At 45.2% G+C, this 115,343-nt stretch carries 81 protein-coding genes and 3 pseudogenes (2 of these 84 cut by a window edge); 67 read left to right on the plus strand and 17 right to left on the minus strand.

Annotated features, from left to right (window positions below):
• The 9 genes and pseudogenes from QP794_RS06535 to QP794_RS06575 form a co-directional block, all read left to right on the plus strand.
• Positions 1–727: the final stretch of a cache domain-containing sensor histidine kinase gene (locus tag QP794_RS06535; RefSeq protein WP_285075467.1), read on the plus strand. It extends 977 nt beyond the left edge of the window; only the last 727 of its 1,704 coding nucleotides appear in the window; its start codon lies off the left edge, out of view; it ends in the stop codon at positions 725–727.
• A complete protein-coding gene (locus QP794_RS06540; RefSeq protein WP_285075468.1) occupies positions 712–1,479 on the plus strand; it encodes a response regulator transcription factor in 768 nt (255 codons plus the stop codon). Before QP794_RS06535 ends, QP794_RS06540 begins: the two co-directional genes overlap by 16 nt.
• A 93-nt stretch (positions 1,480–1,572) precedes the next feature.
• Positions 1,573–2,886: an ABC transporter substrate-binding protein gene (locus QP794_RS06545; RefSeq protein ID WP_285075469.1), complete on the plus strand. Its 1,314-nt coding sequence runs from the start codon at positions 1,573–1,575 to the stop codon at positions 2,884–2,886.
• 106 nt (positions 2,887–2,992) lie between these two features.
• A complete protein-coding gene (locus QP794_RS06550; protein ID WP_285075470.1) occupies positions 2,993–3,877 on the plus strand; it encodes a carbohydrate ABC transporter permease in 885 nt (294 codons plus the stop codon).
• A gap of 15 nt (positions 3,878–3,892) precedes the next feature.
• Positions 3,893–4,720 (plus strand): carbohydrate ABC transporter permease, encoded by an 828-nt coding sequence (locus tag QP794_RS06555; RefSeq protein ID WP_285075471.1) that lies wholly within the window; start codon positions 3,893–3,895, stop codon positions 4,718–4,720.
• A 19-nt stretch (positions 4,721–4,739) separates the two neighbouring features.
• Positions 4,740–7,001, plus strand: coding sequence for an FAD-dependent oxidoreductase (locus tag QP794_RS06560; protein WP_285075774.1), 2,262 nt, complete (start codon positions 4,740–4,742; stop codon positions 6,999–7,001).
• Positions 7,002–7,389: 388 nt separating this feature from the next.
• Positions 7,390–8,670, plus strand: coding sequence for a cytosine permease (gene codB, locus QP794_RS06565; RefSeq protein ID WP_285075472.1), 1,281 nt, complete (start codon positions 7,390–7,392; stop codon positions 8,668–8,670).
• A pseudogene (locus QP794_RS06570) lies at positions 8,639–9,906 on the plus strand (cytosine deaminase). Before codB ends, QP794_RS06570 begins: the two are co-directional and overlap by 32 nt.
• Positions 9,907–10,279: 373 nt before the next feature.
• Positions 10,280–11,512, plus strand: coding sequence for a multidrug effflux MFS transporter (locus tag QP794_RS06575; RefSeq protein ID WP_285075473.1), 1,233 nt, complete (start codon positions 10,280–10,282; stop codon positions 11,510–11,512).
• Between the two features lie 107 nt (positions 11,513–11,619).
• On the opposite strand, the gene QP794_RS06580 is transcribed toward QP794_RS06575, so the two are convergent.
• Positions 11,620–12,516 carry an AraC family transcriptional regulator gene (locus QP794_RS06580; protein WP_285075474.1) on the minus strand — a complete coding sequence of 299 codons (897 nt, stop codon included), beginning with the start codon at positions 12,514–12,516 and terminating at the stop codon, positions 11,620–11,622.
• Between the two features lie 127 nt (positions 12,517–12,643).
• On the opposite strand from QP794_RS06580, the gene QP794_RS06585 reads away from it, so the two are divergent.
• The 12 genes from QP794_RS06585 to QP794_RS06640 all read left to right on the plus strand — a co-directional run bounded on the left by QP794_RS06585 (position 12,644) and on the right by QP794_RS06640 (position 30,800).
• On the plus strand, positions 12,644–16,033 hold the full coding sequence (locus QP794_RS06585; RefSeq protein WP_285075476.1) for a DUF5107 domain-containing protein: 3,390 nt from the start codon (positions 12,644–12,646) through the stop codon (positions 16,031–16,033).
• 96 nt (positions 16,034–16,129) lie between these two features.
• Positions 16,130–17,416 (plus strand): cellulase-like family protein, encoded by a 1,287-nt coding sequence (locus QP794_RS06590; protein WP_285075775.1) that lies wholly within the window; start codon positions 16,130–16,132, stop codon positions 17,414–17,416.
• A 265-nt stretch (positions 17,417–17,681) separates the two neighbouring features.
• Complete coding sequence (locus QP794_RS06595) at positions 17,682–18,035, plus strand: VOC family protein (protein ID WP_285075477.1); 354 nt, start codon at positions 17,682–17,684, stop codon at positions 18,033–18,035.
• A 282-nt stretch (positions 18,036–18,317) separates the two neighbouring features.
• On the plus strand, positions 18,318–19,844 hold the full coding sequence (locus QP794_RS06600) for a response regulator transcription factor (protein ID WP_285075478.1): 1,527 nt from the start codon (positions 18,318–18,320) through the stop codon (positions 19,842–19,844).
• Positions 19,845–19,886: 42 nt separating this feature from the next.
• Positions 19,887–21,710 carry a sensor histidine kinase gene (locus QP794_RS06605; RefSeq protein WP_285075479.1) on the plus strand — a complete coding sequence of 608 codons (1,824 nt, stop codon included), beginning with the start codon at positions 19,887–19,889 and terminating at the stop codon, positions 21,708–21,710.
• Positions 21,700–23,235, plus strand: coding sequence for a response regulator transcription factor (locus QP794_RS06610; RefSeq protein ID WP_285075480.1), 1,536 nt, complete (start codon positions 21,700–21,702; stop codon positions 23,233–23,235). Before QP794_RS06605 ends, QP794_RS06610 begins: the two co-directional genes overlap by 11 nt.
• 117 nt (positions 23,236–23,352) lie before the next feature.
• Positions 23,353–25,026 (plus strand): type 2 periplasmic-binding domain-containing protein, encoded by a 1,674-nt coding sequence (locus tag QP794_RS06615; protein ID WP_285075481.1) that lies wholly within the window; start codon positions 23,353–23,355, stop codon positions 25,024–25,026.
• A gap of 141 nt (positions 25,027–25,167) precedes the next feature.
• On the plus strand, positions 25,168–26,133 hold the full coding sequence (locus QP794_RS06620; RefSeq protein WP_024633391.1) for an ABC transporter permease: 966 nt from the start codon (positions 25,168–25,170) through the stop codon (positions 26,131–26,133).
• Complete coding sequence (locus tag QP794_RS06625) at positions 26,133–27,086, plus strand: carbohydrate ABC transporter permease (protein ID WP_285075483.1); 954 nt, start codon at positions 26,133–26,135, stop codon at positions 27,084–27,086. The genes QP794_RS06620 and QP794_RS06625 overlap by 1 nt, the downstream gene beginning before the upstream one ends.
• Positions 27,087–28,643 (plus strand): glycoside hydrolase family 43 protein, encoded by a 1,557-nt coding sequence (locus QP794_RS06630; RefSeq protein WP_285075485.1) that lies wholly within the window; start codon positions 27,087–27,089, stop codon positions 28,641–28,643.
• 58 nt (positions 28,644–28,701) lie between these two features.
• Positions 28,702–29,724 carry an endo-1,4-beta-xylanase gene (locus QP794_RS06635; protein ID WP_285075486.1) on the plus strand — a complete coding sequence of 341 codons (1,023 nt, stop codon included), beginning with the start codon at positions 28,702–28,704 and terminating at the stop codon, positions 29,722–29,724.
• Positions 29,725–29,813: 89 nt separating this feature from the next.
• Entirely contained in the window at positions 29,814–30,800 is a 987-nt protein-coding gene (locus QP794_RS06640; protein WP_285075488.1) for a glycoside hydrolase family 43 protein, read from the plus strand.
• 86 nt (positions 30,801–30,886) lie between these two features.
• Here the strand turns inward: QP794_RS06640 and QP794_RS06645 are convergent, their stop codons facing one another.
• Positions 30,887–32,197 carry an amidohydrolase family protein gene (locus tag QP794_RS06645; RefSeq protein ID WP_285075489.1) on the minus strand — a complete coding sequence of 437 codons (1,311 nt, stop codon included), beginning with the start codon at positions 32,195–32,197 and terminating at the stop codon, positions 30,887–30,889.
• Positions 32,198–32,354: 157 nt separating this feature from the next.
• Between QP794_RS06645 and QP794_RS06650 the strand changes: the two genes are divergently transcribed.
• A complete protein-coding gene (locus tag QP794_RS06650) occupies positions 32,355–32,783 on the plus strand; it encodes a MarR family winged helix-turn-helix transcriptional regulator (RefSeq protein ID WP_024633397.1) in 429 nt (142 codons plus the stop codon).
• A 425-nt stretch (positions 32,784–33,208) separates the two neighbouring features.
• Here QP794_RS06650 and QP794_RS06655 read toward each other — a convergent pair whose 3' ends face one another.
• Complete coding sequence (locus tag QP794_RS06655) at positions 33,209–34,111, minus strand: AraC family transcriptional regulator (protein WP_285075490.1); 903 nt, start codon at positions 34,109–34,111, stop codon at positions 33,209–33,211.
• Between the two features lie 119 nt (positions 34,112–34,230).
• Between QP794_RS06655 and QP794_RS06660 the strand changes: the two genes are divergently transcribed.
• The 5 genes from QP794_RS06660 (at position 34,231) to QP794_RS06680 (ending at position 39,711) form a co-directional block, all read left to right on the plus strand.
• Positions 34,231–35,616 (plus strand): MATE family efflux transporter, encoded by a 1,386-nt coding sequence (locus QP794_RS06660; RefSeq protein WP_285075491.1) that lies wholly within the window; start codon positions 34,231–34,233, stop codon positions 35,614–35,616.
• 67 nt (positions 35,617–35,683) lie between these two features.
• Positions 35,684–36,313, plus strand: a complete 630-nt coding sequence (locus QP794_RS06665; RefSeq protein WP_024633400.1) for a DapH/DapD/GlmU-related protein — start codon at positions 35,684–35,686, stop codon at positions 36,311–36,313.
• A 6-nt stretch (positions 36,314–36,319) separates the two neighbouring features.
• Positions 36,320–37,612: an AcpB/EbpR/MafR family transcriptional regulator gene (locus QP794_RS06670; protein WP_483311876.1), complete on the plus strand. Its 1,293-nt coding sequence runs from the start codon at positions 36,320–36,322 to the stop codon at positions 37,610–37,612.
• A gap of 156 nt (positions 37,613–37,768) precedes the next feature.
• Entirely contained in the window at positions 37,769–38,476 is a 708-nt protein-coding gene (gene deoD / locus QP794_RS06675) for a purine-nucleoside phosphorylase (protein ID WP_285075493.1), read from the plus strand.
• Between the two features lie 53 nt (positions 38,477–38,529).
• A complete protein-coding gene (locus tag QP794_RS06680) occupies positions 38,530–39,711 on the plus strand; it encodes a NupC/NupG family nucleoside CNT transporter (protein ID WP_285075495.1) in 1,182 nt (393 codons plus the stop codon).
• A 151-nt stretch (positions 39,712–39,862) separates the two neighbouring features.
• Here the strand turns inward: QP794_RS06680 and QP794_RS06685 are convergent, their stop codons facing one another.
• Positions 39,863–40,969, minus strand: coding sequence for an FAD-dependent monooxygenase (locus tag QP794_RS06685; protein WP_285075496.1), 1,107 nt, complete (start codon positions 40,967–40,969; stop codon positions 39,863–39,865).
• A gap of 297 nt (positions 40,970–41,266) precedes the next feature.
• Here QP794_RS06685 and bglS point away from each other — a divergent pair, with 297 nt between their 5' ends.
• A complete protein-coding gene (gene bglS, locus QP794_RS06690; RefSeq protein WP_285075498.1) occupies positions 41,267–41,980 on the plus strand; it encodes a beta-glucanase in 714 nt (237 codons plus the stop codon).
• Positions 41,981–42,638: 658 nt separating this feature from the next.
• Positions 42,639–42,980 (plus strand): hypothetical protein, encoded by a 342-nt coding sequence (locus tag QP794_RS06695; RefSeq protein ID WP_285075500.1) that lies wholly within the window; start codon positions 42,639–42,641, stop codon positions 42,978–42,980.
• A 161-nt stretch (positions 42,981–43,141) separates the two neighbouring features.
• Here the strand turns inward: QP794_RS06695 and QP794_RS06700 are convergent.
• Both QP794_RS06700 and QP794_RS06705 read right to left on the minus strand, forming a co-directional pair.
• Positions 43,142–43,568, minus strand: a pseudogene (locus QP794_RS06700) (class I SAM-dependent methyltransferase).
• A gap of 109 nt (positions 43,569–43,677) precedes the next feature.
• Positions 43,678–44,811: a LuxR C-terminal-related transcriptional regulator gene (locus tag QP794_RS06705; protein WP_285075501.1), complete on the minus strand. Its 1,134-nt coding sequence runs from the start codon at positions 44,809–44,811 to the stop codon at positions 43,678–43,680.
• Between the two features lie 220 nt (positions 44,812–45,031).
• On the opposite strand from QP794_RS06705, the gene QP794_RS06710 reads away from it, so the two are divergent.
• The 3 genes from QP794_RS06710 (at position 45,032) to QP794_RS06720 (ending at position 49,029) form a co-directional block, all read left to right on the plus strand.
• Positions 45,032–45,775 carry an SDR family NAD(P)-dependent oxidoreductase gene (locus QP794_RS06710; RefSeq protein WP_024633414.1) on the plus strand — a complete coding sequence of 248 codons (744 nt, stop codon included), beginning with the start codon at positions 45,032–45,034 and terminating at the stop codon, positions 45,773–45,775.
• A gap of 665 nt (positions 45,776–46,440) precedes the next feature.
• Entirely contained in the window at positions 46,441–47,739 is a 1,299-nt protein-coding gene (locus tag QP794_RS06715) for an NCS2 family permease (protein ID WP_024629906.1), read from the plus strand.
• Between the two features lie 504 nt (positions 47,740–48,243).
• Entirely contained in the window at positions 48,244–49,029 is a 786-nt protein-coding gene (locus QP794_RS06720; protein WP_285075504.1) for a glucose-1-dehydrogenase, read from the plus strand.
• Positions 49,030–49,187: 158 nt separating this feature from the next.
• On the opposite strand, the gene QP794_RS06725 is transcribed toward QP794_RS06720, so the two are convergent.
• Complete coding sequence (locus QP794_RS06725) at positions 49,188–49,778, minus strand: TetR/AcrR family transcriptional regulator (protein WP_024629908.1); 591 nt, start codon at positions 49,776–49,778, stop codon at positions 49,188–49,190.
• A gap of 189 nt (positions 49,779–49,967) precedes the next feature.
• Here QP794_RS06725 and QP794_RS06730 point away from each other — a divergent pair, with 189 nt between their 5' ends.
• Positions 49,968–50,630, plus strand: a complete 663-nt coding sequence (locus QP794_RS06730; protein ID WP_024629909.1) for a nitroreductase family protein — start codon at positions 49,968–49,970, stop codon at positions 50,628–50,630.
• A gap of 364 nt (positions 50,631–50,994) precedes the next feature.
• Here QP794_RS06730 and QP794_RS06735 read toward each other — a convergent pair whose 3' ends face one another.
• The 3 genes from QP794_RS06735 to QP794_RS06745 all read right to left on the minus strand — a co-directional run bounded on the left by QP794_RS06735 (position 50,995) and on the right by QP794_RS06745 (position 53,077).
• Positions 50,995–51,351, minus strand: a complete 357-nt coding sequence (locus QP794_RS06735) for a hypothetical protein (protein ID WP_143805485.1) — start codon at positions 51,349–51,351, stop codon at positions 50,995–50,997.
• 340 nt (positions 51,352–51,691) lie between these two features.
• Positions 51,692–52,444, minus strand: coding sequence for a MerR family transcriptional regulator (locus tag QP794_RS06740; protein WP_285075506.1), 753 nt, complete (start codon positions 52,442–52,444; stop codon positions 51,692–51,694).
• Positions 52,445–52,465: 21 nt separating this feature from the next.
• The gene (locus QP794_RS06745; protein ID WP_285075507.1) at positions 52,466–53,077 is read right to left on the minus strand and encodes a CPBP family intramembrane glutamic endopeptidase; all 612 of its coding nucleotides are present in this window, start codon (positions 53,075–53,077) and stop codon (positions 52,466–52,468) included.
• A 215-nt stretch (positions 53,078–53,292) separates the two neighbouring features.
• Here QP794_RS06745 and QP794_RS06750 point away from each other — a divergent pair, with 215 nt between their 5' ends.
• Both QP794_RS06750 and QP794_RS06755 read left to right on the plus strand, forming a co-directional pair.
• Positions 53,293–53,826, plus strand: coding sequence for a cysteine hydrolase family protein (locus QP794_RS06750; RefSeq protein WP_285075509.1), 534 nt, complete (start codon positions 53,293–53,295; stop codon positions 53,824–53,826).
• A 329-nt stretch (positions 53,827–54,155) separates the two neighbouring features.
• A complete protein-coding gene (locus QP794_RS06755; RefSeq protein WP_285075510.1) occupies positions 54,156–55,085 on the plus strand; it encodes an alpha/beta hydrolase family protein in 930 nt (309 codons plus the stop codon).
• Positions 55,086–55,196: 111 nt separating this feature from the next.
• Here QP794_RS06755 and QP794_RS06760 read toward each other — a convergent pair whose 3' ends face one another.
• Positions 55,197–55,811, minus strand: coding sequence for a TetR/AcrR family transcriptional regulator (locus QP794_RS06760; RefSeq protein ID WP_285075511.1), 615 nt, complete (start codon positions 55,809–55,811; stop codon positions 55,197–55,199).
• A 532-nt stretch (positions 55,812–56,343) separates the two neighbouring features.
• Between QP794_RS06760 and QP794_RS06765 the strand changes: the two genes are divergently transcribed.
• From QP794_RS06765 to QP794_RS06800, 8 genes are all read left to right on the plus strand, one after another.
• Positions 56,344–57,393 (plus strand): amidohydrolase/deacetylase family metallohydrolase, encoded by a 1,050-nt coding sequence (locus tag QP794_RS06765; RefSeq protein WP_285075776.1) that lies wholly within the window; start codon positions 56,344–56,346, stop codon positions 57,391–57,393.
• Positions 57,371–58,483: a DgaE family pyridoxal phosphate-dependent ammonia lyase gene (locus QP794_RS06770; RefSeq protein WP_285075513.1), complete on the plus strand. Its 1,113-nt coding sequence runs from the start codon at positions 57,371–57,373 to the stop codon at positions 58,481–58,483. Before QP794_RS06765 ends, QP794_RS06770 begins: the two co-directional genes overlap by 23 nt.
• Complete coding sequence (gene dagF, locus QP794_RS06775) at positions 58,476–59,231, plus strand: 2-dehydro-3-deoxy-phosphogluconate aldolase (RefSeq protein WP_285075515.1); 756 nt, start codon at positions 58,476–58,478, stop codon at positions 59,229–59,231. The genes QP794_RS06770 and dagF overlap by 8 nt, the downstream gene beginning before the upstream one ends.
• The gene (locus QP794_RS06780) at positions 59,224–60,237 is read left to right on the plus strand and encodes a sugar kinase (protein ID WP_285075516.1); all 1,014 of its coding nucleotides are present in this window, start codon (positions 59,224–59,226) and stop codon (positions 60,235–60,237) included. Before dagF ends, QP794_RS06780 begins: the two co-directional genes overlap by 8 nt.
• A 10-nt stretch (positions 60,238–60,247) precedes the next feature.
• Entirely contained in the window at positions 60,248–60,970 is a 723-nt protein-coding gene (locus QP794_RS06785) for a GntR family transcriptional regulator (protein WP_285075777.1), read from the plus strand.
• A 332-nt stretch (positions 60,971–61,302) separates the two neighbouring features.
• Positions 61,303–63,603: a stalk domain-containing protein gene (locus QP794_RS06790; protein WP_285075518.1), complete on the plus strand. Its 2,301-nt coding sequence runs from the start codon at positions 61,303–61,305 to the stop codon at positions 63,601–63,603.
• 245 nt (positions 63,604–63,848) lie between these two features.
• Positions 63,849–66,137 (plus strand): preprotein translocase subunit SecA, encoded by a 2,289-nt coding sequence (locus QP794_RS06795; protein WP_285075520.1) that lies wholly within the window; start codon positions 63,849–63,851, stop codon positions 66,135–66,137.
• Between the two features lie 17 nt (positions 66,138–66,154).
• Positions 66,155–66,910, plus strand: coding sequence for a class I SAM-dependent methyltransferase (locus QP794_RS06800; protein ID WP_285075521.1), 756 nt, complete (start codon positions 66,155–66,157; stop codon positions 66,908–66,910).
• 1,037 nt (positions 66,911–67,947) lie between these two features.
• Here QP794_RS06800 and QP794_RS06805 read toward each other — a convergent pair.
• The gene (locus QP794_RS06805; protein WP_285075523.1) at positions 67,948–68,361 is read right to left on the minus strand and encodes a MerR family transcriptional regulator; all 414 of its coding nucleotides are present in this window, start codon (positions 68,359–68,361) and stop codon (positions 67,948–67,950) included.
• A 97-nt stretch (positions 68,362–68,458) separates the two neighbouring features.
• Here QP794_RS06805 and QP794_RS06810 point away from each other — a divergent pair, with 97 nt between their 5' ends.
• The 9 genes from QP794_RS06810 to QP794_RS06850 all read left to right on the plus strand — a co-directional run bounded on the left by QP794_RS06810 (position 68,459) and on the right by QP794_RS06850 (position 85,409).
• Entirely contained in the window at positions 68,459–69,289 is an 831-nt protein-coding gene (locus QP794_RS06810) for an SDR family oxidoreductase (RefSeq protein ID WP_285075525.1), read from the plus strand.
• Between the two features lie 312 nt (positions 69,290–69,601).
• Positions 69,602–70,549 carry an ABC transporter permease gene (locus QP794_RS06815; protein ID WP_079345219.1) on the plus strand — a complete coding sequence of 316 codons (948 nt, stop codon included), beginning with the start codon at positions 69,602–69,604 and terminating at the stop codon, positions 70,547–70,549.
• Positions 70,550–70,562: 13 nt separating this feature from the next.
• Positions 70,563–71,432, plus strand: a complete 870-nt coding sequence (locus QP794_RS06820; RefSeq protein WP_285075529.1) for a carbohydrate ABC transporter permease — start codon at positions 70,563–70,565, stop codon at positions 71,430–71,432.
• A 65-nt stretch (positions 71,433–71,497) separates the two neighbouring features.
• Entirely contained in the window at positions 71,498–73,084 is a 1,587-nt protein-coding gene (locus QP794_RS06825; protein ID WP_285075530.1) for an extracellular solute-binding protein, read from the plus strand.
• Between the two features lie 316 nt (positions 73,085–73,400).
• The gene (locus QP794_RS06830; RefSeq protein ID WP_285075531.1) at positions 73,401–74,918 is read left to right on the plus strand and encodes a sensor histidine kinase; all 1,518 of its coding nucleotides are present in this window, start codon (positions 73,401–73,403) and stop codon (positions 74,916–74,918) included.
• On the plus strand, positions 74,918–76,540 hold the full coding sequence (locus QP794_RS06835; protein ID WP_285075532.1) for a response regulator transcription factor: 1,623 nt from the start codon (positions 74,918–74,920) through the stop codon (positions 76,538–76,540). Before QP794_RS06830 ends, QP794_RS06835 begins: the two co-directional genes overlap by 1 nt.
• 99 nt (positions 76,541–76,639) lie before the next feature.
• A complete protein-coding gene (locus tag QP794_RS06840; protein ID WP_285075533.1) occupies positions 76,640–78,856 on the plus strand; it encodes an FAD-dependent oxidoreductase in 2,217 nt (738 codons plus the stop codon).
• 17 nt (positions 78,857–78,873) lie between these two features.
• Positions 78,874–80,082 carry an SGNH/GDSL hydrolase family protein gene (locus QP794_RS06845; protein ID WP_285075534.1) on the plus strand — a complete coding sequence of 403 codons (1,209 nt, stop codon included), beginning with the start codon at positions 78,874–78,876 and terminating at the stop codon, positions 80,080–80,082.
• 299 nt (positions 80,083–80,381) lie between these two features.
• Positions 80,382–85,409 carry a golvesin C-terminal-like domain-containing protein gene (locus QP794_RS06850; RefSeq protein ID WP_285075535.1) on the plus strand — a complete coding sequence of 1,676 codons (5,028 nt, stop codon included), beginning with the start codon at positions 80,382–80,384 and terminating at the stop codon, positions 85,407–85,409.
• A 189-nt stretch (positions 85,410–85,598) separates the two neighbouring features.
• Here the strand turns inward: QP794_RS06850 and QP794_RS06855 are convergent, their stop codons facing one another.
• Together QP794_RS06855 and QP794_RS06860 are read right to left on the minus strand one after the other, a co-directional pair.
• Complete coding sequence (locus tag QP794_RS06855) at positions 85,599–87,095, minus strand: amidohydrolase family protein (protein ID WP_285075536.1); 1,497 nt, start codon at positions 87,093–87,095, stop codon at positions 85,599–85,601.
• Positions 87,096–87,353: 258 nt separating this feature from the next.
• Positions 87,354–87,797, minus strand: coding sequence for a MarR family winged helix-turn-helix transcriptional regulator (locus tag QP794_RS06860; RefSeq protein ID WP_024629941.1), 444 nt, complete (start codon positions 87,795–87,797; stop codon positions 87,354–87,356).
• A gap of 114 nt (positions 87,798–87,911) precedes the next feature.
• Between QP794_RS06860 and QP794_RS06865 the strand changes: the two genes are divergently transcribed.
• The 7 genes from QP794_RS06865 (at position 87,912) to QP794_RS06895 (ending at position 91,871) form a co-directional block, all read left to right on the plus strand.
• Positions 87,912–88,664: an SDR family NAD(P)-dependent oxidoreductase gene (locus QP794_RS06865; RefSeq protein WP_285075537.1), complete on the plus strand. Its 753-nt coding sequence runs from the start codon at positions 87,912–87,914 to the stop codon at positions 88,662–88,664.
• A gap of 89 nt (positions 88,665–88,753) precedes the next feature.
• Positions 88,754–89,269 (plus strand): Rossmann-fold NAD(P)-binding domain-containing protein, encoded by a 516-nt coding sequence (locus QP794_RS06870; protein ID WP_285075538.1) that lies wholly within the window; start codon positions 88,754–88,756, stop codon positions 89,267–89,269.
• Positions 89,270–89,538: 269 nt separating this feature from the next.
• Positions 89,539–89,784, plus strand: a complete 246-nt coding sequence (locus tag QP794_RS06875; protein WP_285075539.1) for a spore gernimation protein GerQ — start codon at positions 89,539–89,541, stop codon at positions 89,782–89,784.
• Positions 89,785–89,797: 13 nt separating this feature from the next.
• Complete coding sequence (locus QP794_RS06880; protein WP_006210206.1) at positions 89,798–90,184, plus strand: spore coat protein; 387 nt, start codon at positions 89,798–89,800, stop codon at positions 90,182–90,184.
• Positions 90,184–91,320: a zinc-dependent alcohol dehydrogenase gene (locus tag QP794_RS06885; protein WP_285075778.1), complete on the plus strand. Its 1,137-nt coding sequence runs from the start codon at positions 90,184–90,186 to the stop codon at positions 91,318–91,320. Before QP794_RS06880 ends, QP794_RS06885 begins: the two co-directional genes overlap by 1 nt.
• Before the next feature lie 33 nt (positions 91,321–91,353).
• Positions 91,354–91,563: a hypothetical protein gene (locus tag QP794_RS06890; RefSeq protein WP_079345243.1), complete on the plus strand. Its 210-nt coding sequence runs from the start codon at positions 91,354–91,356 to the stop codon at positions 91,561–91,563.
• Positions 91,560–91,871, plus strand: a complete 312-nt coding sequence (locus QP794_RS06895) for a spore coat protein (RefSeq protein ID WP_285075540.1) — start codon at positions 91,560–91,562, stop codon at positions 91,869–91,871. The genes QP794_RS06890 and QP794_RS06895 overlap by 4 nt, the downstream gene beginning before the upstream one ends.
• A gap of 229 nt (positions 91,872–92,100) precedes the next feature.
• Here QP794_RS06895 and QP794_RS06900 read toward each other — a convergent pair whose 3' ends face one another.
• Entirely contained in the window at positions 92,101–92,502 is a 402-nt protein-coding gene (locus QP794_RS06900) for a VOC family protein (RefSeq protein WP_285075541.1), read from the minus strand.
• 300 nt (positions 92,503–92,802) lie between these two features.
• On the opposite strand from QP794_RS06900, the gene QP794_RS06905 reads away from it, so the two are divergent.
• Together QP794_RS06905 and QP794_RS06910 are read left to right on the plus strand one after the other, a co-directional pair.
• Positions 92,803–93,414, plus strand: a complete 612-nt coding sequence (locus QP794_RS06905; RefSeq protein ID WP_285075542.1) for a GNAT family N-acetyltransferase — start codon at positions 92,803–92,805, stop codon at positions 93,412–93,414.
• Positions 93,415–93,829: 415 nt separating this feature from the next.
• Positions 93,830–94,996 carry a chromate transporter gene (locus tag QP794_RS06910; RefSeq protein ID WP_285075779.1) on the plus strand — a complete coding sequence of 389 codons (1,167 nt, stop codon included), beginning with the start codon at positions 93,830–93,832 and terminating at the stop codon, positions 94,994–94,996.
• A gap of 201 nt (positions 94,997–95,197) precedes the next feature.
• On the opposite strand, the gene QP794_RS06915 is transcribed toward QP794_RS06910, so the two are convergent.
• Entirely contained in the window at positions 95,198–95,956 is a 759-nt protein-coding gene (locus tag QP794_RS06915) for an SDR family oxidoreductase (protein ID WP_285075543.1), read from the minus strand.
• Between the two features lie 164 nt (positions 95,957–96,120).
• Between QP794_RS06915 and QP794_RS06920 the strand changes: the two genes are divergently transcribed.
• Positions 96,121–97,020 (plus strand): AraC family transcriptional regulator, encoded by a 900-nt coding sequence (locus QP794_RS06920; protein WP_285075544.1) that lies wholly within the window; start codon positions 96,121–96,123, stop codon positions 97,018–97,020.
• A gap of 139 nt (positions 97,021–97,159) precedes the next feature.
• Here the strand turns inward: QP794_RS06920 and QP794_RS06925 are convergent, their stop codons facing one another.
• Positions 97,160–97,330, minus strand: coding sequence for a hypothetical protein (locus tag QP794_RS06925; RefSeq protein WP_285075545.1), 171 nt, complete (start codon positions 97,328–97,330; stop codon positions 97,160–97,162).
• 491 nt (positions 97,331–97,821) lie between these two features.
• Here QP794_RS06925 and fabD point away from each other — a divergent pair, with 491 nt between their 5' ends.
• From fabD to QP794_RS06950, 5 genes and pseudogenes are all read left to right on the plus strand, one after another.
• Positions 97,822–101,115: an ACP S-malonyltransferase gene (fabD, locus tag QP794_RS06930; protein ID WP_285075546.1), complete on the plus strand. Its 3,294-nt coding sequence runs from the start codon at positions 97,822–97,824 to the stop codon at positions 101,113–101,115.
• A 60-nt stretch (positions 101,116–101,175) separates the two neighbouring features.
• A complete protein-coding gene (locus QP794_RS06935; protein ID WP_285075547.1) occupies positions 101,176–102,417 on the plus strand; it encodes an FAD-dependent oxidoreductase in 1,242 nt (413 codons plus the stop codon).
• A 42-nt stretch (positions 102,418–102,459) separates the two neighbouring features.
• Positions 102,460–107,715 (plus strand): SDR family NAD(P)-dependent oxidoreductase, encoded by a 5,256-nt coding sequence (locus QP794_RS06940; RefSeq protein WP_285075548.1) that lies wholly within the window; start codon positions 102,460–102,462, stop codon positions 107,713–107,715.
• A gap of 29 nt (positions 107,716–107,744) precedes the next feature.
• On the plus strand, positions 107,745–113,552 hold the full coding sequence (locus QP794_RS06945) for an SDR family NAD(P)-dependent oxidoreductase (RefSeq protein ID WP_285075549.1): 5,808 nt from the start codon (positions 107,745–107,747) through the stop codon (positions 113,550–113,552).
• Positions 113,553–114,126: 574 nt separating this feature from the next.
• A pseudogene (locus QP794_RS06950) lies at positions 114,127–115,343 on the plus strand (SDR family NAD(P)-dependent oxidoreductase) (its annotated part continues 15,505 nt past the right edge of the window); the annotation flags it as partial.

Below are 115,343 nucleotides of genomic sequence, written 5' to 3' on the forward strand. Positions count from 1 at the left end.
GGCGCTAACCCGAAGCTTCAATTTCATGATCGCAGACATCAATAATTTGTTGGAGCAGTTAAAGCTTGAGGAGCGGCAAAAGCAGTTTGTCCGATTTCAGGTGTTGCTGGGTCAGATGAATCCACATTTTTTGCTGAATACGCTGAATACAATTAAGAGCATTGCACTGGATAAAGACGAAGATGAGATTTACGAGATTTGTGTATCACTAGGAAAAATATTAGAAACAACGCTGAATTTGGAGGTTGACCTTATTCTGCTGAAGGAGGAAATTGTACTCATTGAATCCTATATGGATATCCAACGGAAACGATTTGGACATGGTATTGAGCTCCACTATGAAGTGTCCAGGGATCTGGAGTATGCACTGATTCCGAAATTTTGCCTGCAGCCGCTGGTAGAAAATTCGTTGATTCACGGGTTTGGTCAAACACAGCTTGAGGGGCGGATCGACATTCGTACATCATGCGACCATTCACTGCTTATCTTGGAAGTTGTGGATAATGGCATGGGGATTAAGAAATCGCAGGCGAATCAGTCCTACCGGAAACGAAAAAGCATTGGCGTACAAAACCTTCGAGAAAGCTTGGAGCTTATGTTTAAGAACCAGCCAACAGGACTTCGATTGGAGTCGACGGACGAAGGAACGAAGGTTATCATGCATTTCCCATTATTGTTATCCAAACCATATTTGAAGGAGGGGAACACCAATTGTGGCGCACATTGATCGTTGAAGATGAACAGTACGCGAGAGCAAGCTTACGCAAATTGTTTGCGAAGGCGAATGTCCCGTTTGAAATTATAGGCGAGGCGGTAAACGGCGAGGAGGGGTTGCAGTTGATCCGTGAACAGCAGCCTGATGTGGTCATTTCGGATATTTTCATGCCGTTAATGGATGGTGTCCGGTTACTCCAGCTGACGAGAAAGGAAGGCTACGATTGTCGGTTCGTTATGTTGACGGCAGTAAGTGAATTCGAATATGCCAGACAAGCGTTGGAATACGGTGCCTCGGGTTATCTGATGAAACTTTCACTGGATTTGAAGGAACTTACGCAAACCATGGACAAAGTAGCCGGAGAACTGACAAGAATGGATAAGCTTCGCCTTGCGGATAAGTGGTTCCCAGATAAGACTGCCCAAGAACCAACGGATCATCCGGAGCTGAATCGAATGATCACCTACATTGAGGAGCATTTCGCCGAGGATGTGACATTAAAGAGATTGGCTGAATATGTTCGCATGGATGCCAGTTATGTTAGTGACTTATTCAAGAAAAAGACGGGGATCACGATGACGCATTTTATTCAAAACCGCCGTGTTCAAGCAGCAAAAATGCTGCTGACAGAGACGGAGAAAACAGTTAGTGAAATTGGCCGGTTGGTAGGCTTCGAGAACGACAATTATTTTATTAAAATATTCAAACGGTGGTCCGGATCGACCCCGAACGAATACCGGAAAGAACAAAAAATCGTTCTATGATTATCCAAACACCGTTCATACCCCCAATGGCAGGCTGGTGATAAAGTTAAAGACGTAGCAAGCAGCTTATCAACTCGATAAGGGGGACAGTACATGAAACGTAGAAATTGGTTAAAAGCAGCTTTGATTACGACCTTGGCAGCTTCGATGCTCAGCGCGTGCGGAAACGCTAACAGCAGCAACGAGGGAGTAAATGCAGGATCGGCAAATGAAAATTCTGGTGAAACTATCAACCTCACGCTTTGGGGAGCTGTTCCTGCCGAGGCTGGACCTCAAGAAGTGATTGACAGCTGGAATAAGGAAAATCCAGATATTCAGGTCGAGTACTTCCGTTATGTAAATGATGACCCCGGCAACCTGAAGCTGGATACAGCGCTCATGACGGGTCAGGATGCGGATTTATTTATCAACTACACGATTAACCGCTTACAGAAGCGTGTTGATGCAGGAGTCGCTTTGGATCTGAGCAGCAGAACAGATTACAACATCGACGAGCAAATGGGAGTGGATGCCGCTCAATGGAAAATAGGAGATAAATACTATGGCATCCCGACAAAGAAAAATATGTTGTTCATCTGGCTAAACAAAAGCATGCTGGATGAAGCCGGTTTACCGATTCCTCCCGTCGATTGGACCTGGGACGACTTGAGAGAATATGCGAAAGCGCTAACAAAATCGAATGTGTACGGTCTAATGCAGCATGATGCTGCCTTTACCGCTGCAATTGATGGTACCATCGCGGGTCTTGGCGTAACCACACCGGAAGGAACATCTAACTTCAATAATGACCTTTGGAAAAAGCAGCTTCAAATCGTGCATGACATGATGTTTGTGGACAAATCGACACCGGAATATGGAGAACAAGTAACAAGCAAGATGCCGGTAGATACCATGTTCCTGAAAGGCGAAGCAGCCATGTTAGCCGCAGGAGAATTTATTTTCCGCAACGCCAATAACCTGAAGGAATTTCCGCATGACTTCAAAATCGCATTCGCAACGATTCCGAAAGTATCCGCCGATCAAAAGGATTATAAATATGCGGGCGGTTTAGGTGACATGCTCTCCGTTAATGCAAAATCCAAGCATCAGGATGCGGCATGGAAATTCGCAAAGTGGTATGCCGACGGCGGAATGCTGCCGATGGCAAGCGGGGGACGCCTTCCATCCTCAAAGAGTGTTGATAACAAGCAGGCAATGGACTTACTGCTCAAGGGTGTTGAAGACAAATACGATACAGAGTCCATGAATAGCGTAGTGTTCGGTGAGTTCCCATCGTTCCAGCTGAATGTACCGCAGCAAGCACTGGATGCCCGCAAGGAAGAATACGAGAAATACTTCCTGAATGAGCAGGATATCGATACAACGCTTAAGAATATGGCCAAACGCCATCAGGATTATATCAAATAATCGAATATCGATAATATCCTTAAGAGAGAAGAAGGATCTTCCGCTTCCTTCTTCTCTCTTTGTTGTATCTACAACGTTCCATACGAGAAGAAAGGCGGCGTTTTCTGTGAAAAGGAACAGCTGGATTCGGAAACAAGGCTGGGTTGGCTACGCATTTATTTTGCCTAATATGCTGGGTATTCTGGCATTTTTTATTCTGCCTGCCTTGTACTCCTTCTTTATGATGTTCACGGACTATCAATTCGCTAATCCGAATTGGACGTTCATCGGATTAGATAATATCAAACGCCTTTTTGGTGATGATCAGTTCTATGCTTCAATCAAATATACGCTCATATTCCTGCTGTCCGTTCCCGTCTCATTAGCCATTGCGTTTCTTGTTGCCCTTGTGCTCAACCGGAACGTGTATTTGAAGGGATTGCTTAGAGGAATGTTCTTCCTGCCATACATCTCAAGCGGGGTTGCTGTTGCTTTTGTATGGATGCTGCTGTTCCAGCCGTCCCAGGGGCCAATAAATCAAGCCCTTCGTTTTATCGGAATTGCATCACCTCCAGGATGGTTCGCCGATTCAAGCTCGGCGATGTATGCAATCGACGTTGTGCAAATCTGGTTTATGTTAGGTTACAACATGATTATCTATTTGGCGGCCCTGCAGGAGATTTCGACCGAGCAGCTTGAAGCGGCACGTATCGACGGTGCAGGGAGAGCGACTATTACATGGAGAATTGTATGGCCGCTTGTGAGTCCAACCACATTTATGCTTTTGATCACGGGGCTGATTATGACCATCAAATCCTTCTCTCTCATCCAGGCGATTACAGGCGGCGGGCCAAGCGGAAGCACCACGATTCTGTCGCTGTTCGTCTACAAAACGGCATTTAGTTATTATGAGATGGGTTATGCGTCAACCATTTCCTGGTTCCTGTTTGCGGTTATTCTCATCATTACCATTATTCAATGGGTCGGCCAAAAACGCTGGGTCCATTACTAGAGAGGAGATGGCTCTATGTTTAGAACAACTAAGATACGCTCGGTTAAGCTTTCCGTCACAATCCTTATGCTGATTGCAGGGTTGTTTATGATCGTCCCCTTTTTATGGATGCTCAGTACTTCCTTCCAGACCCCAAGTGAAGTATTCCGCCAATGGCTCCCTTCGAAGCTGGACTGGACCAGTCATAAGCGGATCTGGACAGGAAACTATAGTTTTTTTCCTTACTATTTGAACTCCCTTAAGATTGCCGTGATTGGTACAGCGGGTGCCGTTTTTATGTCTGCTTTTGCGGCTTATGGCTTTGCACGTACGGAATTTAAGGGACGCAATACACTCTTCTTGGTGTATCTATCCATGATGATGATTCCTCCTCAAGTCGTTTTTGTTCCGAAGTTTATCCTGTTTAACTGGCTTCATATTTATAACACGCATTGGGCATTAATACTGCCTGCCATGTTCTCGATCTTTGGCGTTTTTATGCTGCGCCAATTCTTTCTCAGTATCCCGAAGGAGATTACAGAATCTGCGTTTCTCGATGGTGCCGGTCATTTTCGAATTTTCTTCAAACTGGTGTTGCCGTTAGCCAAACCCGCGCTTGCAACGTTTGCCATTATCGATTTTTCCTGGCAATGGAATGATTATGAGAATGCGCTGGTATTCTTACAGAGTCCAAAGCTTTATACAATTCCTCTAGGTCTACAAAATTTCGTACTGGAAAACAACGTAGACTATAACGGCATGATGGCAGCTTCTTCGGCAGCAATCATCCCTATGATTTTGATCTTTCTGCTTGGTCAGAAATATATCATTCAAGGCGTATCCAGTTCGGCTGTAAAAGGCTAATCCAAAGGAGGCTTATATGATGAAACGCGAAACGATATCATTCGATGTTACGGTCATTGGCGGAGGACTTTCCGGGATTTGTGCTGCTATTGCAGCGGCAAGATTAGGACAAAAGGTTGCGCTCGTGCATAATCGTCCTGTACTTGGCGGCAACTCCAGCTCGGAGGTACGTGTATGGGTATGTGGTGCAACTGGGCATGGCGTGAACCGTTATGCCCGGGAGACCGGCATTATGGGTGAGTTGTTCATTCAGAATCAATACCGGAACCCGGAAGGAAATCCGTATTTGTGGGACATTACGCTGCTGGAGGCGGTAAGAGCCGAGCCTAACCTGACGCTGTTTATGAATACGGATGTTAGAGAAGTAGAAGCAGACGGTGAGAAGAATGCAAGGATCATTCGCAGGGTGAAGGGCTGGATGATGGGCTCCGAGCGTGAGATTACGTTTGAAAGCGAGATGTTCCTAGATTGTACAGGTGACGGACTCATCGGATTTCTCGCTGGAGCAGCATACCGGATTGGTCGTGAAGCTCGACATGAGTTCGGTGAAGAATGGGCACCGGATGTTGCTGATGATATTACGCTAGGCAGTACAATGTTGTTCTATACGAAAGATACCGGAAAACCGGTACGATTTGTTGCTCCATCGTTTGCTAAAGACATTACGACAACCTCTATTCCGATAAAGCGTGTGATCCGCAGCGGAGATTCCGGCTGCCATTACTGGTGGATTGAATGGGGCGGTGAGCTGGATACGGTACATGAGAACGAGCAGATCCGGGATGAGTTATGGTCTGTTATTTATGGCATTTGGGATTATATTAAGAACTCCGGCAAGTTTCAAGCCGAGAATATGACGCTGGAATGGGTAGGCTCGATTCCAGGCAAACGCGAATACCGCCGCTTCCTTGGTGATACGATCCTGACGCAAAATGATGTCATCTCTCAGCGCTCATTCGAAGACCGGGTCGCCTTTGGCGGTTGGTCCATCGACCTGCATCCCCCACAAGGGATGTATGCAACCGAGAGCGGCTCCAAGCATCTGCATGCCGATGGCATTTATCATATTCCGTTCGGATGTCTGTACTCCCGGAATGTCAGCAATCTGCTGTTTGCGGGACGTAATATCAGTGCATCGCATGTTGCATTCGGAACAACCCGTGTCATGGCAACTTGTGCGGTAATGGGGGAAGCGGCAGGTGTAGGCGCTGCCTTGTCGGTAATCAAGGGTATCACGCCTCGTGAACTGCGTGAGCAGCATATGACCGAATTGCAGCAAACGATGCTGCGGACCGACGCATCGATTATAGGTTTGCGCAATGTTGATTCTGCTGACCTTGCGAGAAAGGGAACCATCACGGCTTCAAGCACGATGACCCGAATTTGCATCAATGAACCTTCCGAGGAGTACCGTCTGGTCGCTGACGTTGGATGGCTGTTTCCGGCCGATGGTGGGTTTGAAGGATTGACTCTCTTGGTCTCCGCCCATGAGGCGACAAGTCTGACTATAGAACTGTGGGATACGGGTCGCCCTGAGAATTATGTACCGGCAAACTTCAAACAAGCTTTGCAGATCCAGGTCGATATAGGTGAACAACAATGGCTGGATGTGCCTGCAGATTGTGCAATGTTTGGAGGCGATCCTTGTAATGTATTTATCATTGTTCGTGCGAATGAGGCAGTCAGTCTATTTAAATCAGCTGTCCCGGTTAGCGGCGTCCTCGCATTCGAGCGGGGAGTCAAACCCATAGTCAGCTCGGATCTGGAGGATCATCAGCCGGATCAGCCCGTTATCGAATGGTCAATGAAGGGCCTTGTCCGAAAACCATTCTGTTTTGCAGTTGAGACCGGCGCTTATTCACCTGATAAAGTCATCAACGGCTACGTTCGTCCGTTTGGCGGTCCGCAGCTGTGGGTATCGGAGCCAATCGCAAACGACAGTGAAGAATGGATTGAAGTCAAGCTTCCAGAACCAGTGGATATCCGGGAAATCCACCTTACCTTTAATGACGATGTTAATGAGGATTTGATTAATTTGCATCATCACGAAACACCGTTTTTGATTATTCCGGAGATGGTTAAGACCTATGAGGTGCAGGCATATATAAATGGGGAGTGGGAAACGCTTGCTGGTGATAACCATAACCGTGCTCGCAAAAAGATCCATCGACTTGAGAATCCGATACAATCAGACCGGATTAGAGTTGTCATTAATGAAACGCACGGCGGAGATCGGGCAGAAGTGATTGAAATTCGATTATATGATGTTCATAGAAAATAAAAAAATACTTTTAGACGGATAACATGGAGGACTGATGCCGATCAGCATCAAACCAACATTTACGGCGTTTCATAGTAAAGTAGACGATGCTGGTTAATGAGGGTTTTTAATTATTTTGGATAATAATGACATTGACAACGATAGGTTTTTCGAAAATAATGGGATGTAATTGAATACTGGTACCTTTAATTCAGTCCAGAGAGGCTGGCAAGGGCAGCGGATTTTTGTAATCACGCGTGAATCAGGGCATATCCCGTCAGGGATGCTCTGTGTCTTCGCGCGGGTTATGATGTAAAAAAGAGGCTACTTGTCAGTTTGAGACTTGACAAGTAGCCTCTTTTTTTCTGCTTTTTTTGGTATCAGGACACTTTAAGTTGGGGGTATTCTGATGAGCAAACAAGATCAAGAGTTTTCGTGGCAAGAGGTGCCGAAAGCACAGAGAAACCATTTTTGGAAGACGTTAGCCGTAATGCTGGGATTCACTTTCTTCTCGGCAAGCATGCTGGCGGGGGGGACGCTTGGAGTCAGCTTGACGTTCATGGAGTTCATCGGCATCGTGCTTGCGGGAAATCTGGTGCTCGGTATCTATACGGGAGCGCTGGCACATATCGCCGCCAAAATGGGGCTGTCCACACACTTGCTGGCCAAATACGCGTTCGGTGAGAAAGGATCATACCTGCCTTCGTTCCTGCTCGGCTTCACACAGGTTGGATGGTTCGGGGTAGGTGTGGCCATGTTCGCGATTCCGGTCGCCAAAGCGATGGATTGGAACGTGTACCTGTTGATCTTACTGTTTGGTCTAGCCATGACGGCATCAGCCATCTTCGGCATGAAGTCACTCGTCATCCTGGGTTATATCGCAGTTCCGGCGATTGCCATTCTCGGCGGTTACTCCATGTTTGAAGGTGCAGGTACATTGGGCGGTCTGGAAGGCATGCTCGATTACACCCCGTCACAGTCGCTCACTGCGGCAGCAGCATTAACCATTTGTATCGGGTCATTCATTAGTGGCGGAACGCTGACGCCCGATTTTGCCCGATTCTCCCGGACGTCCCGGCAGGCGGTTACAGCAACTGTCATTGCATTCTTTCTGGGGAACTCCCTTATGTTCCTGTTCGGTGCAGTCGGTGCAATGGCTTATAACCTGGCAGATATCTCGGAGGTCATGTTCCTGCAAGGCTTGCTCATTCCCGCGATCATCGTACTTGGACTCAATATCTGGACGACCAACGATAATGCCTTATACGCTTCCGGGTTGGGCTTTGCCAATATCACTAAAATTTCGAAAAAATTCTTCGTTATCGTCAATGGCATCGTGGGTACCGTATTTGCCATGTGGATGTACAACAATTTCGTGAGTTTCCTGAATGTGCTGGGCGCGGCAATACCGTCGATCGGCGCCATTATCATCGCGGACTATTTCTTCGTGAAGGGCAGAAACTATAAACCGTTTGCCGACATGACTTTTAAAACGGTAAACTGGGTAGCGATGGCAGCTTGGGCCATCGGTGTTGCATTTGCCCAGCTGGCCCCAGGAGTAACACCTTTAAATGCACTGATCGGTACGGCGGTGGCCTACATCGTGCTGATGCTGATCGTTCCTTCGAAAGAATCCAACAAAGAAAAGGGGAAAATGAATGATTATACAGAACGCAAAATTGCGGGGTAAAGAAGGTCTATGGAATATAGTCGTGAAGGACGGGAAGTTCGTACAAATTACGCAGGAGCTGCAAGCAACGGCAAATGAGGAAGTACTTGACGTCAACGGTTCACTTGTACTGCCGCCGTTCATTGAACCTCATATTCATCTGGATACTACGTTAACGGCAGGTGAACCGGAATGGAATTTGAGTGGAACGCTGTTCGAAGGCATCCAGCGCTGGTCGGAACGCAAGGCTTCCCTGACGCATGAAGACGTCAAAATACGTTCCAAAACGGCACTGGATTGCAAATGGCCCAGGGCATCCAGCACGTACGGACGCATGTGGATGTCACCGATCCAAGCCTTACCGCTGTTAAAGCGATGCTAGAAGTAAAAGAAGAAATGGCACCCTACATGGATATCCAGCTTGTTGCTTTCCCTCAAGAGGGCATTCACTCTTATCCGAACGGTGTGGAGTTGCTGGAAGAGTCGCTGAAAATGGGCGTTGACGTGGTCGGCGGTATTCCACACTTCGAATTTACAAGGGAATACGGCGTCGATTCGATGAAGGTCGCGTTCGATCTCGCCGAAAAATACGACCGTCTTATCGACATCCATTGCGACGAAATTGATGACGAGCAATCCCGTTTCGTGGAAGTCGTTGCCAAAGAAGCCTATGAACGCGGACTGGGCTCCCGCACGACGGCAAGCCATACAACGGCGATGGGGTCATACAATGATGCCTATACGTACAAATTGTTCAGATTGCTGAAGATGGCTGACCTGAATTTCGTCTCCAATCCGCTCGTCAACATCCACCTGCAGGGACGGTTCGACACGTATCCGAAAAGAAGAGGGCTTACTCGGGTCAAAGAATTGCAGGAAGCCGGCCTTAACGTGTGCTTTGGTCACGATGACATCTTCGATCCATGGTATCCGCTAGGTACGGGCAACATGCTGCAGGTGCTGCACATGGGCATCCATGCTTCACAGCTGCTCGGTTACGACCAAATCGTGAACTCGATCGATCTTATTACGAAAAATAGCGCAAGAACGCTGCATATCGAAGATGTGTACGGCATTGAAGAAGGTAAGCCTGCCAACTTCATCGTTCTTGAAGCAGAGAACGAATATGAGGCTATTCGCAAACAGGCCGGCGTACTTTATTCGTACAGAGGTGGCCGTAAAATCGCGGAAACGAAGCCGCGGGACTCGTCTATTATTTTTGAGGGCGGTTCGGAGAATGTCACGTTCAATAAATAATTCAATGTTTTGATTGAGACAAATCAAAATCAAAGCACCTTCAAGAAAATGAAACCTTGTCGACAGATAGGGAGATCTTCTTGGAGGTGTTTTTGCTTAATCTGCTTTAAAATTATGATTTGACTTACAGTTAACTCTATGTCTTATACTCCGAATATGAAAGAAAAAATAAGTGGCTTTTCTGGGGTAGGGCAGTTACAATTTGTTAGGATCAAACTAAATCTATGAAAAACCGTAGATAGATCAAACTCATTTGAATTCTTCGCCTTTAAACTAATGGGGGTGTGAACAGGAAAAGGAATGAACGCAAAATGTATGGCAACGGGGATTCAAATAAAATAAATGAAGTAATGAATTGGAGATTTATAGAATAATGACAAAGAGTAATAATTGGAATGTATATGGTCTGGCATTGTTGCTGGGTTTATTTTCAACATTAGGTCCATTTACGATTGATATGTATTTACCGGCATTTCCTGAGATTGCAAAAAACTTCAATACAAACGCATCACTCGTACAGTTTAGTCTTACAGCTTGTTTATTAGGGCTAGGTATGGGACAACTCGTTATGGGTCCTTTGAGTGATGCTCACGGTAGACGTAAACCGCTGTTAATCTCCATGGCAGCCTATATTATTTGTTCCTTGGCGTGCGCTTTTGCTCCTAATATCGGACTATTGATTTTGTTCCGTTTCACTCAAGGATTTGCGGCTTCAGCAGGGATTGTTATCTCTCGTGCGATAGCTAGAGACCTTTACAGTGGCCATGAACTCACTAAATTCTTCTCTCTACTTTTGCTTGTGGGGAATTTGGGACCTTTGGCAGCACCGATCGCTGGAAGTGGTATTCTTTCATTCACGACATGGATTGGTGTGTTTATCTCACTCTCAGTTTTGGGCATTTTCTTATTAATCATGACAAAATGGGGTTTGAAGGAATCAAACCCACCTGAACGACGTATGGCCCCTGACTTCAAACAACAGTTGGGGAACTACAAAACGCTTCTACGTGACCGCAAGTTTGTTGGTTACATGCTGGCACAGGGAATCATGACGGCAGGGGTCTTTGCATATGTAGCAGGTACGCCGTTTATTTACCAAAATATTTATGGAGTCACACCTACTGTATTCGCTATATTGTTTGCTTCCAACGGAATCAGCTTGATCATCGGTTCACAAATCGTAGGTCGATTGGCACAACGTATACCTGAGCAGACCCTTCTATTATCTGGACTGTGGCTTGCTTTAGTGGCAAGCGTTGCTGCTTTGGCGGTAACTATAGCTCATGGCCCGCTTTTCGCTTTGGTCATTCCATTGTTCTTCTTTGTTTGTTCCATAGGTATTACGTCTACTGCGGCATTCCCGCTTGCCATGGAGAGCCAAGCCAAGATGGCCGGAAGTGCAGCAGCATTGCTCGGCGTTGTTCCCTTTCTTCTAGGCGCGTTGGTGGCTCCTCTGGTAGGTATTGCAGGAGAAGACACTGCGGTCCCGTTAGGATTCACTTTATTAATGACCAGTCTCGTTGCGATTCTCACGTACTTCCTATTAGTTAAAAAAGTCTCGCATCACACGCCTCAACATACGCAGTCTGATCCTGATTTTAATTGAGAATATGTTGATCCTAGTTGAATTTAAAACCGTTGAACTTTAATTCAAAGATTCAACGGTTTTTTTATTGTGTGTAATCAAGGAAAGAAGGGTGGGACTTCCGCGGACTAGCCTTTTGGAATCTTCCGATAGCTGGAAGGGGAGAATCCCGATATCTTCTTGAAAAGCCGGGAGAAATAATAGGGATCGCTGATGCCCACTGCGGAGCTGACTTCCTTGATGCTCATTTCGGTAAGATCGAGAAGATGACCAGCCCGCTGAATTTTGAGCCGCAGGAAATATTCGATCGGAGCGATGCCAGTTTCAGAATTAAATAGAAAGATCAGATGCTGTTTCGATACCCCGACATGATTAGCCAATTCCGTTAGAGAAATAGAACCACTCATATGTACATTCATGTATTGAATCGCCTGTTCCAAATAAGTTTCACGTTTCTTCTCTTGTGCCGATTTGATGGCATTCAAGCCAATCCCGGAGAGCAGCTGTCTTGTAGTTTGGGCCACATGTACATGGGTAGTCAGGGCGTATGTCCGCTCGGCAAGCATTTCATAGGTAGGTACGAACCATTCCATTAAACGGGCTTTGCCGCTTGGTGATAAAGAGAGTGAAGCGTTAGACAAACCAAACATCTTCACCAATCTATTCGCATGACTTCCTTTGAAATGAAACCAGTATATACTCCATGGATCTTCCTGCATTGCCCCGTAACGGTGTGCAGTTTCGGGTGGGATTATCACCATATCGCCTTGCTGCATGATTAATCGTTCTCCATGATTCAGCTCGACCCATCCTTCTCCCGCGTCGCAAAAGATGAAAATATGTGACGAGCTGCCTTCCAGACGCTCCCTGAAATGATATTGAGCATTAGCAAAATAACCGATATCCGTAATAAATAAAGTAGAAGTCAGTTCCTCCTGTTCCAGTTCTCTCATCCAATATTCCGGAAGTACATATAACTTTTCCTCTACAAATCCTTCAGGCTTGCGTATATGATCAGGACTCATTCCAGTTACCCCCGTAATTAATAATCAGAATAAGAATATAATCCATCACTTCCCGCATTTCGTCAATTGGAACCTTTCTTGCCAGAAGATACAGTATAACTATCAAGTTAAGGGAGGCCGTTCTAACATGAAGCATGAGGCTGTGGATCGTACGCTGGAGGAGAAACCAACCGGATCTAGTCAAGTTCAAGTGTGGGAAACAAACGTGTTGATACCTACATATGAGGCGGGGAAAGCTGACCCCAATCCTATGTTTCTGGAGAAAAGAGTCTATCAGGGAAGTTCCGGCCGTGTGTATCCGCATCCGGTGATTGAGAGTATATCGGATGTGAAGCATGATAAAAATTACAAATTGGTTATTCTGGAAAATCAATATATCCGTATTGAGGTCATGCCAGAAATCGGGGGCAGAATCTACCGCGCGCTTGATAAGACGAACAATTATGACTTCGTCTATTATAACCGCGTCATTAAGCCTGCGTTAGTGGGCCTTACCGGTCCTTGGATCTCCGGGGGAATTGAATTTAACTGGCCCCAGCATCACCGCCCTAATACGTTCGGTCCGGTTGAATACAAATACGAAGCAACGGAAGATGGCAGTGCTGCAGTATGGGTAAGTGAGATTGACCGGATGTACGGCACGAAAGTTACAGTGGCCTTCAAGCTCTATCCGGACAAGGCTTACTTGGAGATCAATGCTCAATTATACAACCGGACATCTGAGCCGCAGACCTTCCTGTGGTGGGCAAATCCGGCTGTAGCGGTTAATGAATATACGCAATCCGTGTTTCCTCCAGACGTAACGGCTGTATTTGATCATGGTAAAAGGGATGTCTCGCGTTTCCCCATCGCTACCGGAACCTATTACAAACAGGATTATTCGGAAGGCGTAGATATTTCCCGGTATAAGAACATCCCGGTTCCGACTTCGTATATGGCTTACAAATCCGATTATAATTTCGTCGGTGCATATGATCACAGTGTAGAGGCCGGATTGCTGCATGTGGCGAATCATCATATTTCTCCCGGCAAGAAACAGTGGACCTGGGGGAACGGAGAGTTCGGTCAGGCGTGGGACCGTCAATTGACGGATGAGGATGGCCCGTACATTGAACTCATGACTGGAGTGTACACAGACAATCAGCCAGACTTCACTTGGCTTCAACCTTACGAGGAGAAGACCTTCAGCCAGTATTTCATGCCTTACAAAAACATAGGTGTCGTAAAAAATGCCTCCATTGAAGCAGCCGTCAATCTGGAGGTTGACGTTGAAGCCGGAGAGGCAGTGATTAAGGTATATGCAACCTCTGAACTTGATCATGCCATTGTGGAGTTGAGTGGAGCAGCAACCCGGTATGTACAAGAAACCGTTAAATTGTCCCCGGTAGATGCATATCTGAAGGTCGTACCGCTGGAAAGCGGGGAACAGGAGCATGATTTGAAGCTTTCCGTCCGAAATAGGGAAGGCAGATTACTGATTTCCTATCAACCGAAACGTCCGGATATTGAGCGGGTCCCCGAAGCTGCAAGACCACTGACAGCACCACAACAACTGTGTTCGACCGAAGAGCTGTATTTGGCGGGCCAGCATCTGGAGCAATATCGGCATGCTACGTTTGAACCCGAAGCTTACTATCTGGAAGGCTTGAATCGGGATAGCGGTGATATCCGATTAAATGTAGCTTATGGAACCCTACTGCTTCGCCGTGGATTATATGTAGACAGCGAGCAATATTTCCGCAAAGCAATCGAGCGTTTGACCTGGCGCAATCCGAACCCATATGACAGCGAGGCCTACTATCAGCTGGGAGTAGCCCTTCGTGGCCAAGGCCGTTTGGATGAAGCTTTTACTGCTTTTCACAAATCGGTATGGTCGGCAGCGTGGCAGGATGCAGGGTACTTTTCTCTAGCTCAGATTTCCAGCATGAAAGGCCAGTACGCCGAGGCACTGGAGCAGATTGAGCGTGCACTCATCCGTAATTCACGAAACTACAAAGCACGTAATCTGAAAGCCGCTTTGCTGCGCAAGCTTGAGCTGATTGATAAAGCAAAAGGCTATGCGCTTGAGACCATCGAACTGGATGTCGCGGATTTTGGAGCTTATAATGAGTTGGCCTTGGCTCATACAGCGTTAGGGGATAACGCTGCTGCACAAGGTATTCTGTCTGAATTGCAGCGATTGATGAGAAATGATGATCATAACTATTTGCATGTCATCGCAGACTATATGAACAGCGGTTTCTATGAAGAAGCCATTGCCGTAGGTGAAAGAATAGTGAACCCGGAAAAATCCGTCTATCCCATGCTGCATTATGCACTCGCAGAATTATATAAACGTACCGGACAACATGAACATGCTCATGAAGCTCGCCGTAAGGGACAATTGGCTAATCCAACCTATTGTTTCCCGAACACGTTGTTTGAACTTGAGCTACTGGAAAGTGCTGTTCATGCTAATCCGAAGGACGACAGGGCTCATTACTATCTCGGAAACTTCTATTATGATAAGAAACGGCCAATCGAGGCGATTGCGAGCTGGGAGCAGTCACGTGCGCTGCGAGATGATTATCCAACTGTACACCGCAATTTGGGGTTGGCCTATTACAACAAACAGAACAATCCGCAAGCAGCTCTGACTTCGCTTGAACAGGCCTTTGCCTGTGCACCAAATGATGGTCGTATTTTCTTCGAACTGGATCAGCTTCGTAAAAAGCTCGCGTGGTCAGCAGACGAACGCCTCCATATCCTTGAAGAGAGGCGAGATCTGGTCGAGAAACGGGATGATCTGTATGTGGAATACGTAACCCTGCTAAACAATGCTGAATGTTATCAAGAAGCAATTGCTGCCCTGACTCAGCGCAATTTCCATCCGTGGGAAGGTGGAGAGGGGAAAGTGACAGGGCAATATAAGTTGGCTCATACCGAGCTTGGTAAACAAGCGCTGCAAAACGGTCATTATGAAGCAGCAGCTCAGCATTTACAACAAGCATTAGTCTATCCGTTGAATTTGGGTGAAGGGAAGCTGGAAGGAACTCAGGAGAATCATATTTATTATTATCTCGGCTTGGCCTACGAAGGTCTGCAGCGGGAAACAGAAGCCACCTCCAGTTACACCACAGCTTCACAGGGGCTTGCTGAGCCGACAAGTGCGATGTTCTACAACGATCAGCCGCCAGAGATGATCTTCTATCAGGGGTTGGCTTGGTTGAAGCTTCATAACGCGAAGGAAGCCAAGCGCTGTTTCAATAAACTGATTGATTATGCTGAAAAGCATATGTTTGATGACATCAAAATGGATTACTTTGCCGTATCCTTGCCAGACTTTCTGGTATTTGAAGATGACCTGAACCGTCGCAATGTAATCCATTGCCGGTACATGAGAGGCTTGGGACTTCTGGGGCTTGGCCGTGATCAAGAAGCCGAAACCGAACTTGAGTTGGTTCTCGAAATGGACCCTAATCATCAAGGGGCGATGGTTCATAGAAGGTATCCTCGGCAATTGCGCGAAGGAGTTTAACCTTGATAGTTCATTAACAATGAGATATTGTCCATTGGTTGGCTTATAGAGAAAGAAAACGGTATTGCTAAAAACAAAAAAGAAGGTGTGATGTTAATGGATGTCGTGCCTGGCAGGTTGCCGCGCAAATTGACCATCACCATGTGGGATTTCTCCTGGTACACCATGACCCTACCGGGAGAGCCGTACAGCGATCTTGAGGCGAGATTTAAGGAAGCGGTGGAGAGAGGCTACAATACGATCCGAATCTGTGCGATGCCTTTCTTACTGTTCACGGCGGAAGGCAAGCGGCCAGGCCCGCTACACTTTGGCAGCCTTGGAGAGATCGGGCAGCGGACACGCTGGTACAACTGCCGGGGCGGCGCTGTGCTGAATGGGCATGCGCATTTGCTTGAATTGTTCAGACAGGCCAAGGCCCATGGTTGTTATATCATGTTATCTTCGTGGGAATATCAACAGAGCCCCAGCTTCCTGGCCTTTCCCGCACTGCGCGACGAGCTGGCTGCTATCGCTCCAGAAAACCGGTTTATGGCTATTGCCCAATCCCTGGATCAGCTTATCCGATATTTAAAAGTGGAAGGATACGATGAACAGATTATTTATGCGGAGCTGCATAATGAGGTGGAATTCGGGCAATTGACCGCCATAGGAATCACTCAAGGCATTGTCCCATCCAATGTACCAGCTCTTGTGGAAGCCATGCAGCCGTATATTGAAGAGGCTGTTGGATATCTCAGAAGGGCCCATCCGGATATCCTGATGACAGCAAGCTATACATTAAACGAAGCATATCCCAAATGTTATGTAGCGGGAAATTTACAGGTTGCACATTTCCATCTGTATATCAAAGGGGTATTGAATGAATTAACCGAAGCAGCCGGACTGGATGATGAGCAGGCGCCTTTTCCGGGCTTGTTCGTCCAATCGATCCTGCGGGAGGATGCGCCTCCATTCGAAGAGTATACGCTGCCGCGCGGCCAGGAATGGAGGATGGAAGGAAATCCGGTAGGGCTAAAACTGCTCTATCTGCATGACTGGGTGGAGTCGGATAAATGGGATCTTTTTTTATACGACAATTATAGTAAACATAAGCTGGCTATGCTGCAAAAGGCAGATATGCGCTTGGAAGAAGCTCACGAATGGGCCGTTCATTCCGGATTACCGGTCGTTATTGGAGAAGGTTATGTCGGTTATACGCCGCTGTTAGCCGGATTTGAGGAAGGGCCTGTCGGGAAATTTATTGCAGAGTACGCAGTACGAAAAGGAATGACTCTTGGTTTTTGGGGAATGACTCTGTGCTCTAACTGTGCGCCGCATCATCCCTTCTGGGACGATATAGCCTGGCAGCAGAAATGGAATCGATACATTCTTGAATCGAAATAGATGAGAATAGATGTAGCATTTTTAATGAGATATTTAAGGAATAACAAAATCTAAAAGACCTTGGCGCCCGTATAAATTACAGCGAGCTAAGGTCTTTTGCGTTTCTACGTAGAATCCATCCACCAATCAAGATAGGGATCACAAAACCTATTCAAAACCGATTTCTTGGTTTCCAATTGAATAACGTGGTACTAGATGATAATGTAAAATAAGGATTTGGCTTTGGGCTTGCGAAGAATATACGATTTGAATCGAGGTTCTGAAAATGAGGGTAAAACGAATTGTCACTAATATTAATACGCAGAACATTTCAGCAGCAAAAAGCTTTTACCAAGACGTGCTTGAACTTGATTTATTGATGAATCATGGCTGGATTGAAACATACGGATTACTCGGAAAGGAGAACGTTCAAATAAGTATCGCCACTCAAGGTGGCTCCAATACACCTACACCTGATCTTTCGATTGAAGTCGATGATGTCGATGTAGTGTATGAACGCATGAAAAGTGCTGGTTACACAATAGAATATGATCTTACGGATGAGCCCTGGGGCGTTCGTCGATTCTATGTCCGTGATCCATTTGGTAAGCTGATCAACATCCTTGCTCATAGACATTAGATCAGTTGTCAGGGCGTGCATACAAGCCGGGTTACTCTTCAAATTAAAGCATTTTCTTTAAAAATTATTGTGAATTGGTTTGAAGTGTTGGTTTTCTTTTCACGGATGTTATGCTTATATAAAAAAGTCGCTACTTGAGGTGTACAGAGACAGAATTGAACCTGAATAATCGTCGAATGGGTACATAAAGCTACAGATAAACATTTTCCAGTGTGCAATGATCCATGTTTGTGTCCAAGGTGAAAGCAGATTATTCATCACTATTAACGGGGGGAAACAAGAATGATGAATGTTGTGTTGGTGGATGATGAGCCATGGGTACTGGAAGGTCTGCGAACAATGGTAGATTGGAACAAATACGGTTTTCAAATTTGTGGAGAGGCCGAGAACGGGAACGCCGCTTGGGCCATTATTGAGGATCTTCAGCCAGACCTGGTGTTTACAGATATTCATATGCCTTCGGTGAGCGGACTTGAACTGATTGATCGTTCTATACAAAAATTAGCCAAACCGCCGCGATTTGTCATATTAAGCGGATACGAACGCTTCGATTATGCGAAAACAGCGCTGGAACAGCGTGTAGAGGATTATTTGCTCAAACCCATTGATGAGGTTGAAATTGAAAACGTATTAGAACAGATGAGTCGTAAAATTCAGAACGAGCTTGTCTCAGAAAAATTGCATCAACACGAGCGTACTTTATATGTAAACTGTTTGTTCAACCGTCTGTTTCAGGGTGAGGAGAGCAGCGAACTGCAAGCTGAAGTGAAAAGTATAATGCAAATGGAGGGTCATGAGAACATGGCCTGCCTTTTAATTGAAACAGATGCTTGCCATGAGGACATCAAGTCACAGGTACAGCGTTTTGCTAGCGCTCAGCACTACGAACTTTATATGGATGCTGAAGGAAGAATGGGTGTCTTTGCAGCTGAAATGGATGATTCTCTGAGTTGGCTTGAGAGGTTAGGGAGCACCCTGTTTGAGATGTACTCCAGTCAAGCAACAATTATTGTGGCATTTGCATATCATTCAGGTGGAGTAGTTGCTATGCGGACGGCCTATGAAAAAGCATTTTCTGCGCTAAAATGGAAGCGTTATCAGATAGGAAGCGGCATTATTTACGATCAAGATCTGCCAAGGGATGGTAGCATGGCGACTGTGAACCAAAAAGCTTTGACTAACCTGTTTAAAATCATTTTAACGGGTCAAGAGGATGGGCTGGAGAAAGAGGTACATGAACTGCTGGTGAATCCAGACTCAGGGCTGCCTGCGTCGGATATAGAATATGTTCGGGTGCAATTGCTTGCCCTTGAAATGGGAGTTCTCAAGCAACTGAAGGAGCTGGATGGAGATGTGGAGAGGTTTGTGTTGCAGTTACAACATACGTTGGGCGTCTTAACCGACATTGACTCCTTTCCTGCATTCCGGGAATATGCACTTATATTAAGTCTCAACGCTTTGAGAGCTCTGCAGGAGCAGCGGAAAGAAAAGGAATGCTGCACCATTTTTCGTGTGGTGCAGTATGTTAACCAAGAGTTTCGGGAGAAGCTTCAGCTTCAAGAACTTGCACAGAAATTTCATATGAATGCCAATTATTTGGGGCAAGCCTTCAAGCAGCAGACTGGCAAGTCTTTTCGGGAATATCTGAATGATAAACGGATCGAGGAGGCCAAGAGACTGCTGCGTCAGAGTTGTTCCAGCATAGCCGAAGTTGCGGTCAACTCAGGGTACCCCAATGCTGACTATTTTGTAAGTCAGTTTAAGCGCATGACGGGCATGGCTCCTTCTGCATATCGGAAACAACCATAGATCCACTCGACAAGTAACGAATGAAGGATGGCGATTGAAGACATGTTTAAGAAATTCCGATTGCGCGGCATCGTGAACGATATTCCTTTGAACTACAAGTTTACGCTGATATATGTTATCGGTATTTTGCTTCCGATTATTGCAAGTAATTATTTGTTCATGGATCGTATGTCAGGGCTGATCAAGGAACGGGAAGAACAGAATTTGCAAATATCGCTGGAGCGGGCTAGAAAGGACATTCACACCATGATTGACGGGGGTATCGCTGTCAGTCACGCTTTAATCACGGACAAGCTGTTGTCCGAATCCATGGATCGTGTGTACAATGGTCAACTGGATTTCTATAATACGTTCGATGAACAGCTTCGCCATAGGGTTACATCTTATATCCCCGTGAACAACCAGATCCAGCGAATCGGCATCTACACGAATAACCCAACCATCGTGTCTGGAGGAGATTATTATTATTTGGACAGCTCAATGTATGCCAGTGCCTGGTTCAGACAATGGGAAAAGGCAGGGGAATCACTGAGTGTGCTCGCGTATCGCGATCAGGCGGCGAATGATCGCGCGGCGACCTCATCATATTTTAGTGTGATTGAAAAAATGGACTATTACAACGTAGACAATTCTTACGAGAAGCTGGTGCGGATTGATTTTTACCTTAATCGATTCTATGACGTTATTGCGAGAGAGAAAAGTTCGCTGGACCTGTATCTGGTCAACGCCAAGAATCAGATTATTGTGTCTGCAGATGACAAGTATCAGGGCGAGGTAGACAGTGATTATGCGTTGTTCGATATGAGCAAGACAGTGGAAAAGGATCTACATATCGTTCCGATTGGTAATGCCAGCTATGTGAAAGGTTGGAAGCTCATCGGCGTGCCTCAGGAAACACGTGTCAAACAAGCGATGTTCTCCATGAAGCTTTATTTCGGCATGTTGGCCGGTATTATTACTTTGGTTACCTCGATCTTCATCTATGTCATGCTGCGTTCATACAATTACCGAGTAAAGCGTCTGTCCAGACATATGCAAAAGGTGGGAAACGAGAAATTTGATCTGATCAACATTGATGGTGGACAGGATGAGATAGGTCATTTAATTCGTAATTTCAATATGATGACCGCTCAGATCCATTCCCTGATCAATAATGTGTACAAGCTTGAAATTCAGCAGCGGAGTCAGGAGGCCGAGCGCATTCGCGCTGAGCTAAATTTGTTGCAAAGCCAGATGAATCCTCATTTTTTATTCAATACGCTTAATGCGCTGCTGGTGGTCAGCACCAAAAACAATTATGCGGATGTCAAAGATATTATCAAGGACCTATCCAAGTTGCTTCGCCGCCTGTTGAATTGGAAGGATGATGTGGTCACTCTGGAAGAGGAAATGAGTTTTACGGTCATGTATATGGGAATTGAAAAATTCCGTTTTCGAGATAAGTTTGAATATTACATTGATATTAGCGATGAGGCGAGGCAGTATAGAATTCCAAAAATGAGTATCCAGCAGTTGGCCGAGAATGCTTGCAAACATGGAATTCAAGCCATTGAAGGACTTGGCTATGTGAAGATTAAAGCAGAAGTTGTAAGCGAGCGATTGCGTGTTGTTGTATCCGATAATGGTATAGGCATGGATAAGGAACGGCTACAAGAGGTTCTGTATCATATGCGGAGCAAAGAGGAGAGTGGAGGAAGTAATATTGGCATACGTAACGTATATCGTCGTCTTGAATTGTATTATGACGATAAAGTGAGTTTTAATCTGGTGAGCAGAATAGGGGAGGGAACAGAGGTATCCTTCGAAATTCCATTACAACTGCTAGAGTATCAGGGAGCAAAAGGAGGTAGGGACAATGGCATTTAAAGTGCTGCTGATTGATGACGAACCATGGGCGCTAGAGGGCTTGGAGCTGTGGATTCCATGGGAAAGTCTTGGCTTTGAGGTATGCGCTTTATGCGGCAACGGGATGGAAGGGCTGCAACGAATGGAAGAGCTTAAGCCGGATCTTGTTATGGTTGATATTCATATGCCAGTGATGAATGGACTAGAAATGATTGAAGAATGGCGACATCGAGGGAATTGGTCGACCAAGTTCATTATTCTTACGGGGTACAGCGATTTTGAGTTTGCGCGAAAAGCGCTTAAATTCAAAGTTTCCGGTTATCTGTTAAAACCATTGGATGAGGAACAGGCGAAGTCCGAGGTTCGCATGATGAGCATCGAACTAATGAAGGAGCAAGAGCAGCTTTATATTGGACAGATTGCATTGAGAGAGCAGGAAATGTTGACGATGAAGGATGCTTTGATGGGCAAAGTGCTGTCTACAGAAGGTACTCAACTCATGGAGTCCCTGTCCCGGTCAGCTGAATCCTGGAATGTGTGCCTGGTTCAGGTGTCCGAGAATGAGGTTGGCCGCTGTATTAGTATTGCTTCAGAGGTTCTGAGCGGACAGCATGTCATTTATATCATTCGTCTGCGAAATGATCTCTTGTCCATTGTGTTCGGCGATGTTTCCTCCGAACCTCAGAGAACGAGCGGGATTTTAAGAAAACAATTAGAAGCACTGGCTCGCCGTCTGGCGGGCTTTCGTACATATATGGCAATTGGCACAACCGAATCCTCTCTTCATCTTATCAGCAACTCCCGAATAACAGCAGAGAAGGCCTTGCTGCACGCCTTTTATGAAGTGCAAGGGAACAGCATAATGGATTATGCCGATCTCCAGCATCACGGTTTTCAAAGGCATAACAAACAGGTCGAACTGGTCGAGAGAGTACTGGGAGCACTTCAGCTCATTGATTACGCCAACTTCCAGTCCGCTGTGGAGTTTATTGAGCAATCCTTTCGACAGATGCGGGTTCACCCGGATGAAGCCCGAAAATTTGTGATTTACCTTCTTCATGAAATTCGGGCTTATATGAGGGCGCAAATGGCAGAAGATTCAGAGAATTACCGTTTGTTCGAAATACCGGATCTGGATGAAGCACTGTTAACCTTTGATGATTTAGTTGGCATGTTGCATGCGTGCGGAAGAGTCTGCTTTGAGTTTTTGCTTAAAGAGAGCGTCTTCGAAGCACAAGGTATTGTACAGGATATCAACGATTATATTCATATACATTTCCGGGAGGGATTGACCATTAAGATGCTGGCGGAACGTTTCTTCCTGCATCCGGCCTATTTGGGGCAACTGTTGATACGCAAAAATGGAATCGGATTCAATGAACTGCTTCATAACCTGAGGGTAGAGGAGGCGTGTCGCTTGCTGCAGAAGAATCAGTACAAAAATAGCGAGGTCTCGGAACAGGTTGGATACGCCAATTACCATCATTTTTTAAAACAATTTGAGAAACGCATGGGCATGTCTCCTAATGAATACAAGAAAACCTGAGCTTTTCTCGGAAAGAGCTATAATTCGAATATAGTTTCCATAGTGATGTAAATTTATAATTAAATTATTCAAATGAAAGGGCTTTCATGCAGTGAGATCAAACTTTGGAGGTGCTTTATGGGGGACAGTAAAAAATCATTTTTCCGTATGGGGGCAACACTGTTATTGTCGTTGAGCGTTGTGCTAGCAGGTTGCTCAAGTGGCAATTCAGGCAGCGGAGAGGAAAGCAGTAAAGGTAGTGAGGTTGGGGCTGATAATCCGTTAGAAATCTCGGTATTCCTGAACGAGGCCGGACAACAGCCAACTGCTGACAACAAAATCTACAAAAAAATCAAGGAAGAGCTTGGCGTTACATTCAAATTTGAATTTTTGGCGGGCGACAAAAACCAAAAGCTCGGCGTCATGATTGCCGGAGGAGATTATCCCGATTTGATCTCTGCGGATACCAAGCTGACAGCAGCAGGGTCGGTCATTCCTCTAGAGGACCTGATCGAGGAACATGCGCCTAATCTGAAGAAGCATTACGAGAAATACTGGAATCAGATGAAGGACCCTAACGATGGACATATCTATTATTTGCCTAACTACGGTGCTTACAACGGTGAGGTGTCAGATACCTATTACAGCGGACCTGCCTTCTGGATTCAAAAAGCCGTGTTGAAAGAGTTTGGCTATCCAACACCAAAAACACTGGACGAATACTTTGATCTGATCGCGAAATACAAGGAGAAGTATCCTACTATCGACGGCAAGCCGACCATTGGCTTTGAAGTGTTGAACTATGACTGGAAAAACTGGGGGTTGCTGAACCCGCCACAGCATTTGATCGGTCATCCGAATGATGGGGGTGTCGTTGTAAACGACGGCAAGGCAGAGATCTTTGCAGACAAGGATTATGCAAAAACATACTATGAAAAGCTTAATGAAATTAACGGACAAGGCTTGCTCGATAAGGAGGCTTTTGCCCAAAACTACGATCAGTACATGGCCAAATTGTCCAGCGGCGCGGTGCTCGGCATGTTCGACCAGCATTGGAACTTTGGCAGTGCGGAAGATTCTTTGATAACGCAGGACAAAATCGAACGCACATACGTCGGCTTCCCATTGGTATACGACAGCAGCACGAAGGACTACTATCGCGATCGCGCAGCACTTAACCTGAACAATGGTTACGGCATTACGGTAAGTGCCAAGGACCCTGTGAAAATCATTAAAGCGCTCGACAAGCTTATGGAAGAAGATTGGCAAAAGACGCTCACTTGGGGCATTCAGGATCAAGACTATTACGTCAATGACGAAGGTCGTTTCATGAAAACACAAGAACAGCGCGACAATGCTGCGGATGCGGCCTGGAAGCTGGCCAACAAAGCAGACGCTTTCTATGGAACCGCACCGAAGATGGAAGGTTATTTCAGCGATGGCAACGCCACTTCAGCAAGCAATCAGCCGGAAGAATATCAGGCCAGCTTGAAACCGTTTGATAAGGAAGTTCTGGATGCATATGGATTAAACAGCTTTATAGAGTTCTTCAGTGATCCACCGGAAAACCCTATCTATTACCCGGCTTGGTCCGTCGATCTGGTTGAGGGCTCTCCAGCTAAAATCGCCAATACGAAGCTGAACGAATTATCAACCAAATATTTGCCGAAAGCGATTTTGGCCAACACATCCGACTTCAGCAGTGTATGGAGCGAATACGTTTCCGAAATTCAAAAGCTGGATATCAAGGCATTCGAAGGCCGCGTCAATGAAGTATTGCAGTGGAGAATCGATAACTGGTCTGTGAAATAAGAAGTTGCTGTCAGGAAGGAAGGTTACCTTCCTTCCTGATTTTTCAAAGAAATATGTCACTGGGCGCGGATTGTCATAGTGGGAAATGTGTCGCTAGACGTTTTTCCTTACAATATAAAGATGGATAGGGAGCTTGATATTATGGAGGAAATTGTAGTGGGCAGCAAGCCGCTCAGCCCAAAGAAAAAACCGAAAATTCGACGGCTGACCTGGCAGAACATCAAAGCGCAGAGACAACTGATCTGGATGTCTGTTCCTTTGCTCGCGTATATTATCACCTTTTCTTATGTGCCTGTCTGGGGCTGGACAATGGCTTTTCAGGATTATAAGCCTGCGAGAAGCTTCTCCCAGCAAACCTGGGTAGGATTCAAGCATTTTCAATTTTTATTTACCGATGACAACTTCCTGCGCGTGCTGCGTAATACGCTGGCCATGAGTGTTATCAATCTAATTTTGGGATTTGTAACCGCTATTATTCTGGCCCTTCTGCTTAATGAGATCAAAAAGGTCATGTGGAAGCGGACAGTGCAAACGATCTCGTATCTGCCCCACTTTTTATCATGGATTATCGTTACTGGCATCGTAGCGACCTCTCTTGCTTCCGATGGTATTATTAATGATATTTTAATGAAGCTGCATCTCATCAATGAGCCTATTCTCTGGCTGACGGAAGGGAAATATTTCTGGGGAGTTGTTGCGGGGTCCCATGTCTGGAAGGAAGTTGGCTGGAACACGATTATTTATTTGGCAGCCATAGCCTCTATTGATCCGGCGTTGTACGAAGCTTCTGACATTGATGGAGCCAATCGCTATCAAAAAATGTGGAACATCACCTTGCCGGGAATCAAGCCTACCATTGTCATCCTGCTGATTATGTCTATCGGACATATTCTGGAAGCAGGTTTTGAGGTTCAATATTTGCTGGGCAACGGACTGGTTGTTGACTGGTCGGAGACCATTGATATCTTTGTACTCAAATACGGGATCGCCCAGGGCAACTATTCACTCGCTACTGCCGGCGGTATATTCAAAACGGTAGTCAGCATTACCATGTTGCTCATCGCGAATTGGACCGCCAAGCGGCTTGGGGAAGAGAGGCTCTTATAATGATGAAAAAAACACCATTGTCTGGTTCTGGAAATACAGCGGCACTTTCCGTTCGCCGCCCGGGTGGCAGAGGCATCGAACCACTTCTGTTCAACACCTTCAATTCGATTTTCATGATTTTGCTGGTCATTGTAACGTTGTACCCGTTTCTGAACACGATTGTCGTTTCGTTCAATGCAGGGAACGACACCATCCGAGGGGGGCTTTATTTATGGCCCCGCGATTTCACGATGCAAAATTACAAAGCCGTATTTGCGTCAGGCACGATCTATAACGCGTTTTTGGTGTCCGTGGCGCGTACGGTTCTGTCCACTGTACTGAATATATTCCTGACCACGATGCTTGCCTACACGCTGAGCCGGCGGGATTATATTTTCCGTAAACTGATTACGACCATTTTTGTACTTACGATGTATTTCAATGCAGGGCTTATTCCGGGGTACTTCCTGATGAAGGACCTTCACTTAATCAATACGTTCTGGGTGTATGTTTTACCATCGCTGATCAGTGCGTTCAACCTGATCGTCATTCGTACTTATATTTACACGATTCCTGAAAGCCTGATCGAATCAGCAAAAATCGACGGTGCGGGAGATTACAGAATTTTCTGGAAAATCATTTTTCCGCTGTGCAAGCCTGTGCTGGCAACCATCGCGCTTTTCGTTGCGGTCGGTGCGTGGAACTCCTGGTTCGATGCTTTCCTGTACACATCTTCGCGTCAAGAGCTGAGCACGCTGCAATATGAATTGATGAAGCTGTTGTCTTCCAGTATGAATGCCAATAGCAATCCATCGGTAGCCAATGGTGTGGGCATGGAACATTCCACCCAGGTTACACCGATTTCAATCCGAGCCGCGATTACAATTGTTGCTTCGGTACCGATCCTGCTGGTGTATCCGTTTATGCAAAAATACTTTGTTGTGGGACTAAATGTAGGGAGCGTGAAGGAATAGATGAAACAACTCGAAACAAATACCATCTGTTATGCCAACCCAATCCTTCCCGGATTCTATCCGGATCCCAGCATCGTAAAGGCGGAACAATATTTTTACCTCATCTGCAGCTCGTTTGAATATTTTCCCGGAGTGCCGATCTTTCGGAGCCGGGATCTCATTCATTGGGAGCAGATTGGCAATGTGTTGAATCGGGTCAGCCAGCTTGATTTGACCGGGCGGAAAAGCTCAGACGGCATTTATGCTCCTGTACTCCGTTACCATGAAGGAACATTTTATATGATTACGACAGATGTGAGAGGCATTGGCAATTTCTACGTTACGGCAACCGACCCTGCTGGCCCTTGGTCTGATCCGATTCGCATCCCATATGGGGGAATCGACCCATCGCTGTTTTTTGATGATGATGGCAAAGTGTACGTGACCGCTCAACAAGGCGCCGATTACGATTCTCATGCCATCCAGTACGAGATCGACATCGCCACGGGTGAGGCGCTCTCTGAGCCACAAGTTGTCTGGCATGGGGATGGCGGGCCGTGGACCGAAGGACCGCATCTGTATAAAATTAATGGCTTGTATTATATGATGTCCGCTTCTGGCGGAACGGCTAAGGAGCATCGTGAGATCATCGGCCGAAGCGATCGACCTTATGGTCCGTTTGAACGCTATCCTGATCCCATTCTGACCCATCGCCATCTGGATCATCCGATTCAGTATTTGGGTCATGCCGATCTGGTGGAGGATCACAATGGAGACTGGTGGGCCGTTTTCCTTGGCGTACGTTTGACAGCGGATGGATATAGCGTGCTTGGACGTGAAACCTTCCTCGCACCGGTTGTTTGGAACGAGGGGTGGCCGCACATTGACAACAATGAAGGACTAGTGAGTTTGGATATGAAGGTCCAACGTTTGCCAGTGGCATCGCCTTCCTTGCCCGAGAGCCATACAGCCATCATTGTCGGCCGGGAAGAATTCGACGGTGAGCTTGGGTTGCAATGGATGTATGTGCGCAACCCGACAGAAGGAGTATGCTTGCTTACGGAAAAACCAGGTTACCTGACGTTGTATTGCCAGGCGGGAAGTCTTGATGACATCGGTCAGATCACGTTTGTAGGCCGCAGGCAGCAGCATATTCACGCCAGTTTTACGACCTGCCTTTCATTCATACCAGCTGCTGAAGGAGAAGAAGCGGGATTGTGCGTTCGACGGGATGAGGACGCACATTATGAGATTGGAATTAAGCGGTTGAAAGGACGAAACGTTCTCTTTGCTCGCTTGACAGTGCGGGGAGAGTCGAACACGGTTCACGAGAGCGAGACTGTAACGGAGCGGCTATCGCTTCGAATTGAATCAACAGAGAAGGAATATAGGCTGGCTTGTTCCGAGGACGGACTGAACTGGACAGTATTGGGTTCAGGCTCGGCACAAGCCATTTCCCCGGAGGATTTTGTGCACAAAATGTGCTTTACCGGGGCGGTGGTCGGACTATATGCTACCGGCAATGGTCAGGCAAGCAGTGCACCTGCCCGATTCGACTGGTTCGAATACTCGATCTAATCCGCCAATAACAAGAGCTAAGCTGCTAGTCAATTAGAAATATTAGAGGAGGGAAATCATGGGTTCATTTCGAGAAGAGGTTCCACTGAAGGACCTGTACAAGGATAGCTTTCACATTGGAGCAGCAGTGAATCCAAAGACGATCGAAAGTCAGCGTTCATTGCTTGCATATCACTTCAATAGCCTAACGGCAGAAAATGAAATGAAATTCTCCAGTGTGCATCCACAGCAGGGACTGTATACGTTTGAGGATGCGGATGTGATCGCTTCCTTTGCCAAAGAGCAAGGCATGGCGCTGCGCGGTCACACACTGGTCTGGCATAACCAGACTCCGGATTGGCTGTTCGAGAATGAAACTGGCGGACTGGTGGAGCGCGATGTATTGCTGGAGCGATTGAAGGAGCACATTCAGACCGTTGTTGGAAGATACAAGGACGTTATCTATGCATGGGACGTCGTGAACGAGGTTATTACCGATGATGCAGATGACGAAAGCGCGCTCCTGCGTCCATCCAAATGGTTGGATATCGCCGGGGAGGATTTTATTGCCAAATCGTTCGAATTCGCCCATGAGGCAGATCCACAGGCGCTTTTGTTCTATAACGATTATAACGAATCCAATCCGCAGAAGCGGGAACGCATCTTTCGGCTTGTTCGTTCGTTACTCGATCAAGGCGTGCCAATTCATGGTGTTGGCCTGCAGGCACACTGGAATCTGTATGATCCTTCCCTGGATGATATGCGCGCCGCGATTGAGCGGTATGCGCAGCTTGGCCTGCAGCTTCAGCTCACCGAACTGGATGTATCGGTATTTCGCTTTGAAGACAGGCGGACGGATCTAGTTCAGCCTTCGCAAGAGATGCTAGAATTGCAGGCCGAGCGATATGAATCCATCTTCCGCCTGCTTCACGAATATAAGGAACATATTAGCGCTGTAACATTCTGGGGGGCTGCCGACGATTACACCTGGCTGGACCATTTCCCGGTCCGAGGACGGAAAAATTGGCCATTCTTGTTCGATGAATTGCATCGCCCCAAGGAAGCCTATCAGCGTGTCGCGCGAATCACTGTACCCAAGTAAGCTGGAGCGGATCAATACCGTTTCGTTTGATCCATAGCAGTCTCGAATAGAAACTCGGGAGTGCATATCTTTTGGAAGGAGACATTTGTATGTCCGAATTACCTAAACAACATCAACCTATAGTTACGCATATATTCACTGCTGATCCTTCAGCGCATGTGTTCGAGGGTCGCATTTATATTTACCCATCCCATGATCTGGATCACGACGGTCCGGTAAATGACAACGGAGATCAGTACAAGATGGAGGATTATCATGTGCTATCTATGGCGGACACGGATTCATCCGTGAAGGATCATGGCGAGGTGCTGCATGTGAGGGATGTCCCTTGGGCGTCCAGTCAGATGTGGGCACCGGATGCCGCATACAGAAAAGGCACCTACTATTTGTTTTTCCCGGCACGGGACCATGATGGCATTTTCCGCATCGGCGTGGCTACATCGTCGTCTCCAGCAGGACCGTTCAAGCCAGAGGAGCAATATATTCAGGGCAGCTTCAGTATTGATCCCGCTGTGTTCGTGGACGATGATGAGCAGGCTTATATGCTCTTTGGTGGGCTGTGGGGGGGACAGTTGGAAAAATGGCAGACTGGAAGCTACGTGGAACATGCGGAGGGCCCTGCTCCGGATGCACCGGCGATCGGCCCAAGAGTTGCAAAGCTGAGGGAAGATATGCTCTCAATGGCTTCGGAGGCTCTGGAGGTATCCATCGTGGATCAGGAAGGAAGTCCGCTGACCGCTGGGGACGAGAATCGCAGATATTTTGAAGGACCATGGATGCACAAATATAATGGAAAATACTATTTGTCCTATTCCACAGGAACGACGCACAAGTTGGTGTACGCCATCGGTGACAATCCCATGGGTCCGTTTACGTTCCAAGGTACCATTTTGCTGCCAGTCATGGGCTGGACAACACATCATTCGATTGTACAATTCAAGGGAAAGTGGTATTTGTTCTATCACGATTGTTCCCTTTCCGGTGGAGTCGATTACAAGCGCTGCGTAAAATTTGCCGAGTTGACGTACAACCCGGACGGCACGATTCGCATGATTGATCCATATCCAGAGAAATAAGATGCATCATTAAAACTTTAAAACTCCGTGCCAAAGCACGGAGTTTTAGTTTTTTAGTTTTTATTGTACAGGCAGATTGAGTCTGATTAACCTACTTGGTGCGATCCATTGAACCATACGGATTTGATCGACAAGGTATCCGAAATCGTTGTTGTTGGATCACCGTCAACGAGAATGAGATCTGCTCGTGCACCTTCGGTAATGCGGCCACGATCATGAAGACCAAAGCAACGGGCCGGTTTCGAAGTAGCCGACTGCAGAGCTTCGATCGGAGTGAACCCGGCCTTCACCAGCAGCTGCATTTCGTGGTGGACACTTGCTCCATGAGCAAGGCCGCCCAGATTTGGTACGGGAACCGGCGCGACATCCGTCCCTACCAAAATATCAACTCCGGCAAGGTGAAGATCCATCACATTTTTAAAGCTGTTCTCCATATTGCCTTGGGGGAACGTATTGAAGCTTGAGTTCAAAATATCGATCCAATCTGAACTTAATTTGGAATGAACACGCGGATCATTCGCCAATTCGGATGCCGGATTTCCGATAATCGATGAATTCAACACCAAGCAAGGTGTAACAAATGCGCCTGAACTCGCTATAGATTTCACTAACTCGGAGGTGTACTCGGGTCTGTCGATGAACAAGTGGCCCAAACCGTCGACTCCAAAATCGATGGCTTGTTGAGATGAAAGAGCCGTCAAGACGTGGGCGATGACCAGCTTATCGAACTTGTGGGCTTCTGTCACGGCTGTTTTTAGAATCTCGTCACTCAATACAGGCAGGCCAGGTGCACCCATGACCGTACCTTCTTCAATCATGATCTTAATATAGTCGGCCCCATTCTCGACTTGGGTATGCACATGTTTAATCGCTTCTTCCACCGTTGTCACTTGCGGTATTTCTTCATGATCGTGAGCGTAAGCGGCTAACATGGCTTCCCGGTCTGCCTCCGATAACTTCGCTAATTCCTTTAATACGAATTCCGGTATTTCATCTCCATCCGGTAGTAATTCATCCGGGTGACCACCCGGAGCCGTGATCGCTGTGCCAGCAGAACGTACATCTGCGATGTCATTCACATTTTTTAACTGAATTTCGCGCCCTCTTTGAGTAAAATCGCCGTTCATTTCGAGTTCAGTGGTAACGCCGAATTTTAGGGCATCTCGTAATCCGCCGATTGAGGTGTGAACGTGTGCATCAATCAGACCAGGCATTAAAGTCGCATTTTCTCCATCGATAATCCTTGCATTGGCTGGAAGGTCGCCACCGATTGAAATAATAGACTCCCCTTTAATAACAACATGTCTGGGCGCAATAATTTGCTCTCCATCAAAGATTCGTACATTTGTAATCGCAATAACTTGTTCTAACGCAGTAGTTTGAGTTAACTTCTCCATCTGAATCCCTCCTGAGTGTTTTTCTTTGAACAATTCGAATAATAACTGTTAGAGTTCTAACTGTCAATAGGCTAATGTTTTTTTGACAAGCGAATAGGATCGCTGTATAGTTTATTTACTTACAATTAGGTAACTAACAATCAAAGGGGGGACGATGATGAAATCCCGAAAGGAAACACCTTATCTGGATTTATTTCAGATTATCGGTCTTAAGTTAAAGAAAAGAGCAGACGAGAGTATAAAAGAGCTGGGGTTAAACGCTCAACAAGGAAAAGTAATTGACTATCTTTACGAGAACCAAAATAAAAATATTATCCAAATGGATCTTGCTGATCGGTTTCATTTAAGTCGGGCCAGCATTACAAGTATGCTTCAAGGTCTAGAGCAAAAAGGGTTCATCGAACGTAAAATCCCGGCCAATAATGAACGGCAAAAAAATATATACGTATTGCCAAAAGCGGTTGAACTGATTGAAGACTTTCAAGACTCTTTTCAAAAGGTGGAGGAGGAAATTGTTCAAGTCCTTACCGACGAAGAGAAGCAAGTACTAAAGAAATTGTTGATCAAAATCAATGAGACTGTATAAATCCTCTGGGGTGAAAAACAAATCATTTGACCCCGGCATAACGAGTGCAGGAGAGGAGATTTTACGTAATGCCTGCTCGAAGTTGTACCGATCGACGGGATTATAGCTAATGTCTCCACTTATTCCTGTACGTAATCTCCTTGTTACCTGAAATTTTTCTGAAGGAAGACTTGAGAGAGGGCAGGCTGGTTGCCTTACCATGGGATCTATCGGAGGTTCCTTTCCGCACAGATGCTCTGGCATTGGGAGAAATGGATTTCTCCATCAATGGCTGCCTTCATCCATACAGCAAAGAGTGAGTTGAAAACGAAGAAATAGCTGGCTCATAAGAGGGTGAATGCCAAAGGCGACGCGCATAAAGGAATGGTTGGCAGGACAAAACTGAACCTTAAGTCGTGCTGTTAAAAGGTCCGCTGTAAGTAGATTTAATTCTCCGTTTTACTTAAGCCATTTATGCCGCTTTTTCGATATGCTAACGGAACTAATCCTATTTGTTTGCGAAAAAGGGATGAGAAATAACTCACACTTTGAAAGCCGCAGGCAAGTGCGATTTCACTCACAGATCTTTTGGTCTCCCGCAACATCTCACAACTTTTATGAAGGCGGTATCGAATGAGATAGTTGTTGGGAGTTTGACCTACGAATTTATTAAATAAAGTACAGCAGCTGCTTCTACAAACGGCTCCTGCGGATGCAATGTCTTGAAGAGTTATTTTTTGCTCGTAGTTTTGATGAATGAATCGAGTCATTTTCTGAATATTCGTCCATAATTGAACATCTTGAATCCCCCCCACCTTCTGTTGCAAATGATCTCCCACACCAGCACATAGAGATAAAGCCTGTGAAGTTAAACGGAACGGATTTGGAGCAAAGCTATTGTGCATTTCCTCATAGATCGCTTGGATAGATGACAATATGTTTTGCTGCCAGGCGATCTCATCTGTTAGTACTAGAAAATCATCCATGTTTGGACCGAACTTCTCTTCCCAGTATGCTTGCATCAACGAAGCACCTTCCCCGATAAGAGAGGAATGAATGACTACAACTATAAATGAACAATTACTATGAGTGTGAGAAAAACCAAAATGCAAACGATGACTGTTCACAAAAATCCCAGTTCCTTGGTCTAAGCAAACGGTTTGTCCGTTAACAGAATACTCCATAGAACCTTCAAGAATGTAAATGAATTCCACATCCGAATGCCAATGAGCTGCAGCTTCAAAATTATCAAATTGATTCAAGCTCCCCTTCCGTACATACAAGGGCAACTCAGGTAGATTATAATTCAATCGTTCCGATAAATCAGAAAATACTTCTAAATTTTTCATAAAACAAAATGCCTCCGACGAATATACGATTTTGACAAAAGTATAGCCAATATTTATGGAAAGGACAATGATTTTATCCTATCTTGATAATATGGAAATCAACAGAGAGGGGTGGATAGGTGAAAAAACGTGTACCGTTAACTGCTCCTATGACTCGGAATTTTAATAAGGAATTAATCACTCTTGTCATTCCGATTGCATTACAGAATCTAATCTCAGCCACAGTCATATCAGCTGATGTAGTTATGCTGGGAATGATTAGCCAATCTACAATGTCGGCCGTATCGCTAGCCGGACAAATTACCTTTGCATTGACATTGTTTTACATGGGGATGTCTACGGGGGCAGGGATTCTAACCGCACAATATTGGGGGAAGAAAGATGTACAAACCATACAGCGTATTCTTAGCACTGCCTGCATGTTCTCCTTTAGCATCTCCATTTTGTTTTTCTTCGTATCTTTTGTATATCCTGAATCGTTAATGCGATTTTTCACAAATGATGTTGAGTTAATTCAGTATGGTTCAATATTTTTAAAGATGAATTCGTTTTCTTATCTTGCAATGGGCATTTCACAAATGTATCTCAGTGTGATTCGAAGTATGGAAAATGCAAGACTAAGTGCTTGGATTAGTTCATTATGTTTAATTTTAAACATTTTGTTTAATGCGTTGTGCATTTTTGTCCTTTTTCCAGACAGACCTATAATGGCGATTGCGGCGGTGGCTCTTTGTACAGTTTTAGCTCGATTTATTGAATTGGCCTGCTGTGTTATTTATTCCGTGACAAGAGGATCGATTCGGTTTCGATTCCCGATACGTGATGGCATTCAACGCAATCTCCTCAAGGATTTCCTGAAATACACCATGCCTGTACAGGGCAATTATATGGTTTGGGGAGGTGCACTAACGGCGACTGCTGCAATTATTGGACATGTAAGTGCTGATATGGTGGCAGCGAATTCAGTTGCATCCGTGGTTAAGAATTTAACCATTGTACTGTGTGGAGGTATTGCTAGTGGAGGTTCTATACTGGTTGGAAAATATCTAGGGAAAGGGGAGATCGAGAAAGCCAAACAGGTGGGAAACAGAATGAATCTATATGCTTTACTATTTGGAATAATAGCAGGGGTCACAATTATCCTGATAAAACCGCTTGTTTTTACCGTAGTAAATCTAAATGCCATTTCTCAAAGCTACCTGGATGGAATGTTATATATTAGTGCTTTTTATTGTATTGCCAAATCCGTTAATGCAACCAATATATCGGGAATATTCACTGCAGGAGGTGACTCTAAATTTGGCTTTTGGTGTGATTCAATTGTAATGTGGGGCATTATTTTGCCGCTTGGCTATTTATGTGCTTTTGTATGGAACGTATCCCCCCTTGTGTTATATATCGTTATCAGTTTGGATGAGTTCATTAAGTTACCCTTGGCATTCATTCGTTACCGACAATACAAATGGCTAAATAACATTACAAGGACTTTTTCAGCAGTAGCTTAAGAAATATAAGATCAAAGAATGTACGGTCAACTAAAAGAAATAGATTAAAGGCAGAGGGGACAAAGGCATGAATATTATAGAACGAATGGCAAATCGGCAACTGTTTACGGATCATGATGCGAATTATCCAAAGGAAGCATCGGATCTGGCTCGTGCGCGTCAACGAGGAAAGGCACTATGTTATGAGATCAATCGTTTACATCCCGATGATATTGAAATGCGAAAGACGCTGATGGCACAGCTTTTCGGTAGTATTGGTGAACATGTTTGGATGGAGCCTCCTATTCGGATGTCATACGGATCAAACACTACGGTAGGCAATAATGTTTATATCAACTTTAATTTAACTGTTGTCGATGACTATAAAGTGACGATTGGAAATGATGTTATGTTTGGTCCAAATGTTACGATTGCGGTAACCAATCATCCCGTACACCCAGAAAAACGTAAAGAAGGTGGGATGTTTGCTTTGCCCGTAGTTATCGAGGATGGCGTATGGATCGGTAGCTGTGTTGTGATTGTACCAGGAGTCACTATCGGTGCTGGAAGTGTGATCGGAGCAGGAAGCGTGGTAACCAAGGATATTCCTAGCAACGTAATTGCTGTTGGAAATCCTTGCAGGGTCCTTCGTGAAATCACGGATCATGACAGGGAGTATTACTATAAAAACATGCGTTTCGACCAAGTGGAATGGTAAGAGCAATTGCCCCCGACTGTAACTATAGAAGTTTCTAGAGGAAAGGGAATCGTTCTTCTGCGTGATGGGCGAAGTGAGACGATGAGTGAAATGATTTCTTCGATGTTCAGACAAACCATCTTTTATCGACTGATGAATGTTTTGTTCACGAATGTGGACCGACTGTCCGTGGAGGAGCTTGCCGGAGTCATGTTTATGAGCACCTCATCTTTGAAGAAACTGATTGTGCAATTAAATAATAATGATCTAAAAGCCTATAAGTTACGCATTACGTATTCAACCCCTATGATCAAAGGGAATGAAATGAATATTCGATATTTTTATTGGAAGTTGTATTGCGATGCGTATGAGTTTACAGGATGGCCTTTTGCGAATGTCGATTATGATTACATCAATCAGTTGATCACAAATATAGAGAATGAGAAAAACATCGTATATTTTATCAATTCCAAAAGGAGACTATCCTTTTTGCTGGCCATTGTAATAGAAAGGGTCTTTCAAGGGGAATTCGTAAACATCGACGAAAGTGCTTACCCCTGGGAAAAGGGGATATTTTATATGCCTGTGAAGACCCTTGCCAAAAGTCTTGAAGAGAAGCTTTCCATTGATTTTCCCAAAAGTGAAATTTACTTTATGCAATCCCTGGTTAGTCTCAGCCAATATCATTATTATGAAGGATCAGAAATAACGCCGAGGAAAGAAGTCGAATTACATAAAGATAAAGAGGAATATCAAATGGGTAATCTGCTCCTAAGTCTATTGGCAAAAGTATACCCCAATTTGGAGATGGAAGAACGATTTATATTGGAGATATACGCGTTCTTTGACAAGTTATTAATCGATAATGCAATTTCTGAATGGATGATGATTTCCAAAAGTAATTTAACGGCATATGTTCAAAAGGAATGCCAGCAGCTGTATCAGGAACTGCAAACCTGCATGCAAACATGGGGCAAAGCCTACCCTGCCGTCATGTACAATCATTTTCATTTAACCAAGCTAACCTTAATGGTTCGTTCAAGTTTACGTTATAAATGGAAAAGGGCCTTCTTAGTGATCGGAGAAGAATTTTCAATTCGTCATTACATAGCGGATTTGATCAAGAAGGAAATTGGGGATCAGCTGGTCATCAATACGTCCATAATGAAAGGGCTCTCTGACGAAATGATGCAGCAACACCAGATTGATTTTGTCATTAGTAATATTCCGGTTTCATTGCAGACCGTGCCGGTTGTTATTATCTCTACAATCCCGTCCAAAAGAGATCTGGACAATATTCGTAAAGAGTTGCTTTTATAATTTGACCAATTATTTCCCTTACCCTCCGTAAGATTTTGGTCTAGTTTGTTATGACAAAAAATCTTATGCTCAATGTACTTTCCGAACTGATTTTCTAGGCATGCGGAAGAGATGTAGGTAAGCCTGAGTTCAATATTGAGAGTAGGGGGCAGAAATATGAGTAGGCATTTAGGCGCGAAAAAAGGAGAAATAGCGGACATCGTTTTGCTTCCGGGAGATCCTTTGCGTGCAAAATTCGTAGCAGAACACTTTTTAGATAAGACGAATTGTTATAACGAAGTAAGAGGCATGTATGGGTACACCGGATTGTACAAGGGCATACCGGTGTCTGTTCAGGGGACAGGAATGGGAAACCCATCGATGAGTATCTATGCAACGGAATTGATCGTCGATTATGAAGTGAAGAAATTGATTCGTATCGGTACATGTGGCGCCATGCAGAAAGAAATTAATATCCGCGATATTGTAATCGCCCAAGCCGTGTCTTCAGATAGTAATATGACGGATAAGATCTTCCATGGCTGTAATTATGCACCTACGGCAGATTTCTCATTGTTAATGAAAGCGTATCAACAAGCACAAGCCAAACAAGTAAGTGTCTTTGTGGGTAACATCTATAATTCCGATGAATTCTATCGTGAGAACTTAGATCGTCTTCACAAGTTTATGGATTTTGGTGTATTAGCAGTCGAAATGGAAAGCACAGCCCTCTATACTACAGCCGCTAAATATGGTGTAAAAGCACTATCCATTTTGACAGTAGGCAGTCAACTGTTAACCCAGGAGCACTTAACTCATCAAGACAGTGAGCAATCCTTTTATGAAATGGTCGAAATAGCACTTAACACAGCCATTGAGAGCTAATATATCGATATGAAGATTCCAAAAAAATGTACCGATAATTTGGAGGGTTAAACATGCATTATCTAATTTCTGTTGTCGGTCTGATTATGGTTCTGTTGCTGGCATGGCTTGCGAGTAATAATAAGCGGAAAATTAAATATCGTCCAATCATTATTATGATTGTTATTCAAATAGGTTTGGGATTAATTATACTAAAAACGAGTATAGGTGAATTTTTAATTAAAGGTTTTGCTGATAGTTTTTCGAAATTACTTGGATATGCCAACGAAGGAACGAACTTTGTTTTTGGCGGGATGGCGAATGAAGGAGCCCATACATTTTTCCTGTATGTTTTGATGCCTATCGTTTTTATGTCAGCATTAATAGGGATTCTGCAACATTACAAAATACTGCCATTCATTATAAAGTATATTGGTCTGGTGCTAAGTAAAGTAAATGGCATGGGGAAATTGGAATCTTATAATGCGGTTGCAGCCGCAATTGTAGGCCAAAATGAAGTATTTATTTCGGTGAAAAATCAACTTGGTTTATTACCAAAGCATCGCTTGTATACATTATGTGCATCTGCAATGTCGACAGTATCGATGTCCATTGTTGGCTCATATATGACGATGCTCGAACCTAGATATGTAGTGGCTGCATTAATATTAAACCTATTTGGCGGCTTTATCATTGCATCCATCATTAATCCGTATGAAGTTACAGCTGAAGAAGATATTGTTGAGGTCCAGGAAGAGGAGAAACAAACGTTTTTTGAGATGCTGGGCGAATATATTATGGACGGCTTTAAAGTAGCCATCGTGGTTGGGGTCATGTTAGTTGGTTTTGTCGGGATTATTGCCTTGATTAACGGGGGCTTCAGTGGCATATTTGGCATCTCGTTCCAAGGAGTTCTAGGGTATGTCTTTGCACCCATTGCTTTTATGATCGGTGTGCCATGGCATGAAGCTGTTCATGCTGGTAGTATCATGGCAACGAAATTGGTTGCGAATGAATTTGTAGCTATGCTTGACTTTGTTAAGATCCAAGATGGTTTAAGTGGCCGCACTACAGCCATTGTCTCTGTTTTTCTAATCTCATTTGCTAACTTTGGGTCCATTGGTACAATCGTAGGTGCAGTGAAAGGACTGAATGAGAAACAAGGGAATATTGTTGCCCGGTTTGGATTGAAGCTGTTATATGGTGCTACTCTTGTAAGCGTTTTATCGGCCATAATTATCGGTATTATATTTTAGGTGAACAACTCGAAATGGAGCTGTTGTTCAAATAATCAAGTTCTTGCCCCAAACTGAGGACAAGAACTTGGTCCTAATCATTATACTCAACAAATACATACGGGAAAAATACCATCAAATGATAGCCTCTCCATATCCTACAGGTTGGTCCTCAGATGTCCTTGATGGATGCCGCTTGCGAAATTCTTTCGCGAATGGCTTCTTCAGTTCGTGGAACAAGAAAATCTACCATCATTTCCGCGTTTGCTTGTACTTCCTCAATGAAAGGACGGAAACTCTTATTATATTCTTGGAACGCAAGCTCAAAATTCCCATCGTTTTTTTGGAAAGCATCAGCCAAGGCTGCCGCCCCATCTATCGCCAGTGATCCACCCATGCCAGCAGCCGGAGAGGCACAGTATCCAGCATCACCGACTAGCGCTACCCTGCCTTTTGTCCACGACGGCATTTTCATTTGGCACAGTTTGTCAAAGTAAAAAGTTTTCGATTTCTTCACTTCTTCCAGCAATTCCGGCGTTCGCCAGCCTAGTCCGGAAAATTGATTCAAAATGATATCCCGTTGCTGTTCTTCGTTTCGGTAGTCGTAGGGGAGTTCCTTCTCCGAAGAAAAGCAGAGGACAATATCGGTTTTATTGTTATAGGTATTCAGCATAATCGCCTTGCCCGGCTCTTTGTACATCTGTGTCGTATTCTCCCGGATCAACAACTTATCCACGATCGTGATAGAGAAATAGGTTTTAAGAAAATGCGAAAATTCAGCCTCCTCGCCGAAGCATAATTTTCTGACGGCCGAATGAATACCATCACAGCCGAATACTAGGTCATACGAGCGCTTTTGTCCTCCTTTGAAAGCTACCTCAACGCCATTATTTTCTTCCTTCAATGATGTAATGCTATCTCCGAAAATAAACTCAACGTCATCTTTGACAGCCTCGAACATGATATCCAGCAATATATCTCGCTCGATTTCATATTCATCTTCTGCGAGCTGCTCACGGATTTCGAATCTTTCAGTGACATCATCGGCATTTTTGAATTCCATCAATTCCATGTCTATTTTGTTCGACTGGATTTGGCCTAGCAGCCCCATACGTTTCACGATGTCGACCGTATGTTCACGAATATTTACAGGTGTGCCTCCTTTTTTTAGACCTTCAGAAATCTCAACAACGGTCACGTTGTAGCCAAGCTGCTTCATCCAGTAGGCTATTGAGATGCCGGCAAAGCTCGCCCCGCTGATTAGAATGTTTTTTTTCATATTCGTTCCTCCCGTGATCCATAATATTTCTAATGATTTTGTATAGAATAAAATAGCTTTATGAACTGGATATGAACAGCTCGTGCAGAATCAGGCGTTGACCTTTTCCTCACGAAAAGCTTTAGAAATGAATATCTATCTTTAAAGATTGTTATAGTTATTCCATTTACATCCATATAGAATGAAAACACCAGACATGTAAGCGCTTTATATGCTGCTGCAAGAGGATCTTCACTTTTTTTGGGGATCGCTTGCCCAAACTTCGAACATGTTTGAAATCATTCATGGAGGTGTGTGATGAAGAGGAAGTCTTGGTACACGTTGGTAGTGGCAGGTGTGGTATCGTTGTTTCTCTCGGTAAGTGCTTTTGCAAGTTATGTTTTTTGGGAACCATTAACTTATTTTAACCCGGAAACATGGCAAAAGGCAGATGGCTACTCCAACGGAGATATGTTCAACTGCACGTGGCGCGCCAACAATGTCAATTTTACGAATGATGGAAAGCTCAAGCTGGGTTTGACAAGTTCTGCATACAACAAGTTTGATTGCGGGGAGTACCGTTCAACTAATAATTACGGATATGGGCTTTACGAAGTCAGCATGAAACCTGCCAAAAATACAGGCATAGTTTCCTCCTTTTTTACGTACACAGGACCTGCTCATGGCACGCAATGGGACGAGATTGATATTGAATTTTTAGGAAAAGACACGACCAAAGTGCAATTTAATTATTTTACAAATGGGGTGGGTGGTCATGAGAAGGTTATTAACCTTGGCTTTGATGCATCACAGGGGTTTCATACCTATGCTTTCGACTGGCAACCAGGGTATATCAAGTGGTATGTTGATGGCGTATTGAAGCATACCGCAACCAGCAATATCCCCGTAACACCCGGTAAAATTATGATGAACATGTGGAATGGAACCGGGGTTGATAGCTGGTTAGGTCCTTATAATGGTGCCAATCCATTGTACGCAGAGTACGACTGGGTTAAATATACCAGTAATTAGCTATATAGAAGCAGCCGCTCGCCGGCTGCTTTTGTTTTGATAAATCTCATTTTCTACATATCTACTAAAAAGAAATTCCGATTAGGAAGTGTTAACGAAATGTTCTGTAATTCCGATAAAAATACCTGTGGGAATTATAGAATCATGCTCTGGGCAGCCTACGTGAAAAGTGTTCGGTTTGCTTCATGACATCACAGCAAGCTGGAACCCTCCGCTATTGCTGCTGCTTGTCGTTAGCGCTCTGCTGCTCCTGTCCGGCCTGGGCGCCTCCAGATATCGTACGGTATAAGGTACAAGTAAAGCTGAATAAGCAAGCTGAGCTTGCGAAAAAGCATTGATTGGCTTGGCAGAGGCGGAATAAGATTTGTAGCATAAAAGTCTATCAGCTCAGCAGGAATACCTCACAAAAGGTTACCTGAGGGAGACAAAACATAGTCCGATTGAAAGTCGCTATTTAAGCGGCTTTTTATTTTATGATGTAGAAAGAATATAGTAGATAGGGTACATAGGTTGTGAGCGGATAGTGGAATGACCCTATATATGGAAGGTTTTTAATATATCAATTGCGAAATTGATTGGCTATAATGCAAAAGGATATAGAAGGAGATGTGAAATTTAACAAAAAGGCGGAATGTATGTGGTTTACTTTTTATGGACGATGTATCTTGGACTGCTGGGAACAGCATCTCTCGCGTTTTTATTTAAAGGGAAGTATAAATCAAAACTTAGCAAAATAGATTTCATCGTATCTGTCATTACATGGATTGGGTTGTTAGGGTTCGTTACAGAAACCACTATTCTAACTCCTGCTTTCTGGAAAATTGTTACCGTGATAGCTTTTCTGTGGGATATATCATTTACGATGCTTCTAAAGGATTATGAAGATAAAGAAATTCTAGAGGAATTACCGATTGCGGTGAGGAGAGTTTGGATGTTAATAACATTAGTTATCATGATCGGACCTCTTTACTATGGGCTTTTCAAATATTCTTTTTCATGAATATGCATTGAAAGATCCCGTTTTAACGAAATAAAGTGTAAAACCAGTGGGATTTAAATTCATTCACTGGTTTTTTGTTTATCATAGAATGCAGTTTGAGAAATTACAAAGGAATCATAGCGCTTCTTCAATTCAAACTACAACTAGAATAAAGATATTTGCTAGTTACTACTTTCTTTTTTACGACACACATAAACGTAAGCTGAAGGAATATTCAGAGGTACAAACACAATTTTTTCGATAATAAATTTTTCGGATAGTTGTTTTTTCATTTGTAGAGAATATTGAAAAGCAATAAACTGTCCTCCAGGTTTGAGAGCTTGGTGAATCTGTTCGATTAAAGTGTTCATTAAAGTAGCCGCGTTCGGGTGAGAAGTGAAATTTGGATATTCATTTCGTAAAATGGTCCGCATCGTCTGATCCATTTCAAATAATAAAACTTTGGTGCTTTTATGTGCACTTTTTTGAATGTATCGAGTAATGGCTCCAGTCCCTGCCCCAAGCTCTGCAACTGTCATATTTTCTTGCCAACTTGCTTGTTTAACCATCGCTGGCCAAAAAACGAGAACTTGGAATAATACTCCCCACTTTGTAATTTTACTTTTACCTAAAAAGCACTTAATGTAATAAAAGATCATCAACATGAACACAAGTTGGTGATCTTTTATTTTAAAGAATTATATTCAAACACAATGTACTAACTCAATAAACCCCAACGGAAAGCAGAGGCAACGACCTGTGTCCGGTTTTTGGCACGCAGCTTGATCATCAAGCTGCTTACGTAATCTCTCACTGTATACTCACTTAGGAACAACCAGGAAGCGATTTTCTTGTTATCGTATCCTTCTGCCAGAAGTTTGAGAACAGTAGACTCCCTTTCTGTTAACAGAATGGCCATCGTTTTCGCGGTGTTTTCCTTTTCTTTCCTGGATAAAAACAACCCAATTCTCTTTCCCACTTCTTCAAGCAACTCCAGTTCACCCTTCGTGCAGTCAAATGAATCTCCCATTTGGTCAAAAGTAACCCAGCCATACAATTGATGCTCAGAAGCAATCGGTACAAATATGATGGAAGACAAGTGAAATAACTCGATATGCTCATCCCTTAAGTAAGGTTTTGGATTTTTCAAATAAATTGGTCTTTTGGAGTTGAAGATTACATTTTGCTCGGTCAATTGTCCCTTCATACTCTGAACCTTGGGAAGCTCTTCCCCGATGACACCATAGAACTGGTTGGACCAAGGTACATAGGCATAGAAAACACAGCGTTTATAATTAAAATACTTCTCACATTTTTTAAGAATAAAGGCTAGATCCGAAACTCCGGAAGAACCGACTAGGATTTTGTTTAATTGGTCCAGTAGACGGAGCTTCTTCAATTCGTCATTTTCATCCGCATCATGATTAATGGACCCGGTATCTGCCCACTTACGAAAGCTATGTAATAGATAAGAAAAAACAGATAAAAGGAACATGAGCGGGTCCATCATCCGCTGATGTTTCAATTGGATCAATAGTGTCAGCAAAGCTTTTTCAAAGATAATTTGAAGCCAATTTAAGCTTGCCATATTTAACATGGATAGCTGAGATTGAACCCAGGTGTCCAAATAAGAAGAGTAGTGATGATCCATATTTTCAATATCTGAATAAGTAAATATGCGAAAAAAGGATTTCATCAACGCTTCCGTTTCGATCCGATGTGTTTCAGAGATGTTAGTTTCCGATATCAAATAAATGTTTGTATTTTCTTCGAGCTGTTTGCTATGCGTTCTGAAAAACAATACAAATTCCTGAAAAGTCATTTCAGCATATGGGTGAAAAGATTGTGTCATAATAAGCCGTTCCCTTCAAAATAAAATACCCTACAAACGGGGGGTATACAATCCATTATTACACAGAACTTTATAGGATAGTATTTCAAAATTAAAAGAGTAAGATTGAAGAGTACAAGGTCTTGAATCTTTTGAGTCCAATTAGGATTTATAAGATGGTAATGAATGGACAAAATATGTATATAAACTTAACAAATGATGAATGGAGCGGTTGAATCGTATGAAATTAAAAGATAAAGTTGCTATTGTCACAGGTGGGGCCAGTGGAATTGGTGAAGCCACCGTTCGTCTTTTCGCACAAGAAGGAGCAAGAGTCGTAATTGCTGACTTTTCTGATCATGGTAAGGAACTAGCTGCCGAACTCAATGGGGAAGGTCATGATACTGTATTCATCAAAACAGACGTTACTAAAGAAGAAGATATTAAGCACATGATTAATGAAACTGTTGAGAAATACGGTAAACTGGATATTATGTATGCAAATGCGGGGGTTGCAGATGACGATACCGCTGATGCATTATCATATGATAAATGGAAACGTACGATTGATATTAACTTGTCAGGCGTATTTCTTTCCGATAAGTATGCAATCGAACAGTTCCTTAAGCAAGGAAATGGCGGAGTTATTGTGAATGCTGGTTCAATTCACAGCTTTGTTGCGTTGCCTAAAACCACAGCGTATGCCTCGGCAAAAGGTGGCGTTAAGCTGTTAACTCAGAATTTATGTACTGCTTATGCAAAAGAGGGAATCCGTGTCAACGCGGTATGTCCTGGATACATTGAAACTCCTTTATTGAAAAACGTAGATGAAAAAAGTAAACAATATTTAACTTCACTTCATCCACAGGGCAGACTTGGACGCCCAGAAGAAGTAGCAAAAGCTGTGTTGTTCCTGGCCAGCGATGATGCTAGTTTCGTGAATGGTACGACCTTGCTTGTTGATGGAGGTTATACTGCACATTAATTTGGGTCAGGAAAAGATAATTTGATCTGAAAACAGATTTCCGAATCGAAATAAACCTCTGAATGTTGAAGACTTCTTCAATGACTTAGAGGTTTTTTCACATACAAAGCTCAGGCATTTATTTAAGATCAACTAGAAAAAAACGACTTTTTAGATACGCTAAACATCTATATAAATTGAACTAAACATTTACACGATAACGGAGAGGACAGAAATAACGTGAAGAAGCGAAGCGTTCTCCTTTATCCCCGGATTTCCCCTTTATATGGGATTTAAAAAATCTGGGGATAACAGCGATCGGAAGGTTGTTCTGTCATCGGAGTGGCATATGTAAATATTCTTTAGTTCAATTTATATAGAAGAACAATATAAAAAAATCGGAAAGGGGATAATGACGAATGAATACTCCATTTCATTTCTATATAGTTCGTAAATAACTGTGAACAATACGTTAATTCGTTGACAAGGAGTGTTGTTTTTATTAAAATTCGAAAGGGGCATCAGGTTAAAGCATATATGAGTATCTTTTTCATTGGTTTAGAATCTCAGTTTTTAATCCTAATGACGAATATAGGAGCGGTAATATTACAATCCTATTACGATGATTAGGATTTTTTTGTTTTTGGCTTTGGAGAATAATTTGAAAGTTGGAGGCTGGCTTTATCATGGACAACTGGTTCAAACTAAAAGAAAGAGGCACGACCGTTTCAACTGAGATCATCGCAGGAATCACGACATTCTTCACGATGGTATACATAGTTATCGTAAACCCAGGAATACTCAGCAGTACGGGGATGGACTTTAACGGAGTATTCATTGCTACGGTGTTGGCGAGTATTGTGGCGACGCTGATTATGGGAATAGGGTCCAATTATCCGATTGTTATAGCGCCTGGAATGGGCTTAAATGCATTCTTCGCCTATAGTGTAGTTGCCGGATATGGGGTGTCTTGGCAGGTTGCCCTAGGAGCGGTATTTATAGCAGGGCTTTTGTTTATTATTTTATCGCTTACCTCATTTCGTTACATGCTGCTTGATGCCATTCCTGCGAGCCTTAAACACGCGATAACAGCAGGGATCGGATTGTTTATTACAACGGTAGGCCTGCAAAATTCAGGGATTATTGCTGATTCAGAATCTAATTTGATTACGATTGGGAACTTGGCAGAGCCAATGACTTACCTGACCATTATCGGATTGATTATCACTGTTGTGCTTATGGCGTACAATGTAAAAGGTTATCTGTTCATCGGAATGGTGGTCACAGCGATACTTGCCTGGATTATGGGACTGTTTCAAATGCCGGAATCGATTGTATCCATGCCGCAAGGCCTCACGACAACGGCTTTCCAACTGGATTTAGCAGGTGTATTTTCTAATGGCTTGTATACCATCATATTTACCTTCCTGTTAATCACGCTGTTTGATACAACGGGGACGATGCTCGGAGTTGCTGAACAAGCAGGTCTGCTGAAGGAAGGCAAATTTCCGCGCTCACGCGGCGCCCTATTAGCTGATGCCGTAGGGACTACCACAGGCGCTTTGCTTGGAACGAGCCCAACATCGGCTTATATCGAGTCCAGCACAGGAGTGGCTGCAGGAGGAAGAACAGGACTGACGGCAGTAACGGTAAGTGTTCTGCTTGCTCTTACTTTGTTCTTTACACCTATCGTAAGTGTGATATCAGGTATCCCGGCGATTACTTCACCGGCTCTGATTATTGTTGGCTACTTTATGATTAGTGTAATCAGCAAAATCAATTGGAAGGACCTTGAAGAAACATTTCCTGCTTTCCTGATTATCATTCTTACTCCATTGACGCACAGCATTGCTACAGGCATTGGCGTAGGCTTCATTTTCTATCCGGTACTCAAGCTGCTTCGCGGAAAGGGCAAGGATGTTCATCCGATATTCTATATTTTTGCCGTACTGTTCTTCATTCAGCTTGTATTCCTGGATCACTAAGAAACAGTTAAGAAACTGTCTAATCAATGGGGCTTTTGAGAAGCCCCATTTCATATTAGCGTTTCGGCATTTTGCTCTCATCCGTGTACAGCGAGCTAACCCTAGAGTTCAATTAAAAGGGACCGTTTCTGTACAATTACCGCTGGCTCTTGTTGGGATCACAATTACGATTGTACGCGGTACGCTGGCAACAGATCCGGTGATTTGATGTCAAAGGAAGAGAATATAACCCATTGAAAGTCGTCTTCTTTAGCAGCTTTTTTCGTATTAACAGGTCAGCCAGTGTTTAGTGGTTGGCCTTTTTTGTGGTTGTTTTACGATGAGGCGCGAGAGTTTTGTAGGTTCGGGAAACAAAGCATTAATGGAGTGACTTAATATGAATATAAGTGATGATACTAGGATCATGGTCAACTCCTCTGGACTGGTCAGATCATGTTTATGGCGGAACGAATTGGTTAATGTAATTTTGAACATATCAGTCAATGCAGACAGGAGGTAATCAGGATGTATACGGATCTTCAAGGACAGACAGTTGTCATTACCGGAGCTGCTACCGGCCTGGGAGAAGCGATGGCACTGCGTTTTGGTAAGGAAAAAGCAAATGTTTTGATCAATTACTACAGTAGTAATCAGAACATACAGCCCCTCATTGACGAAATCAAATCGTACGGTGGGCAGGCCATTGGTGTAAAGGGAGATGTCTCCAAAGAAGAGGACGTAAAGGAGCTGGTGCAGGCGGCGCATGAACATTTTGGCTCCCTGGATATTATGATCAACAATGCCGGCATTGAGAACGAGGTTCCGTCAGAGGAGCTGAGTTTGAAAGACTGGAAACGGGTCATTGATGTGAATCTAACCGGAGCGTTCCTCGGTTCAAGGGAGGCCGTGAATTACATGCTGGAGCATGATATCAAAGGCCGAATCATCAATATTTCCAGTGTACATGAAGTTATCCCATGGCCGCATTTCCTTCATTATGCCGCGAGCAAGGGCGGGGTCAAGATGATGACTGAGACGCTAGCTCTGGAGTTTGCGCCAAAGGGCATTCGTGTGAACAGCATCGCACCGGGTGCAATTAACACGCCGATTAACGCAGTTAAATTCGCCAATCCCAAACTGCGAACATCGGTTGAGGATCTGGTGCCGCTCGGTTATATCGGAAAGCCGGAAGAAATTGCAGCGGCTGCCGTATGGCTCTCTTCTTCGGAATCCAGCTATGTGACAGGTATTACCCTGTTCGTTGATGGAGGTATGACAAAATATCCTTCCTTTCAGGGCGGACGTGGGTAATCGATAGACTCAAATGAAGCATAGCAGACCGAGCAACGTTTGGAATGTTACAAACCAGCCTACTATGTATTTTTAATAGGGGCTGGTTTTTTGTTAGTTGTAGGAAAGGGTAAGCATTTGAGGAGAAGCAAGTTGTCCCTTAAAATGTATCCCAGGTGCTATCCGAGGAGTTCTTTGGCTCCGTTCATCATTAAGGGCATTGTCTGTTTAACGAATGCTTCCGCACTTAATTGACACCCTTCATTGTTCCAAACGTAAGCGGCCCCATACATCCCCCAACTTAACATGATAGAAGATGTATTTATTAATAAGTACGCGTTTGGACTTGATAGCATCTTGTCTTTATCTATAAATGATAGGAGAATCGATTGGATTTTTTCCTTTATTTGAATTTCGAATACAGATCCAAGCGATGTATACCTTCTTTTGCACATCGTGCTTAAACCCTCGTGAAAATCGCACACACCCAGAAAAACACTCTGAATGGTTTCTTCATTTAATACTTCGTGACCGTTTATTCTGCGATTTATGATTGTCATGAATGATTCCATTAATTTTGCTTCCAGAATCTCAAATTTATCGACAAAGTGCGCATAAAAAGTCGCTCTGTTAACCGTTGCACGCTCTGCAATATCCCTAACGGTTATCGATTCAAAATCTTTTTCTTGAGTTAATGAAGCAAAAGCGTCCTGAAGGAGTCGCCGTGTACGTTTCACACGAGGATCAGCATCATTTTTTTTAATTGTCATCGTTAAGATCTCCCCTAATAAAACGACATTATAGAAGTAGTGTTGTCTATCCAACGGTTTATGTTTATTGATGATTGCGTCCCATTCGGTTGGTATTATACCATATAAATACAACAAGTGTTGTTCAAACTACTTATGTTGTATTGAAAGAAAATAAAGAATGCTGCTTTTCAAAGGGAGGAAAGAAACATGCCGGTTTCACAACCATTTGTAACAATGGGGCACCAACTTTTTTTTGATGTTATTGGAGAACGCCGTTCGGTTCGTAGTTATAATGCCGAAGCCAAGATTTCGCGGGAGGAATTGACCGACATATTGCGACAAGCCACGTTGGCTCCTTCAGCCGCTAATCTGCAGCCATGGCGTTTTCTCGTTATCGATTCGCCGGAGCTGAAGCAGAAGCTGCTTCCAATCGCATTCAATCAACAGCAAGTCGTCGAGGCTTCGGCAGTCATTGCGGTACTCGGTGATTTGGAGTGTTATACATTGGCCGAGAAAATCTATGGAATGGCTGTCGAAGCGGGTTACATGCCTGCAGAAACAGCTAAATCGTTCGTGGAACGCTATACTGGGATGTATTCGAGCATGCCACCCGAGGCTATCCACGAAAAAGTGTATACCGACGGGGGGCTAGTATCGATGCAGCTCATGCTTGTCGCCCGTGCTAAAGGCTACGACACGGTATCGATGGGCGGCTACGACAAACAAAAGCTCAAGGAAGCTTTCCGCATATCAGAACGCTACATTCCGATTATGTTAATCGCCATTGGCAAGGCGGCGAAGCCCGGTCATCCGACGGTGAGGTTGGCAGTTGATGATGTAGCTTTCTTTAACGAAATGCCTAACGAATAACAAAATGTAAAAGACCCTGGCGCCGCATAAACAACGGCAAACTATGGCCTTTTACAGTTCTAAGTCCTACTCATGGAATCATGAGCTTAGATGTTGCAATACAAAGATATGTTTGGCATGGGCAACATCATATTGCACAAATAAATCAACCGGAACGAGTTTATGACTTTATCGAAAACAAAAGAGTGATGCCACTCAAAATTGCCATATCGATTGCCGATTCCATCGGTATTTATATGGGAAATACCAAAAGATCTCTTCACTAGTGAAGAGATCTTTTGGTGTACAACAACTTTTTAAGAAAATCACATTACATAATAACGGATGAGAGCTTGAATCCACTTGCAAGGCCTGTTTATGGTGTCTAATGTCCACCTGTATTGGAAGCCCAGACAGGATACCAGCCCAAGGCCGGATTTTCATTGTTGTACAGTACCAGATTGCCGTCAGTTTGCATGATCAACACATTACCTCTAAGATTGGCTGGCACATTGTCTGCTCCATACCATGCCTTAGCCCACGCCAAGTTATCCGATGTCCAATAAGGTGTGTTTTGCGGATCTGATATGACCAACTTACCGCTGAAATAATTAATCTGGAGTTTATGTATTCTCGTGTCTTTAGTCTTGGAGTTCCATATCATCGTGCGTGTCTTGACGTCCCAGATTTGCGCATCGCCCCAGTTATCAAATTGAAACGAAAATCTGTTATTGTTTGACACTAACCCACCACCAGCGACATTATACATTGTGTCATAAATCAGCCGATCTCCACTCGCCGCGGAAGTCACAGGGGAAAATGGAATCAAAAACATGAGTATGGCAAGACAAGATAAAAAGACTTTTTTCATATAACATCCTCTTTTCCCGAATCTGTTTTAGTTGCTTGTCAAATATATCATATATTTTTCTTTTATGGATAAAAATTCAAGAAGCACAAGGACTCATACTGGATCAAGAAAAACAGGAAGCCATATGTTCATTAAAGTTGCATGGTAACACGCTTTGTTTGGTTGGGAAATCGGCTGAATCTGCTGGATCGGGAAGAAGCAGGGGATTGGTTCAATCCTTTAGAGAAGAATTCTTCTTCGTATTGAATACCTCAAATGCTTCTTTTAAAAAATCCATGGTATGCTTAGGCACTAACGACTCATAGGGTTTTACGTTTTTATAAAATTCTTCGTTATGTACCTCGTTATAGAAAATCAGATTATTTAATGGAGTATTTGCAACTATTTCTTGCAGCTGCTGCTGGATGCAGGGATGATCTGGTTTAAGATCGTTCACAATAGCTCGATGGACAAGCAATAACAAATTATATAGTTGTCCATCCAAGTACGTTTGCTTAGAGATATCCTCTGGAAACACCTGATCAATAATATCCATAGAGACATACTTTTGAAGCAGCTTTTTTTGAGCCTTCTCAACACGCATGGAATTCATAAGGAGCATGAGTATTTCTGAGTTTGATTCTAAGAGTTGATCTTGCTCGGTTAACAATTGTATTCGTTCAATTAATGCTAAAGAATAATCAATTGCTTCTCTTCTTTGTTGAAGTGATTGTTCTTGAACTCTAATTATTTCTTTGAAAGAATATTTCGGATTTTCCAAACAGACTTTAATTTCGTTCAAGGAAAGTCCTAAACTTTGTAATAATTGGATTTCGTGAAGCCTTTTAAAATCCTCGTTTACATAGATATAATGGTCATTTTCATTTTTTTGTGAGGGTACTAATATTCCAAGTTGTCGATAATGTCGTAATGTACGAACAGTAGTGTCAGCCAGCTTTGCAAATTTACTCACCGTTAATTTCATCTCATTCCTCTTTTCAAAAAATCATTTCTTGTATTTTTTCGCCAAAATAATTCCAATAGAAGTATTATAAATCCCATGGGCAAGCATGGGTGGAATTAACGACCCGGTAAAATAAAAAAGTAGTGCAAAAATCAAACCATTTACAAACACACCTGTGAGGATGCCGACGGCTCCTTTATATTGGGGAACATGTATTACCCAAAATAGAAAAGTGCTTATTAAAATAACGAGCCAATCCACTATTAAAGAGTATCCAATAAATAAACCAATGAGCACGCCTCTAAAAAAGAATTCTTCAAAAAAACCACCGCCTATTGCAGATACAGCTATACCACTTGGCCTAATCATTATTTTTTTAACCATATCTGATCCCTCGGTTTGGGGTAGTTCTGTTCTTGTTTTAATGAATGTAATTAGAACAATAGTCGTTATAAACAAACTGGTAATAAGACCAATGAATATTGCGGATAAAATACTAATCTCATTTGGTATAAATAAGGAAGCTATAAATGGTAACATTTCTCCCCGTTTAACTATCCAAATAAGAACCAATCCAATAAAAAGAAATGTTGTTAGCGTTAGTGATACTCTCAACAGTATTTTGTACGGTTCCTTTGCCTTGGTTTCAGTCATAATGAAAGCTCCTTTTATCACATTTTTTTCATTATAGATTGTGACGTAACGTCCCAAGCAACATTGGCTTTTTGTTCAGAAAAAAGCTCTCGTCCCAAACAAAGGGCAAGAACTTTGTCTAATATCTAAAAAGTTGTAAAAAATGATGAATATAATTATGGTTACAGGAAATTCTAACCTCTAGAAATTAATGAAGAAGATGAGGGGGGATAGTTATGATCCATAAGCCAGCTTTATTGATTATAGATGTGCAAACCGGATCTTTTAAGAATCCTCTCTTTATTCATAACAGTGAAAAATTATTAACCAATATCAAGCAGCTTATTACTTGGGCCCACATAAGTAAGATTCCAGTCATACTTACGCAGCATAATGGGAAATTAGGGACAATTACCTCAAAAACGTCTTCAGGCTGGAGTCTTCACCACGACTTACCCTTGTTAGCAGAAGATGTAAGAATCGAAAAGGACTTTCCGGATTCATTTCAAGGTACCAACCTTGAATCACATTTAAATCATTTAGGCGTTAATCGACTGATTGTCGCGGGAATTCAGACGGAGATATGTGTTGATGCGACATGTCGAAGAGCATTTAGCTTGGGATATGACGTTATTCTAGTAGAAGATGCCCACAGTACCGCGGAGTCTTCCTTATTAAGTGCAGAACAGATCATTTCACACCATAATGTTATTCTACAAAACTGGTTTGTTTCTTTAATGGACACTCAGAATATCATAATGTCGGTTTAAAGATATACAAATATCCATCTACGTTTTTGTTGGAGATTTAGCATCATGGTTAGGGAAAGGGCCCCCAATTTTGGGGGCCCTTTATGTTTCAAGGTCGGGGGACAAGAGCATGTTTGATTTTAATGGGGCAAGATGAAATTGAAGCTAAATTTACCAATAAGATTGAAGTGTTAGCGGGTCAAAATGGGCAATAATTTAAAATACATTGCAAACGGAACGACGTTCCGTATATAATAGGAACACCGTTCCGCTTAACTCATCTTTAGTACATGATAGGCGGCGGCAACCACAAATCTTATATCTCTTAAAGAAGGGCAGGAATATTTATTATGGAAATTATGAAGAATACATCCTCTCCAATCGTTTCAGTGAAACAGATCGTGCTATCAGCCCCTTGGCGTGGGGAAGATCTGAGAGTGAGAGTATCCGCACCGACGACTGGTGGAAACTTACCAATCATTGTTTTTTCACATGGCTCTGGCTCGTCATTGGATGGTTACGGCCCGCTGGTTGATTTCTGGGCTGCACATGGTTTTGTGGTCATACAACCCACCCATCTCGACTCAAGGACCGTGAATCTTCCCAAGGACGATCCCCGCACACCTCGGATCTGGCGTTCCAGAGTTGAAGACATGAAGCTCATCCTCGATCAGCTTGATTTTCTAGAAGCTGCTGTTCCTGGCCTGAGCGGGCGCCTTGACCGAAGCCGCATCGCCACAGCCGGACACTCCTTCGGCGGCCAAACGGCTGGCAATCTTCTGGGTTTGCGAGTTTTCAACCCGGAGACCAAGCAGGAAGAGGACCTATCCGACTCGCGCATCAAAGCAGGCGTGCTGCTTGCCACGGCTGGGCAAGGTGGAGACAGCCTGACACCGTTTGCAGCCGAGAATATGCCGCATCTGAACGTGAGCTTCGCACACATGACTACACCCAGCCTTGTAATCGTTGGGGACCAGGACTACGTCCCGCAAAAGTATCAGTTGACTGTCCGCGGCCCAGAATGGATGACCGATCCTTACTTCTTAAGCCCGGGAGCCGAGAGCCTGCTCACCCTCTTCGGTGCAGAACACTCACTTGGTGGAATCCCAGGTTATGAGGTCAAGGAAACAACAGATGAAAATCCAGAACAAGTCGCCTATATTCAGCGAGTCACGTGGGCTTACCTTCGCCATGCACTCGATATTGATCATGACAGCTGGTCAGCAATACACAAGACTTTGGAAAGTGCCAGTCCAATTGGTCGACTTGAATCCAAGTGAAGCTCTAAGAAATGCAAAATGCGCTCCCTTCTCGGCATCAGCCGGTGAGGGAGCGCATTTCGATATTCTGATGGTCTTGCTGCGTAGATGAACTTTGAGTACTTGGAGATGTTAGCGGTTCGCACGATAGCGCAACCCATCTACGAGCAGAGAAATGATATGTTGCACATGTACCGTATCTCCGTTGTCTACCGCCGTACAGAGGCTCGCGACGGCCCACAGCAATTCGTCTGGTTCGACATCGGCACGTATCTTACCGGCAGTAGTCGCCGTTTCAAGCAAGATTTTAAGAGCTGGACTTAGTTCTTCTACAAAACAGACAGGCAAAGTCTCGTATGCCGGATCCTTTGAATGTAGGGCCGCCGCGAGTCCGCGTTTGGTCGCTATGAAGTCCAAATAGCGCAGCATCCACTGCTCTAATGCTTCAACTGGTTCATATTTAGCAGCTAAATCTTCAGCAGCATCTGCGCAAGCATCAATCTCCTGTCGGAAGACAGCCTCTATGAGATCCGAACGTTGTGGAAAATGGCGATATACCGTTCCGACGCCAACGCCAGCCTTCTCCGCAATCTCCCGAATTGGAGCGTCTACTCCTGAAGTTGCGAATACAGTCATCGCGGCCTGGAGCAAAGCATGAATGTTGCGCTTTGCGTCGGCTCGTACGGATCGAACCGTGCAGTCGTAAGACTCTGATTGATCACTGCGGTCTTCCGTTTTGTCGTTCATTAAGTAGCATCCTCCATAAGTTAATCCCCAATTTATAATAATAGAAATCCTCTATTACTGTATATCCGGATAATTGTACTATTAACACTAAAATAAATAAACATCCATTAGATAATCACAATGGAAAATCGAAATAAAAATACTGAAACCTATTGTTTTTTGACTATTGTCTTACGTTTTTGGTCTAGGAATCATCTGGAGATTTACATAGAATTACAACTCATGCTGCCCTTGAAATCACTCAAAATCGAATCCATGACTCCGGTAAGATTGGATTTTTTCATTATTTTATCTTGGGATTATAAATCACTGTTCTCTTCTAGATTACACCGTGCTAATATAAACATTATAACATTATAATCTTTAAAGTGGAGCAGCTCACCAAGTTTATTATTCAATTTAGGGATGTTTTGTTTTCAAGACACTAATCATCTTTTTGAATTTTTTCTGTATACCGGGGTTGAAGAAGGAGATGGGATGAGTGGGCACAGAGAATGTGCTGCGCAATTTGCAGCTTGTGGATGGGCGAATAATGGATATAGCCATTCAGGATGGGATTATCACCGCCATTACACCGGCAGCTCAGCCGGAAGGAGAGAGCGGGCTAGACTGTACGGGGTTATATGTGTCCAGCGGATGGATTGATTTGCATGTGCACGCCGTACCGGAGCTCGATCCCTATGGCGATGATATCGACGAAATTGGAGTAAAGCAGGGAGTAACGACGCTGGTGGATGCCGGAAGCTGTGGTTCAGACCGAATAGAAGCTTTGTATACCGCGAGTCTGAAGGCTGATACCCGAGTGTTTGCTTTACTAAATATTTCAAGAATCGGGCTTGAACGGACAGATGAATTGTCTCAGCTGGAATGGATTGACCGGGACAAAGTTCTGGAAGCGGCAGCGACCTATCCTGAATTCATCGTCGGTCTGAAAGCCCGCATCAGCCAGAGTGTTGTCAAAGACAGCGGTATACAGCCGCTCAAGCTGGCACGAACACTGTCGGAAGAAACGAAGCTTCCGCTCATGGTGCATATTGGCTCCGCTCCGCCCGCGATATCCGAGGTGCTGGAGCTGCTGCAACCGGGTGATGTAATCACCCATTACCTTAACGGCAAGTCCAACAATCTGTTCCACGCGGACGGCACACCCCTGCAAGGATTGCTGGATGCAGCTGCCCGAGGAGTTCATCTGGATGTGGGGCATGGCACGGCGAGCTTCTCCTTCCAGATTGCAGAACAGGCCAAGGCGGCAGGCATTGCGCTGAATACCATCAGCACGGATATCTACCGGGGCAACCGTCTGAACGGACCGGTGTACAATATGTCAAATGTGCTGACGAAATTTTTGATTCTCGGCTATAGCCTGGAAGAGGTCATCCAAGCTGTCACAAGCAGCGCAGCGGAGTGGCTCGGCAAGCCGGAGCTTGGACAGATAAGGGTGGGACAGCAAGCCAACCTGACTTTGTTTGCACTGGAAGCAGGCGAGAAGCAGCTTAAGGACTCGGAAGGCGATGTTCGGGTCGCGCAGTACTATATTGAGGCTAAAGGAGTCTTTACGAATGGGTCATTCATTACAGGCTAGATATGGATTGAAACGAGTTATTAATGCCAGTGGAAGAATGAGCATCCTTGGCGTTTCCGCACCAACAGATTCGGTTATGGAGGCGATGAAGCAGGGCGGACAGCAGTACGTGGAAATTGCGGATCTTGTGGACAAATCCGGAGAATATATTGCACGACTGCTTGGCTCGGAAGGGGCGGTTGTCGTGAACTCAGCATCCAGCGGCATTGCGCTGTCGGTGGCAGCCTTTGTGACTTCCGGAGATCCGCGACTCAGCCTTCGCCTGCATCAGGAGCCGATATTGAAAAATGAGATTATTATGCTGAAGGGCCATAACGTGCAGTATGGAGCTCCGGTCGAAACCATGGTATTCCTTGGCGGAGGCAAAGTGGTGGAAGTTGGATATGCCAATGAAGGCCGCAAGGAGCATATTGAACAGGCGATTGGTGAACGCACCGCAGCCATTCTTTATGTCAAATCCCACCACGCCGTCCAGAAGAACATGATTTCTGTAGAGGAGGCGTGGGAGGTTGCAGTGCGCAGAGGGGTGCCACTGATCGTCGATGCGGCTGCGGAAGAGGATCTGCGCAAATATGTTAAGTATTCGGATCTGGCGATTTACAGTGGATCAAAAGCTATTGAAGGCCCTACCTCAGGCATTGTCGCCGGCAAAATGAAATATGTCGAGTGGTTAAAGGTACATCTGCACGGGATCGGTCGCAGCATGAAGGTGGGTAAAGAGACTACCTTCGGGCTGCTTCAGGCTTTGGATGAATACCAGGACAAAGCCGACAACAGTGAACGGGAGAGGCAGGCGTTGGAGGCTCTTCAGCCGCTTGAGGGGCTTCCTGGAGTTTCAATCCGCATCGTGCAGGATGAAGCGGGCAGAGCGATTTTCCGTGGGCGCATCCAGATTGATTCCTCTGCTGCAGGAGTGGATGCGAGGCATGTCAATGATCGGCTGCGTGAAGGCGTAATTGCCGTATACACCAGGGATTATGGGGTTAAGCAGGGGTATTTCGATATTGATCCAAGGTCGCTTCAAGGTGATGATCTTCAGGTCATCGTCAGCAGAATACATGAAATCGTAGGGGGAAACAAGAATGAGTAATATTCTGCAGCGTCTATATAAGAACAGAGCCGCACTTAATGTACTGGCGGGCAGTATCGAGAACGCGAAGGAAGTGTACGAGGCTGCGGAAGGATATGTTTTGGTAGGTGTGCTTTCCAAAAATTATGCTACGGCGGAGGAAGCGGCAGCCGCGATGACCCTATACGGTCAGACGATCGAGGACGCTGTATCCATCGGACTGGGTGCCGGAGATAACCGACAGGCGGCAGTTGTGGCGGAGATTGCCGCAAGTTACCCGGGAAGCCATATTAATCAGGTATTTCCAGCAGTGGGGGCGACCCGCGCCAATCTGGGAGCTAAGGACAGCTGGATTAACAGCTTGGTTTCTCCATGCGGGCAACCCGGCTATGTGAATATATCGACCGGCCCTGTCAGTGCAGGTACCACTCCGTATGCTATTGTTCCGGTTCAAGCCGCCATTGCGTTGGTTCGTGACATGGGCGGCAATGCGCTGAAATATTATCCCATGGAGGGGTTGAAACTGGAGGAGGAGTACCGTGCGGTTGCCAAGGCCTGCGGGGAAGCCGGGTTTGCTCTGGAGCCTACGGGCGGAATCGACCTGGATAACTTCGGACCCATTTTGGAGATTGCACTTCAGGCTGGGGTGCCCCAGGTTATCCCGCATGTGTATTCATCTATTATTGATCGGCAGACGGGAAGCACGAACGTCCAGGATGTCGTCAGACTGCTTGGAACGATGAAATCGCTGGTGGACCGGTATGCATAGGATTGCGGCTTTCGGTGAAGTAATGATGCGGCTGCAGGTCCCGGGACATGAAACGCTGGTCCAGAGCAACAGGCTGGAATATTCTTTTTCCGGCAGCGGGGTTAATGTAACGGCAGCACTGGCCGGGTACGGCCATAACGGTGCGCTTATTACCACCTTGCCGGAAACACCGGTAGGCGAAGCAGCAATTGCTTACTTGCGTAAACTTGGGGTGGATACCTCATTAATTAGCCGGGGAGGCAAGCAGCTGGGCATGTACTTTCTGGAGAATGGCTTTGGAGCACGACCCGGCAGAGTCACTTACACAGATCGACTGGGCAGCAGCTTCAATACCGCGGAGGCAGGCAATTACGATATGGTTGCTCTTGCCTCCCGGATCGACGTTCTTCATTTATGCGGGATTACGCTGGCTATGAATGATGGTGTGCGCAAACAAATGAAACGGCTTGCTGCGGAAGTGAAGAGTAACGGGGGCAAAGTTGTTTTTGACTGTAATTACCGTCCTGCGTTATGGGGAGTGGATGGCTATGCCAAGGCCCGCCCGCATTATGAGGAACTGCTGGAGCTGACGGACCTGGTGCTGATGAATGAGAAGGACGGACAGTTTATCCTTGGCTTTGGAACCGGAGAATATGATAGAATGACACAGTTGAAGCAGGCGATTCCCGAAGTGGTTGAGCGCTTCGGAATCGGAACGGCAGCGGGAACCCACCGTGAGATTAACGCTGACCATACGCATTCCCTGACAGGATATATCTATCATCAAGGTACGTTTCTGTTTTCTCGCAAGCTGACTTTCCCGGTGTATGACCGGATCGGTGCCGGTGATGCCTTTGCCAGCGCCATCATTCATGGGGAATTGCAGCAATATCCGCAGCAGCAGACGGTTAATATGGCAGCGGCAGCAGCGATGCTGGCTCATACCACTCAAGGTGATACAGCGCTTTTTACCGAGATCGAGGTGCTCCGAGCGCTGTCGGACCATACCTTAGATGTTGAAAGGTAGTGAACAACGAGTGTCTTTGAAACGCAAGCAAGGCCCTTTATATCAGCAAATTCAGAAAATTCTCAAAGACCGGATTTTGCATGGCATATATCCTTTAGGGAGCATCATCCCCTCCGAACCGCAGCTGGAGAAGGAATTTGGTGTCAGTAAAATGACGGTCCGCGGCGCGGTTCAGGAGCTTTCCCAGGAAGGTTATGTGCAGAAGAAAAGCGGTATCGGAACGATTGTCATGCGTAATACCTCCCATCAGAAGCTATCTAAGGGCAAACGGTTTACAGAGCTGCTCGTAGAAGAGGGACACAAGCTGGAAAAGAAACAGCTGAATTCCCGGTTAATTTCGAATGATGCCGGTACGGAGGAATATGACCGCTACGGGCCGTATTGTCAGCGGATTGAACGGCTCTACATTTTAAACGGACAGCCATATATTCATCTGATACATTTCTTGGCCGCAGCTGCATTACCCGGTGGAGGTACGGCAGAAATGGTCACAAACATCCAGTCGCTATATGACTCACTGGAGGAGAACGACATTGCGCTGGAAAACTTTAGAGACCGTTTCTTTGTAGAGAAGGCAACTCCTGAGGTGTGTCATTTGCTGGAGATCCCACCAGGGACACATGTGCTCAAACGCCTGCGTAACTCTTTCGACGGGGAAGGCAGACTCATTGAGCACAGTATCGGCTGCTATAACACAGAGCTTCATCACTATCTGGTCAATTACGACACTTGAAGTCGGTTAAGCAGTAGCTGGATGGTTCGATAAGCAGCCGTGTGTCTTAAGGACATCTTGTGAGCAGGGCTTTGCAAACGGCTTATTCAACGGATCGAGTACCAGACGAAAGGTGTTAATACAAAACCCACCGTGGGCATTTAGCTTTAAACGGTGGGTTTTGTTTTTTTATCATTGATTATGAAGTGATAAGCATCTCCATTGAAAAATAGATGCTCTAAATCCACAATTTACAAATTCACTAGAAACTTTTTCCTGAAACTAGCGTCTAATACTATGACTTTTTATGTGGGTAAACATTACTTGGGAGCAGAAGGAGCCAAAGACAAAGCATGAATCTGAAGAAGAAATTGTCCATTTTTACCGCTTTAGCCGTTTTTCAAGCATTTGCAGTCGGTTCTGTGAATGCGCAATCAACACCGCAAGATGACACAGCGTCAGTAAATACGCCCAAAGTAGAATCGGTTGAGGTGCTGAAGAAAGAGCAGCCGATTGCAGAGCAAGAAGTGAAAACGGGTAGCAGTAACGCATCCAGCACTACTCTGTCCACTAAAGCAAAAGAAACCACAACTTCAACAGGCACTGAGGCAACACCTAAAACAGATGTGGACAAATCCGCCATTGGCGGGGAGGAAACAACTACAAACGAAACCAAAACGGGAACTACGATCCAGGAAGGAACCACTGAGGGTGTTGATACGCAAATTCCGCCTGCTCAAATAGAGCAGCCATCCATCGGGGGGGATTCTACCGTAGCATCAGGCGGGAATCTGACGTTGTACATGAATAGCAACAAAATGGAGCAGGATGGGAAAACGTATCTTGCTGGCCAGCCGATGACTGTCAAAAACGGTGTATCCTATGTTGCGATCCGCGCACTCGTGGACCGTGTGGGATACGGGGTCAAATACGACAACACGACCAAGGAAACCATCATCATCAGTGGTGCTAATGAGCTCCGATTCAAAACTAACAGCACGGTCTATACCGTAAATGGAGAGTCCAGAACGATGAAGGGCCCTGCTTATCAGCAAAAAAATACGTTCATGGTGCCATTAACTTCCATTACTCAAGCTCTGAACATCACCTATAAAGTGAATCAGTCCGCTAAAACGGTTGTGCTGAATCTAAATACTAAACCCGCTGCAAGCTTTTTGGTTTCACAAAAGGAAATTTTTGCGGGCGATAAGGTGGACTATATAACTTCTTACGTTTCTCCAAATGGACTGAAGATCGTTGACGAACGCTGGACAGGTCGTCAGGAATCGTTTGATCAAGCGGGTACATATACGATTTCATATCAAGTTCAGGATTCAAGCGGCCAATGGAGCGATCCCTATTCGATTACGATTCAAGTTCTGAGTCCTAATCTTCCTCCTGTAGCCATGTTCACAACCGACAAGGAACAATATAAAATGGGAGAAAAAATAACGTATATTGACCAGAGTACAGATGATGAAAACAGCATTGAAAAAACGGTATGGGAGAACAATTCGCTGGCCTTCTTTGAACCTGGTCCCAAAACGGTGACACTCACCGTTACTGACAATCACGGCGCGACGAACACGTACTCCAAAGTTGTAACTATAACCAATGAGACATTATATTCTTTTTCCGATTTCAATTTACTCTTCACGCCGGTAGGACAGAAATTTACCTTTAACGGTGGCGAAGTGACTTCTATGGAAAAAGTACCTTATACGTACACGGATGAGGCAAGTCTGCTGATCCGCAGCAACAGTCCGGAAACGGTGAATACGGAAGGTATCGTATATAAAGAATCGTCTTTGGGTCAGACACGTTTCATGATTCATCATGTGAACAATACAGGTAAAAGGGTAAAAATGTATGTTATAGCAACAAACAACAACCCATATGCGGCAGTATTTGAACAACAAAATATGGGGTTTGCAGGACCTACTCCTTATGCTACTGTAGCTGGGAAATTGTCTATTGATAAATGGTTTAAGTCGATCCAGACCGGAGCCGATAAAAAGAAAGAGGTTATTCAACCTGGAGAAAGTAAACTGATTTTGACCGAACTAAATAAAACTCCAATAAAAGAAGGACAAGTGATTTCACTCTATTCGGATGCTTATAGTGATTATTCCCTCGACTATAACGTTATCCTGGTCGAAGAAAATAAAGATCCGTTTGAGGCTTTACCTATGCTACCTGTTCTTGATCGTGACGGTGTTCACAACCGTGGAACATACCCTAATGCCACTCGTATCATAACGTATGATCAGCAAGTGGGAGCCAAACCAGCTCGCCTGCCGCTTGGTGATAACGCAAGTGATCCCAATCTGGTTGGAACAGATCCAATGGCTTATACAGATGCGTCCAATGCGGGTAATTTCGGCGTATTATACAAAATCACGTTGAACAATGTCGCTCCGCGTACACTAATCTCATTTAACCCTCGTGGAGGGAAGTACTCAGGGGTAGCTCTAGTGAACAATCAGGTTGTATCCATTGCCGATGGTAACGTTGCTGTTAGCAATTCAAGTGAGCAAAGCGTTCTTTACCGCACAGGGGCATATGGAGAGAGCGTAACGATTCTTTTCTCTGCCGCGCCAGGAAGCAACCTGCCGGTCAATCTGCTCTTTACACCGCTCCCATCGGAGAAGTAATGCAGTTGTCTCTCATAAGCTAGAGCAGGAACGAATGAGTTGGCTGACGTGTTAACATCCAAAGAAGAGACTCCGTAAGGAGTCTTTTCTTATCACTGGGCAATATGAGGACATACGGAATAGATGCCGCTTAAAAAGCCATATGAGATGCTTCATACATTGTTTTAGATCAACTTGGCGAATACGAGCTTACGATTTTAAGTCATTTCTTACACTTATTTCTACTGAGGAGGAATCAAATTCCGATGAATGTAGTCGTCAAGTTGATACGTGAATTCAAAAACCGCGATACCCGGCGTTTGTTGAAAGACTATCGAGACAAAGTGGAACTTATCAGGAAATGGAATTTGGAAGATTGGGAAGATCAGCGGCTGCAGGCGGAATCCCTTCGTCTGCAAGAAGAAGCAAGATCAGGCACGCCTTTGGATGAGCTGCTTGTTGATGCTTATGCGTTAGTCTGCGAGGCGGCGAAGAGAAAACTCGGATTACAGCCTTACGATGTTCAAATCATGGCTGCTATCGCTTTGCACGAGAGATATTTGATCGAACAGCATACCGGTGAAGGAAAAACACTCTCTGCTGTTATGCCTGCTTATCTAAACGCGTTGACAGGCGAAGGCGTTCATGTGCTCACTTTTAACGATTATTTGGCAAATCGAGATGCGGCGTGGATGGGCCCGATCTACCGCTTCCTCGGGTTAACGGTAAGCTCGGTTCAAGCGGGCATGAGCCTGTTCGAGAAACGGGAAGCATACGCCAAGGACATAACCTATGTTACGGCTAAAGAAGCAGGGTTCGATTATTTGCGCGACACAATCGCATTAAATGAAGCTGATACCGTGCATCGTCCTTTCCACTATGTCGTCGTCGACGAAGCGGATTCACTTCTTCTTGATGAAGCGCGGGTGCCGCTGGTCATTAGTGGCGATTCGAGTTCTTCCGAGAGTGACGGCGTTCTTTTCGCAGAAGTGGCCCGGCAGTTGCAGCCAGGAGAGCATTACGATTTTGACGAGTTCCAGCGGAACGTATACTTGAATGATGCGGGTGCTGCGAAAGCGGAGTTGCTGCTGGGATGCGGCAATTTGTACGATAGCCATAATAGTCATTTGTTAACGTCATTAAATTGTGCGCTGCATGTGGAATCGTTATTAAAAAAAGACGTCGATTACATCGTCCGGGACGGTGAAATTGAGCTGATCGAAGAACATACCGGCCGTGTGGCCGAGAACAGGTATTTGCCGGACGGGCTGCAAGCTGCGCTTGTGGCGAAAGAAGGGTTGCAGTGGAAGGCAGGTGGTAGAATTCTCGGTACGATCACCATTCAACACTTCATTAGCCTGTATTCAGGAATTTGCGGAATGACGGCTACGGCGCAAGCTTCAGCAATGGAATTCGAAGATATCTATGCGCTGCAGGTCGTGCAAATTCCGCCGAATCAGCCAAACATACGGATCGACCACCAGCACCGAATTTACACCCATAAAGAAGCCAAATATAAGGCGCTTGTACAAGAAATCTCTTCCGTCCATAGGGTGGGACGCCCCATTCTTATTGGTACGTCAAGCGTCGAGGAGTCTGACATGCTGGCGGAGGCACTTGCGGTTGCCGACGTACCTTGCCAGGTTCTGAATGCAAAAAATGATGCGAAAGAAGCCGAAATCATCGCCAAAGCGGGAGAAATCGGGGCCGTAACGGTATCTACGAATATGGCAGGACGCGGCGTCGACATTCGTCTCGGCGGCGGCAACCCCGCACAGGCAGAAGTGGTTGCCAAACTGGGCGGATTATACGTGATAGGTACACATGTGAACGAAAGCATGCGGATAGATAACCAGCTGCGCGGGCGTTCTGGCCGCCAAGGTGACCCGGGAGCTTCCGTATTTTATTTAAGCCTGGAAGACGAGTTGATGCTTCGCTTCGGCATTCATAGACTGTTTCGCGCTTCCAGGCAGGACGAGGTTCTTGATGATCCGGCGCTCCGCAGCAAAATCGAGCATATTCAGCGCGTTATCATGGGTCAAAACTTCGATATTCAGCGGGAATTGAACGGTTATTCGGATATGGTGGAGGACCAGAGGCGAATCCTATACGAGGAGCGGCTCGGAATATTGAAAGGCGAGAGATCGATGAGCCCATCGGAGCAGCGGGTACGGCTTTTTTATATCGACGAGTTCTGGGCTGACCATCTGGCATACGTTTCTTACATTCGCGAAAGCATCCATCTCGAGAGCATTACCAGTCGCAACCCGATCGACGAGTTTCATACGCAAATCACCCAAGCATTCGAGCAAATTCCGGCTAAAATAGATCATGAGTCGGCGAATATGCTTAGAAAACTTGGTGGTTCGAATGATCCGGCCAAATGGGAAGAGTTCGGTCTGAAGAGTCCTATTTCGACTCGGACTTATATGATCAACGATCAATACAGCCAAGATAAGCGCAGTTCATGGACCGGAACGACGGTATTTGCTTTTTGGGGACGCGAGATTTTGAGGTTGGTTCTGTGGCCGGTACATCGGCTGTCAAAATATTGATGGGAGCGTGAAAATCAATGAACAGTAGAGAACGGTTTACCAGCCGGGTCGATTCGTATTTAAAATACCGCCCGAGCTATCCAAAAGAGGCTATTGACCATTTGTACGACATCGTCGGTTTACGTGCGAACAGTAACATAGCAGACATCGGTTCAGGTACTGGGATCATCTCAAAGCTACTTCTGGAACGCGGAAGCGATGTAATCGCGGTCGAGCCAAACCAGGGAATGCGGGAAGCCGCCGAGCAAATGTTAGAAAGTAATCCGAAATTTCAGAGTATAGCAGGTTCTGCAGAATCTACCGGATTACCTGATCAGTCGGTTGATTTTATTGTCTGCGCTCAGGCATTTCACTGGTTCGATCGCTCCGCAGCCCAAATCGAGTTTCGCAGAATTCTACGGCCGGGTGGGAGAGTAATACTCATCTGGAATTCACGTCTTACACACGGTACTCCATTTCGTGAAGAGTACAATCAACTGCTTCATACATACGGAACCGACTACGAAAAAGTTAATCATAAAAATATTTCTCAGACGGTGCTGCTCTCTTTTTTCAAGGAAGGTTCAATGCATGAAATGCGATTCAGAATGAGTCAGGAGTTCGATTTCGAGGGTTTAAAAGGCCGGTTGCTATCATCTTCCTACAGCCCTGCACCCGGGCATGCAAATTACGATCCAATGATGACAGAACTGCAAAATTTATTTAATAGGAATAATCAAGATGGTCTTGTTGAATTCGATTATGAAACTGAGATTTATTGGGGAGAAGTATAGATCCGTAGCGAGCCAAATTTTTGATCCATCCCAACCTATTGCAGTTCTTTGGGCCTACTTTTAACTCTTATTTTGATAATTCAAGTGTCATGGACTTGATTAATAATACTAAGGGCAGACAAGCTTTTGTACAGGGCTACAAATCATACTCAGAGCCTTTTAATTTAGGATTACAGAACGGTTCATTGGTTCAATTCCCAACTTGGATTGATAATGCTTGGAGAAACTCAGCCTGGAATGGTTTTAAATAATTCAAGAGAAGAAGCCAATGTTAACATTGGCTTCTTCATAATTAAAAGGAGAATTTCATGTTATTACTGCTATTAATTTTAATGGTTATTGTTGAGATACTGTTCACGTGGTTAGCCTCGCAATTTTCTTTATTAAACATCCAAGCTTCTCGATCAATTGCAAGTTCTAATGCTCCGGGAGAATTAACAGTAGGCGATAAATTTGAGATGATCGTATTTCACATGGTTGGATTTTTAATTGTTTTGACAATCTTCATCCTTATTTTTCATTTTATTTCGAAGGGTAAATTAAATGCAAGAAAATATAGAAGGTATGCTATGACAATCCAGCTGGTTTTCTTTATTTTATTCTTCATCATTAATTATACTTATCTGTTTAGTAACTATCCGACAAATATAGACTCAGGATTTCCATTTTTCAATTTCCTATTAGTCACTCTTAGTAAATAACATATAGTAGATGATGAACTCATACTTAAAGGTATGAAGCCAGTTTATAAAAACTGGTTTTTTTGTGAGTACTAAAGAAGAGAAACCCATGACACTTAAAGCATCCAGGAACCTCAGCGGTGGACATCGTGTCATGAGGTTTTCTTTTCAAAAGAAAGATTGTAGTTATTAGCTAGCCGGCATGTAATTGTAGATAAACATATAATTTAATGATTCACAGATTCAGAAGAGATGCGATATCAAACTAATCTCAAATTATACCCAGCTATATCCTCAAGCTATAGCTGGGTACGTCTGTGGAATTTACGTCCATAGAGCTTTTTCACGATTGTACGCCTAGATGTTGATTTTAAGACGTAATTCGGCCATCATAGCCTCAGCTTGTGGTGGATCTTCATTCAACAGCTTCCTGTATGTCAGCATCCAATTCAGCGTTACAAGCATATGATCGTATTCGTCCTTCTTGCGTTCAATCTCATTGATCTTCTGAAGAATCCATTCGATTACTTCTTGGTTGGTGCGTGCGTTCGTATCATGATCCTGCAAAATCGTCTTCAGCTCAGCTAACGAGCAGCCGATGCCTTGAAATTTCTTAATCAGCTTTAACCGATCAATGGCTTCGTCTGAGTAGTTGCGGTAATTATTCTTCTCTCGCTGCATATGCCTGCTGTCAAGCAAGCCTTCCTTCTCATAAAATCGAATGGTGTGGGGGGTTAAACCCATCAAATCTGCTAATTCTTGAATTTTCATATGAAATCATACCTCCAAACGCTTGCCTTAGAGTTCACTTCATAGTTTAGACTGAAGTCATATCTTCGTCAAATGCTTAAGGAGGCGTTCAAATAGTATGCGTATATTCGTTACGGGTGCAGCAGGTTATATTGGTACTGCCGTTGTCAGCGAACTCATTGGTGCGGGCCATCAGGTAGTTGGTCTGACCCGTTCGGAGAGTGGTGCTCACGTATTAGAAAGCTTGGGAGCTGAGGTGGTTCGCGGTGTTTTAGAGGATCTGGATTTACTGCGCAGCTGTGCAGCCACTTCAGACGGCGTTATTCATCTGGCATTTAACCACGATTTTTCTAATTTCGCCGCATCACTGGCAACTGATCTTCGCGCCATCGAAGCAATGGGTGGGGGGCTCGCGGGTTCCGGTAAACCACTTGTTATTACAGCACATGCAAATGGCAAAGCATCGGAGGATACGGCACTTGCGTTTATAGAACAAGGCGTGAGAGTATCGATCGTCTCGCTTGCACCTTCCGTTCATGGAGAAGGAGATAAAGGTTTCGTGCCGGAATTAATCCGGATTGCTCAGGAAAGAGGTTCTTCGGCGTACATTGGAGACGGCTCTAACCGTTGGCCAGCGATTCATCGCTTGGACGCGGCAGTTTTGTTCCGCCTCGCTGTGGAATCTGCGCCTGCAGGCGCAATACTGGATGGCGTGCACGATGAAGGCATTGCGTTCAGCGAGATTGCCGCAGCTATTGGTCGTCATGTGGATGTGCCGGTAGTCAGCATCCCGCCTGAAGAAGCGCAAGCCATCTTCGGTTTTCTAGGCATGGTCGCGTCGCTTGACTTAGCCAGATCAAGTGAAGGGACGAAGGAGCTGCTCGGCTGGAAGCCTGCCCAACATGGACTTCTCGCAGATCTGGAGCAAGGACATTATTTCACAAAATAGTCTAACTGGAATGAATCAAACGCCTTGCTGTCTATATTATATTTAACAAAAATCATCGTTGCCTAAGTACTAAACCAGGCAACGATGATTTTTTTGTTTTTTTAAATTTTTATCAATCTTAATCTAAACTATCCAGAAAGGCTAGTTTTCGCGGTACAAGTCCAAGATAAGCTATTTATCAACTTTTCGGCATTGATCACAATAAAGGACGGCTCACTTACTTAATATCTTGTAAGAAATTCTTGAAATTTCAGAAATTTATCCGATAGGGGGGTGCTAATATACAAATACAAACAAAGACGAGGTGATGATATGCAAGCAAAATTGGCAGCGGACGCCATTCCCCTCTCCAAAAAGCGGAAGTCATGGATAAGGACGATCCAAAAATATAAAGTGATGTATGCTCTCTTATTACCGGCCTTAATTTACTTTGCCGTATTCAAATACATTCCTATGGCGGGAATATTGATTGCTTTTAAAAACTACAATCTGGCTTTGGGAGTATGGGATAGCCCGTGGGTGGGATTCAAAAATTTTACGGACTTTATGAACGGCGTTTATTTCTGGGACATCATGAAAAATACGATTGTTATATCGCTCTATAAGCTGTTGTTCGGTTTCTCCGCTCCCATCTTACTTGCTTTACTGCTCAATGAAGTTCATACCCAATGGTTTAAGAAAATCGTACAAACCATTACTTATTTACCCCACTTTCTGTCTTGGGTCATTGTATATGGATTGATGGTAGCATTATTAGCTCCAGGCGATGGCCTTTTTAATATGATTTTGAAAGAAAGTGGTTTTCAGCCCATCTCATTTCTAACGGAGCCTGCTTGGGGAAGACTGCTGGTCATCGCATCTGAAATATGGAAGGACATAGGATGGGGAGCGATACTGTACCTCGCCGCATTAGCAGGTATTGATCCAAGCTTATATGAAGCGGCTCGAATGGATGGCGCTTCCAAATGGAGACAGCTCTGGCATATCACTTTACCAGGCATTCGAGGAGTCATTATTCTAATGCTGATCCTTAAATTAAGCCATATTCTGGATGCTGGCTTTGACCAAATATTCATGTTTGCCAACACCTTTAATCAGGAGAAGATCGACATTATCGACACATGGGTATACCGTGAAGGGTTGGAGCGTCTTAAGATTGGCTTGGCTACTGCTGTAGGGTTGTTCAAAGCTGTCATTGGATTTGGTTTAGTTTTGGCAGCAAATAAGCTCGCCAAAAAATTCGATGGGCAAATTTGGTGAGGTGGTTTTTAAAATGATCAATTTGACAATCGGGGAAAAAGTCTGGCAATCCGTCGTTTATGTTATTCTAATTTTTTTATCACTACTTTGTTTACTACCCTTTCTGTATGTGATTGCTGTCTCAGTGACGCCAGAATCGGAAGTGTTAAGAAGAGGGATCGTTATTATACCAGAATCTTTTACCTTTCTGGCCTATAAAGAAGTATTCATTTCTCATGGGATCTGGCAAGCGTATAAAATTACGTTGTTTCGAACGATTGTAGGCACAATGCTTAATGTGCTTTTTACAGTCTTAGCAGCTTACCCGTTATCCAAAAAATATTTGCCGGGACGCAGTCCGTTTTTACTATTCATTGTGTTTACCATGATGTTTAGTGGGGGGTTAATTCCGACTTATCTGCTAATTCGCTCTCTGGGGTTGCTAAACAGTCCGTGGGTATTGATTATTCCAAATCTCATTAGTGCATTTAATCTGGTGATCATTAAAGGCTTTTTCGAGCAATTGCCTGGTGAAATCGAGGAATCAGCGAGGGTTGACGGTGCAAGTGAACTTCAATCGTTATGGCGGATCATTTTACCACTGTCTTTGCCCGTCATTTCCACCATTTCTTTATTTTACGCAGTGGGACATTGGAACAGTTATTTTGATGCTATTGTTTATATCAATGATTCCAACTTCATGCCGCTTCAAGTCGTCTTACGCAACATCCTGCTTAACGTCGCAACACAAAGCGCTGAGTCGCTCGCCAATTCCGGAGCTGTAAGTACGTTCGCTGTGCAGATGGCTACAGTTGTTGTGACTACGATTCCGATTTTGATCGTTTACCCATTTTTACAAAAGCATTTTACCAAAGGTGTGCTCTTGGGATCCGTTAAGGGTTAAAAGGTGTTCCAACCTAACTTATTACGGTGAAACCGTGATAATATACAAGCAAAGGAGAGGTCAATATGCAGCGTAAAAAGATTTCATTTGCTATTCTGTCGGCAATCTTAGGACTGGGAACGCTATTGTCAGGATGTGGGGGAAATGAAGAAGTTACATCGACAGCTTCGAGTAATTCGCAAGGGCAGTCTGGCCAGTTTGCAACCAAAATGAAAATCTCAATGTTTAACCAAGGCACTTTCAACGCTGCCGCTCCGGTACCTCCACGTGATGAAGATGTTCAACGCCAAATGTTGGAAAAAGAGATGAACATCGACTTGGATATGATGATTCCTCAAGCTGGGCAAGCAACAACCAAACTGAATACGCTCATTGCAGGCGGAGATATTCCAGATTTGATCTTCTTGAAGAGTCGGGCTGATCTCGCGCAATATTACGACCAAGGCGTTCTTGCGGATTTGACACCGTATCTGGATCAATTCCCTGAATTACAGAAACGATTTGGCAACGACTCATGGGAGGCAATGTCCTATCAAGGAAAAACAATCGGAGTTCCAGGCTATGATAATGTTAACGGTATCAGCCGAAGCTTTTTCATCCGCAAGGATTGGCTGAAAAAGCTGAATATGGAAGTGCCAACGACACCGGATGAGCTGTTCGAAGTTATGAAAGCCTTTACAGAGAAAGACCCGGACGGTAATGGCAAAAACGATACGTACGGATTCATCGGCGGTATGAACAAAGAAGGTAATCTGCAAACCTACGGCTTCGATAGCTTGATGTGGATGTTTGGCGTCAATCCTCCTTCGGCCATTGAAATAAAAGATAATGAACCGATATTCCTGTTTATCGATCCCAAAATGAAAGAGGCGCTTGCTTACATTAACAAAATGATGGCAGCCAAAGTGGTAGACCCCGACTGGGTGACGATGAATTCGCCTGATCTGTTGGACCAAAAGATGTTTAAAGGTAAAGTTGGCTTCATGATCAGAGATGCCCGCAGGCTGGAGCCGGATTATCAGCAGAAAATGAAAGAAATTAGTGGCGAGGTGCCGGAATGGATCGTCATTCCTCCGATGAAAGGTCCTTATGGTGATCAAATTGTAGAGAGAAAATCATTCCAAGGCAATTCATGGGCCATTTCCGCGAAAGCGGATAAGGACAAAATTATTCGGATCTTGTCCATGCTGAATTATCTCTTTACAGACGAAGAAGCTTATCCGAACTTTGCATACGGAATTAAAGGTATTCATTGGGATGTAGTGGACGGCAAGATCAAAAATAAAACCTCCGAGTTATCGAAGGAAATGAAAGAGAAGTACCTGTGGGTCGATCATTACAGAATGCCACGCCGTGGTGATGATGCGGAGTACTTCAGCTTCCAGAATCCTAAGACAGCGGAAGCTTTCAAGGACAATCAGCAATATGTGGGGCCAACGTTGCCCGGAAATTTATTGACCCCAGACCCCAGCGATACCTTGGATGCTGACCGCACACGTTTCATTAATGAAAGTTTAGTTAAATTTATGACGGGCAAAGAGCCTCTTTCCAACTGGGACAATTTCCTCCAAACGTTGGATACCAAGTTTGACATGCAGAAATATAAGGAAACAGCAATCAAACAATTTAAAGAAGCCGGCCTTATCAAGTAAAATAAATAAACGAAGAGAGTGGCTATTCGTAGCCCCTCTCTTTATTAGCATATGCTATTCTTAGTTTAAAACGGAACTAAAAGGAAGATGATCAATGCGAAGAAGAATCAGCTTGCCTTTAAAATTATTTTTGATCGTGTTTGCATTTGTATTAGGGTGCATCATCTTGATAAGCCAATTGTCTTATCGCTATGTCCAAAAGGAAATAAGAACCAATGACATTTTTTACACCAACCAAATCCTTGACAAGGTAGACCAGTACTTCACTGTTAATTTTTCCTCCTTCCAGACGATTCTCTTCTCAGTTGAAACATCCGTGAAAGCCAATATTGACAACACGGAAGTGATTAAAAAACAATTAAGAGAACTGTATGAACTCAATAGTAATTACGTCAGTAATATTTATTTGATCAAAAGCGATTTATCCATTCTAGGCGGAAGTACAGCTACTCGAATATTCGATGAACCTTTATCTGAAAGAGAACCTTTGTTTGATGCTGCTGACAAGAACAGAAGGACTACCTTTGTTAGTGAACCTTACAAATCGAAGTATTCCGGCTGGACCGTTACGATGGTTCGATATCTGAACGGTGCTCCGTTTCCTATGGCCATTGCGGTTGACTTGGATCTAAATGCCATTGAAGAAACCTTGTTCAAGATTAATAAACAAGAACAAATGAATCTGGCTCTGATCACAGCGTCAGGTAAAATCATTGCCGGATTTTCTGGAAATAAAGGACTGCTGAATATTCAAGATCATACGTTTTCAATCGGGGAAACGTCAGCGGAACAAATCCTGGATACGACAGAAACAAGTCTTCAACTGCATACGATGGATGGCATTCCGGTCTCCCTTCTAAAAAAACCAACGGAGAAATTCAACTGGACCATCATCTCAATCAATGATGATTCACGCTTGAAAGCCGCTTTATCCAGATTGGAAATCTATTATATTGAGCTTCTAGTTGCAGGTCTTCTCTTAAGTTTGTTCATTTCTTTTTTGGTTGCCAAATATATCAGGAAACCACTCTATACACTCAAAACAAAAATGAAGCAAGTGGAGCAAGGCTTACTCACAACTACAATTACGATTAATCGAAACGATGAGTTTGGAGATCTTTCACGAGCATTCGATCGTATGCTGCAGCAAATTGTGGAACTGATTCGGCGAGCGGAACTTCATAATGAACTTGAACGGAAGTTGGAAATCCAGGTGCTGCAGTCTCAAATTAACCCTCATTTTCTGTATAACACACTTGGTTCGATCAGCAACGTTATACGTCTTGGACAAATAGAGAAAGTAGATGTGGTAATCGGATCGCTCATTTCATTATTGGAATACGGGATAGACGATGCTTCAGAGAAGGTTTCCTTACGTCAGGAACTACGCAATGTAGCGGATTATATCGAGATCCAGAACATTCGGTATAACCGAAACTTCCAGTTGATTGAACATATCGAAGCAGGGTTAATGGATTTCCCTGTTTTTCGAATGCTGCTGCAGCCGCTTGTGGAGAATAGCATCTTCCATGGTTATAACGGAGGAGGAATTGAGGGGCCTATTACGATTCATGCGTACAGGGAGGACGGTATCGTCATCATAGAAGTTGTTGATCAAGGCGAGGGAATTCCAGCTGATAAAATAAAGCATATTTTAATCTCAGAACCGAGTGAAATGGAAGTAAAAAGGAAAAGAATCGGGCTAAATAATATTCATGGCCGAATAAGACTTCACTACGGAGATCAATTCGGACTGCAAATCATTAGCATACCTAAGGAAATAACCCGTGTGCGCGCTGTATTCCCGGCAGAATTGCAAAAAGGAGATGCATAATGGTGAGAGACTATACCTGCTTCATTGTTGACGATGAAGACCTGATCATTCAAAGATTGGAATTGTTTTTTAATGAACTCTCTCATAGGGATAAGCGATTTGTTCTCGTGGGCAAAGCGAATAATGGGCTGAATGGGATCGAGGAGATCATAAAACTTAAACCGGACATCGTCATATCCGATATCGTTATGCCGCGAATGGACGGAATCTCCATGATTGAGCAGCTCAAGGCGGAGCTCCCCCATACCCAATACATACTTTTGACCGCCTATTCATCCTTTGAATACGCCCAGCGAGCTATTCAAGCCAACGTATTGGAGTACATTGTAAAGGTTCCGCTGAGGGAAGCGGATTTGAATCGAGCTTTGGATAAGGCAGCCGGAATTTTAAATGAGTTTAAGAAAAAAGAAGCGGAATTTCAATCGTTAAACGTATCCGTGCTTGAAAATAAATATAGAGTGCGTAAGCAATTTTTTAACGAACTGATCAGAGGCGAAATTCCTTCTCATCGGGCATCGGATTTTGCTAATCGCATGCAGTTTCATTTCTTTCAAGCCAACTATTGCTGCTTCATCGTCGAAATGAATACGTATGAAAGTTTCCGAAACGAATACGCTGCCGCAGATCAAAACATCTTGAAATATGCGATTACGAATATCATCGAAGAAACGGTGATGAATGGTGGTAGTGGGGTAGCTGCGGATTTGTCCGATAATTGTTTTATTGGCTTTCTATCCTGGGAAAATAACCGCAGTGATATGGAAACGGAATATGCTTGCCTATCATTGGGAGGGCAGATCGTATCTCATTTGCATCAATATTTGAATCAAAGGGTATCTGTCGCTTTTGGTGGTCCACACCGAGGCTGGGAATCGATCAAACAGGCGTACACGGAAGCTAAAAATGTGAGTGAGGACTTCTATTATCATACCGAGAAAGTAGTAAAAACACCGATGCATCGGTTCCAATACCATAATGACAAAAAAGCAGACTTTCAGCAGAAACTGGCTGATTTTCTTATGCGGCTGAAAAGGAAGATTTCCAAGGAAGAGCTGGAGAATGCACTTGCCGATCTGAACCAATTTGTTACGGACCATAAAATCCACAAGTCTATCATGGCTCCAATGATTAGAGACTTGTATAGAGACATTACCGTAAAGTTTAAATCAGGGAATAAGATGGCGACGGAAGTTGCAGACTTCCCCATGGAATTTATGGCTTTTCAGGAGCAGCTCTCCTATATTGGCGACTTCACCTTCGAATACGTACACGCAGGCCAACTATTACATCGTGCAGAGATTATGAGTGCTATGCATTTTATAGAGAAAAACCTGAAACAACGCTTAACGTTGGAGGTAATTGCGGAGGAAGTGAATCTAGCGCCATCGTATTTTAGCAGCTTATTCAAAAAAACAATGAACGAAGGCGTGATCAGCTATATCAACCGTAAAAAAATCCATCTCGCTCTCGAGTTGTTAAACGTCCGGGATTATTCTTTATTGGAATTGTGCGAGGAAGTAGGCATCGTCAATGAAGGTTACTTTTGTAAACTGTTTAAAGAATATACGGGTGATACGCCTAAGCAATATCGGATAAAAATGACACGGTACGAATCCAAATAAGGATGCAAAAAATGTATGATTTTTTCGCGAAATCCTGTAAAAAAAAAGGGGCCAAAACCATTACCATGATAGAAGCATCTAATCATGGAGGTTATCAAAATGGAGCTTATGAAAGCAGATGTAACCGTCGTAGGTGGAGGTATTGCAGGGATATGCGCTGCCATTGCAGCTGCACGCCAAGGTCTGCAGGTTTCACTTATTAATGATCGGTCGGTGCTTGGGGGAAATGCGAGCAGTGAGGTCAGAGTTCATATCAACGGGTCGGCATATCTCGGAAACAGTCCATCCTATTATGCCCGCGAGGGCGGGTTGGTAGAAGAACTCAAGCTGAAGATCTTTCATTATAATCCGTTATACAACAAGAAGCTTATGCTTTCGCTTTCGGATACGGTCTTGCTCGACATGGTTTATGATGAGCCTAACATTTCTCTATTTCTGAATACATGTGTACATGAAACGGGCATGGAAAACGGCAGAATTAAATGGGTGGAAGGCCTTCAATTAGCTTCCGAAAGAAAATTTCGTTTTGAAAGCCCAACCTATATCGATTGCTCCGGTGATGGAATTGTTGGATACCAAGCAGGTGCTCACTTCCGATGGGGAAGAGAGGCGAAGCATGAATACAAGGAGGAGCTCGCTCCAGAAGTGGCGGATCATTACACCATGGGCGATACGATTCTGTTTCAAGCCCGTGACGTAAACTATTCCGTTCCTTATAAAAGACCAGGCTTTGCGTATGACATTACGAAGCTGGAGTTTTTCGATAGTATCAGAAAAGGCTTAAACCATCGGTCTTTTCCAAGGAAAATCAACGGGCTGGGCGGATTGTGGTGGCTGGAATACGGCGGACATATGGATATTATCAAGAATAATGAAGACATCGCATTGGAACTGCGAAAATTGGTGTACGGGATATGGGATTATATCAAAAATAGCAGCGAGTTTGATGATGTGGATAATCTCATCTTGGATTATGTATGCCCAATTCCCGGTAAGCGGGAGTCGAGGCGGTTTATAGGGGAGCACATGCTGTCTCAGAACGATCTTACAGCAAAGCCGCATTTCGAAGATGCGGTATCCGTCGGGGGCTGGTATATGGATCTGCATGCGAACAAAGGCATCTACGATGAGGGGCCTGCTACAGCGTGGAATTTCGTGCCAGGATTGTATAATATCCCTTTCCGCAGCTTATTTTCACGCAACATTCCTAATCTGATGTTCGCTGGCCGTAATATAAGCGCTACCCATGTGGCTTTCGGTTCTACAAGGGTCATGGCAACCTGCGGTTGTATGGGGCAGGCGGTAGGAACGGCTGCGGCGTTATGCTTGAAATATGAGACAGACCCCGCGTCCATAGTCAAGAAGCATATGGGTGAGCTTCAAAAGCAGCTGCTTCGTGACGGTCAAACGATTGTAGGGCTTCAGGAGCAGTTTGAACCTTATTTCGCTGACGGATTAACGATTCGCGCCTCGTCTCAGCGCAGCTATGATAATCCTGAGCCAACTGAAGAGATCTCCTTGGAGAAGGCGTTATGTTTGGTCTTGCCAATTCAGACATCGGTGGCTGAAAGCGTGCGAATCAAAATTAAAAACAGGTCCGAGCATGCGGAAACGTTGCATGTAAAGCTGTTTGGCGGGGAGCGGAAGGAAAACTATATTCCCACCAGCGAGCTAAAAGACTATCAATTGCTTATTTCAGCGGGTCACGATGACTGGATTACGCTGGACCTGGGCTGCGAGAAGCCGGCTGACGACAAAATCTACATCGTTTTGGAAGGCCCGGCGAGTCTTGCCGTACAAGGCAATGAAGAGAAGTTGACAGGAGCGGTCAGCTTCCATTATAAACCAGAAGTGCCTTCCAGGTTGAAGAAGCTTAATAAGAGCATTTGTTTCAAAGACCTATTGCCATCTCAAAATATGTATCATCCTGAGAGTGTCGTCAACGGCTTCTCCAGACCTTATGGTTTGCCAAACTGCTGGATTTCTGAACGCACGGAAGGGCAGGAATGGTTGGAATTTGGTTTTGCAAGCCCCAAAAATGTAGACGAAATCCATCTTGTCCTTAATTCACAGTTGAACTTGGAGCATTTTGACGATCCGATCGAACCACTTATCCAAGATTATGATGTGACCTTAACCTTAGAAGATGGAAGCGAGAGTGAAATTAATATCCGTGGTAATTATCTTTCGTTGAATAAACATCAGGTGCATGCAAAAGGGGTAACCCGAATCCGGTTTGATTTCTCTGCAACGTATGGTTCGCCTTATTATGAAGTGTTTGCTGTAAAATTTTTTGCTCCTAAAAACGCTAAGTGAGGGCGGGTGAAGTCGCGATGAAGGATTTTTTCCCTCGAAGAGGGCTGCCTAATGTCATTCAGAAGTTGGAAAATGGGGAAACCGTAACAATCGTCTATTTTGGCGGCAGTAATACGCGTTCTGAAGGATACAGGGTCATGACGGCGGATTGGCTGCGAGGGCAATATCCCCATGCAGATATCCGCTCTGTGAATGCAGGCATTGATGGGACAGGATCGGACCTCGGCTGCGCCCGTTTGGAGACAGATGTACTGAGTCATCAGCCTGATCTCGTATTTGTTGAATTTGTTGGAAACGATGGGGGAGTTCCCGAATCCAAAGCGCGAATCGAAGGAATTGTCCGACAGATCCGCAAGCGGAGCCGTTTTACGGATATCCTGTTTGTATATACGGTTAAGGAGCGGGATTTGACCTCATTTCAATCCGGCGAATACCAGAAGGGAGCTCTTATGCAAGATGAAGTCGCCGACTATTATGGTATTCCTTCGATTCATCTGGGTGTAGCGGTCAGTCAATTGGTTTCAGATGGAAAGCTTATTTTTACTTCAAGGGAAGATGTGTCCATCCCCGGAGCCGTTATTTTTACGCATGATTCCATCCATCCAACTATTCCCGAAGGACATCAGATTTACACAGATATAATCACACAGTCGTTTGAGAAAATGAGAGAACTTCGAGATCACGTGGGAAAGGTCGAACATCACTTGCCGCAGGACCCTTTGGTCCCGGCCAATCCTTGGGAGTATGCAACCATGCTGCCTTTGGATATTTTTACTCATTTTTCCGCAGGGTGGTCTTACATGACCCCTGATGATTTTCCTTTAGTGCGTGAGTACGATTGGTTGTTCCCCGGTCTATGGCGAGCAGTCGATCCCGGAGAGACGATCACAGTGGAATTTGAGGGAACCCACATCGGATTATTCGATATCGGGGGGCCGGATTCCGGCAGATTGAAGGTGTCGGTGGATGGAAAGGAACCCTTTCTTATCGATCGATTCACTTCATATAACGATCATAATCGAAATCAGTATGTTTTTTTGCCTGAGCTACCTAATGGGAAACACACAATTCGTTTCGAAGTTGACCACGAGAAGACAGATAAAGGGGCCGTTTTTGAGGCAGCCGGAAATGAACGAAGTATGGAGCATGTTCGGCAGCATCCAGCATGGTATGATCAAACGGTCATTCAGCTTGGGAAGTTGCTATTGGTGCAGCCGCCATTATAATGGATTAGTCCACTTGGAAGACCTATATTCTATCTGAATGCTACTGAGCAATCAATTCGGATGTAGGTTTCTTTTTTTTACTTAAAATCTTATAAGAAATTGTTAAAATGAAAGAAATTTCACGGTGATGTGACATGCTAAGATAGAAACGATAGAGCGGGATTAGCCAGAAGGCTAGGTTAATTGCTTTTTTTACGATCATTTGAGCAAAGGGATATCTTTTTTTGGAAGCGTTATCATTAATAGGAGAGGCTGTGAGTTGTATGGTTAAAAGGAGGCTGTTTTTCTCAATCGTTTACATGTTGACGATCGTAGTTCCTTTAAGCCTGGCTGGAATAAGGGCTGCTTATGCCGAGACTTTACCTTATCAAACGATTATCATCGATGACGGAAGCATCAAGATCAATGATGTTGTGACACCTGATCCAGGTAACGAGAACAATGGATATTCGGCTCCAAATTGGACCACAAGCACAGGGGTAAAGGGGTATGACGATTCCAGCTCCAAATATACAAGTACAGCAGGCAGAACGATAACATGGAATCCACGCTTGGAAGCAGGAACCGCGAAAATATCGTTCTATAAGCTGGATTGGGCGGATAAAGCAGATAGTAATGTAAAAATTGAGATTGTTCATAATGGAACGACGGATGTAGTCTTTATGGATCTAAGACCATCATCTGGCGCTCCAGCAGGTTGGGTTGATTTGGGAGAGTACTATTTTTCCGGGGTTGGTGAAGAATTCGTTAAATTGACCCGCTCTACCAGCACCTCGAACACGATCCTTACGCGCGCTGATGCGGTCAAGTTCGAAGGGAATATAAGGCAGAAAGAGCCACATAAGACGATCATATTTGATGATGGAAGCCTTACGATTGATAATGTCGTTACTGTTGATTCGGGCAATGCCAGTAACGGCTTCTCCGCTCCTTATTGGAACACAAGTACGGGAGTGAAGGGATACAATAATTCCAGTTCCAAATATACGGACGCCGTAGGCAGAAGCATCACATGGAATCCGCGTTTGGAAGCAGGGAAGGCGAGAATATCGTTCTATAAGCTGGATTGGGCGGATAAAGCAGATAGTAATGTAAAGATTGAGATTGTTCACAACGGAGTTACGGATGTCATGTTTATGGATCTGAGACCTTCGTCGGGTCCATCTGTCGGATGGGTGGATTTGGGGGAGTATGAGTTTAGTGGTGATGATACCGAATTTGTCAGGCTGACTCGAACTCAACCTACGACGGGCAAGATTATTACTCGGGCTGATGCGGTGAAGTTCGAAGGAAATATCCGGCAGCAAGCACGACCATTGCCTCCGCTGCGAAGCCGCACATTAGAGAATCTCAGTTACACAGAAAAAGGCAGCATCGAAAATGAAAACTATAAAGCGACCTTCTATGAGGCAGCATGGGATGGGGGCAAATCCATCGTTCGTGACATGTTCTACAAGAACACGGACACAGGAAACTGGATGCCCATAAATAATGTGTCGGAAAGACTTGAGGAGCAATGGGTTTTATTGGATGGGAATGCGGGGAGCCTAACCAATTATTACGATACGATGAACAAACGCTGGATTACATTCGACGGAATTCATTTTCCCGACAGCCACACAGCGGTATTGACCGATTCTTCGCATGGCAGTGATTACGATTTTGAAGTGAATTGGTCTATGACAGAGGACAAACCTGATGTTTCCTACGCCTTTACACCTCGCCGCGATGGCAATTATGTGATTGGATATCAGTCCTTCACAACAGAGGTCGTCTCGGGAATCAATGAAGTGTTAAGTGGATTCAGGTCGCACGCCAAAATGGTAGGTACAGTGGAATCAACAAGCTTGAGGGAACTGAGTGCTCCAATGAGTCTGGTTGAGAAGAATGACAGTGCGGGGAATCCATTGACGTATGGGGTATTTGTACCATCAGATAAGCTTCCGGTTGAATTTGAACCGACGGGAGGTGTGACGAAACAACGGCTGGGCATGAGCTTGGTCAATAACGAAGGCAGCGTGCAGCCGATCCTGTATGCACCTCAACTGGGGACTTATTCGCAAATGACCGCAGAGAGCACCTACCAATTTCATATAGGGTTAATCGCTCAACGCAGCAAACTTTATGAGTCCTACGCGGATATTCTTCGCAGTGAGTATGGATATTCGGCATACCGGGAAAATGTCTCCGAGCAGTCGCTTACTGACGCGATGTTCAATATGATTGATGTGCTTAAGATAGAGCCGCAAGGGGACGACTCTGTTGATTATGTCCCGTCACCCAGCGGGTGGTGGAGTCGAGCCAAGGGTTTTATTGATATCGAAAACGAGGATAGCGTTCGAACAAGCTCGAATGCGGTTCTTCTGGGAGCTTACTATTTGACCGGTGATGACCAGCTTTACGATACGAGAGCATTGCCATCCGTCCAGTATGGCGTTTCGCGAAATGGCATCGGATGGTCGCCGACGAAGAAGAATGTATACGGCGTGCCTTCATTATGGAAAATGGCTGCTCTGCCGTTCGATGTTTCAAGCGTAGCCGCAGTGAATCAGATGATGGGCACTTCGGCAGGAATTGAGGCGATGGCACAGGAAGAGTACCTCGTGCGTGATCCTGACCAGAAAGACCGAGGCCCTGTCATTCAGCCGCTGATGATGTATCGTATGACGGGAGATGCACAGTATTTGCAAGCTGCCAAGGATGCAGCCGATAGCTATATCATGCAGCATATTGATACGCCTGCATCCGTGAATGTGAGTAAAAATGAGTTCATTTATTATTATAGCAAGCTGTGGATGGAGATCTTGGAGCTTTACGAGGAAACTCAGGATCCCAAATACTTGGATGCCGCTTACAAGGAAGCCAAACGGTATGCAACCATGTTCGTTGCCCGTCCAGTTCCTGAAGGGAACGTTACGATTCCGCAGCCTGAGACATATAATTACGCGGAGTCGTTCCATTGGCCGGAAAGTGGTAAATTTCAATATCCTAGGCTCAAGCTTCCAGAAGATATAGCCGGAGGCGTACAAGCGGAACGATGGCTCGTTTCACCGAGCGGATTGACGTTTGAAGCGGGAAGTACAACCGGTTATTATCGGATGAATGCTCAGGAAGCTCCATTTATGCTGAGGTTGTCGCTTTATACAGGTGATAAACTGCTGCAGGATATTGCTCATAATGCGGTTATTGGTCGATATTCCAGTTACCCAGGTTATTACTATAAGGGCTTTGCCGTTAGCCAACTGGAACCCGATTTTCCTTTGGAAGGCCCAAGCGGGGCTACATCCATCTATTATCACCATATCCCGGGGCAGCTCGGGCAAACGATGGATTATTTGATCAGCGAACAAACGTTGAAATCGAACGGGAGTATTTCATTTCCTTCCGTATTCGAAACGAATTTTTTATGGTTCAAATATCACCTCTATGGGAATAAACCAGGTCAATTTTATGGGAATTCGGATGTTTGGCTTTGGATGCCCAGGGGGATTATTCAGACCAACCATCCTCAATTGAACTGGATAACGGGTGAGAGCGGGGATAAATTCTACATCGGGCTAAGCAACGCATCGTCAGAAGAAGTTCAGACTCCGATCGAATTGAATGATCAGATCATTGGGTTCAACCCGGCACAAGATTATACCGTAACCATCATCCGCGACAATGGCACACCAGAACAAGCGGTTATGAGTGGCGGAATCATTCAAACCACGGTTTCAAGCAAGGGTATCACCGCTATCATTGTAGAGGGACTCGATATCGATGTGCCGCTGCATCAGGTTAGAACGGCTGATCCATCGGATGCAAGCTATTTCTTCGATACCCATAGTCCAATCGATGCGGTTAAAGGCATGCTGATCGTCAAGCCTGACGAAACGGTTTATGATGCTTATGTGCAGGCCAAAACGACGAAACCAGCGACAATCCATTATTCCTTGGATGGCGGGGCTACATATACGACCATCCCAGATACGATATATCCGATGGAATGGTCGATACGGGTGGACGATTTATCCCAAACCTTCACGTATTATGTGGAATCGGAAGGGAAACAGACCCGCAAGCGGACACTCTATCTGCCCGATCAGGTAACGGAAACTCCAGTCCAACCCGATGGTCCGGATGGTTCATCGATCATTGTGGATAATACGGAGGCGGAGACAGAAGGGGTTTGGATAAGGGATACGACGGCTAACGACTATTACTATGATAACTATGTGTATGCCAAATCGACAGCCGGCACAGCGACTAGCAAAATGAAATGGCGGCCAGAACTGCCGGAAAGTGTTACTTACAGTGTGTATTACAAGCTTCCGCAAATAACGGCTGCGACTGAAAATTGGGCAACGAATGCCTCATTTACCGTTTATTATAGCGGGGGCTCCGAGACGGTTACCGTTGATGAGACAACGGCCAATGGTACTTGGGTACACCTAGGCGACTATCCTTTTGCGGCAGGTGATAGCGGCTACGTTGAACTAACCAATAAGGCCAACAAGTCAAGGGTCGTTGCCGATGCGATCATGTGGGTGGACCCAAACAGGATACCGCAATTGGAATCTGCGGTAATCCTGTCCGATCGGAACGAGCTGCAGATGACTCAAAACGCACAACTGAGTGTAACCGGCTATTTGGATAACGGTTTGATCGGTGATCTGACACAGGCCAATGTGCAGTATTTCGTTGACCGTACGGATCTGGCTGAAGTGGATAGCAGCGGTAGGTTAACCCTTCTAAATCTTGATGGGGCAACGGATCACATTGAGGTATGGGCCACAGTAACGATTGACGGAGTGACCTTAACAACTCCTTCGTTGACCATACCGATCAAGGACCTAACGGTTATCGTCGACAGTACAAATACAACAGGGTTGTACACGACAGAAGGGTCTTGGAACCAAAGCAATCTAGCTGGATACAAAATTGGGGTTAAGTCGCGTTACACTACAGTACAAGGATCATCAGCAACGTGGAAAGGCCAGTTTCCTGAGGGGAAATATACGGTCTCCATCTTCAAGCTCGTCCATACGACGGCAAACGATAATCATGTCAAAGTGGAAGTGAAGCATAAGACGGGTACCGAGGTGACGTATATCGATGCAACGGTTGGCTCATCGGGTTGGGTTAATCTAGGAACGTTCGACTTTACAGGAGACGGCAGCGAATATGTTCGTTTAACGAGGGAGACTCCAACAACGGTAGACCCGCCAACGCTTCCTGCCGATATGATCTATACGAGGGTTGATGCAGTTAAGTTCGAACGACATTCCGTGAGTCCAGAGCTTCTTGCAAATGAGGAGCCAGGTGAACCGACAATTTCTGAATAATAGCTGAGCAGGCGAGTCATTGAATTTTTGAGTTGCAGAAGACAGCTATATGTAAAATACCAAAAGATCTCTTCACTACTGAAGAGATTTTTTGGTGTACAATAACTTATTTAAAGTGGCTATTTTTGCGGCTTTTCGTCCTGCTTCAGTTACGGATTTAGGTAAACTTTTCCTATGGGCTGACCTGCATTAATGATTATGAAGGATGTATTTAGTGTCAGATGAGCCTGATCCTTCCGGTTCTTTCATATCGGCAACCTTCATCACGGGGTATGTTTTAACTGCTTGATCCAAGGTCTTCTTTTCGATCAGTTTTCCGTCCAGGACAACCGCAGAGATGCTTGTTGTGTGTCGAATGTCCTCCAGAGGGTTCTTTTCAAGCAGCACAAGATCGGCGAGCTTTCCTTTTTCTACGGTACCCAGTTCCTGCTCTCTTTCCAAGTATCGTGCAGGATTCAGCGTTGCCGTCTGCAATGCCTGTAGCGGGGACAGGCCGCTTTTCACCAGCAATTCGAGTTCATCATGCAAGGAAACGCCGTATATAAAGTTGGTCATTTCGAAACTGGAATCGGTACCTGCAAGCATAGGCACGCCAGCATCATTCAGCTTTTTGACCATATTTGGCGTTGTAGAATTGATGGCCGTCATTAATTCCGTTTGTTCGGGAGGCGTGGAGCGAATCACTTCGGCCCATTGCTCCTGCACGGCAGTCGGTACATATATGGAACGCGGATCGATTTCGGTTTTGGCCATATTCAAATAAGTAACCATGGTGGGTACAGGCCAGACTTCCTTTTCTTTGAATGTGTTAAACAGCTTGTTAGCCTTTACGGAATCATAGGATTGGGAGGCCTCGATCTCTGCCTGCGAATAACCAAGCAAATCGCTCATGTCTGCATGCTTGAACATATCATCTTCAATGCTCGAAGTGGCAATAAACAAACCGTGCAGATGTTCTATGCTCTTAAACCCCAGTGAAACGGCTTCGCTGGCCCGTACCTCTACCGGCAAATGACCAACCACTGGCAAGCCGTACTTCCGGGCTTCATCCATGACCGCCAAAAACAGAGGACGTGGCAACCAAGAGTATACCTTGATATGATCCGCTCCTTTAACCGCATTGAGACGTACGGCTTTGCGTGCTTGTTCCTCTGTTTCCAAGTAGAGCATGTGAGGGGCATCGTCAGCTGGACCTCCATTCAGGGTCGAACCCGCGTAAACAAGACGTGGGGCTGTCATACCGGCTCGAATGCTATTTTTCCATATATCGACGTTTTTCAGAGATGCCCCCATCTCCCTGACTCCGGTTACTCCGTTAGCCAGAAAAAGCGGGAAGGCGTCTTTATAGTTATCTTCCAAATGGACGTGCATATCCCACAAACCAGGAATGACGTATTGGCCCGTTGCATCACGTACTTGCGCGTAAATGGGAATCGCCGTTTGAGCGCTGTTTCCAATGTGACTAATCTTATTATCCGTAATGATAATCGTCTGATCGTTAGTTAACTTTCCAGATCTAACGTTCACGATTGTTGCATGCTGCAGTACCAATGTCTGCCTAGTCACAGGCTCGATGCTTGCATAACCGGTACCTGCTCCCGTAAATGCAATGAATAATGCGAAGATCCCTAACACCAACAGGGACTTCCTGAAGCTAAGTACGTTTCTCTTTCTTGTTAAACTCATTGTTGTCCTCCTCGTAAAATTAAATAATATCAATCGATATCATTTAATTTTAGAGAGCAAATCCTGAATTTTTATTAATTCATTCTTACAAAAAGCTTACATTTGAACGAGTGAAGGAAGACGGGCTGCGAGAAATGGCAAAAAACTCAACGGGTAAGGGGATAAGACGTAGCCCTTTCGTTGAGTTTTTTCTGATAGATGCGATTTTTCCCCATGAGTTGCGGTTCGTGGTCAAGGTAGCGGAGATTCAAAAAGACGCTAAGACCTTGTGTTTGTCCTTTCCGCCAGCTTCTTAATCAACTCAATATCTTGGTCGGTTAATTGTTCAAAAAAATGTTTGCGTATTGCTTTGGAGAGGTAGGGACGGGCATCATCCAACTTCGATTTTCCAGCGGGAGTAATCATGACTTGAATTCCGCGATCGGTGTCTAGTGGTTTCCTCATCACTAGTCCTCTTTTTTCCATCCGCGTCAGATGATGAGATAATCGACTCTTATCCCAGTCCATAGAGTCGGCTAATTCCTGTTGGCGAAGGTTACCGTTGCCAAAAAGGATTAATCGATCCAATACTCCAAAATCACCTTCTGATAGTCCTGTCTGATCAGACATGTCTTTGACTACACGACCGAAGATGGTCTGAAAAGAACCTTTCCACATATGCCATATTTGCATTTCTTCTTCGTTTAGTTCGTTTTTATCCATAGAAGCATAATAACATGGTTGACGTGTCAACTTCAACGTGTTAAATTGAGTTCAGGTTGATACGTCAACCACATAAAAACTTATCCATATTAGATTAAAAAGGAGAATATTACTATGCATAACAAACTCGTCGCCCTGGTCACTGGGGCAAACAAAGGTATCGGACTTCAAATTGCGAAGGATCTCGTGGAACACGGATACACCGTACTCGTCGGATCACGCAGCCTCCAGAATGGAGAAACTGCTGCCAATAGCATTGGTTCGGGTGCGTTCGCTCTCCAACTCGACGTTACAGATCAGGACTCCATCAATGCTGCAGCAGAGCATATTCGGCATGAATTTGGTCGTCTCGATGTACTTGTAAACAATGCGGGTATCTCACACGCAGGTAAACCAGATAACCCTTTTCCAAGTGGTGGTGCGACGAGCGGTCTATTGACCGTTGCTTCCCTCGAAGACATTCGTGCGGTTTATGAAACCAATGTTTTTGGTGTCATTGCTGTCACCCAGGCCATGTTGCCACTTTTGCGTGAGGCTCCGACAGCTCGCATCGTCAACCTGGGCAGCACCGGTGGCTCCCTTAGTTGGAACTCCATTCCCGAAAATACACACCGTGCGATGTTTGGGGCCTATTCGGCATCAAAATCAGCTGTTCATGCGGTGACACTTGCCTTTGCCTTTGCGCTTGAATCGACAAACATCAAGGTCAACGCGGCATGTCCGGGCTTTACATCGACTGCGCTCAATAATTTTGCCGGTACTCGTAGTGTTGAACAAGGGGCCCGTGAAGCAGTCCGGCTTGCGATGATTGGAGCGGATGGTCCAACAGGAACGTTCTCAGATGAGGATGGACCCGTCGCGTGGTAATTATAGTTCATTAATAGTCAACAGCCAAAGGGGGAATTCATCTTGCGTGTTTTCGTAACAGGAGCAACAGGTTATATCGTAAGCCGTTTGTGATTACCTTGCACGCCAATGGATTGGCAACCGAAAACGTAGTATTATCGTTGGCGGAGCGAGAGGTGCGAACATCCATTGTAGATCTATGTCCTTCGGTACACGGTGAGGGTGACACAGGATTTGTGCCGAGACTGATCGATATCACTAGAACAAAAGGCTTTGCAGCCTATGTGGGAGAGGGAACCAACCGCTGGCCAGCTGTGCACCGCCTGGATGCCGCACATCTATACCGCCTAGCGTTAGAAAAGGCACCCGCTGGTTCACGATTAGATGGGGTGGCAGATGAAGGAGTGCCTTTTCGTGACATCGCAAGTGTAATTGGTAAACACCTCAACGTGCCTATAGTCAGTATTTCCCGTGAAGAAGCCGATGCCCACTTCGGTTTCCTCAGTTCACTTGCAGCGTTTGATATTCCAAGATCAAGCCTGGCTACTCAACAACTTCTGGGGTGGCGGCCTGTGCAACCTGCACTGATCCCCGACCTCGAACAGTCGCACTATTTTAACAATTAATTGGAATGCTCCCGTACAACCTAGCTCAAAATACGGGAACACTTCAACGAGGCAGCCGATCCAAAAGGATCGGTTGCCTCGTTTTTTTATTTTGTATTAGAAAGGGGAAGTGCGATGAAATTAACTGCTATTGATTGTTTGCTTTTTTTTGGAGTCCATAATTGGAATATTTTGATATGCGATATAGGAGGAGAAGCCCGAATCAAGCTTTATGCAGAGGGATAACCTAATTTTACATCCGTGTTCAATAAAGGAGGTGCAAGTCAAACGTGAAAGATATTTCACTCGCCCCGCATGAATCGCTAGATCTCCATGAAGTGCTGAATTTCAAGACGCTCTGTGCGGCAAAGTCCAAGCTGATGCAGGGGGTCGTTTTCGACCAGGAATTGAAGAAGCTCATGCAAAAAGACGTAGAACAATCCACGGTGGCTATCAGTGAGCTGACAGCGCTCTATCAAAGAGCGCCATTCCAGGCTCCGGTTCCCGAAAGCAAGCCTACCCCCATTCTAAATTAAAGGTGATGACCTGATGAACAGCGATTATTTAGATCCGATCAATTCGCTTAACATGCCTGAAATGGCCGACATGACATTCGCCATGGATTTTCTGCTTCGAGCCAAGGAAGGGGTACGGAACACCGCCGTTGCCCTGACCGAAACCGTATCGTCCGATGCCAGAGAACTGCTCAAAAAGCAGTTAAAACAGGGCATTGCCCTTCACCAGGAAATTACTGAGCTCATGATTCGAAAAAAATGGTTTCATCCATATGAGCTGAACGAACAATATCAGCTGGACCAGCTTTCCGCCAAAAATACGGCCATGATTGCCGGAATGAACCTTTTTCCGGGAGATACGTCGCGCAAAGGGATGTTTGACAGGACGCCGGATGAGCATAAGGGGGAAAGCCAGGCATGATGAAAGCAGTGACGTACCAAGGAGTCAAAAACGTTGTCGTCAAAGACGTCCCTGATCCGAAAATCCAAAAGCCGGACGACATGATCGTCAAGCTGACCAGCACCGCCATTTGCGGCTCCGATTTACACCTGATTCACGGCATGATTCCCAATCTGCAGGAGGATTACGTCATCGGGCATGAGCCGATGGGGATCGTAGAGGAAGTCGGACCCGGAGTCACTAATCTGAAAAAAGGGGACCGTGTCATTATCCCGTTCAATATTGCTTGTGGTGAATGCTTTTACTGTAAAAATCAACTGGAGAGCCAGTGCGACAATTCTAATGATAACGGAGATATGGGAGCATATTTCGGTTATTCGGGAACGACCGGTGGGTTTCCTGGCGGGCAGGCCGAATACTTGCGGGTTCCGTTTGCCAATTTTACGCATTTTAAAATTCCTGAAAGCAATGAGCAGCCGGATGAAAGTCTTGCTTTGATCGCCGATGCGATGACAACCGCTTTTTGGAGCGTTGATAATGCGGGCGTGAAACAGGGCGATACGGTGATCGTGCTTGGCTGCGGTCCGGTTGGACTGCTTGCTCAGAAGTTTTGCTGGTTTAAAGGGGCGAAGAGGGTTATCGCTGTCGATTATGTAGATTACCGGCTGCAGCATGCCAAAAAGAATAATAACGTCGAAACCGTCAATTTTGAGCATCATGAAAATGTCGGTAGCTACCTGAAGGAAATTACAAAGGGTGGAGCTGACGTGGTCATCGATGCGGTGGGCATGGACGGAAAGATGAGCGATCTCGAATACCTGGCGAGCGGTCTGAAGCTGCAAGGCGGAACCATGAGCGCTCTAATTATTGCTTCCCAAGCGGTTCGCAAGGGCGGAACCATTCAGATTACCGGCGTATATGGCGGCCGTTACAACGGATTTCCGCTGGGCGATATCATGCAGCGCAATGTAGCCATTCGCTCCGGACAAGCACCGGTTATTCATTATATGCCCTACATGTATGAACTGGTGACAACAGGGAAGGTCAACGTGGCCGATATCATTACGCACGTGATTCCGCTGAGTGAGGCCAAACGCGGCTATGAAATGTTTGATACGAAGACAGATAACTGCATTAAAGTTATTTTAAAGCCGTAAAGAGCTTGATTAAACAAGGGAGTGAAGTACTAGATGAACCCAACGTATGCAATGCATGAAGCCTTGGAGGTGCATGAGATTGCTGCCTTCAAGACGGTCTGCATGACGAAGTCCAAGACGATGCAGGCGCTGGTCACCGACCCCGAGCTGAAGCTTATTCTCCAGCAGGATGCCGCCATGTCGTCTGATCAGCTGGCCGAGCTGTCCGCAATAATGACCAAAGGAATGGAGACACTGCAATGAATCCTGTACTGGAATACATGACTGGCATGAACAAAATGACAGATGATGTGATCGCCATGGACTTTCTGGCCACGGCCAAGAGCGGCGTCCGGAATTTGGCGATGGCCGTAACGGAATGCGTCACACCGGAAATCAAGGGTGTTCTGGAACGCCAATTGGAACAGGCAATCGATACGCATGAAAAGATCAGCAAATATGCGATTGCCAAGGGATTGTATCATCCCTTCAACGTGCAGGAACAGTTCCGCGTCGATCTACAGCAGATCGAAACGGCGCAAAGCATACCCTTACCATCACCATCACAATAGTATCGAGCACACTTACAAAATAACCGCACCTGATTAGCAGAAAGCCGGCTGTAGCCATACAGCCGGCTTTCTTATGGTGATGTACCTACCTTTATAAGAATGTGATTTAATAAACTGCTTATGTTCTCTAACCCACGAATATTTCCTTCCAAGCAACGATCTTGATTGGAATGACAGATATGAGAATACAGGGGATGTAAAAATAAGCCGGTCATCGGCGTTTTTCATGTTAGTGTTTCGGCATTTTGCTCTCATCCATGTACAGCAGGTTCCAGCGATGCCCGTCCAGGTCGGCAAATCCTGCGCCGTACATCCATCCGTCCATTTCGCTTGGCTTGCCAAAGATGTTTCCCCCGGCAGACTCCACTTTTTGAATAAAAGTGTCTACTTCTTCTCTGCTTTCAGCCCCAATGGAAAATATTATTTCTGCGCTTTGGGAAGTATCTGCGATTTTTGAACCTGTAAACTTCTCAAACGCCGCATCCGGGAACAGTAGAATCGCTGTTTGGCCTACGACAAGCTTGGCTCTCTCGTTACCAACGCTCACCGCATGGAATCCAATCTCATTGTAAAAGACAGTGGACCTCTCAACATCTTTGACTGGCAGGTTAATCCAGATCTCTTGGGACATGGCTGTAGCCTCCTGAAATATATTTTCAACAATTCAACTATACTCTACTTCTGGCAGTAAAAGCGATCCTTATAAATGAAACCGCAAGCTATGACATTCCTGTTATGTAATTACCTTTTGCATGAAAAGCCTTAATGATTAAGTCTTTTTTTGTGCACTTTTATATATCATTGCTTGACGATGCACTGAAAAATGAAGTACTGTATAATTAATTGATAGTAATATCTATCAATTAATAAACGATGATTATATTTACTGATATAACAGAATTATATATTTAGTGACAGGAGTAGTGATTATATGACTAATATTTCTATTGTAAATGGAACCCCACATTCTCTTGTGGGATCTAAACTAAATCTAATGGCGCTTGGGGATATAGCAAATACGATTGCTGGTTCAACAAATCAAAGCATCGTAGGTGCTACCTTCCATAAACTCTGGCAGTCTAAGAACAATCGATTCAGTCATGAATATGCGTATGAAGCAAAAATGGGAGATAAAACGCTTGGAATGATTACGTGTTTGCCTGTTACCGTTATGGAGAGATTGGTCTCAGCTACGGCGAAACAACTCTTGTCATACAGAAAACTAGGCTTAATTACTTACAACCTATTGCACCCAAGAGCATTATTTTCCAATATAACTCTGAAAGAAGGATTTGAAGGGGAGTTTCATATTGCAACACTTGCAGCAATGCCCGAAAGCAGGGGAATGGGCGTCGGCTCCAAACTCATTCGTCATGCGGAAGAGCAGGCCATTAAACAAGGCTATAACGTAAGTTCTCTGACCGTTAAAAAAGAAAATCATCAGGCGGGAAAATTGTATGCCAGACTCGGGTATGAAATTACATCGGAAGTCAATAAACCGACGATGTCGTTGTACAGAATGGTAAAAAAACTAAAGTTTTAATTAAAGTTCGTGGTTAAACTTTTCAAACATATTTCTTCGGACCTAATAAGGTGAGTTGTCGAGGGAAACGAAGATAATTCCGTTACAAGTCGCTAATGTAGCGGCTTTTTTGTTATGGCTTGAGCCAATTAAGTGCGTGAAACACCCAAATCAATAATCAGCTAATGCTTGTCACCATTTTAGGTTGAATGAATGAGTTTCTTTACATAAGTAATGTCCTCCATTAAATACTTATCTGGATCGCATGTAATATTGTAAAGTTTCTGTAAATGCGGTTTTAGGCATCGTTTTATGTGTTACCATCTGTTTTAGATAATCAAACTTGAATGACGAAAAATCAAAGATTAAATAACAATCCTTTAGAATGGAAGGAGAAAAGTAATTGGATGAAGCAATATTGAAAGAAAAAAGTTTAATGAAGTCATTACTCGAGATTTTAAGGGTATCGACTAGATTAGGCTTTACCTCATTTGGTGGGCCAATTGCCCATCTGGGATATTTTCATGACGAGTATATTCGTAGAAGGAAGTGGATGGACGAAAAAAGTTATGCTGACTTGGTCGCTTTATGTCAATTCTTACCGGGTCCTGCGAGTAGTCAAGTAGGGATTGGTATAGGTGTCATGCGTGCTGGAGTATTAGGTGGTATTGTTTCGTTTCTTGGTTTTACATTACCTTCAGTACTTGCCCTCATTATTTTTGCATTGATTCTCCAAGGACTAGATGTAAGTGATGCAGGCTGGATACATGGCTTGAAACTTGTTGCTGTCGCCGTTGTTGCACATGCCATCTTGGGAATGGCTCAAAAACTAACACCTGATTTAAAACGAAAAGCAATTGCCTTGTTTGCATTAGTGATTACATTATTGTGGCAAACAGCCTATAGTCAGGTAGGAGTTATTCTTTTATCAGCAATTATTGGTTTCCTAATATATAGACACCAGAAAGACGAATCTGATGGGAAAGTTAGTTTTCCAGTAACCCGTGGATTTGCAATAGGTTGTTTAGTATTATTTTTTGGTTTATTAATTCTTCTTCCAATACTAAGAGAAGTGACTTCTGTTCACTGGATTGCAATGTTTGACAGTTTCTATCGTTCGGGTTCCCTTGTGTTTGGAGGAGGGCACGTCGTTCTACCCTTGCTTGAAAAAGAATTTGTACCCACCGGCTGGTTGAGTGAAGAAGAGTTTCTTGCCGGATATGGGGCAACCCAAGCTGTTCCGGGACCCTTATTTACCTTTGCAGCCTACCTAGGTACGGTGATGAATGGGTGGGTTGGGGGTTTATTAGCAACAGTTGCTATATTTTTACCTGCATTTTTATTGATTATAGGAACACTTCCTTTTTGGGATAGCCTGCGTCGCAATCCAAAGGTCAAAGGTGCGTTAATGGGAGTAAATGCAGCAGTAGTTGGTATTCTAATTTCTGCTTTTTATCAGCCGATTTGGACTAGTTCTATCTTGGCACCCATTGACTTTGCTTTTGCAGCTATACTGTTTAGTATGTTGGTTTATTGGAAGTTGCCACCTTGGATTACTGTTGTAACAGGTGCCCTTGGAGGAACCCTAATGTCACTCATTTAAAATGATTTATACAAAAATTATTCTTGAATCTTAAAAACAAAACAAACGGAAAAGGTCTCGTTACTTCCGTTTGTTTTTTATTTGTTAATAGACTGGATTTGCGGTAAGAAGAAAGGGATCGAAAGCGGCCAAGTTGCTTCCCCCAGCTACTCCGTGTACCGGGTCACTATTTAAAGTGAAGTTAATTGAGACTTTTTAGCTCTACACCTGTGCCGTGGGACGGATGACGATTTCGTTAATATCCACATCGGACGGCTGCTCAATCGCATAAACGATCGCACTGACAACTGCTTCCGGCCGTAATCCTAGCCCGTCTCTAACCGAAGCTAGCTGATCCTTTATTTTTTGATTGGGTATCCCATCGATAAAGTTGGTCTGCACAACACCTGGCGAGATGGTCGTAACGCGTATGTGATCGCGGGCTTCCTGCCGGAGACCCTCAGAAATTGCGCGTACAGCAAACTTGGAACCTGAATAAACAGCCTGATTTGCAACGGTCTTCAATCCAGCAGTAGAGGCGATGTTTATAAAGTGCCCCAGGCATTGCTTGCGGAAAACAGGCAGCGCTGCGGCTATTCCGTACAGAACGCCCTTCGTATTAACGTCAATGGTTGCTTCCCAATCTTCGACACGAAGATCATCTAATGGAGAGATCGGGCCTATACCTGCATTGTTGATGAGCACGTCCAGTTTACCATAGCGTTCGCAGGCCAGCTGTACCAAATTAGACAGATCTTCGCGGCTTGTTACATCCGTTTGTACATATACCGCTTCTCCGCCGAGGCTTTCGATTCGTTCCACGATGTCTTTAAGGCGATCCGTGCTTCGTGCCCCAATAACCAGCTTTGCTCCAAGCTCCGCGAGTTGGACGGCTGCTGCTTCGCCAATTCCACGGCTTGCTCCTGTAATGGCAATAACTTTTCCTTTGATTCCTGACATCAATTCATTCTTCATTTTCATAACCGGATCCTTCTTTCATTTAATATTTTCCTTACCTGTCTCATGATAAGAAAAATCTAGTAAACCCAAGTAGACTATTCTTACGCAATCCTTGCCTATTCCTGTCTGGATCTTGGGTTATAATACTTTTACAAGGTTGAACGAAAAGGAGGTGAGAACCCGTCTTGAATCAATATGTTTCTGAATTAGCTCGTCAAATTGCGCGGCTTGCGCCGAACGATGGTGTGCACGCAACAGCGATTCCTGAGCTCTGCTTCCGACATATGTCCAGGGAATCAGAACCAACGCATTCAATCAACAGGCCCTCGCTGTACGTGATTGTCCAGGGTTCCAAAACGGCGGCGTTAGCCGGAGAGAGCTTCCTGCTCGATCCGGGTATGTATATGGTGACATCTGTACATCTGCCAGTGATTGGGAAAATTATTGAGGCTACGAAGGAAAAGCCATATTTAAGCTTAGCCCTGACGCTCAATCCGGATGTCATTGTAGATATAAACAAGAAATATAACCCTTCTCCAAAGGAGAGGGGGCAGACATCGGGGCGAAGCATTCTTGTCAATTCGTCAACCCCTCCCTTGCTGGATGCGATGCTGCGCCTCGTCCAATTGTTAGAAACGCCTGAGGATATTGACATGCTGTCACCACTTGTCATCCGGGAAATATTTTATCGAGTGCTGCAGGGAGAGCAGGGGGCGCTCATTAGGCAATTTTCCGTGTTAGGAAGCTATGCCCAGGGTATTTCAAGCGCCATCCATCTAATCAACAGAGATTACTCGGAGCCGCTAATAATCGAAGAGTTGGCAGCTCTTGTTAGCATGAGCCCTACAACTTTTCATAAGCAATTTAAACGGGTAACAGCTATGAGCCCACTACAGTATCAGAAAACCATCCGGCTGCAAACGGCACGAAGGCTGCTGCTCACGGAGGGCCTGGATGCAGCAACGGCAGGATTTCGTGTTGGATACGAAAGTCCTTCTCAATTCAGCAGAGAATACGCACGATTATTCGGGCGGCCTCCCATGAGCGATGTTCAACACCTGCACGATTCGCTAAGTAAAGGGTAGGTGAATGAATCGCTTTGTGACATCAAAGCGCATTGTAGAAATGAATAAAGAACAGGACTAGAGCGAATAGTTAAGTAAACTTTAGAAAGGTGGAGAGTTATCGTTGATTAAGGATGGAGGTTTCTTATATATATCAATCCTATGGCTGTAGCAGCCAACGATGCACTTCAGGAAACAGCACGCCCCATGTGGATTCGTAATGTGTTCCATCAGGAATAACGTCAACTCGAATCTGCTTCTCCGGAACCCCTAATGCGATTAAGGTCGTGGGACAACGTTCTATTCTCCATAACTGCAGAAGTTCTCTCATTTGATAGTGCTCTCAAGTCGCCGGATTCGTTGTCGAAGGTGCAGACTCAATTGGCCAGGAGGCGGTCGTTGGACGTGTTCAAGAATAGGTTGTGAAGTTAACAATTCATGTTATATATTGAACGTTGTATATATAACCTCGAAAAAACAGATCGGCATTATTGGAAATGGAGTAATGACAGTGAATAACGCGAAAACCTTCCTTTTTCTCTGTGTTAACAATGTTTTTCGTCATTTTACGATATATAATCACTTTATTTACACAATCCATCATTTACAAAAATTGCAAAATTGTTTATAGTAAACGTAACAAGCTTTTCAACTAATTCAATCGTTGTTTCGGCACGTTGAAGATAGGAAAATGCACATATAAGGGTAGTTATGTGTTAAATAAATTTCTTCTGTTCTTGTCATTGGGATAGCGGAGTTATTTGAGATGTCTCTTGGTATGTTTTTGGGGAGGTGGGTTAGCTGGCCGATTCTCTTGTTTTTATGTTTTCTGGTCAGGGATCGCAGTATCCACGGATGGGTATAGAACTGTTTGAACAGGATGTTTTGTTCAGGGAAACCATGCTTGCTCTGGATCAGACCGTTCTGGAATGTGGAGGCGAGTCGGTTATCCGGTATATGTACGGTAGTGGTTCACCCATTAGAGATGACGGATTTCAGCGAACTCTTTTCTCTCATCCTGCCATCTTCATGGTAGAATATTCACTTGCCCAATCCTTGCTAACTCGTGGTGTGATACCCGATTACGTTCTGGGCAGCAGTCTGGGGGAGTTTGCCGCTGCTGCAGTAGCAGGAATCTTCAGTGCAGAAGATGGTTTGCGCTGTGTAATGAAACAGGCATTGTCCTTTGAGCGATACTGTCCGTCAGGTGCTATGCTTTCGATATTGGCGGATGTTTCTATATATTCGGAGCTTCCTGAAATTGAATACTGTACCCTGGTGTCCGTCAGTTATGACGGGCATTTTGTTATTTCAGGACCCGTGCATGCGATGGCAAAAGTGCAAGATTGGCTTACAGTTCATTCGGTGCTCAGCCAGATGCTCCCGGTTTCTTTTGCTTACCATTCGAGATGGATTGACAGGGCAGAGGAAGTGTATACGAAGGATCTGCAGTCCTTTGATTTTGTCGTACCTCATATTCCGTTTATTTCCTGTACGGTCGGAGGACAAGCCGCAAGAATCAAACAAAATCACTTCTGGCAGGTTGCCCGAAAACCGATTCTCTTCCGTGAAGCGATCCAAAAGTTAGAGCATACCGGACCGCATCGCTATATTGATATAAGTCCGGGCGGTACACTTGCAGGTTTTGTAAAGCGACTTGCAGGAGAACAATCCTTGTCTTCAACGGCGATTGTGCTATCCCCATTTTACAAGGAAAAGCAGCAGCTGGAGAAAGTCGCCCGGCAATTTCAGCAACCATCCATGAACATGAACATTCAGAGGGGAGAACAAAGCATGAGGGCTTATGTATTTCCAGGGCAAGGCTCGCAGTTCAGGGGCATGGGAGCGGAAGTTTGGCATCGTTTTCCCGATCTGGTCCGCATCGCAGATGAAATATTGGGTTATTCCATACGAGAACTGTGTCTCGAAGATCCACAAAACCAACTTGGACGTACGGAATATACACAGCCGGCCCTGTATACTGTCAACGCCCTGATGTATTATATGGAACTTGAACAGCAGGGAAGGAAGCCTGATTATGTGGCAGGTCACAGTCTTGGCGAATTCAATGCTTTGCTGGCCGCAGGCGTATTTGATTTTGCAACAGGACTTCGTATTGTTCAATTCCGCGGTGAATTAATGGGGAGGGCAGCAGGGGGCGGGATGGCCGCTGTTCTTGGCCTGAATGTGGACGAGGTTCGAGCCATCCTTGCAGGTCATAACCTTCAGCAAATTGATATTGCTAATATCAACAGTCCGAGTCAGATCGTCATATCGGGTCCTCAGAATGTACTTGTACAGGCTAAGCCTGTGTTTGAACAAGCCGGGGCTTCCAACTATGTCGTTTTAAATGTGAGTGGTGCGTTTCACTCCAGATATATGGAAACGGCCAAACAGCAATTTGCCGCATATATCAGACAATTTTCTTTTGAAGACCCTACAATTTCGGTCATTTCCAATGTCGAAGCGAGGCCCTATACAGCCGATCTTGTGCAGCACAACATGGTTGAGCAGATTACCTCATCGGTTCAATGGACGGACACCATACGGTATCTCATGGGAAAAGGAGTCCAGGATATAATCCAGATTGGTCCGGGGTCCGCAGTTAGCAAGCTTGTTCAGGCAATTCAACACCAGGCTCAGCCCCTTATCGTAGAAGAGTTGTCAGCCGAACAGCCCAGTGTTACGTTGTCAACCATAACAAAAGAGGACGTTCATCCGAAAAATCCATCGCCCCTTTCCGGGACCGCTGCCCATCCGCTCAGCAGTTCACAGCGTTTCAGTTCTGAACGGATGGGCAGCGCTGAATTTAGACAGGACTATGGTGCAAGGCTGGCTTACGTAGCAGGAGGCATGTATGGCGGAATATCTTCCGTAGCGATGATCACAGAACTCGCAAAATCGGGCATGGTCGGATTTCTTGGATCAGGCGGGTTAAGTGTGAAGGAAGTGGAAGAGGCCGTGCTTTCCATTCGCCGCGAGCTTCCTGTTCAGCACTGTTGGGGGTTGAACGTCCTTCATGACCCACTTCACCCTCAGCGTGAAGAAGAGATGGTTCAACTGATGTTAAGGCACCGCCTGAACAAAATGGAAGCAAAAGGGTTTCTAGCCATGACGCCAGCGCTTGTTAAGTATCGGGTCAAAGGAAGCTTTCGCAAATCGAATGGAGCCGTGGTTACCTCCCACCTGGTTCTGGCCAAATGCTCTCGTCCGGAAGTAGCAGAGCTGTTTATGAGTCCGGCCCCGCAGCATATTCTGGACCAATTGCTGGCTGAAGGGCATATTTCCGATGAGCAAGCTCGTTTGGCACGACAATTACCTATGGCAGATGACATTTGTGCTGAAGCGGATTGCGCAGGTTACACGGACGGTGCAGTATCCATGACCTTACTGCCTGCAATCTTGTCCCTGCGTGATCAGTTGATGAAACGTTATGGGTATGCTCAAAAAATTCGGGTTGGGGCTGCAGGGGGTATTGGCACACCCGAAGCGGCTGCTGCTGTATTTGTCATGGGTGCAGACTTTATATTGACCGGTTCCATTAATCAATGCACAGTCGAGGCAGGCACAAGCCATGCTGTAAAAGAACTGCTTCAGCAAATCAACGTTCAGGATACTGGTTATGCGCCCGCCGCAGGCATGTTTGAATTGGGAGGCAAGGTGCAGGTACTGAAAAAAGGGGTGTATTTTCCTGCACGAGCCAACAAACTGCATGAGCTGTATCGTCAGCACGACAGTTTGGACCAGATTGATGAGAAAACAAGAACAAGACTTCAGGAGCAGTATTTTAAAAAGAGTTTTGACGCTATTTACACAGAAATGAAATCCGGACTTACCACGCAGGAGAAAGAGCTGGCCGAACGAAGTCCGAAAGCCAAGATGGCTGTTGTGTTCAAGTGGTATCTGGAGCATTCCACCAAGCTCGCACTTCAGGGTGATGAGAAGCAGCGGGTGGACTTTCAGGTGTATTGCGGTCCCGCACTGGGTGCATTTAACCAATGGGTACGGGGGACAGCACTTGAATCATGGACACAGCGCCACGTGCATCGAATCGGAGAAAAATTGATGGAAGAAACGGCCCGGCTGCTTAACGAGAAGCTGCTTCAGCAGGTATAGATAATCCATAGTCCAGAAGGCGAGAGATAAAACGACATTACAGCCGATAGGAGGAATCGCATGCATATCCAAAGCGAAGTGCTTATTGTCGGGGCAGGTATTGCAGGAGTAGCCCTGGCGCTGGCGCTGGGCAGAAAAGGTCGGCAGGTCGTGCTAATTGAACGCTCCAAAGAATTCCCTAACATTCCTAAAGGCGATTTTCTTCAACCCGTAACGATAGACCTGCTGGACAAGCTTGGTGTTCTTCCTGAAGTGAGCAAACATTGCTCTCAGGTGACACGTGTAAATTACGGCACGCTTGGAGGCATCAACTGTTTTTCGGGAAGTTATGAGGAAATGGACATGCCTGTGAAGTATGCGTTGAACGGAGACCATCACCGTATCCATCAGAGCTTGTTTAATGCCTTGAAAGAGCTGCCCAACGTAAGCTTCTACCCTGGTATGAATGCGGGCAAGCTTCTGTTCACAGATGATTATGTGACCGGAATTGAAGCGGTATTAGCCGGGAAAACGGTTCGGATCGACTGCAACATACTCGTCGGATCTGATGGCATCAAGTCCAAAATTCGGGATCAGCTCGGTCTCAAATACCAGCTCTATCCCTATGAGGAAAAAATGGCGAAAATGTTTGCTTTTACGTTTCACGATGTTACTCAAGCTCGCGACGAAGCCAGCTTTTTCTTCGGTGAAGGGGTAAGCTGCGGTGTCTTCCCTTTACCCGGTCATCGACTGCGTGTCTATCTGGCCTTGCGAAAGGATTTATGGCAGCAAATTCGGGAGGACGGGATAGAATCTTTGCGCGAGATGCTGCTGTCCCTCTGCCCGCAGTTGCAGGAAGAGATCCGGCAAGTCACGGATTTCAAGCAGGTTCAGTCCATTCCTGCATTTTATCTGAATACGGAAAAATGGGCGATAAACGGCGCCGTTCTGCTGGGGGATGCATGTCATGCCCTAAGTCCGGCGCTGGGACAGGGAATGAATCTGGCTATCCAGGGCGCCGTTGAGCTGGGAAATACGCTGGAAGAAGCTCTGGCTAATCAAGACTACTCGGAAAATCGGCTTCGCCTGTATGAGAAAAAAAGAAGAAAATACGTGCGCATCATTCAGCGCAATAGCACAGCCCACACCTACTGCTGGTTTGTAAAGAACCGTGTTTTTATTACTCTGCGCAATGCAGCTTTCCGCCGGATTGGAAGCTGTCCCAATCTTCTAAAGGAACAAATGCTGACAACTTCCGGATACAGTGACAAACCGCCTTCATTTTCACACATGCTGCGCTTTGCAGGAATAATGAAGCCCTGATGGTGAGCAACTTGCTAATACTGGAGGAGAGGAGACATGGATATGGGAAGCAAAAGGACTGAAATAGCTATTATTGGTATGGCCTGCCGGTTCCCGGGAGCGGACGGATATGATTCCTTTTGGGAAAATCTGATTCAGGGCCAAAATTCAATATCCGAAATCCCCCCGGAGCGTTGGGATCTGGAACGATTTTATTCGTCAGACATAAATGATGCAGGGAAATCAACAAGCAAGTGGTGCGGCATGGTAGAAGGTATATATGATTTTGACTACAGCTTCTTTAACCTTTCCCCGCGCGAGGTTGCGAGCATGGACCCGCAGCAGCGACTTCTGCTCGAAGAGACCTGGCACTGTATTGAGGATTCGGGTATATCCCTTTCGGAGCTTCAACAGAAGGTGACATCCGTATATACAGGGGTGATGTCTTCGGACTACTTGCAGCAAATGGAGGCCGATCAGGCGGACAGTTATGCCTGTCTTGGCAACTATGAGAGCCTGCTTGCGAACCGGATTTCCTATGCGTTTAATTTGCGGGGCATGAGCTTGCCAATCAATGCTGCGTGCGCTTCCTCTCTTGTAGCTATTCATGAAGCAAGACGTGGTCTGATTCTGGGAGAATGTGATTATGCCCTGGCTTCAGCTGTGAATCTGAATTTGGACCCGCTCAAATATGTTTCCTTTTCCAAATCAAGAATGTTAAGCCCGACGGGGCAATGCAAAACGTTTGACCAAAGCGCAGATGGCTATGTTCCGGGAGACGGAGTAGCTGTATTGCTGCTGCAGCGTCTGGAAGAAGCCGTCGAACAAGGGAATTTTGTTTATGGCATCATTAAGGGCTCTGCTGTCAACCATACAGGAAAAAGCTTGTCCATTACGGCTCCACGCGTCGAGGCACAACGTGATGTCATTATGTCTGCATGGAGAGCTGCAGATGTCGACCCACGTACCATTACCTATATTGAAGCTCACGGGACAGGTACATCGCTGGGAGATCCAATTGAAGTTGAGGCGCTGACTCAGGCATTCCGGCACTATACGTCGGATCGGTCCTTTTGTAAGATCGGCTCGGTTAAAACCAATATTGGGCATCTGGAAAGTGCAGCAGGCATGGCCGGTCTTATTAAAGTCATCCTGATGATGAAACATCAAAAAATCCCGGCTTCCCTTCATGTTCAGACACTTAACCCGATCATTCCATTTAGGTATTCACCATTCGAAGTTGTTACGGAAAAGGAGATATGGCAAAGTCAGGAGCAAGGACAGCCTTTGCGTGCAGGGATCAGTTCATTTGGTTTTGGAGGTGTCAATGCCCATGTGGTTATTGAACGATATGAACCTGCTTCCAAGCCAGCAATTCAGCCCACTTTAAACGTCGAACCAGAATCAAGTGAACCCTTCCGGTTATTCCTGCTGTCTGCCAAGACGGCTGCGAGTCTCCGGCAGCTTGTAGCAGACTGGCAGCATTGGTTAGATCGTGATGCCAATGCTGACTGTACACTAAACGATATCAGCATGTCACTGCTTATGGGCAGAGAACACTTTAAACATCGGTTTGGCGGATGGGTGCGAACAAGAGATGAGATCAGGGATTTGCTGAACTCGGATCATTACAGTAATCCTCAGACAGGGGCAAACCAGTGGTATCTGAATATTAATTCTCCCAAGCCGGAAGAGTACAGCCAAATGAAGGATTCCGAGCATATCGGTGGGATTCTTCTGCGGAATGTGGAGATGCAAGTCGAAGCGGAATTGGGAACATCTGGCACAACGAAAGACATTATGTCGGGGTACTATCAAGAAAATTGGATCGAGGAACGACGAGAGCTGTATCATTTTATAGCAGAATATGTGCATGCTGAGGCACTGATTCAATTGGGGTTTAATCCCGTTTGGGTTCAAGGAACGGGCGTTGGCACGCTGGTAGCATGGGTCATTGGCGGAATAGTATCTGTCGAAGATATGATCTCAGTCCTGATTGGAGAGCAATCTACACAAGAAGTGAGGCTCTTCAGACCAAGGTTCCCTGTGAAACAGGGGGAAGGCGAATGTGTGATCATGCCCTTTGCTTTTGACGATGCCTACGTGTATGACCTGATTCAGTCTGTGCGAATGATAAGGCACACGCAATACGAAGAGTTTCGAAGCGAACTGATGAATCAGGCGCATCGCTTATACTCACATCAATATACGTTCAGGAACTACATAAATGAATGGAACGATGAATGGAGAGAACACGCGGGAGCAGATATTGGAATGCAATTTGAACCGATAGCGACCAGTGGAAGCGTATTTCAAACCGCCTCTTCTTCGTCAGCCGTGCTATGCATTGTAATTATGGATGCAATGCGAAAGCTGAACCAAAAATGGAACCTTCAAGGCTTCGAAAAGCTGGATATTCCGGCAGTATATGAGCTGCTTGACCTTCTGGCCGATAGAGTTATCACGCAACGGGACATTGTTGGAATGTTTTTGAGCGAGGAAAATCTTTCTCGGATCACAGACCAACTGAACAAGCAGGCTTATCGTATGTTGCCTGAACGTGCATATACTCTCATACGCGAACATCAGCAGCGGACAGATGGAATGGAGAGCGTACGCCAATTTCTGCAAGATTTTCTTCAATCCAAGGATGAAGATGACGCAGGTCCTTTGCAGCAGCATTCCGGAAGCTGCTCGGACTGGATGAAACAAGCAGGACAGGAGGCAGACGAAATGTCACTGAATATGCCTTTTGCCGAAAACGCACTGAAGTTATGGTTGGCAGGAACGGAGCTTGATATGGGCAAACTTGTGGAAAGGGAGCCGTACCAGAAGGTGCATTTGCCGCTTTATGCATTCCAGAGAAAGACATTTCGTTGGTCTTCAGACTCCGGAAAGTCAGCGAGTAGTAACCACAGTAAACAACCGGAATTATCAAAACGCAATCGCTCTCTGCATCCAATGCTTCATCATGACTTTTCGACAGATCAGGATATACGCTTCATTTCGGATTTTACGGGGAGTGAGTTTTTTCTCGCTGATCATCAGGTTCGGGGACAACGAATACTTCCGGGCGTGGCTTATTTGGAAATGGCGCGTATGGCAATACACACTGCAAAACAGTTCAAATCGGACTCCTTTCACAGTTTGCAGATGAGTAATGTAGCCTGGACACAACCGATTTACGTTGATGCAAACCCGGTGAAGGTGACCGTAACACTGAATGCGGTAGGCCGGGAGGAAGAAGGTATTCGATACGAGATTTATCGGGAAGACCACCCATCCTTGAATCGTATTAATTGCGGAACAGGCAGTGTTTCTCTGAAATCGTTTGAACCCAATGACCCTCTTGATATTGCGTCACTCCTGAAAGCGATGTCCGAAAATCAGATATTGGATCGTGGAACAATTTATTCCATGTTGAGAGAGCTGGGCCTGGAATACGGTCCCAGTCACCAGGCAATAGAGAGGGTTTATATCGGTTCAGGTGAAGCGATTGCACACCTGAAGCTGCCTATGCCTGTGGAGCACACATTACATGATTATATGATGCATCCGAGTATGATGGATGGAGCCTTGCAGACAGCCATGTTGCTGCTGAATGTTGAATCCACCCGTCAGGATCAGGAAAACAGAACTAAACTACCTTTTTATATGGAAAAGATGGAGTGCAGGCTGCCCTGTGCAGCTGAGATGTGGGTGCATGTACGATTGAGGAATGGTGGCCGCAATGGGACTCATGTCGAACAACTGGACATGGATCTGGTCGATGCTCAGGGTGCTGTATGTGTGAGGATTCGAAATTATATGTGCCGCATTCTGGCTGGTGAAAATTTGCTGGAGCAGGAGAAGCTTCGATCCGAAGGGCGATCGGTTCATCATACCCGGAACTGGCACGAAGCAATTTCACCCGGCCTAGAGCTGTTGGCTCCGGTATGGAGCGTACATTCTCCAGAGAAGGACAGCAGAATTTCTTCCACTAATCTCAGAACCGTTCTGATGTTAAGAGAGGAAACAGAGAGGATCGAATCGATTGACGAGTTGAAACAGCAATATCCCGGAGCTTCACTGATATTCATTAAGCCTGACGAAAGCATGGATCAACTATCTCAGAGGCTGGAAGCCTGTGGGAAGCTGGATCATTTAATATGGATCTCACCTGCAGGCAGAGTGGAAGGAAAGGATGCCGAAGCCATCATCCAAAGTCAGCACGAAGGCGTAATGATGTTATTTCATCTGGTCAAACACCTGTTACGGTTGGGTTATGAAAGACATTCTCTCTTGTGGACCCTGGTTACCTTTAACGCAATAGCCGTTCACGCGCAGGATGAAGTACATCCGCTTCACGCAAGTATGCATGGTTTCCTCGGTTCTCTGGCAAAAGAATACAGGGGCTGGACATTCCGACTCGTCGATTTGGATCTTGCCGATTCAAGTCTCCCACCGTTCCATGAAATGCCTGTTCGCAATGCAGACGTTTCAGGTCATCTCATGGTGTATCGGGGCAGACAGTGGCATCGAAGGGAATTGCTGCCTGTTGAGCTGCCTTCCATCCAGCACAGTGCTTATCGACGTCATGGCGTATATGTCGTTATTGGCGGAGCCGGGGGACTGGGAAAGGTATGGAGCGAGTACATGATTCGCCGCTACAGCGCACAGATTGTCTGGGTCGGTCGAACGCCGCTCAATGCCGGCATTGCATATGAGCAGGAACGGCTTGCAGCGCTCGGCGGTCCGATGCCGGAATATATATCAGCAGATGCGGGCAGCCCTGAGGAAATGCGTGAAGTGTGCAAGGTGATCAGACAACACCACGGAACAATCCATGGTGTTATTCATGCTGCAATTGCATTGAGAGACAGCAGTGTAATGAATATGAATTATCAGCAATTTACTGAAGGGTTATATGCCAAAGTCAATGTATGTGCTGGTATGCTTGCTGCCTTTGGAAAGGAATCGCTGGATTTTATGTTATTTTTCTCATCTATTAATGCATTTGCCACACCTGCCGGTCAAAGCAATTATGCAGCCGGTTGCACGTTCAAGGATTCATTTGCACAGTGGCTTCAACGAAATCTTCCCTATCCTGTGAAAACGATGAACTGGGGGTACTGGGGAAGCGTCGGAACCGTAGCTTCTCAAGGTTATCGGGATCGGATGACCAAACAGGGCATCGGCTCGATTGAACCTCCCGAAGCCATGGCCGCCCTTGAACTTCTATTGGCTGGACCACTTCATCAATTGGGCTTGGTCAAAATCGTTGGAGAGGCAAAACCTTACGCCATTAGTGAGCAGGAAATTATGACGGTTCACCATTAGGAGTGTAATCCGGACAGGAGGGCGAGATCATGCAAAATTACGAGCAGTTATCCTCATATCACGACTTGTGGAGTTTATTAAACCAAAAGCTGCTGCACGTGTTGATGATGCAGATGGAACGGCTTGGCTATGAATCCTCCATGCCAGGCTCAGTACGCGGCACTTTATTTCCGGAACTGCTGCCTGAATACACACGATGGATCGAGCATACCTATCGCATATTGGAGCGCCAGCCGGCATTCGGTAATTTGGAACGAGACAGAGTAGAGTCTGATTGGGAAGCGCATATAGAAGAGTGGAGTAAGCACCCTGAAATGAAAGCAAGAGTGGAGCTCGCTAACGTGATGATTCGAGCACTGCCCGACATTCTTACAGGTAAACAACCTGCAACGGAACTCATGTTTCCCGCCGGGTCCATGACAAGGGTTGAGGGAATATATAAGCAAAATTCGATTGCAGATCATTTCAATGCCCTACTGGCTGTTGAAGCTGTGCAACTGATCCGGGAATTGTCTATGCGCGGCAATCGCAAGGTACATATCCTTGAAGTTGGCGCCGGAACAGGTGGGACGAGCTCCATGTTGTTTCAAAAGTTTGAGCCTTACCGCCAACATATTCAGGAGTACTGTTATACAGACGTTTCCAAATCTTTTCTTCAGCATGCCAAAAAGCATTATGGCCCACACCATCCCTACCTGACGTACAGCCTGTTCAATATTGAAGAACCCTTGCATTCTCAGGGCCTTGAAGCCGGACGATATGACCTGGTCGTGGCTACCAACGTACTGCACGCTACTCGACAGATCCGCCAATCCCTGCGGAATGCCAAAGCGCTGCTGACAAACAACGGTACATTGCTAATTAACGAAATTATTGAGGATTCCCTGTTTAACCACGTCACGTTTGGGCTGTTATCAGGGTGGTGGTTATATGAGGATGAACAGGTTCGCCTGCCTGGCACTCCGCTGCTGCATCCAGACCATTGGAAAGCGGCGCTGGAACTGGAGGGTTACCACCATGTGCAATTTCCGGCTGCAAATGCTGCAGGACTAGGTCAGCAAATTATAAGGGCTACCAGTGACGGCATTGTCCGGCAGAAACGAGTCTTTACGTCAGGGTCGGATACGCAGTCCACATCAGGAAAGGAAAAATCTATAGAGCAGCAAGAGATATCACCAGCTAAACCAAAGTTCGTTCCAACACTAACGAAGGTCGATATTACAGTGGATGATGGCCAATTAAAACAAGCTTGCAAGAGTTATCTGCAAAAAATAATCGGTGGCATTCTGGATGTTGAGCCAGAGCAGATCGATCCAGCTGAGGCTTTGGAGATGTACGGATTGGATTCGATTCTTATCATTCAGTTGACCGAACAGTTGAATCAGAACATGGGGGAGCATGTGAGCAGCGTGCTCTTTTTTGAATATACAACCCTGGATGCATTGGTAGACTACTTTGTGGATACCCGAAAAGCAGCGCTCATCTCAATGCTCGGGCTACACAATATGCAGCAAGATGCTGAAAATCAAAAGCAGCAAGAGTTACAGACAGAATCGCCAACAGAGACGCAATTTAATATACGTGAATGTTCCATTGAACCCGCTGTTCAGCCTATTAAAATAAACGAACAGCCAAGCCTATCCGATAAAACAGGGGAAGTAGCCATTATCGGGCTTGCCGGACGTTACGCTCAGGCAGATGATATGACTGAATTTTGGAACAATCTGCTTCAAGGCAAAAACAGCATAACCGAAATTCCTTCAGAACGATGGGATTGGCAAACCTTCTATCACTCGGAAAAAGGACGGAAAGGGACGGCCTACAGCAGATGGGGAGGGTTTATCCGCGGCATTTATCACTTTGATCCGCTGTTCTTCCATATCTCCCCCAAAGAGGCTGAACAAATGGACCCTCAGGAGCGGCAGTTTCTGCAAACGGTCTATGCTGCTATTGAGGATTCGGGCTACACCCCCTCGGTTCTTGCCGATTCAGGTACAGTTGGTGTGTATGCAGGTGTTATGAATGGCAACTATCCGACGGGAGCGTCTTATTGGTCTGTGGCCAATCGCGTATCCTACACATTTAACTTCACGGGACCCAGCCTGGCAGTTGATACGGCGTGCTCCTCCTCCTTGACAGCCATTCATCTGGCACTGGAAAGCCTGCGCAGCGGCACCTGTGATCTGGCGATTGCAGGCGGTGTGAATTTGATTGTGGATCCGGTCCATTATGTCAGGTTATCTGAAAAAACAATGCTGTCCCCTGGCAACCAATGCAAGCCCTTTGGAGAGGGCGCCGACGGCTTTGTGGACGGGGAAGGTGTAGGTGCATTGCTCCTCAAGCCACTTCATCTGGCGGAGGCAGACGGAGATTTCATTTATGGCATAATGAAGGGTAGCATGATTAACGCGGCTGGCAAAACCAAAGGCTATACGGTGCCAAATCCAGGCCAGCAGGCGTCAGTGGTGAGCGAAGCCATCACTAGATCCGGAGTGGATGCCCGTACCATTAGTTATATCGAAACTCACGGTACAGGCACTGCTCTTGGTGATCCGATTGAAGTGGAAGGCCTGCGCAGGGCATTTGCGGAGCACACAGACGACCAACAGTTTTGTGCTATTGGCTCGGTCAAGTCGAACATCGGACATGCGGAAAGTGCAGCCGGAATCGCCGGAATCAGCAAAATATTGCTGCAAATGCGTCATGGTCGTCTGGTTCCCTCCTTGCATGCGGAAGATAGCAACGCTAATATCCGGTTCGATCAAACCCCTTTCCGCGTGCAGAAGCAGGCATCCCCATGGGTGCGCCCCCTATTGAATACACCTGAAGGCAAACGAGAATATCCGCGGATTGCGGGCATTTCTTCCTTCGGAGCTGGTGGCGCCAATGCTCATGTCATCATTGAAGAATACAGAACGGATAACAAGCCTGAACAAGGAGCGATAGCAGAGGTGGAACCCTATCTGCCGGTTATGATTATCCTATCCGCCAGAAGCGAGGAACGCCTTCGGATGAAAGTAAGACAGCTTGCGCATGCCATGCGGGAAAATGGCTATACCGACATGCATCTCTCCCGAATCGCCTATACGCTGCAAACCGGAAGAGAAGAAATGGAGAGCCGATGTGCGTTTACGGCTTCCTCTGTGCAAGAGATGCTTGGCAAGTTGGAGGCATATCTCGACGGGGGAACGGCGCATGAACAGATATATATCGGAGACATCGAACCTGAACGGAATCGAGATCGTCTTGAAGACGATGATGATATGCAGGAACTGGTTGCCAGTTGGATACGCAAAAGGAAAGCGGTCCGCCTGCTGGAGCAGTGGGTGCAGGGGATGAAGATCGATTGGCAGCAATGGTACGGAAGGGTGAAGCCGCAGCGTATCAGCTTGCCAGCATATCCCTTCGCAGAAGAACATTATGTAGTATCTTCGTCCTTCTCATCAATCGGTGAACTCGGGGACAAAGCTGCGGACAGCATCGTTCCGGTTCAATCCGATTGGCTGCATCCGCTGCTTCAAAAGAACACCAGTTATCTGGGTAAGCAACGGTTCAGCTCGTTTTTTACCGGTAACGAATCCTTTCTGAGTGATCATCAAGTAAAAGGGTTGAAAATCCTGCCTGGGGCTGCCCATCTGGAAATGGCTGCAGCAGCTCTGCGGCATTCCCTGCGACAGGAAGAACGTGCCAGATACGAGAAAGAAAATGAAGACTATCATATCCGGCTTCAGGATCTGGTATGGATGCATCCCGCATCAGTGGATGAGCAGCCGCTTTCTGTCCATCTTGGATTGCATGCTGAACAGGAGCAACAAGGCTATAAATTTGAAATTACAGGCGATGCGGAGGCTGAGAATCCTTCCATGTTATATAGCCAGGGTTGGGTATCCTTGATTCGTTCCATTCAGGACAAAAGTCAATTTAACCCTGCTGTATGGCATGCGCGTCATGGGAAGGAAGCCGTCTCACCGGATCATTGCTATTTGGCATTTTCCCGTCTGGGCCTGAACTACGGTACCACCCACCGCTGTATCACGCATCTGTATACGGGACAACACAGCGTTCTGGCACGGCTGGAGATGCCAATGACGGCTGCGGGGAACCTGGACGAATACTTGATCCATCCTTCTATGCTGGATTCCGCTTTCCAGACTTGTCTTGCCCTCGCCATGGATTTGCATCAGCAGCCGCTACTCGATCCTGAGCCATGGCTGCCCTATGCACTGAATCAGGCTATAGTTTACAGAGATTGTCCGTCTGTCGTATGGGTCGAGGTTGGATACGCAACAGGAAGTGGTCCGGGACAGCCCATGCCTCGGTATGATCTAGCGCTTTATAGCGAGAGCGGGTGGTCTATTGCCCGGTTGGATGGATTAGCGCTGCGAAAGTGGACGACGGGTTCCATCTCATCCGAAAACGATGCTAAACTGACCATCCTCTCACCGGTGTGGACACTATTGGAGGAGGAAGAGGCCTTAATAGATTCAGATGCCTCCAAATCTGGCGGACATATGACTGAAGGACTTCTGGTTCTCTGTGAAAATGATGCAATACCAGCCAGCCATTCTTGGTCCGCCTTTAGAAAGCTCTCAATTCCAAGACAATTATCTGTTGAACAGATGACGAATAGGCTTGCAGCGGAAGGAGAATGCCGTCATATCCTTTGGTGCTGCTCTACTGAAGCATCAGCCGATCGGATTACGGAAATGAACGAGGAAGAGAAAGGCAACACAACCGAGCTTATGTGTTTGTTCAGAATGGTCAAAAGCCTGCTGAAGCTGGGGTACAGCACCAAAAGCCTTAGCTTGACAATCATTACGACCCATGCACAGGCGCTGATCTTTGATGATATGATCGACCCGGATCAGGCCGCCATCCACGGATTTGTAGGTTCACTTGCCAAGGAATATGCTCATTGGTCAATTCGGGTTATTGATCTTGAACGGGGTGACATCCCCCGAGTGGAAGCGCTGCTTAAGATGGCACCAGACCCTTTTGGCAACGCATATGTCCATCGGGATGAGGAGTGGTATCGTCAGGAATTAGTCCCAGTTGAATACGAACCCGTTCCACAGGCCTCTTACCGGCAGGGAGGGGTCTATTTGGTCATTGGCGGTAGCGGGGGGATTGGCGAAGCCTGGACACGTTATATGATTTTGACGTATCAGGCCCGCGTTGTCTGGGTGGGAAGAAGCCCGATAAGTCCCGATATTCACAGTAAAATCGAAATTCTGGGGCGATTGGGACCCGAGCCAATATATATTCAGGCAGACGCAGCCCAGCCCGGTATGTTGAAACGGGCCTATGAACATGTCATTCAGCAGTTTGGACAAGTAAATGGAATCATTCACTCCGCGCTTGTACTGTCTGATCGCAGTCTGGCCTATATGGACGAAGAGAAATTCAATGATGTGTTGTCCGCCAAAGTGCATATCAGCGAACAAGTGAACGCCCTGATGGACCAACTGCACGAGCTGCCTGATGTTGTAATGTTCTTCTCTTCTTTGAACTCTTTTATGAAATTGCCGGGACAGAGCAACTATGTAGCAGCCTGCTGTTATGCGGATGCGCTGGCATGGCAAATGAACCGAAAATGGCCTGGGCGAATCAAAGTGATTAACTGGGGATATTGGGGCAGCGTAGGCTCCGTCGTTTCAGAGCAAGTTCGCCAGAATATGCTGCAAAAAGGCATGGGCTCCATCGAAGCTGAAGAAGCCAATCCTATGCTGGAATGGTTCCTGGCAGGTTCTCTCCATCAGGCTGCAATAATCAAGATGACATGCCAGCCCGAGATGCTTGTACTGAATGAAGCCAGCAGGTTGACGGTATATCGTTAAACCAAATACACATTGACCGATACGCAAAGGGAGTGTTGTGGAGATGATCGTTACAGAACAGATGGAATCGGTTCAGGAACAGATGAGCAGCATCGACCGACTTCTTATTCGGTTATTATGGGGGCAGTTGCACTCCCTGGGAGGTATGGATAAACATTTTGGGTTTGAAAAAGGGGTTAAACCTTTCTATAACCAATGGCTTACGGAAAGTCGTATACTGTTCACGGAATATGCTCAAGAGCTGCCTGATCAGGCGGATAATCTTACTTCAGAGGTACTTCATTCCTGGATAAAGTCATCCTGGGAAGAGTGGGAGAACCGTCTGCCCACCTGGCTTTCACACCCGGATTTGACTGCATATATAAGGCTAGTTGATTCAACGATTCGTGTGCTTCCAGACATTCTGAGGGGACATACGGTTGCTACGGAGGTGATGTTCCCCGACTCGTCCATGCATATGGTTGAAGGCATCTATAAACATCATGTGATCGCCGATTATTTCAATGCGGTCCTTGCTGAGCAGGCATTGGCAGTTGTCAACCATATCACGTCCGAAATCACAGAACGCAGGAAAGTGCGCATTCTGGAAATTGGTGCCGGAACCGGGGGCACAAGCGAAGTCGTTTTTGAAAAATTAAAGCCGGTGGAGCACAAGGTCCAGGAGTACTGCTACTCCGATATCTCCCGGGCCTTTCTTGTGCATGCCGAACAGCAGTATGGCCCCTCCGTTCCGTATCTGACCTACAGGATCGCCGATCTGAAAATCCCATTTGCCGAGCAGGGCATCGAGCCCGGTGCGTACGACATCATTATCGCGAGCAATGTACTGCACACCACCCGAGATATCAGGGACACTCTTCGGATGATCAAGGCATCGCTTAAAAAGGATGGGCAATTACTGTTAAACGAGATAACGAGCAAAACCGTAATAAATCACTTGACCTTCGGATTACTGGAGGGCTGGTGGCAGTATGCAGATGCAACTGTACGCATTCCAGGCTGTCCGGCTTTATCTCCGGCAAACTGGAAAAAGGTGCTCAAGCGAGAAGGGTATTACTCCATCCAATATCCGGCAGAAGGCGCTGCCCGGTATGGCCAGCAGATTATCGCTGCGAGAAGCGACGGTATCGTCATGAAGGCAAACACCACTGAATCGGTTGACAAAAAAACACATCAAGCTTCTATGCCCGTGGTTAATCATAGCGAACATCACGAGACAGAAGCTTTGCCTCATGCGCAAAGCAACGCCCATCTTCAGATTGTGACCGGAGATCTGGAGGAACAGTTCGTGAAAACAGCAATTCGCGAAAGCATCGCAGAGGATTTGAAGATTAATCAGGCCAAAATTCAGAATAATCGCAGCTTTTCGGACTACGGAGTCGATTCCATCATTGCCGTGCATTTGGTTAATGTGCTTAACCGGAAATGCAATCTGACCTTGCAGACCACGGTGCTGTTCGATTATAACAACGTGGATCGCCTGACGGAACATATTTTGCAGGATTACGGGACGATTATCGGAGCGCTGCTTAAACAAGGCTTGGAAAAGAAACCATCCGTCACAACGGACTTGAACGAGAAGACGTCCGGTTTCCCAGAGATAACAAATATACCTCTCGATACTGAACCCTCGGCAGCAGTCTCTGCTGCGGATAACAAAATTGAAGGAGCAAATCCTTGCTTGAACAGTTCAGCTTCAGGCTCCTATTTTCATCGTGTGGACATTGACATGCCCTCAGAGATTGGCGGTCTTCGGCTCCATCAGGCCCGTATTCAAGCACTGAAGCCGGA

The organism is Paenibacillus sp. UMB7766-LJ446 (assembly GCF_030226665.1).
Classification (GTDB): Bacteria; Bacillota; Bacilli; order Paenibacillales; family Paenibacillaceae; genus Paenibacillus; species Paenibacillus vandeheii.

What these genes read in the sequence shown, in the direction of transcription:
- QP794_RS06545 (WP_285075469.1), top strand. Translation starts at nt 1,573, where the DNA reads ATGAAACGTAGAAATTGGTTAAAAGCAGCTTTGATTACGACCTTGGCA.
- QP794_RS06555 (WP_285075471.1), top strand. Translation starts at nt 3,893, where the DNA reads ATGTTTAGAACAACTAAGATACGCTCGGTTAAGCTTTCCGTCACAATC.
- QP794_RS06560 (WP_285075774.1), top strand. Translation starts at nt 4,740, where the DNA reads ATGAAACGCGAAACGATATCATTCGATGTTACGGTCATTGGCGGAGGA.
- codB (WP_285075472.1), top strand. Translation starts at nt 7,390, where the DNA reads ATGAGCAAACAAGATCAAGAGTTTTCGTGGCAAGAGGTGCCGAAAGCA.
- QP794_RS06575 (WP_285075473.1), top strand. Translation starts at nt 10,280, where the DNA reads ATGACAAAGAGTAATAATTGGAATGTATATGGTCTGGCATTGTTGCTG.
- QP794_RS06580 (WP_285075474.1), bottom strand. Translation starts at nt 12,516, where the DNA reads ATGAGTCCTGATCATATACGCAAGCCTGAAGGATTTGTAGAGGAAAAG.
- QP794_RS06585 (WP_285075476.1), top strand. Translation starts at nt 12,644, where the DNA reads ATGAAGCATGAGGCTGTGGATCGTACGCTGGAGGAGAAACCAACCGGA.
- QP794_RS06590 (WP_285075775.1), top strand. Translation starts at nt 16,130, where the DNA reads ATGGATGTCGTGCCTGGCAGGTTGCCGCGCAAATTGACCATCACCATG.
- QP794_RS06595 (WP_285075477.1), top strand. Translation starts at nt 17,682, where the DNA reads ATGAGGGTAAAACGAATTGTCACTAATATTAATACGCAGAACATTTCA.
- QP794_RS06600 (WP_285075478.1), top strand. Translation starts at nt 18,318, where the DNA reads ATGATGAATGTTGTGTTGGTGGATGATGAGCCATGGGTACTGGAAGGT.
- QP794_RS06605 (WP_285075479.1), top strand. Translation starts at nt 19,887, where the DNA reads ATGTTTAAGAAATTCCGATTGCGCGGCATCGTGAACGATATTCCTTTG.
- QP794_RS06610 (WP_285075480.1), top strand. Translation starts at nt 21,700, where the DNA reads ATGGCATTTAAAGTGCTGCTGATTGATGACGAACCATGGGCGCTAGAG.
- QP794_RS06615 (WP_285075481.1), top strand. Translation starts at nt 23,353, where the DNA reads ATGGGGGACAGTAAAAAATCATTTTTCCGTATGGGGGCAACACTGTTA.
- QP794_RS06620 (WP_024633391.1), top strand. Translation starts at nt 25,168, where the DNA reads ATGGAGGAAATTGTAGTGGGCAGCAAGCCGCTCAGCCCAAAGAAAAAA.
- QP794_RS06625 (WP_285075483.1), top strand. Translation starts at nt 26,133, where the DNA reads ATGATGAAAAAAACACCATTGTCTGGTTCTGGAAATACAGCGGCACTT.
- QP794_RS06630 (WP_285075485.1), top strand. Translation starts at nt 27,087, where the DNA reads ATGAAACAACTCGAAACAAATACCATCTGTTATGCCAACCCAATCCTT.
- QP794_RS06635 (WP_285075486.1), top strand. Translation starts at nt 28,702, where the DNA reads ATGGGTTCATTTCGAGAAGAGGTTCCACTGAAGGACCTGTACAAGGAT.
- QP794_RS06640 (WP_285075488.1), top strand. Translation starts at nt 29,814, where the DNA reads ATGTCCGAATTACCTAAACAACATCAACCTATAGTTACGCATATATTC.
- QP794_RS06645 (WP_285075489.1), bottom strand. Translation starts at nt 32,197, where the DNA reads ATGGAGAAGTTAACTCAAACTACTGCGTTAGAACAAGTTATTGCGATT.
- QP794_RS06650 (WP_024633397.1), top strand. Translation starts at nt 32,355, where the DNA reads ATGAAATCCCGAAAGGAAACACCTTATCTGGATTTATTTCAGATTATC.
- QP794_RS06655 (WP_285075490.1), bottom strand. Translation starts at nt 34,111, where the DNA reads ATGAAAAATTTAGAAGTATTTTCTGATTTATCGGAACGATTGAATTAT.
- QP794_RS06665 (WP_024633400.1), top strand. Translation starts at nt 35,684, where the DNA reads ATGAATATTATAGAACGAATGGCAAATCGGCAACTGTTTACGGATCAT.
- deoD (WP_285075493.1), top strand. Translation starts at nt 37,769, where the DNA reads ATGAGTAGGCATTTAGGCGCGAAAAAAGGAGAAATAGCGGACATCGTT.
- QP794_RS06680 (WP_285075495.1), top strand. Translation starts at nt 38,530, where the DNA reads ATGCATTATCTAATTTCTGTTGTCGGTCTGATTATGGTTCTGTTGCTG.
- QP794_RS06685 (WP_285075496.1), bottom strand. Translation starts at nt 40,969, where the DNA reads ATGAAAAAAAACATTCTAATCAGCGGGGCGAGCTTTGCCGGCATCTCA.
- bglS (WP_285075498.1), top strand. Translation starts at nt 41,267, where the DNA reads ATGAAGAGGAAGTCTTGGTACACGTTGGTAGTGGCAGGTGTGGTATCG.
- QP794_RS06695 (WP_285075500.1), top strand. Translation starts at nt 42,639, where the DNA reads ATGTATCTTGGACTGCTGGGAACAGCATCTCTCGCGTTTTTATTTAAA.
- QP794_RS06705 (WP_285075501.1), bottom strand. Translation starts at nt 44,811, where the DNA reads ATGACACAATCTTTTCACCCATATGCTGAAATGACTTTTCAGGAATTT.
- QP794_RS06710 (WP_024633414.1), top strand. Translation starts at nt 45,032, where the DNA reads ATGAAATTAAAAGATAAAGTTGCTATTGTCACAGGTGGGGCCAGTGGA.
- QP794_RS06715 (WP_024629906.1), top strand. Translation starts at nt 46,441, where the DNA reads ATGGACAACTGGTTCAAACTAAAAGAAAGAGGCACGACCGTTTCAACT.
- QP794_RS06720 (WP_285075504.1), top strand. Translation starts at nt 48,244, where the DNA reads ATGTATACGGATCTTCAAGGACAGACAGTTGTCATTACCGGAGCTGCT.
- QP794_RS06725 (WP_024629908.1), bottom strand. Translation starts at nt 49,778, where the DNA reads ATGACAATTAAAAAAAATGATGCTGATCCTCGTGTGAAACGTACACGG.
- QP794_RS06730 (WP_024629909.1), top strand. Translation starts at nt 49,968, where the DNA reads ATGCCGGTTTCACAACCATTTGTAACAATGGGGCACCAACTTTTTTTT.
- QP794_RS06740 (WP_285075506.1), bottom strand. Translation starts at nt 52,444, where the DNA reads ATGAAATTAACGGTGAGTAAATTTGCAAAGCTGGCTGACACTACTGTT.
- QP794_RS06745 (WP_285075507.1), bottom strand. Translation starts at nt 53,077, where the DNA reads ATGACTGAAACCAAGGCAAAGGAACCGTACAAAATACTGTTGAGAGTA.
- QP794_RS06750 (WP_285075509.1), top strand. Translation starts at nt 53,293, where the DNA reads ATGATCCATAAGCCAGCTTTATTGATTATAGATGTGCAAACCGGATCT.
- QP794_RS06755 (WP_285075510.1), top strand. Translation starts at nt 54,156, where the DNA reads ATGGAAATTATGAAGAATACATCCTCTCCAATCGTTTCAGTGAAACAG.
- QP794_RS06760 (WP_285075511.1), bottom strand. Translation starts at nt 55,811, where the DNA reads ATGAACGACAAAACGGAAGACCGCAGTGATCAATCAGAGTCTTACGAC.
- QP794_RS06765 (WP_285075776.1), top strand. Translation starts at nt 56,344, where the DNA reads ATGGATATAGCCATTCAGGATGGGATTATCACCGCCATTACACCGGCA.
- QP794_RS06770 (WP_285075513.1), top strand. Translation starts at nt 57,371, where the DNA reads ATGGGTCATTCATTACAGGCTAGATATGGATTGAAACGAGTTATTAAT.
- dagF (WP_285075515.1), top strand. Translation starts at nt 58,476, where the DNA reads ATGAGTAATATTCTGCAGCGTCTATATAAGAACAGAGCCGCACTTAAT.
- QP794_RS06780 (WP_285075516.1), top strand. Translation starts at nt 59,224, where the DNA reads ATGCATAGGATTGCGGCTTTCGGTGAAGTAATGATGCGGCTGCAGGTC.
- QP794_RS06790 (WP_285075518.1), top strand. Translation starts at nt 61,303, where the DNA reads ATGAATCTGAAGAAGAAATTGTCCATTTTTACCGCTTTAGCCGTTTTT.
- QP794_RS06795 (WP_285075520.1), top strand. Translation starts at nt 63,849, where the DNA reads ATGAATGTAGTCGTCAAGTTGATACGTGAATTCAAAAACCGCGATACC.
- QP794_RS06800 (WP_285075521.1), top strand. Translation starts at nt 66,155, where the DNA reads ATGAACAGTAGAGAACGGTTTACCAGCCGGGTCGATTCGTATTTAAAA.
- QP794_RS06805 (WP_285075523.1), bottom strand. Translation starts at nt 68,361, where the DNA reads ATGAAAATTCAAGAATTAGCAGATTTGATGGGTTTAACCCCCCACACC.
- QP794_RS06810 (WP_285075525.1), top strand. Translation starts at nt 68,459, where the DNA reads ATGCGTATATTCGTTACGGGTGCAGCAGGTTATATTGGTACTGCCGTT.
- QP794_RS06815 (WP_079345219.1), top strand. Translation starts at nt 69,602, where the DNA reads ATGCAAGCAAAATTGGCAGCGGACGCCATTCCCCTCTCCAAAAAGCGG.
- QP794_RS06820 (WP_285075529.1), top strand. Translation starts at nt 70,563, where the DNA reads ATGATCAATTTGACAATCGGGGAAAAAGTCTGGCAATCCGTCGTTTAT.
- QP794_RS06825 (WP_285075530.1), top strand. Translation starts at nt 71,498, where the DNA reads ATGCAGCGTAAAAAGATTTCATTTGCTATTCTGTCGGCAATCTTAGGA.
- QP794_RS06835 (WP_285075532.1), top strand. Translation starts at nt 74,918, where the DNA reads ATGGTGAGAGACTATACCTGCTTCATTGTTGACGATGAAGACCTGATC.
- QP794_RS06840 (WP_285075533.1), top strand. Translation starts at nt 76,640, where the DNA reads ATGGAGCTTATGAAAGCAGATGTAACCGTCGTAGGTGGAGGTATTGCA.
- QP794_RS06845 (WP_285075534.1), top strand. Translation starts at nt 78,874, where the DNA reads ATGAAGGATTTTTTCCCTCGAAGAGGGCTGCCTAATGTCATTCAGAAG.
- QP794_RS06850 (WP_285075535.1), top strand. Translation starts at nt 80,382, where the DNA reads ATGTTGACGATCGTAGTTCCTTTAAGCCTGGCTGGAATAAGGGCTGCT.
- QP794_RS06855 (WP_285075536.1), bottom strand. Translation starts at nt 87,095, where the DNA reads ATGAGTTTAACAAGAAAGAGAAACGTACTTAGCTTCAGGAAGTCCCTG.
- QP794_RS06860 (WP_024629941.1), bottom strand. Translation starts at nt 87,797, where the DNA reads ATGGATAAAAACGAACTAAACGAAGAAGAAATGCAAATATGGCATATG.
- QP794_RS06865 (WP_285075537.1), top strand. Translation starts at nt 87,912, where the DNA reads ATGCATAACAAACTCGTCGCCCTGGTCACTGGGGCAAACAAAGGTATC.
- QP794_RS06880 (WP_006210206.1), top strand. Translation starts at nt 89,798, where the DNA reads ATGAACAGCGATTATTTAGATCCGATCAATTCGCTTAACATGCCTGAA.
- QP794_RS06885 (WP_285075778.1), top strand. Translation starts at nt 90,184, where the DNA reads ATGAAAGCAGTGACGTACCAAGGAGTCAAAAACGTTGTCGTCAAAGAC.
- QP794_RS06890 (WP_079345243.1), top strand. Translation starts at nt 91,354, where the DNA reads ATGAACCCAACGTATGCAATGCATGAAGCCTTGGAGGTGCATGAGATT.
- QP794_RS06895 (WP_285075540.1), top strand. Translation starts at nt 91,560, where the DNA reads ATGAATCCTGTACTGGAATACATGACTGGCATGAACAAAATGACAGAT.
- QP794_RS06900 (WP_285075541.1), bottom strand. Translation starts at nt 92,502, where the DNA reads ATGTCCCAAGAGATCTGGATTAACCTGCCAGTCAAAGATGTTGAGAGG.
- QP794_RS06905 (WP_285075542.1), top strand. Translation starts at nt 92,803, where the DNA reads ATGACTAATATTTCTATTGTAAATGGAACCCCACATTCTCTTGTGGGA.
- QP794_RS06910 (WP_285075779.1), top strand. Translation starts at nt 93,830, where the DNA reads ATGAAGTCATTACTCGAGATTTTAAGGGTATCGACTAGATTAGGCTTT.
- QP794_RS06915 (WP_285075543.1), bottom strand. Translation starts at nt 95,956, where the DNA reads ATGAAAATGAAGAATGAATTGATGTCAGGAATCAAAGGAAAAGTTATT.
- QP794_RS06925 (WP_285075545.1), bottom strand. Translation starts at nt 97,330, where the DNA reads ATGAGAGAACTTCTGCAGTTATGGAGAATAGAACGTTGTCCCACGACC.
- fabD (WP_285075546.1), top strand. Translation starts at nt 97,822, where the DNA reads ATGTTTTCTGGTCAGGGATCGCAGTATCCACGGATGGGTATAGAACTG.
- QP794_RS06935 (WP_285075547.1), top strand. Translation starts at nt 101,176, where the DNA reads ATGCATATCCAAAGCGAAGTGCTTATTGTCGGGGCAGGTATTGCAGGA.
- QP794_RS06940 (WP_285075548.1), top strand. Translation starts at nt 102,460, where the DNA reads ATGGGAAGCAAAAGGACTGAAATAGCTATTATTGGTATGGCCTGCCGG.
- QP794_RS06945 (WP_285075549.1), top strand. Translation starts at nt 107,745, where the DNA reads ATGCAAAATTACGAGCAGTTATCCTCATATCACGACTTGTGGAGTTTA.